This is a genomic window from Streptomyces sp. NPDC002742 (assembly GCF_042888885.1).
Lineage (GTDB): Bacteria > Actinomycetota > Actinomycetes > Streptomycetales > Streptomycetaceae > Streptomyces.
In genome coordinates, this window is sequence record NZ_JBIAQF010000014.1 from 1 (window position 1) to 114,134 (window position 114,134).

Below are 114,134 nucleotides of genomic sequence, written 5' to 3' on the forward strand. Positions count from 1 at the left end.
CCACCCCCCAGGTCATGCTTTCGACAGGGGGACACAGTCATGCCGGGCCCGGAGGCCAGCGGTCCCGTTGCGGAACCGCGAAGAAGATAACGGGGGTACCAGGCTACGAGTCTGCCGGGGCGCACCGTTCGAAGCCGCCGGACCTCTCCGCCGCGTCCGGCCCCGGTGCGCCGACACCGCGCGGCCGAGACCACGTGGCCGACACCGTGCGGCCGACACCGCATGGCCCACACCGTGTGGCCGATACCGTGCGGCTGACGACGAAAGACGCGCGATGCCCCTTTCGCTGGGGCATCGTTGACCTGGAGCATCACGCCCGCAGCGGACGCACGGAAAGTATGATCAAGCAATGTCTGACTTGACCGAAACCACGCCCGGCTGGCTGTCCCGTGACGAACTGGAATCGGCCCGCGCCCGTATGCCGATCCTGTACGTCGAGGCCGTACCGGTGCGCGTCGACGACAACGGCGAAGTCACCCACATCGGGCTCCTGCTCCGTATCGGTCCGGACGGGACGGTCAGCCGCACCCTCGTCTCCGGCCGGGTGCTGCACCACGAGCGGGTCCGCGACGCCCTGCTGCGACACCTGGAGAAGGACCTCGGGCCGGTGGCTCTCCCCCGTATCCCTGCCTCCCTGCAGCCCTTCACCGTCGCCGAGTACTTCCCGACGCTGGGCATCACACCGTTCCACGACCCGCGCCAGCACGCCGTGTCCCTGGCCTACATCGTGCCGGTGACCGGCGACTGCCGCCCCCGGCAGGACGCCCTCGACCTGGTCTGGTTCAGTCCGGAAGAGGTCGCGTCACCCGTGGTCACCGACGACATGCCGGGCGGTCAAGGCGTTCTGCTGAGGCAGGCGCTGGCGTACGTCGGACGTATCGCCTGACGCGGAGATCCACCGAGGCGGAGATCCACGGGCTGGGAGACGGTCCATGGGTGCGCACCCGACGGACCGTCACCACCCGTCCTAGCGGCCGTTCCACACCGGGCTGCGCTTCTCGGCGAAGGCGGCTGCGCCCTCGCGCGCGTCCTCGGAGACGAAGACCGGCGCGATGATCCGCTCCTGCTCCTCCCAGCCCTCGGCGAGCGTCCAGTCCGCGCTGGAGCGGGCGATGCGCTTCGTCGCGGCGACCGCGAGCGGGCCGGCCGACGCCACCCGTGCGGCCAGTTCCAGCGCGGCCTCCAACGCCGTCCCGGCGGGCACCAGCCGGTTGACGAGGCCCACCTCGGCACCACGCTGCGCGGTGATCGGATCGCCGGTGAGGAGCATCTCCATGGCGATCGCGTACGGGATACGGCGCGGCAGCAGCAGTGCGCCGCCGGCGGCCGCCACCAGGGAGCGGGTCACCTCCGGGACACCGAACCTGGCCGTGTCGCCCGCGACCACCAGGTCGCAGGCGAGCAGCAGCTCGAACCCTCCGGCCAGCGCCCAGCCCTCGGCCGCGCCGATCAGCGGCTTCTTCGGCGGGGTGATCGTGATGCCGGCCAGGCCCCGGCCCTCGATCGCGGGGCTCTCGCCCCGGAGGAACGCCTTGAGGTCCATCCCGGCGGAGAACGTTCCGCCGGCTCCGGTCAGCACGCCGACCCGCAGGTCGTCGGACGCGTCCAGCTCGTCGACGGCTTCCGCGATGCCGCGGGCCACGGCCAGGTTCAGGGCGTTCTTCGCCTGCGGCCGGTTGATGGTGATGATCTGCACGCCGTCGCGGCGCTCGACCAGGACTTCGTCCGACATTGTCGTTCTCCTTGTGGTGCGGTCGTTCCGGCTCAGTTGCTCGGACGACGTTTTCTGCAGCCGTTCAGCCGTTGGACGGCGCGGATCGCAGGATGCCGGCGAGGAACGTGTCGCAGAAGACGTCCGCGATCTCGCGCGGCGGGAGTCCGGCGTCCTTCTTCAACCACACGTAGGAGTAGTTGAACATTCCGAGGATTCCCTTCAACGCCACCGCCTCGGGCAGCGGTTTGAAGTCCCCTGCGTCGATGCCCGCGTTGAGCGTGCGCCGCCACACCTGCTCGTACTGCTTGCGCAGATCGAGTACGGATTCCATGAGCGGGCCCGTGAGCGCGGTGAAGTCCCGGTAGTGGACGGTCCATTCGAGAACGTGGTCGGCGATGTTCTCCATCAGCGTCCGGGCCAGTTCCCTGAACCGCTCCTCGGGATCCTCCACGCGCTTCTCGATCTCGAGCGCGATCTCGACCATCACGCGCAGCTGGGAGGCGCTGATCTCGAAAAGCAGGGCTTCCTTGTTCCCGATGTGGTGGTACAGCGCACCTCTCTGGAGCCCGACAGCCGACTCGAGTTGGGCCATCCCTGTGCCGTGGTAGCCGTGCTCGGCGAACAACTCCGCCGCGGCACGCAGAATCCGAGCTTTCTGAGGTGACTTGGGGGCCATTGACCTGCCATTCTCGAGAAGGTTGCCGGGGGAGGTAGAGACTACCGAGGGTTGTCGCGCCCGCCTGCGGGTGCCGGTGCCCCTCGCTGTCAGCTCTCTTCCGGGGCGTCGGGCCGGCCGAGATACGCCGGGTTGGCCACGAGCAGTTTGTCCCGCACCGTCCCGACGACGGCTTCCACGACGCGGGGGTTCACAGACGTCACGGCGCCGGAACGCAGGGCTTCGGCGAGGTCCCGCTCCGTCGCGAACCCGAGGCCGTCCAGCCGCCCGCGGTGCCGCTCGGTGACCTCGGCCGAGAGCAGGAGCTCCCGCCGTACGATCCGCAGGGCATTGGCCGCGACCCTGGCGAGGTAGCCGCCTCCGCCCTGCGAACCGAGCTCACCGCGGGCGAGGGTGCGCTCGACCACGGCGAGCAGATGGTCGGCGTCCGGTGCGTCGTGGGGCGCGGCGCCCGTGCCGACCGTTTCGGACTCCGCTGCGTCGACGACGGCCAGCGTGTCCTCGACCTTCTCCGGCCGCGTCAGTCCGAGCGCGAGCAGCAGGTCGAACTCCGCCTCGCACACCCGGCGGCCGATCACCGCGTGTTCGAGCGAGTCCTCTTCGCCCTCCAGGTGCACGGCGGCCTGCTGACGGCAGATCAGCACCCAGCGCAGCGTGCTGTAGACCTCCCACCAGTGCAGTTGCGCGTCGGTCGGGCGCCAGCCCGCCACCTGCTCGTAGCCGTCGAGGAGTTGTGCGCGGGTGCCGAACCCGCCGACCGGCAGCGCCGAACCGAAGCGCCACGCCTTCACGCACAGCCAGCCCAGATCCTCGACCGGGTCTCCGCGGTGGACCAGTTCCCAGTCCAGGACCGCGCGGATGCCCTCGGGGCCGACGATGGCGTTGCCGTTGCGCAGGTCTCCGTGGACGACGGTGTCGGCGACGGCGGGCACCGGGTGGTCCTCCAGCCAGCGGATCGCGAGTTCGACCGACGGCCTGGGCGAGTCCCATCGTTCGGCCAGGGCGCGCAGCGCGGCGATCGGGTCCTGCCGGCCGAGTCCGCCGAGGGTGTCGGGGGACATCGTGTGGATCCGCGCGGCGATGGCGCCGAACTGTGCCGCGAGGGTCTCCCGTGCCGTGGCGTAGGCGTCGTCGCGCAGCAGGCGGCGGGGGATCACCTCGCCCTCCACGAGGCTCATCACGATGTAGGGGTTGCCGCCGAGCGACGCCCCGCTGTCCACCAGCTCCGGGACCGGGACCCCGGCCGCGGCGGCAGCCGCCATGACCTTGGCTTCCAGGTCCATCGTCTCGGCACCGGCCGGGCCGGACAGGTCTCGCCGCAGGACCAGGTCGCGGGAGCGGCCCGCGACCTCGACGGTGAAGCGCATGGTCTGCCGGCTGGCGCCCCCGGGCAGGGCGCTGGGGACGGTGGCCGACACCGGTGCGCCCCAAACGGCGCTCAGACGCGTCTCGATCTCCTCCTGGTCAGTCATCGAGACCGTCCTGGAGCCAGGGGGCGCGGGAGGGGTCGGCCAGCAGTCGTCGCGCGACGACCATCCGGTGGACCTCGTCCGGGCCGTCGTAGATGCGGGCGAAGCGCGCCTCGCGGTACATGCCTTCGAGCGGCGTGTCGTCGGTGACGCCGAGCGCGCCGTGGACCTGGATCGCCCGGTCGATGACGTTGTGGAGCATCTGGGCGGCCCAGAACTTGACGATGCTGATCTGGATGCGGGCCTGTCCGTCCTGGTCGAACTGCTTCGCGGCGTCCAGGACCATCAGCCGCGCCGCGTGGATCTCGGCCGCGGACTCCGCGACGTAGCGCTGGATCTCGCCCTTCTGCGAGAGCAGCGAGCCGTGGGCGTAGCGCGTGTTGGCGCGTTCGACCATGAGCTCGAAGGCGCGCTGGGCCTGGCCGAGCCAGCGCATGGCGTGGAAGATCCGGCCGGGGCCGAGGCGGATCTGGCCGACGGCGAATCCGCCGCCGCGCTCACCGAGCAGGTTCTCGTAGGGGACGCGGACCCCAGTGAGGCGGATCTCGCAGTGGTCCCCGCCGGTGGAGCCCATGGTCTTGAGGACGCGGACGACCTCGAAGCCGGGGGTGCCGGCGGGCACGACGATGGCGGACAGCGCATGATGGGCCTTGACGTCGTCCGGCTCGGTGCGGGCGTAGACCGTGGTGAACGCCGCGTCGGAGCCGCCCGTGGTGAACCACTTGTGGGCGTCGATGACCCACTCGTCGCCGTCGAGCCGGGCGGTGGCCTGGATGAGCGTCGGGTCCGATCCGGCGACCTCCGGCTCGGTCATTCCGGTGCTCGGGGTGATGTCACCGGCCACCAGGGGAAGCAGCCAGCGCTGCTTCTGCTCCTCGCCGGCGAAGCGGTGCAGCATGATCGCGTCCTGCATCGACAGCGTGCCCGCCGCGAGCTGTCCGTACTTGGAGCGGCCGATGATCTCGTTGACCAGCGCGAACTCGTAGAACGGCAGACCGCCGCCGCCGATCTCGGCGGGGTGGCCCAGCGCCCACAGGCCCTTTTCCTTGGCGCTCGTCTGCAGGCGCCTGAGCGCGACGGCGGCGGTGTCGCCCCCGGCGTCCAGGGCTCGTTCGGCGGGGATGACCTCACCGTCGACGAACTCCCGCATTGCGGCGCGAAGTTGTGATCCTGACTTACTCATGGGCTTCATTCCTGACAGCAGCGGACGGGCAGGGCGGTGCGTCGTTCACTTGGGGGGAAGGCGGACACCTCCGTCGATCCGGATCACTTCACCGTTCATGTAGCTGTTGGAGAGCAACTCCCAAGCGAGGCTGGCGAATTCGTCGGCCTGGCCGAGCCGGCGCGGGAAGACGACGTCCTTGGCGAGCTTGGCCTTGAACTCGGCCGGGTTCGGGACCGTCTCGTAGATCGGCGTCTCGATCAGTCCGGGCGCGATGGTGTTCACGCGGACGCCTACGACCCCGAGGTCACGGGCCAGCGGCAGGGTGAGGCCGACGACGCCGCCCTTGGAGGCGCTGTAGGCGACCTGGCCGATCTGTCCGTCGAAGGCCGCCACCGACGTCGTGTTGACGATCGCGCCGCGCGCGCCGTCGGCGTCGGGCTCGTTGCGGGACATCGCGGTCGCGGCGAGGCGGACGACGTTGAAGGTGCCGATCAGGTTGACCTCGACGACCTTGCGGAACGCGTCGAGGTCGTGGGCCGAGCCGTATTCGCCGTCCTTGCCGACGGTGCGGGCGAGGCTCGGGATGCCGGCGCAGTTGACGACGACGCGCAGCGGGGCGTCGGACACGGCGGCGTCGACGGCGGCGATGACCTGGTCGGGGTCGGTGACGTTCGCGGCGATGAAGCGGCCGCCGATGTCGTTGGCGACCCGCTTGCCGCCGACCTCGTCGAGGTCGAGGACGGTGACCTTGAGGCCCTTGGCCGCGAGGAGGCGGCTGGTGGCCTCTCCGAGACCGGAGCCTCCGCCGGTGACGATCGCCGAGCTGCCTGCCAGTTCCATCGTTGACTCCTTGGTTCGTGTGCGGTGCGGGGTGCGGGGTTCGGCCGAGCCGGTGCCCGGCCGGTGTCCGGTCAGCGTTTGCGGACGAACGCGGCGATCGCCGCCTGTGCCTCGGGGGAGGCGATCACCGCGACCTGGTTGTCGATCTCGGCTTCGAGTGCCTCGGCGAGAGTGGTCCGCCAGGCGTTGTTGAGCAGTGACTTGGTGCCGGCCAGGGCCGAGGGCGACAGCTTGCGAAGGCGGTCGGTGAGGGCGTCCACCTCTGCGGCCAGTTCCTCCGGCGGCGCGACGGAGGTGATCATTCCCCAGTCCAGTGCGGTGGCGGCGTCCAACGAGTCGCCGAGGAACGCCAGTTGGCGTGCTCTGCGCTCCCCCACCAGGCGGGGCAGCAGCCAGCTGCCGCCGCTGTCCAGGGACAGTCCGCGCCGGATGAACAGCTGAAGGAAGCGGGACCGGTCGCTGGCCACCACGAAGTCGCAGGCCAGCGCGAGGTTGACGCCCGCGCCCGCCGCGATCCCGTCGACCATCGCGATGGTCGGGAACGGTGCCTCGTGCAGGGCGAGGACACAGCGGTTGGAGACCCTGATCCGGTCGGGCAGCGCGTCGAGGTCGTCGAGCAGTCCCTCGACGTCCGAGCCGCCGCAGAACGCCCCGTCGGCTCCGGTGACCACCACGGCGCGGGTGGCGGGGTCGGCCGTCAGCCCGGCGAGCAGGGCCTCCAGCGCGCTCCACATCGTGTCGGTCATGGCGTTGAGCTTGCCGGGCCGGTTCAGGGTGATCGTGGCGACGCCGTCCCGCGTCTCGCAGTCGACGCTCATCGGCGGGCCCGCTTGTCGGGTGCGTCGATGGACCGGCCGATGATCTCCTTCATGATCTCGTTGGTGCCGGCGTAGATGGTCTGCACCCGTGCGTCCAGGAACGCCCTGGCCACCGGGTACTCCTCCATGAAGCCGTAGCCGCCGTGCAGTTGGAGGCAGCGGTTGACCACGTCCTGCTGGAGTTCGGTCGTCCACCACTTGGCCTTGGCGGCGTCCTCGGCGTCCAGTTCCCCGGCCAGGTGACGGCGGACGAGGTAGTCCACGTAGACCTGGGCGACCTCGGTGGCGGTGAGCATCTCGGCCAGCTCGAACTTGGTGTTCTGGAAGGAGGACAGCCGCTGTCCGAACGCCTCGCGCTCCCGGCAGTAGTCCATCGTCCAGTCCAGGACGGCGCGGGCGCCGGTGATCGCCGAGACCGACAGCGCCATGCGCTCCTGGGCCAGGTTCGCCATCAGGGTGGCGAAGCCCGTGCCCGGCTCGCCGAGCAGGTTCTCGGCCGGCACCCGGGCGTCGTCGAAGAACAGCTCCGCGGTGTCCTGGCTCTTCAGTCCGATCTTGCGCAGATGACGTCCGCGGGTGAAGCCGACGGTGCCGTCCTCCACGACGATCAGGCTGAGGCCGCGGTGGCGCTCCTCGGGGTCGGTCTTGGCGGCCACGATGACCAGGTCGCAGTTGAGGCCGTTGGTGACGAACGTCTTGGAGCCGTTGAGGACGTAGTGGTCGCCGTCGCGGATCGCGGTCGTACGGACGGAGGCCAGGTCGGATCCGGCGCCGGGCTCGGTCATCGAGATCGCGCCCATGATCTCGCCGGTGACGAAGCCCGGCAGCCAGCGGGCCCGCTGCTCCTCGTTGGTCGCGCTCAGCAGGTACGGCAGCACGATGTCGTTGTGGAGCGTGATGCACATGCCCGAGCCGATGACGTTGGCCCGCTGCAGCTCCTCGGAGATGATCACGTTGTAGCGGAAGTCGTCGACGCCGAGGCCGCCGTACTCCTCCGGGACGGCCATGCCCAGGAAGCCCTGGGCTCCGGCGGCCAGGAACATGGACTTGTCGACGCGGCCGGCCGCCTCCCACTTCTCGTGGTTCGGGACGATCTCGGCCTGGACGAAGGCCCGGAAACTGCTGCGGAAGTCGTCGTGGGTCTCGTCGAACAGATCACGGTGCACAGCCATCGCGTGCCTCCTCTCTCATCGTGCGGTCCATCCGCCGTCGACCGCGAGGGTCTGTCCGGTGATGAAGCTGCCGCCCGGTCCGGCCAGCAGCAGCAGGGCTCCGTCGAGTTCTTCGGGCCGGCCCGGCCGGCCCATGGGGGTGTTGCGTGCGATCCAGCGGCTCGCGGACTCGTCGGCCAGCATCTCGGCGGTCAGTTCGCTGGGGAACCAGCCCGGCGCGATGGCGTTGACGCGTACCCCGGAAGGGGCCCATTCGGCGGCCAGATGCCGGGTGAGGCTGATGACCGCGCCCTTCGCGGCGCCGTAGGCCGACTGGGGGATCGGGGCCGAGGCGACGAGCCCGAGGACGGAGGCGATGTTGACGACCGCCCCGCCACCGCGCTCCGTCATGGACTTCGCGGCGAGCACGCTGAGCTGGAAGAGCGCGGTCACGTCGATGTCGAGGGTCTTGCGGAACGAGGCGAGCGGCTGATCCAATGCGGGCAGCGCGTCGGCCCAGCCGGCGTTGTTGACCAGGATGTCGACGCCGCCGAGCTGTTCGGCGCGGGCGATCAGGGCCGCGCAGTCGTCCTCGTCGGTGATGTCGCACCGGTGGGCCACGATGCCGTCGTGCTCGGCGGCCAGTGACTCCAGGAGGTCGGTGCGGCGGGCGGCCGCGACCACGGTGGCACCGGCCGCGGCCAGCGTCAGGGCGAACCTGCGCCCCAGTCCGCTGGAGGCCCCGGTCACCACGGCGACCTTGCCGCTCAGGTCGATGACGTGGGCCCCCGTGGTCACGACAGCCTCTCGATGACCGTGGCGTTGGCCATGCCGCCGCCCTCGCACATGGTCTGGAGGCCGAACCGGCCGCCGGTGCGCTCCAGTTCGTGCAGCATGGTGACCATCAGCTTGGCGCCCGAGGCACCGAGCGGGTGGCCCAGCGAGATACCGCCGCCGTTGACGTTGACCTTGGCCGGGTCGGCGCCGAGTTCGCGCTGCCAGGCGAGGACGACCGAGGCGAAGGCCTCGTTGACCTCGAAGAGGTCGATGTCGTCGAGGCTCATGCCGGACCGCGCGAGGACCCGCTGGGTCGCCGGGATCGGGCCGGTCAGCATCTCGACCGGGTCCGAGCCGGTGACGGCCATGTGGCGGATGACCGCGCGGGGGCGCAGGCCCAGCTCGCGGGCTTTCTCCGCACTCATGATCAGGACGGCGGCGGCGCCGTCGACGATCTGCGAGGAGTTGCCGGCGGTCACCCGGCCCTCGGGGATGAAGGACGGCTTGAGGCCGGCCAGCGCCTCGGGGGACGTGTCGCGGATGCACTCGTCGGCGAGCAGGGTGTCGCCGGGCTCGGTGACCTCGCCGGTCTCGCGGTCACGCACCTTGCGGGGCACGGGGACGATCTCGCGGTCGAAGCGGCCCTCGTCGCGGGCGGCGGCGGCGCGCTGGTGGCTCTGCAGACCGTAGGCGTCGAGCTCCTCGCGGGTCAGCTTCCACCGGTCGACGACGAGCTCCGCGGAGATGCCCTGTGGGACGAGACCGCTGGCCCCGTACGCCTTGCGGTCGGCGTAGCGCTGGTGCGCCGCCTCGCCGTAGACGGCGCGGATGTCGCCGCCGGGGGCGTTGGAGAACATCGGCACGGTGGACATGCACTCCAGGCCGGCCGCGACCACGACGTCGCAGGTGCCGGCCATGATCGCCTGTGCGGCGAAGTGGACGGCCTGCTGGGAGGAGCCGCACTGCCGGTCGATGGTCGTGGCGGGCACGGTCTCGGGCCAGCCCGCGGCCAGCACGGCCGTCCGGCCGACGTTGGTGCTCTGGGGACCGTTCTGGGTCACGCAGCCCATGATCACGTCATCGATGATGGCCGGGTCGATGCCGGAGCGCTCCTGGAGCGCGATCAGCGTCTGGGCGGCGAGCTCGGCGGGGTGCCAGCCGGACAGGGAGCCGTGGCGCTTGCCGGAGGCGGTGCGGACCGCCTCGACGATTACTGCTTCGGGCATGGGAAACCTTTTCGGGGACGACCGGCACACGAGGGGTGCGCGGTCGGTGGTGTACGGGGCTGAAGGCTGCGGCGGGTCAGGCGGACGGGGCGAAGCCGCGCTCGGCCATCCAGCCGGTGATGACGCCGATGGCCTCGGCCAGCTGGGGGCGCTGGTCGGGTCCCGCGTAGTAGTGCGTGGCGCCCTTGACCACGTGCAGGGTCTTGTCCGGGTGGCCGACCGCGTCGAAGAGGCGCTGGGTGTGGCTCGGGGTGCACGCGTCGTCGGCGCTGTTGCCGATCACCAGCGCGGGGACCTGCAGGTCGGCGGCGCACTTCACGCCGTCGCCGTTGGCGTCGTCGTAGCTCCACTGGGAGAGCCAGCCGCGCAGGGTGTTGAACCGGGCCAGGCCGACCGGGCCGTTGTTGACGATCTTGGGGTCGCCCAGGTAGCAGCCCGGGGCGCGGTCGCTGGGGTCGACGGCGGGGTCGAGCCAGCGCGGGTCGGCCATCGTGCCGTGCACGACGAAGCCGCGCTCCTCCAACTCGCGTCCGGACTCGCGCAGTTCGGCGAGCTGCGTCTTCACCCACGCGGTGATCCTGCGGTTGCGGGCGATCTGCGCGGCCCGGTAGCGCTCGATGAACTCCGCGGTGTACGGCGGCTGGTTGGGGTTCTTCGGGTCGTACAGGTCGAGTTCGCGGTCGCGGACGTCCGGGTCGCTCTCGTCCAGGATCGAGGCGTCCAGCCACTCGGTCATGGTGCCGTGCCGGCTGACGTGCGCGGCGAGCAGCATGATGCCGTCGGCCGGAGGCAGGTCGCAGCGGGTGAGGTCCGGCGCGTCGCCGGCCGGGGTGGCGGTGACCGTCGGGTTCTGGGCCTGCTGCTGGTAGTACAGCGACAGCGAGCCGCCACCACTCCAGCCGGCCAGCACGACCTTGGCGTAGCCGAGCCGGTCGCGGGCGTCACGGACGCAGGCGCCGAGGTCCTGGACGACCTTCTCCATGATCAGGGCGTTGTCGACGCCCCGGTAGCGGCTGCCGCAGTAGATGACGTGGTGGCCGGCCCTGGCCAGGGCGTTCATCATCGGCAGGTAGGCGCCGCCGCCGATCGGGTGCATGAACACGATGACGGTGTCGGACTCCACCTCCTTGGGCTTGAGGAGGTAGCTCTCCAGGGCGACCATCGCGCTCGGCCCGCCGTACGTGTCGCGGTAGGCCGAGGTGTCCTCGAACATCACCAGGTAGGGGATGCGGTCGTAGGCGTGCTTCTTGGCTTCGGTGCTCATATCTGGATCTCCGGGTCTGCGGCGCCGGCTTCGGCCGCCGCGGTGAGGACCGCCTCGCTGGGCACTAGCCGCCGTCGGGTGTCGACGGCGATGATCTTCCACTCGACCCGGGTGTCCCGGTCGAAGCGGCGCCGGGAGCGTTCGCGGGCCTTCTCCGGGGCTCCGTGGTGCGTGCCCTGGGGGGCGTGCGAGATGAGGCCCGGCGGCAGGTCGATCCCGAAGACGTTGCCTCCGTGGAAGAAGGCGATCTCGTCGAAGTCGACGTTGCGGTGGTACCACGGGTAGCGCTCGGTCCCGGGCACGCCCTCGGCGACCCTGGGCAGGAAGTTCATCACGTACACGCCGGTGGCCTGCATGAACAGGTGCACGGTGGGCGGCAGGTGCACGCTCTCCGAGGTGATCACGTTGTAGTCGTCGATGTTGAAGGCGAAGGGGAAGTTGTCGCCCCGCCAGCCTTCGGCGTCGCACGGGTCGTGCGGGTAGAAGATCGAGGTCTGCTGACCGGAGTGGTAAAGCCGGACCTCGTACTCGTCCCGGCCGTCGTCCTCGACCACGGCGGCCTCGGGGACCACGACGAGCGCGCTGTCGAACGGGAAGTGCCGGCCGAGGACGCCCGCCGGCGGGACGCGGAACTCGTCCACCGCCTCGACGACCAGGACGCAGCCGCCGCCCTCGTCGGGGACCTGGCGGTAGGTCGTCGCCTTGGGGATGTAGACGTAGTCACCGGGGCGGTAGGCCAGCGAGCCGAACTCGGTGACGAAGGTTCCGGTGCCCTGGTGCACGAAGTGCAGCTCGTCGCCGTCGACGTTGCGTACGTAGAACGGCGCGGGCGCGCTGCGCATGCTGAGCGAGATCCGGCAGTCGGCGTTGCTGAACATCAGCAGCGGCGCGCCGCTCGGGTCGTCCTTGTCGGTGGGGGTCAGCGCGCTCGCGGCGATGTCGACGCCGGTCAGCGGACCCTCGCTGCGGTACTGGGTGGGGTCGTGGCGTCGGTAGAGGTGCGCCGTGCGGCCCTCGAACCCGCCACGGCCGAGCTCGTCGTCCTTGAGGCCTTCGAGGTCCGCGTGGATCCTGCGGGGCGTCGTGCCTTTCCGCAGGTGGGTGAATGACTCCACTTACCGCTCCCGTCTTCGTCCGGGGCGCCGGATGTTCTGGCATCCGGCGCCCCGGCACCGAATCTCCGTACCGACTGATCGGTACAGTAATCTGGTCAGGTGTTCCCGTCAATCGTGGGCTGTCACCGCCGACCGTGCTGTACGGCACACACGGCCGGCGTTCTCATCGAGGTGCTGCCGTCGCCGCCAGCCGTACGTTCAGCGGGCTCGGGTCGACGTATTCCTCGATCCGGCGGATGTGCCGGTCGTCGCAGAAGACCCGGAGCATGGCGGGCATACGGATTCCTTCGCACCGCCCGCCGAGCTCGACGACGTGCTGCTGTACGAAGCCGTCGTCCAGGACCGTCCGCCGCACTTCCACATAGTGCAGCGGACCGGCCTTCGCGGCGAGCCAGGAGAGCAGCCGCAGGCTTTCCGCGCGCGTCTGGTCGACGTCGTCGTAGTTGTGCCAGACGGTCACGTCCGGGCTGTACAGCGCCTCCAGTTCCGCGAGGTCCCCATGGGAGACCGCGGCGAAGAACCGGTCGGCGAGCGCGGAGACGCCCGCGCTCATGCCTGCTCCCCCTCCGGTTCGCCGGTGGGACCGTAGTTGAGGGCCAGACCGGGGCGCGGCCAGTCCACCTTGATGAGCTGTCCGGTGCTGGCCATGGTCATGTAGGCGGTCCGCAGGCCCTCGCCGCCCCAGCAGATGTTGGTCAGGCCGGGGTCGTTGTCGACGTCGATGTCGACGAACTCCACCAGTTCGCCCTCCGGGCTGACCACGGAGATGCCGGTGTGGACCATCGACGCCACGCAGAGGTTGCCGTCGGCCTCGATGCCGAGCCCGTCGAAGTTCGTGTAGTCGGGCGCGGTGTACAGGAAGTTGCCGCCACCGGAGCCGCCCATGGACAGGCCGCCCTTGATCTCGCCCGGCGCGGTGATCTCCCACCACCACACGCGCGCGGTGAAGGTCTCGTTGACGTACAGCCGCGTTCCGTCCGGGGAGAGCCCGATGCCGTTGGGGCCGTCCATGCCGCCGGTGAGCAGCTTGATCGAGGTGCCGTCGGCGGTCGCGTAGAAGAGCCGGCCCTTGTCGCCCGTGACCCCGTCGCTCTTGCCGTAGTCGGTGAAGTACATACCGCCGTGGGCGTCGAAGACCAGGTCGCTGGCGCTGCGCAGCTGCTGTCCGTCGCACTCGGTGTAGAGGGTCTCCACGGAACCGTCCGTGAGGTCGACCGCCTGGATGCTGCCGGTGACGTAGTCGGGCGCGATGCCGACGGCCCACGTGAAGCCGGCGACCTCGAAGCCCATCATGCCGCCGTTGTTGGTGACGTAGACCCGGCCGTCGGGGCCGAGGGCCGCGCCGTTCGGACCGCCGCCCAGCTCGGCCACCACCGACACGGTGCCGTCCGGGGTGATCCGCGTCAGCTTCCCGCCCAGGACCTCTACGACGAGCACGTCACCGTTCGGGAGCGCGACCGGCCCCTCGGGGAACTTCAGTCCGGTGGCAAGAGTGGTGACATTCATTTGCTTTCCCTTCCCGGGGTGTTCTTTGCAGCTGGCTTTTTACGTTTGTTCCGACGGGCCTTCAGTTCAGTGCCAGGCCCCGCCGCGGCCACTCCACCTTCAGCAGCTTTCCGGTACTGGAGGCGGTGATGTACGCGGTGGTCAGGTGTTTTCCTCCCCAGCAGATATTGGTGATGCCCGGGTCGTCGCCGACATTGATGTCGACGAACTCCACGAGGTGCCCCTTCGGGCTCACCACCGAGATGCCCGCGTGGATCATCGACGCCACGCAGACGTTTCCTCCGGCCTCGACTCCGAGCGAGTCGAAGTTGGTGTAGTCCGACGCCGTGTACAGGAAGTTGCCGCCGCCGGAACCGGCCAGGGACAGGCCGCCCTTGATCACTCCCGGGGCCGTGACCTCCCACCACCAGACCCGCGCGGTGTACGTCTCGCTGACGTACAGCCGCTTGCCGTCCGGCGACAGGCCGATGCCGTTGGGGCCGTCCATCCCGTCGGCCACCTTGCGGATCGACTTCCCGTCGGCGGTGGCGTAGTAGAGCCGCCCCCGGTCGACGGCGGTCGCGCCGGTCTTGCCGTAGTCGGTGAAGTAGAAGCCGCCGTGGGCGTCGAAGACCAGGTCGTTCGGACCGCGCAACTGCTGCCCGCCGGCCTCGGTGTAGAGCGTCCGCACCGACCCGTCGGCGAGGTCGACCACCTGAATGCTGCCGGTGACGTAGCCGGCGGGGGTGCCGCCGGCGAACGTGAACCCGCCCACCGAGAAGCCGTTCAACCCGCCGTTGTTGGTGACGTAGACCCGGCCGTCAGGACCGAGGGCCGCGCCGTTCGGACCGCCGCCCAGCTCGGCCACCACCGACACGGTGCCGTCCGGGGTGATCCGGGTGAGCCTCCCGCCGAGCACCTCGACGACGAGCACGTCACCGTTCGGGAGCGCGACCGGCCCCTCGGGGAACTTCAGCCCGGTGGCCAGGACGGTCACCTTCGGCTTGCGGCTCCTGCCCGGCTTGCCTCCCCTGCCGTCCGCGGCGGCGGCCGCGCCGACCGGACCGAGCACCGCGGCGCCCGAGGCACCCGCGGTCACCGCGGTCATGCGCCCGATCAGCGACCGGCGCGAGAGGGCCCGCCGCGGCGGCGGTATGTCCTGGCCGGGCTCCGCGGACTCTTCGGTTCTTTCCATGGCCAACCGCCCTTTCGGTACAGCTCCTGGTGAACGCGTTGCTGATGTCGCCGTCCGGCCCGAGAACCGTGCCCTCGGGCCGTTCCCGGAGCGGGGACCACTCCCTGCGGAGTGGCTCCCCGCCACGGACGTCACTCCCCGGTGGCGAACCGGTCCCGCAGGTCGTTCTTGCGGATCTTGCCGCTGACCGTCTTCGGCAGGTTGTCCGCGAAGAACACCGCGCGCGGCTGCTTGTACGAGGCGAGCCGGCTCTTGCACTGCGCCACGATCTCGTCCGCCGAGACCTCCTGCCCCTCCCTGCGGACCACCACGGCGGCGACCTTCTCGCCCCACACCGGGTCCGGCAGGCCGATGACAGCGGCCTCGGCGACCGCGGGGTGCTCGTAGAGGGCGTTCTCGACCTCGCTGGAGTAGACGTTCTCGCCGCCGGAGATGATCATGTCCTTGGCCCGGTCGACGATGTAGAGGAAGCCCTCCTCGTCCTTGCGGGCGAGGTCACCGGTGTGGAACCAGCCGCCTGCGTAGGCCTCTTCGGTCGCCCGCGGATTGCCGTAGTAGCCGACGGTGACCTGGTCGCCCTGGACGACGATCTCGCCGACCTCGCCCACCTCGCAGTCCTCGCCGTCGGGCCGCACCACGCGCACGTCGACCAGGGCCATCGGCTTGCCGACCGCGTCGAGCAGGTGCTCCTCGCCGTTCACGGCCCGGATGTGGGCCGCCTTGTCGAGGGTCAGCATGTTCCCGCCCAGCTCGGTCATGCCCATACCGGCGTACACGATCGGGCCGAACCGCTCGATCGTCCGGCGCAGCACCTCGACGGGGATCTTGGAGGCGCCGTAGCCCATCCACTCCAGGCTGCTCAGGTCGTACTCGTCGATCTTCGGGTGGGCGAGGAGCATCGCCATCATCGTCGGGGCGAAGCCGCCGCTGGTGACCCGGTGGTCCTGGACCAGCCGCATCCACTGCTCCGGGTCCCAGCCGGACATCATCAGCACGGAACCGCCGTTGAACTGGTGCATCGGCGTGAGGTAGCCGGCGACGTGGCACAGCGGCATCGCGTTGAGGAAGCTGGTCTCCGGTGTCGGCTCGTAGGCGAGCACCGACTGGACCAGCGCGGTGTTGATGTTGCGGTGGGTGAGCTGGGCGCCCTTGGGGAATCCGGTGGTGCCGCTGGTGTAGAGCAGCCAGGCGACCTCGTCGTCGGCGACCCGCACCTCGGGCTCGGTCGGCCGGCCCTCGGCCACGAGGTCCTCGTAGCTGCGCACGCCGGGCTGGGACCCGCCGATGACGATGATGTGCTCGACCGTCTCCAGATCGGCGCGGTGCTCGGTGAGCGCCTCAAGATACTGCTGCTCGACCAGGACGACCCTGGCGCCGGAGTCGTTGAGGATCCACACCCATTCCTTCGGGTGCAGGCGGTAGTTGAGCATGGTCAGCGCCATGCCCACGGCGGGGACGCCGTAGTACGCCTCGACGTACTCGGGGTTGTTCTCGGACAGGATCGCGATCCGGTCGCCCCGCGAGGCGATGCCGAGGAGCGCGTTCGCGAGGCGCATCGCCCTCTCGTACAGCTCGGCGTAGGTGCGGGAGCCCGAACCGTCCGCCATGAGAAGCGCGTTCTTTTCCGGTGTCCGCATCGCGTTGCGACGCAGCACGTCACTGATCAGCATGGCGTTCTTCCTCCTGTGCGGTCGATGAGCGAAGCTGCGGTGCGGTCATGGAACGCGACCACGCGCCTCTCGACGAATCCGGTGATCTGCTGGTGGCTGTAGCCCGCCGCGCGCAGTACGTCGGCGGAGTCCCGGCCCGGCGCGGCGGGCGGTTTCGGTGCCGCGGGCCGGGTGCGGCTGAAGCGGGGGGCAGGGGCGGGATGCACCACCCCTGCGATGTCGAGGAACGTGCCGCGCGCACGGTTGTGCGGGTGGCCCGCGACCTCGTCGAGCGAGAGGACCGGGGTGACGCAGGCGTCGACATCGTCGAACACCGTCATCCATTCGGCGCGTGACCTGGCGGCGAACGCCTCGGCGATGCACTCCTTCATCGCATCCCAGCGCCCGGGATCCAGCCGGTTCCCGGCCGTCCTCGGGTCGTCGGCGACGCCGAGCGTGTCCAGGAGGCGGTCGAAGAAGTACCGCTCCGCTGCGCCGACGGCCACGTACTCGCCGTCGGCGCAGCGGTAGGTCCCGTAGAAGGGCGAGCCCGAGTCGAGGGTGTTGGTGCCGCGTTCCGTGTTCCAGGTGCCCGCGGCCCGCATCCCGAGCATCGTCGACAGCAGTACGGCCGCCCCGTCGACGATGCCCGCGTCCACGACCTGTCCGGTCCCCGACCGGCGGGCCTCCAGCAGGGCGCAGACGATCCCGTAGGCCAGGAGCATCCCGCCGCCGCCCTCGCCGACCAGGTTCACCGGCGGTACCGGCGGCTGCCCGGCGAGTCCGACGGTGTGCAGCGCTCCCGCGACGGAGATGAAGTTGATGTCGTGACCGGCACGGTCCGACAGCGGGCCCCGCTGTCCCCAGCCCGTCATCCGCCCGTACACCAGGCGCGGGTTGCGGGCGCGGCACTCGTCCGGTCCGATGCCGAGCCGTTCGGCGACACCCGGGCGGAAGCCCTCGATCACCGCGTCGGCGGTCCCGGCCAGCCGGAGCACGATCTCCGCGCCCTCGGGGGACTTCAGGTCCACGGCCACCGAGCGGCGGCTGCGCTCGGGGATCCGGAACCGGGAATCGTCCATGCCGGGCGACTGCTCGATCGCGTGCACCCGGTCGACCCGGACCACCTCGGCACCCATGTCCGCCAGCAGCATCGCGGCGAACGGAGCCGGGCCGACCCCGGCGATCTCCACCACCCGCACCCCGTCGAGAGGCCCGCTCATGACCACCTCCAGTCGTCGTACCTCGTTGTACCGTCCGGTCGGTACAGGCATGAAAGCACAGCGCCCGCCGGTTCGTACAGACCTGAATCAGTTCTGCCGCCGGACCGCCGCGGGACCGCCGCGGACGGCCGGGTACGGCGTCCCGCGGAGCGCGCCCTGTGGCGAAATCCGCTGGTCCACGGCGTGTACGAGCGTCACCGCCGTGCTCCGGCGACCCCCCGGACCGACTCCTCGGCCCTGCCGGGCAGGGGTACCCGCAGGGGCCCCGGAGCCCGTCAGGCGCCGCCCGCCCACCGCGTGCGGGCGGGTACGGGTACACCCGGCGGATGTGCCCGTCGCACGCACGGCGGATACGGCCGGTGCACGCACGGCGGGTGTACCCGTCGCACGCCGGCAGACGTGCCCGTCCTGCGCCCCGGCGACTGCGGCCGTCCTACGGCCCGGCGGGTGTGCCCGTCGGGCCGAGGCATGACGGGACCCGGCGCCCCGTCAGTCCCCGGACTGCTGGTCGGCCCGGTACCGGCTCAGGGACGCCCGCGCGGACAGCACGTGCGCCGTCATGACCGACTGCGCCCACGTCCCGTCGCGGGCGGTGAGCGCGTCGACCAGCTCCCGGTGCTGGCGCAGGCTGCGCGCCATCTCCTGCGGGGAGTAGTTGTGGAACGTGTGCCGTACGAGGGAGATCTCGATGACCCCTGACAGGATCCCGGGAAGCAGCGCGTTGCCGGCGGCCCGGTGCAGCGCGCGATGGAACTGCATGTTGAGTTCGGTGATGCGGTCGTCGGCGTCGTCGCCACCGTTGCGCGCCACCTCGTCCATCGCGTCGCACAGCGCGCGCAGTTCCTCGCGCTCGGCCTCCGAACCGTCACGTTCGGCAGCACGGCGCGCCGCGTAGCCCTCAAGGAGCGCCCGCAGGCTGAAGATGTCGTCGAGATCGGCGGCGTCGAATCCGCTCACCTGCGCCCCGCGGTTGGGGTGCAGGGTGATGAGCCCGTCGGCCTGCAGCCGCCGCAGCGCGTCGCGTACGGGAGTGCGGCTCACCTCGTAGGTGGTCGCGATGTTCTCCTCGCGCAGCCACGCGCCGGACGGGTGCGCTCCGGTCAGGATGCTCCTGCGGAGGTCCTCGTAGACCCTCACCGACGGCTTCGTCATCGTTTCTGCTCCCGGTACGGCACCATGATCGGGGCGCGACCGGATACCGCCGCGCGACCGTCCTGTCGGGTCATCGCGCGGGCGCGGGGAACCGTCCGGCACGCAGCAACTGTCCCGGCAGCGGCCTGCCGAGAACCTCGGTGATCCACGCTGCGGTGGACAGCAGCGCGTCGAGATCGATGCCGGTGTCCACGCCCTGCCCTTCGAGCAGGTAGACGAGGTCCTCGGTGGCGATGTTACCGGTCGCCTTCGGCGCGAAGGGGCAGCCGCCGATGCCCGCGACGGAGCTGTCCAGGACCGACACGCCGGCTTCCACCCCCGCGTAGGCGTTGGCGTAGCCGGTGTTGCGCGTGTTGTGCAGATGCAGGCCGAGCGGGATGCCCAGTCCTGCCGCACCGGTGAGCAGCCTGGTCACCTGCTGGGGCACCCCGACGCCGATGGTGTCGGCGAAGACGAGTTCGTCGGCGCCGGTGGCGGCGACCCGCTCGGCGATGGCCAGCACGCGGCCCGGGTCGACCGCCCCTTCGAACGGGCAGCCGAACGACGCGGCCAGCGTGACACTGGCCCGGCGGCCGTCCGCGTGGGCCGCCGCGACGATGTCGGCCGCCTCCGCGATCGACTGTTCGACGCTGCGGCCCTGGTTGCGCTGGTTGAAGGTCTCGGTGACGCAGAAGGCCATACGGGCCTCGTCGCACCGGGTCTCCGCGAGCCGGGTGTAGCCGCGCTCGTTGAGGACGAGCGCCGCGAGACCGACGCCGTCGACGGGTTCCACCGCGGCGCAGACCTCTTCCGCCCCGGCCATCTGCGGCACACGGGCGGGATTGACGAAACTGGCGATCTCGATGCGGTCGACGCCGGTGGCGGACAGCCGGTCGACGAAGTCCGCGCGCTGTCGCGGGCTCAGGTGTTCGGGTTCGTTCTGCAGTCCGTCACGCGGACCCACTTCACAGATTCTGACGCTCACGGGGGTGTCTCCTCTCCTTGCCCCGGGGCTGCGGCCGGTCGGCTAGATGACGCCCTGCTCGTGCAGGAGGGCGCGGGCCGCTGTGTCGAGGCCGAGGATTCCGCCGTACACCTCGTCGTTGTGCTGTCCCAGTTCCGGGCCGAGCGTGTGCACCGCGCCGGGGGTCCCGGACAGCCTGGGGGCGACGTTCTGCATCGGGAAGGAGCCCAGCTTGTCGTGCATCAGCCGGACGATCGTCTGCCGGGCCTCGAAGTGCGGGTCGGCGAACATGTCCTGCGCGGTGTACGTCAGCCCGGCCGGCACCCCGCTCTCGTGCAGGAGGTCGAGCAGCGCCTCGGAGTCCTGCTCCTGGGTCCACTCGGCGACCAGCTTGTCGAGCTCGGCCTGGTGCTCACCGCGGGCGGCATGGGTACCGAACCGCTCGTCGGTCTGCCACTCCGGCTTGCCCATGATCTCGGCCAGCCGGTTGAACACCGTGTCCCGGTTGGCGGCGATGAGGACGGCCGAGCCGTCGCGGGTCGGATACACGTTGCTGGGCGAGACGCCCGGCAGCACCGACCCGGTGCGCTCGCGCCGTGACCCGCTCAGCTCCCATTCCGGCAGGATCGACTCCATCATCGCCAGTACGGCTTCGTAGATCGCGGAGTCGACGACCTGGCCCCGCCCGGTGTGCTCACGGGAGAACAGGGCCATCACGGTGCCGAGCGCGGCGAACGTGCCGGCCAGCGAGTCGCCGATGGAGATGCCGGTGCGGCTGGGCGCGCGGTCGGGTTCGCCCGTGATGTGCCGCAGGCCGCCCATCGCCTCGCCGATGGAGCCGAATCCGGCGCGCCGGGAGTAGGGCCCGTCCTGGCCGTAGCCGGTGACCCGGGTGACCACGAGCCGGGGGTTCAGCTCGGCGAGTTCCGCGGGTCCGAGGCCCCAGCGCTCCAGGGTGCCCGGCCGGAAGTTCTCGATGAACACGTCGGCCGTGGCGAGCAGGTCCCGGAGCAGTTGCTGCCCCTCGGGCCTGCGCAGGTCGCAGGTGATCGACTTCTTGTTGCGGGCGATGATCGGCCAGGTCAGGGAGAGGCCCTGCGGGAGGTTGCTCCCCCACTGCCGCATCGGGTCGCCGTTGCCGGGGTCCTCGGCCTTGATCACTTCGGCCCCGAAGTCACCGAGCAGTTGTCCGCAGAACGGCCCCGCGATGAGCGAGCCCGTCTCGACGACCCGTACCCCCGCCAAAGGCCCCTGAGCAGCCGCCGCCGTATGCCGGGAGCCACTCTGCTGGTCGTCAGCCATCGGAAGTCCACCTCTCGCCCACATCACGCACATCGAGCAACCACTGTCGGTCTTGTACACAACTTCGGATTGCCGATCGAGGCCTCATTGCCTCTGTTCAGGCACCATAGCTCCTCCCTCGCCGAATGGACACGGGTGATTGTGTGCAATCTCGCGAGGTGGACACCAGGTCGGGGCGCCTGCGTCCACGGGCGGGGCCGAGGACGGCCGAGAGCGCCACGGACGAGACCGGAGCCACACACGAAGCGGAGATCAGCCGTACCGGACGGCTGCGCCTCTTTGCTCGGGTGCGGCAGCCGACCGGCAGTCGGCGGTCGGCCGTCGGCGGTCCGCGGTCCGCGGTCCGCGAGGCCGATCCTTCGACATCCGACCGCCGACACCGCCCGGGTCGCCCCGTCCTGCGCGTTCCGGCATTCACCGGGGGCGGGCAGGTCGCTCGGCCCAACGGGTTGAACCCGGCGGCACCTGGTCCGTGGCCGAGCGCCGACGCGCGAGGCTGTGCTGTTGGGAGCCGCGCCGACGCCCTGGCGGTGCCTCACCCGCTGCGGGACCACCCCATTCGGCCCGTGTCGCCGAACCGCCGTACCGGAGGCGCCGAGCCCCTGGTCACGTCCGACTGATCGAGGAGGCCGGGGCCCATGACCGGATCCGGAAACGACAGCACACACACCCTGGCCGCGCCGGTCGACCTCAACGGCACCGGGCACTACGTCCACTGGGGCGTGGTGCAGATCTCCGTCGCCAACCTGGTGGTGATCGCCCTGATGATCGTGGTCTTCGCGCTGGCGCTGCTGCTGCCCTTCCCGCACGGACGGCGCCGCGGATGAGCACCGACGCCGGGACTCCGGAGCACGGTTGGACGGCGCGGTCCGCCGTCGGCTGGTCGGGGCGCTGCCGCCGGAGAAGCTGCTGCCCGACAGCCAGCCGGTCTACATGGCCTCGTGGGTGTACGTCTTCGGCGTCCTCACGGTCTCCTCCTTGGCCGTGGCGCTGATCAGCGGGGGCCTGCTGGCCTTGAAGGGGCCCGCGTGGTGGCACGTCTCATCGGTCGGGAAGTACGTCAACAGCCTGCACCTGTGGAGCGTCGAGCTGTTCATGTTCGTCCTGGTGCTCCACCTGTGGGCGAAGTTCTTCATGGCCGCCTGGCGCGGCCGGCGCGCTCTGACCTGGATGACCGGCGTGGTCATCTTCCTCACCTCCATCGGCACGGCGCTCTCCGGCTACGTGGTGCAGCAGAACTTCGACTCGCAGTGGATCTCGGACCAGGCCAAGGACGGCATGAACGCGGTGGGAATCGGCGCGTTCTGGAACGTCCTCGACTTCGGCCAGATGCTGATGTGGCACGTCGTGCTGTTCCCCCTCGTGATCTGCCTGCTCAGCGGATGGCACGTGCTGCTGGTACGGCTGCGCGGCATCGTGCCGCCCATCGACGCCCCGACGCGCGGCCCCGACCATGTTCCGCCCGGACAGCAGGAGCGAGCGTGACCCGCGAAACCCGCCGGACCGGCACGCCCGAGTCTTCGGAATTCCCGACCAGGTTCTATGACCTGGTCAAAGAGGTCACCATCGCGCTGGTCCTGGTCGCCCTGCTGACCGCCGGGCTCGCCGCGCTGTTCTCCTCCCCCGACGACGGGCCCGTCACCATCGCGCTGGTCCTGGTCGCCCTGCTGACCGCCGGGCTCGCCGCGCTGTTCTCCTCCCCCGACGACGGGCCCGTCACCCTCGGTTCGTGGTCGCGCGCCGACTCGGCCGACTTCACCGCCACGGCCGCGTCCGAGCTCGGCGGCACCAGCGGCACCGCGCAGTACGGCCCGCCGTACAACCACACGCCGGGAGCCGGACAGAAGATCGGGCCGGTCAGTCTGCAGCGCCTCGCGGGCGTGCACATCCCGATCGACACCGCCCAGGACTTCGTCATCCAGCCGCTCAGCCGGGCTCCCGAGCCGCCCCCCGTCACCAAGGCCCTCGCCGTGTGGAACGCCGCGTCCCCGGACCGGCGGCAGGCATGGACCTCCGCCTACTCCGACGCGCTGGGCAAGGCCCCGAACGGCAACCCCGCACGGGTGGCCCCCGGCCCCTACGGCCCGGTCCCGGTGCTGATGGCCCGGCTGCTGGAACTCGCCCGGTCGGGCGCGCTCGACGGCGAACTGCTCACCGAGGGAAGCCAGTTCTACCAGACGGACTACACCCGCCCGCTGCTCTTCCTCGGCGACGGCAACTACTTCGCGGACCTCGCCCAGAGCCGGCACCTGTCCGGTGACCAGTGGGGCATGATGAACGAGACGGGCAACTATCCCGGCCAGCCCTGGCTGTGGCTCTACACCTTCTGGTACCAGATCGAGCCGTTCAAGAGCTCCGACAACGCCGACGCCCTGATCTGGGGGCTGATGGCCCTGCTGAGCCTGGGCCTGATCCTGGTCCCCTTCATCCCCGGCATCAGGTCGATCCCGCGCTGGACCCGGGTGTACCGGCTCATCTGGCGCGACTACTACCGCGCCCAGCGGCCGCCCCGCTGACCCGGTCCGGCTCGGCCGTCCATCCGGTCACGCGAGACGAGTGCCACCCCTCCCTCGGCCACGGTGTCGGGGCGACCGCCGAACGGTCGACCTGCGGTCGGTCTCGGGGGGCGTGGACGGCGCCGGACGGTCGTCCCGGCGCGGTTGACCGCGCCCTGACGCGGGCCCCGGAACATGCCGGAGGCCGCTTCCCCGCGAACGAGAAAACGGCCTCTGACCTGCGACAATGAGGCGAACCTCTGTCGGGACGACAGGATTTGAACCTGCGACCCCTTGACCCCCAGTCAAGTGCGCTACCAAGCTGCGCCACGTCCCGGTGCCTTCACCCGCGGTGACCCGCGTGATCGTGCGAACAGAACTTTACCCCACGGCGGAGAGTGCTCCGCCGTGGGACGGGAGCGCGCGACAATCGGCGTATGACCGGGACATCTGAGGCGCGGCAGGCCGGCGGGCGCGATCGGGACACCGAGGGGCGGGCACGGAACGCCCGGCCCCGCGACGGGCTGGGGCGCCCACTGCCGTACGGCGCGGACGGGGTGGAACGGCAGCCGGAGGGTGTCGTGCGCGCCCCCGAGGAGACGGTCACCGAGGCGCAGACACTGCTGGACGCGGGCCGGCCGTTCCACGCGCACGAGGTCTTCGAGGACGCCTGGAAGTCCGGTCCGCAGGAGGAACGCGGGCTCTGGCGGGGACTGGCCCAGCTCGCCGTGGGGCTCACCCACGCCGCCCGCGGAAACGCGACCGGTGGCGCACGGCTGCTGCGCCGTGGCGCCGGAGCGATCGAGGAGTGGACGTCGGGGACCGGCCGACCGGTCCGGCCGTACGGCCTGGACCTCGCGGAACTCACCATCTGGGCCCGGGAGTTGGCGGGCGCCGTGGAGCGCGACGGCGGGCGGGTCGACGCGACGGCGTCGGCGCCACGGCTGCGCGGCCGGGACGCCTGACGAGGCGCGGTCCTCGGCACCGGACTCGTCCGTGACCGGCCGACCACGTACTCGGGGCGATGCCAGACCACGTCCGGATTTCCGTGTCCGGCCGGGCACTGTCGGGTGCGGTGCGTCCACTGTCAGTGGCGTACGGCAGACTCAGGGTGTGCGAAAGATTCATGTCATCGGCATCGGAGCGGGCGACCCCGATCAGCTCACGCTGCAGGCGGTCAAGGCGCTGAGGAGCACGGACGTGTTCTTCATCCTGGACAAGGGCGAGGTGAAGTCGGACCTCGTCCAGCTGCGCCGCGACATCCTCGACGCGCACATACCCGAGGGGGCGTACCGCCTGGTCGAGGCCCGCGACCCGGACCGGGACAGGACCGCGGGCGGCTCGGCGTACTCGCCGGCCGTCGGGGACTGGCGCAGCGCCCGCGCCGCCATCTACGAGCGGCTGATCACCGAGGAACTGGGCGAGGACGAGAGCGGCGCGTTCCTGGTGTGGGGCGATCCCGCTCTGTACGACAGCACGCTCGGCATCCTGGAGGAGATCCTGGACCGGGGCACGGTGACGTTCTCGTACGACGTGATACCGGGGATCAGCAGTGTCTCGGCGCTCGTCGCCCGGCACCGCACGGGGCTGACCCGGGTCGCGCGGCCCGTGCAGATCACCACCGGGCGGCGCCTGGCCGAGGGCTTCCCGGACGGGGTGGACGACGTGGTCGTGATGCTCGACGCCCACCAGACGTTCCGGCAGTACGCGGACGAGGACATCGACATCTACTGGGGCGCCTACATCGGCACGCCCGACGAGATCCTCGCCTCCGGCCCACTGGCCGAAGCGGCCCCCCGTATCGAGCGGTTGCGCGCCGAGGCCCGGGAGCGCAAGGGATGGATCATGGACACGTATCTGCTGCGCAGGAATCCGCGGGCGTAGTTCACCGGGCTCCGCCTCACCTGCGCGGCCACGGGCTCAGCGTCTCGGACACAGGTCCGCGGGCACAGAGGTCCGCGAGCACAGGTCCGCGAGCACTGAGAGGGCCTCCCTGCCGGTACGTCGGGCGGGTCGCCCCGCATGCACGGGGAGCCCACCGGTGTGAGGGTGGCGATGTGACGATCACGGAGGATACGGCGCCACCCGCGGCGGGGGCGCCCGGACCGCCGGTGCTGGACAACCGCCGCCGCAACATCGTCTTCGCGACGATCGTGCTGGGCATGCTGCTCGCCGCGCTCGACCAGACGATCGTGGGCACCGCTCTGCCGACGATCGTGTCGGATCTGGGCGGCGCCGCGCACATGTCGTGGGTGGTGACCGCGTACCTGCTGGCCGAGACCGTGGCGACCGTACTGGTCGGCAAGTTCGGCGACCTGTTCGGCCGCAAGGTGGTCTTCCAGGCGTCGGCGATCATCTTCATCACGGGTTCTTTCCTGTGCGGGCTCGCCACGAACATGACGCTGCTGATCGCCTGGCGGGCGTTGCAGGGCATCGGCGCGGGCGGTCTGATGGTGACCTCCATGGCACTGATCGCGGACGTCATCCCGTTGCGCGAGCGGGGCAAGTACCAGGGCGCGATCGGTGCCGTCTTCGGCGTGGCCACGGTCATCGGGCCGCTGCTCGGCGGGCTGTTCACGGACCATCTGTCGTGGCGGTGGGCGTTCTACGTCAACGTGCCCCTCGCGATCGTCGTGGTGATCGCGGCGGCCCGCACCATCCCGGTGGTGAAGTCGGTGACCCGCCCGGTCATCGACTACCTGGGCATCGCGCTCGTCGCGGTCGGGGCCAGCGCCCTGATCCTGGCGACGAGTTGGGGCGGCAACCAGTACGCCTGGGGATCGCCGACCATCATCGGCCTCTTCGTGGGCGGTCTGGTCGCGCTCGGCCTGTTCTGCGTGGTGGAGACGCGCGCCGCCGAACCGATGCTGCCGATGCGGCTGTTCACCAACCCGGTCTTCACGGTCTGTTCGATCCTCAGCTTCATCGTGGGGTTCGCGATGCTCGGCGCGATGACCTATCTGCCGACGTATCTGCAGTACGTGGACGGGAACTCGGCCACCCTCTCCGGTGTGCGCACGCTGCCCATGGTCCTCGGCCTGCTCATCGCGTCGGTCTTCAGCGGCAACGTGGTCAGCAAGACCGGGCAGTACAGGATCTTCCCCATCGTCGGCTCCCTGGTGATGGCGGTCGGGCTCTATCTGATGTCGCGCATGGGCCCGGACACCGGGCCCTGGCTGGAGTCCCTGTACATGTTCGTGTTCGGCACCGGGATCGGGCTGTGCATGCAGGTGCTGACGATCGCCGTGCAGAACACCGTCGAGTACACCGACCTCGGCACCGCCACGTCCGGGGTCACCTTCTTCCGTACGCTGGGCAGTTCGTTCGGCACGGCGGTCTTCGGCACGATCTACACCAACGCGCTGAAGCCCAACCTTGCCGAGGGGGTCAGGGCCGCCGCCGAGACCGGCGCTGCAGGGCCGGCCGTGATCGCCAGGGCGGCGCAGAGTCCGGAGGGGCTGCACAGACTGCCGCCGCAGGCGGCGGGGCCCGTCGTCGACGCGTACGCCGACACCATTCACACGGTGTTCCTGTGGACGGTGCCGGTCGCCGTCCTCGGTTTCGTCGTGGCGCTCTTCCTCAAACAGGTGGAGCTGCGAGACAGCGCGCGCATGGGGTCGACGGACATGGGCGAGGGCTTCGCGTCGCCGTCCACCGCGGACTCCCAGCGCCTGCTGGAGTTCTCGGTCGCGAAAATCATCGGCACCACGGAGATGAACACCGCACGCCGGATCGTCTCCGACTCCGACACGCGGCTGGATGTGGCGGGCGCCTGGGCCGTGATGCAGGTGGAGCTGTTCACCCGGATGGTCGGCCACGCCAACCTCGCGCTCATCGCCGCCCGACGCCATCTGCCTCCCGAGGTACTCGTCCCGGTCTTCCAGCGCATGGTCGACGAGGGCTATCTGACCCGGCACGGCTCGCTGTTCTCGCACACCGCGGCGGGCGAACGCGAGGCGCGGGTGATCAGCGAGGCCTGGGGCCGCTGGCTCGCCGGGCGGGTGGAAGAGGATGTCGGCCGCCCGTCCGGAGCGGAACTGCGCGCCGCCGTCGACACGATCGCCAAGCGTCTGCTGGTCGAGGACCTGACCCAGGGCCTGCCCGACCGGACCCCGGAACTGACGTCGGCGACGACGAGTTGACCGGCACGGCACCGGGCCGACCGAGAACAGTGGACACCGGTCCGATGGCGAACAGCCTTACGCGGGCGCGCCGTTGAGTACTGGACCGGGACACGGCGTCGCGCGCCGTACGGCGGATCCGGAGGCCGGACGCGCCGTACGACGGATCCGAAGGCCGGTCAGCTCGGGTCGTGGGCAGGCAGGTCCAGCAGGTCCAGGGCCGATGCCACGTCCGGTACCGCGCTCACGTCCTCCGGGAGGGGCGGACGCCGTACGACGACCACGGGGAGGCCGAGGTCACGGGCCGCGGTCAGTTTGGCCGCCGTCGCGGCTCCGCCGCTGTCCTTGGTCACCAGGACATCGACGCGATGCCCGCGGAGCAGGCTCTTCTCGTCGTCCACCGTGAAGGGACCGCGCGCGAGCAGCACTTCGGTGTCCGGGGGCAGCGGCGGCTCGGGGGCCTCCACCGAACGTACGAGGAAGTGAATCCGGGTGAGATCCGCGAAGGCCGCGAGGCCGAGGCGGCCCGTTGTGAGGAAGACGCGGCGGCCCAGCTCGGGCAGCAGCGTGGCGGCTTCGGCGAGGGAGTCCGCCTGGTGCCAGCGGTCGCCGGGGCCGGGGCGCCAGCCTGGGCGGCGCAGCACCACTGCGGGAATCCCGGTCGCCGCCGCGGCCCGCACCGCGTTCGCGGTGATGCCGGACGCGAAGGGGTGCGTGGCGTCGACCACGGCGTCGACACCGTGTTCGCGCAGCCAGCGCGCGAGTCCGTCCGCCCCGCCGAACCCCCCGGTCCGTACGTCCCCTTCGAGCGCTCCCGGCCGGGACACCCGGCCCGCCAGCGATGTGGTCACCCGCACGCCGGGGCGCGCGGAGAGCTCGGCGGCGAGTTCACGGGCCTCGGTCGTACCGCCGAGGAGGAGGACATGTGGCGACATGAGCCGAGCGTACGGGGTACGGGGAGCGGAAGAGGCAGGGGCAGGGGCAGCGGAAGAGGCAGCGGAAGCGGCGGCGGGAAAGAGGGGGCCGGGACCGGGGGCGCCCCGGACGTCCGGGGTCAGCGCAGCAGCAGCTGCACTCCGCCCACCACCGTCGCCGCGATCACCAGGCGCTCGAAGAGCAGCTGGTTGATGCGCTTCACCGCCCATTTCCCGAGGAACGCCCCCGGCACGACGAAGACGGCCAGGGCCGCGTCAAGGAGCAGCGAACGGCCGTCGATCAGGCCGAGGCCCGCGCTGAAGGGCAGCTTGGAGACGTTGACGATGAGGAAGAAGAAGGCTGAGGTGCCGAGGAAGCCGAGCTTTCGGAAACCCGCCGAGAGGAGATACATCGACATGACCGGGCCGCCCGCGTTGGCGACCATGGTGGTGAACCCGCCGAGCACACCGTAGGAACGTGCCCTGACGCGGCCCGCACGGGTCACGACGGAGTCGGGTTCCTCGTCCTGGACTGCGGCCCGGCGGCGCCACAGGGTGATCCCGGTCATCAGCAGCAGGGTCGCGCCGATCGAGGTCCGTACGACCCCGTCGTCGGCCCACACCAGGAACACCGTGCCGAGGACGACGCCGGCGGCGACCGCGGGGAACAGACGCCAGAGCGTGGGCCAGTGGGCGTGGCGCCGGTAGGCGGCGACGGCGAGCACGTCGCCGACGATCAGGAGGGGCAGCAGGACACCGGTCGAGGCGCGGGCGGGGAGTACGGCGGCGAAGACCGCCAGGCTGACCGTGTTGGCGCCGCTGACGGCGGTCTTGGAGAAGCCGACGAGCAGAGCCGCGGCGGCTAGAGCGGCGAACTCCCCCATGGATATGTGCCAGAGCGTCATCGTGTTCATGCGGGGACCGATGCTATGCCCACGCAACTCGCCCGGGTGAGGAGGGCCCCTCCGGGTGTTCCGTGGGTCGCCGGGTGCACCGGGCGCGCTGTTCCCCTTGAGGACCTCGGATCCCGGGCTTGAGGACCTCGGATCCCGGGCCGAGCGGGCCGGGGCGTCAGGGGCGCTCGACCAGGACCGCGCTGCCCTGCCCGACGCCCACGCACATCGTGGCCAGACCGCGTTCGGCGCCCGTGCGGCGCATGCGGTGCAGCAGGGTGGTGAGGATGCGGGCGCCCGAGGCGCCGAGCGGGTGACCCAACGCGATGGCGCCGCCGGTCGGGTTGACGAGGTCCGGGTCGATGCCGAGACGGTCCACACAGGCGAGGGCCTGGGCTGCGAACGCCTCGTTGAACTCGGCCTCCTGGATGTCGGCGACGGTCCAGCCCACGCGTTCGAGCGCCTTGCGGGTGGCGGGCACGGGACCGATGCCCATCACGTCGGGGTCGACGCCGGCCGAGGCCCCGGCGACATAGCGTCCGAGCGATTCGAGACCGAGTTCGGTCAGCGCTTCCTCGCTGACCAGCAGCACACCGGCGGCGCCGTCGTTCATCGGCGAGGCGTTGCCCGCGGTGACCGTGCCGCCGGGGCGGAACACCGGCTTGAGTCGGGCCAGCCTGTCGAGCGAGGTGTCCTCCCGTACGCATTCGTCGCGGTCGACGACCACACCGTCAGGACGCTCGACGGAGAGCAGCTCGGAGTCGAAGTACCCGTTCTTGCGGGCGTCCGCCGCACGCTGGTGGCTGCGGAGCGCGAACGCGTCCTGGCGCTCGCGCGAGACGCCGTAACGCTCGGCGACCTCCTCCGCGGTCTCACCCATCGACAGGACACCGTGCAGTTCCTTCATCGCCGGGTTGACCAGCCGCCAGCCGAGGCGGGTGTCGACGGTCTCGATGCGGTGCGGCAGCGCCTCGTCCGGGCGGGGAAGGACGAAGGGGGCCCGGCTCATCGACTCGGAGCCTCCGGCGAGCACGATGTCGGCCTCGCCGGAGGCGATGGCGCGGGCCGCGGTCGTGACGGCTTCGAGACCGGAGGCGCAGAGCCGGTTGACGGTGGCGCCGGGCACGCTGTCGGGCAGTCCGGCGAGCAGCGCGGCCATCCGGGCCACATTGCGGTTGTCCTCGCCGGCCTGGTTGGCGGCGCCCCAGTAGACGTCGTCGACGCGGGCCGGGTCGAGCGTGGGCACCTCGGCGACCAGGGCGCGGATGACGCTCGCGGCGAGGTCGTCGGGCCGCACGGAGGACAGGGCCCCGCGCAGCTTGCCGATGGGCGTGCGGCGGGCGGCCGCGAAGTGGACGGGACGCACGACAGGACTCCTGACGGACACCGGAATCGGACACCGGATGTTGATGAACAAGACCATTAATTAGCGCTGCTAGTTTTGGACTATAACCCCGCTGCGGGCCCTTGGGAAGATCCCCCTCCGGCCGGTATCCACCCATCCGTCCCGGCCATCCGGGGCGGGGGACCGCAAGGTGGCCGAGGACCGACGGCACCGCACGCCCCGCCCCGCGCACGGACGGCACACTGCTCGCGTACCCCGCCGAACACGGGTTGACGGGGTGAACAGGCCCGGTGGAGCAGGGAGTTGTCGTATGACGGGGCGTCGAGGCGTACGCGCGCGGCGGTGTCACCCTCGTGGGCCGCTCGCATGCCGGGGTGAGCCGCTTCTTCGAGGGACTGGACCTGGTCGAGCCGGGCGTCGTCTCCGTGAAGGACTGGCGACCCGAGCTCGCGGAGGGCGAGACCCCGATCGGCGACGAGCCGGTGTCCTTGTACGGCGGGGTCGCCTTGAAGGGCTAGGTCCTCGGTTTCGAGGCCCGCGCCGCCGGTCGGTTTCCCGCCCGCCGGCGCGGGCCTCACCGCGTCTCGCGGGTCTTCGGACCCTCCGGCCGGGGCGGTCCGGCCCCTGGCCGAGGACGGTCGGCCCCTGCCCTCGTGGGCGCCGGGAGCGAACGCTGGAAGCCATCCGAGAAGGAAGCGAGATGGCGAGATGACCCTCATCGTCGGACAGGTGATGACCAGCGAGGTCGTCGAGGCGCACCGGAAGATGTCCTTCAAGGACGTGGCACGGCTGCTGGACCGGTACCGGATCAGCGGACTGCCGGTGGTGGACGACGACGACAAGGTCGTGGGGGTGATCTCGGAGACCGATCTGCTGCGCCGGCAGGCGGCCCGGTCCGACCCCGGGCAGGGACGCGGCCGACGTCTGCCGTCCCTGCTCCGCGGACTGCCGAGGTGGCCGCGTCCGGATCGAGCGTCGCGCCGTGCGGGTGCCGAGTCCGAGCCGGCCCGCGCCACGACCGCGGAGCAGCTGATGTCGACGCCCGCGATCACGGTGCATCCGGAACAGCGCGTGGCCGATGCCGCCCGGGTGATGGAGCGCCATCGCATCGAACGGCTTCCCGTGGTGGACGAGGAGGACCGGCTGATCGGGATCGCCACCCGCCGTGACCTGCTACGGGTCTTCCTGCGGACGGACGAGGAGATCCGCCGGGAGGTGACCGACGAGGTGATGGGGCACACCCTGTCGTTGCCGCCCCACACCGTGATCGTCTCGGTGGCCGACGGCGTGGTGACGCTGGAGGGACGCCTGGAGCACCGGAGCGAGATCCCGCAGGCCATCCGGCTGACGTGGCGGGTGGACGGTGTCGTCGGGGTCATGAACAGCCTGACCTTCCGCTTCGATGACACGCACCCGCCGGAGCGGCACCCCTCACACCGGATCGCCCACCACTGGCTGCCCGAACGCTGAGAGACACGGGGGCGGTTGACCGGCGTGCGGAGTTCACACCGCTTTCAGGCCGCACGCGGTGAAGACGGAGCGGACCTTGGCGACCTGGGCTGCGGTCGGGACGGGGGTCTCGGCGAGGGTGAACTCCTTCCCCAACTCCTCCCACTTGGCGGTGCCGAGTTTGTGGAAGGGCAGGACGTCGACGCGGGTGACGTTGCCCAGGGACGCCGCGAAGGAGGCGACTCCCGCCACGTTCTCCTTGTCGTCGGTCAGGCCCGGGACCAGGACGAAGCGGACCCAGACCTCCTTGCCCAGCTCGGCCAGCCGGCGGGCGAAAGCCAGCGTGGGTTCCAACTGCCGCCCGGTGAGGCGCAGATAGAGCTCGCGGTCCCAGGACTTGATGTCCAGCAGCACCAGGTCGACATCGGCCAGCAGCGCGTCGGAGGCGCGGGCGCCGAGGAAGCCGGAGGTGTCCAGAGCGGTGTGCAGGCCCAGCTCGTCGTGGCAGCGGTGGAGGATCTCCCCGGTGAAGTCCGGCTGCAGGAGCGGTTCGCCGCCGCTGATGGTGAAGCCGCCGCCCGCGGCACGGATGAACAGGACGTACCTGTTCACCTCCTCGACGACCGCGTCGGCCGTGGTGCGCCTGCCGTTGCGCATCCGCATGGTGTCCGGGTTGTGGCAGTACAGGCAGGCCAGCGGGCAGCCGGCGAGGAAGACGACGAAGCGGGTGCCGGGGCCGTCCACGCCGGTGGAGAGGTCCCAGGAGTGCACCGAGCCGCTGACCGGGCCGGCGCCCCGCAGCGCGGCCGCCTGCTCGGCGGGGCTGTCGGTGCTGACGGGGATGAGGGGCAGCAGGGCGCCCGGCTGGATCAGGGTCATGACGGAACCTCCTGGCCTGGCGGCCTCGTGGCCGCGTTAACGGGTGGCCGCCGGGATCCGCGGCCGCCGGACCACCGGGTCTGCTGCCTTCCGGGGGCGTGCCGGCGCGGGCACGCCCCCGGGGTGACGACGGCTACAGCGAGCCGTGGAAGGTGCGGCCCAGCACGTCGAGCTGCTGCTCGCGCGTCAGCCGCACGAAGTTGACCGCGTAGCCGCTGACCCGGACGGTCAGCTGCGGGTACTTCTCCGGGTGCTCCATGGCGTCCACCAGGGTGTCGCGGTTGAGCACGTTGACGTTCATGTGGAAGCCCTGGCAGGTGACGAAGCCGTCCAGGACGCCCGCGAGGTTGCGGACGCGGTCCTCGGGACTGCGTCCCAGCGCGTCGGGGGTGATGGTGTTGGTCAGCGATACCCCGTCCTCGGCCTGGTCGTACGGGAGTTTGGCGACCGACAGCGCGCTGGCGACATAGCCGTGGGTGTCGCGGCCGTTCATCGGGTTGGCGCCCGGGGAGAACGGCTCGCCGGCGCGGCGGCCGTCGGGCGTGTTGCCGGTCTTCTTGCCGTAGACCACGTTGGAGGTGATGGTCAGCACCGACTGGGTGTGCTCGGCACCCCGGTAGGTGGGGTGCTTGCGCACCTTGCGCATGAACTCCTCGACCAGCCACACCGCGATCGCGTCGACCCGCTCGTCGTTGTTGCCGTACGCCGGGTACTCGCCCTCGATACGGAAGTCCACGGCCAGCCCGGTCTCGTCCCGCACCGGGGTGACCCGGGCGTACTTCACCGCCGACAGGGAGTCCGCGGCGACCGCGAGACCTGCGATGCCGCACGCCATGGTGCGCCGGATGTCGCGGTCGTGCAGCGCCATCTCCAGCCGCTCGTAGGCGTACTTGTCGTGCATGTAGTGGATGACGTTGAGGGCGTGGACGTAGGTCTCGGCGAGCCACTCCATCTGCTGGTCGAGGCGGGCCAGCACCTCGTCGTAGTCCAGCACCTCGGCGGTGATCGCCCCGGTGGACGGGCCGACCTGGGTGCCGGAGATCTCGTCCCGGCCGCCGTTGATGCCGTACAGCAGGGTCTTGGCGAGGTTGACCCGGGCGCCGAAGAACTGCATCTGCTTGCCGACCTCCATCGCGGAGACGCAGCAGGCGATGGCGGTGTCGTCGCCGAAGCGCGGGCGCATCAGTTCGTCCGACTCGTACTGCAGGCTGGAGGTGTCGATGGAGACCTGGGCGCAGAACTCCTTGAAGCCCTGCGGCAGCGCCGGCGACCAGAAGACCGTCATGTTGGGCTCGGGCGCCGGGCCCAGGTTGTAGAGGGTCTGCAGGTAGCGGAAGGACGTGCGGGTGACCAGGGTGCGCCCGTCCGAACCGATGCCGCCGATGGACTCCGTCACCCAGGTCGGGTCCCCGGAGAACAGCTCGTCGTACTCCGGGGTGCGCAGGAACCGTACGATGCGCAGCTTGATGATGAAGTCGTCGATCAGTTCCTGCGCCGCGCTCTCGTCGAGGATCCCGGCGTCGACGTCGCGCTGGAGGTAGACGTCGAGGAAGGTGGAGGTGCGGCCGAGAGACATCGCCGCGCCGTTCTGCTCCTTCACCGCCGCGAGGTAGGCGAAGTACAGCCACTGCACGGCCTCCCGGCCACTGGTCGCCGGACCGGAGACGTCGTACCCGTAGGAGGCGGCCATCTCCTTCAGCTCGCCCAGCGCCCGGATCTGCTCGGCGGTCTCCTCGCGCTCGCGGATCACCTCCTCCAGCCGGGACGCGTCGTGCGGCATGGCGTCCAGGCCGGCCTTCTCCTCCTGCTTGACCTCGATCAGCCGGTCCACGCCGTACAGCGGGACCCGGCGGTAGTCGCCGATGATGCGGCCCCGGCCGTAGGCGTCCGGCAGGCCTGTGACGATGCCGGCCTTCCGCGCGGCCCGGATGTCCGGGGTGTACGCGTCGAACACCCCGGCGTTGTGGGTCTTGCGGTACTGGGTGAACACCTTCTCCAGTTCGGGGGAGACGGGATACCCGTAGGTCTGCAGCGCCCCGGCCACCATCCGCCAGCCGCCGAAGGGCATGATCGCCCGCTTGAGCGGGGCGTCGGTCTGCAGGCCGACGATCAGGTCCCGGTCTCGGTCGATCCAGCCCGGCGGGTGCGCGGTGATGGTCGACGGGACGTCGTACGACACGTCGAGGACGCCCTTGGCGCGCTCCTCGGGGAAGAGGTCGGTGATCTTCTTCCATACCGCCGTGGTGCGTTCGGTGGGGCCGGCCAGGAAGGAGTCGTCACCCTCGTACGGGGTGTAGTTCTGCTGGATGAAGTCCCGAACGTTGATCTCGTCCCGCCACAGACCTCCCCTGAACCCGTTCCAGGCGCTGCGGACGGGCCGCTGCCGCTGCGTGGTCATCGGTGCACGGCTCCTTCGTCGTGGATCGGTTGCTCGGTCGGTGTTCGCGCCGGGACCGGGCTCACACCGGGTCGCCGTAGTAGGCGCGGCGCATCAGCTCCTGCATGTCGGCCAGCATCGGCAGCCGCGGGTTGGCGGGCGCGCACTGGTCCTCGTAGGCGAACATCGCCTGCTCGGGCAGGGCCTCCAGGAAGGCCGCCTCGTCGACCCCGGCGTCCTTGAACGAGCGCGGGATGCCGACCCGTTCGCGCAGCTCCTCCAGCGCGTGGGCGAGGGACTCCACGCCCTCCTCCGGGGTGTCCGCGGGCAGACCCAGCATCCGGGCGACGTCCTGGTAGCGCTCGGGGGCGATGTAGCTGTGGTACTTGGGCCAGCTGGTGACCTTGGTGGGCGCCGATCCGTTGTAGCGGATCACGTGCGGCAGCAGCAGCGCGTTGGTGCGGCCGTGGGCGACGTGGAAGGTGGCGCCCAGGGTGTGTGCCATGGCGTGCACCACGCCGAGGAACGCCGACCCGAAGGCCATGCCGGCGATGGTGCCGGCGTTGTGCATGCGTTCCCGCGCGACCGGGTTCTCCGGCCCCTCCAGCACGGCCTGTTCCAGGTGGTCGAAGATCAGCCGGATGCCCTGCAGCGCCAGCCCGTCGGTGAAGTCGTTGGCGTACACCGAGACGTAGGTCTCCAGGCAGTGGGTGAGCGCGTCGAAGCCGGAGTCGGCGGTGATGTCCTTGGGCAGGTGGGCGGTGAGCGCCGGGTCGCAGATGGCGACGCTCGGGGTGAGCGCGTAGTCGGCCAGCGGGTACTTCTGGCCGGTCCCGGTGTCGGTGATGACGGCGAACGGGGTGACCTCGCTGCCGGTGCCCGAGGTGGTCGGGATGCACACCAGATCGGCCTTGGCGCCCAGGTCGGGGAAGGTGAAGGCGCGCTTGCGGATGTCGAAGAACTTCTCCTTCAGGTCCGCGAACTCGACCTCCGGGTGCTCGTACATCAGCCACATCACCTTGGCCGCGTCCATCGGCGAGCCGCCGCCGAGCGCCACGATGGTGTCCGGCTCGAAGTGGCGCATCAGCTCGGCGCCCCTGCGCACGGTGTCGATGCTCGGGTTGGGCTCGACGTTGTCGATCACCCGGACCTCCGCGTGCTCGGACCGCCGCTGCAGTACGTTGCGGATCCGCTCCAGATGGCCGATCTCCACCATCGTCTTGTCGGTGACGACGACGACCCGGCGGCCGCCGCGCATGTCGGCGAGGTACTTGATGGAGTCGCGCTCGAAGAAGATCTTCGGCGGGATCTTGAACCACTGCATGTTGTTGTTCCGCCGCCCGATCCGCTTGATGTTGATCAGGTTGAGCGCGGTGACGTTGCCGGAGACGGAGTTGCTCCCGTACGAGCCGCAGCCCAGGGTCAGCGACGGCATGAACGCGTTGTAGACGTCGCCGATGCCGCCCTGCGAGGTCGGAGCGTTCCAGATCACCCGGCAGGCCTTGACCGCGTGCCCGTACTCCTCGGCGAAGGCCGCGTCCTCGGTGTGCACGGCGGCCGAGTGGCCCAGGCCGTTGAACTCCACCATCTCGGTGGCCAGCCGCACTCCGTCGGCCCTGCTGTCCACGGTCAGCATGGCCAGCACGGGGCAGAGCTTCTCCCTGGTCAGCGGCTCCTCGACGCCGACCTCGGAGACGTCCACCAGGATCACCGAGGTGTCCCCCGGCACCTCGAATCCGGCGCCCTCGGCGATGGCGACCGCGCTCTGGCCGACGATGTCGGCGTTCAGCTGGGCGCCCGCGCAGTTCCGGCCGCCCTGCTCCTCGGCGCCGACCCCGAACAGGTACGCCTCCAGCAGTTCCTTCTCGTGGTCGTTGACGGTGTAGGCCTTGAGCTTGCGGAACTCCGTGATCGCCGCGTCGCGGATCTCCCGGTCCAGGATCACCGCCTGTTCGGAGGCGCACACCATTCCGTAGTCGTAGGTCTTGGACAGCACCACGTCGTTGATCGCGCGCCGTACGTCGGCGCTCTTCTCGATGTACGCGGGGACGTTGCCCGCCCCGACGCCCAGGGCGGGCTTGCCACAGCTGTACGCGGCGCGGACCATCGCGTTGCCGCCGGTGGCCAGGATCGTCGCCACCCCTGGGTGGTGCATCAGTGCGCTGGTGGCCTCCTTGGAGGGCTCCTCGATCCACTGCACGCAGTGTTCGGGGGCGCCCGCCCGCACGGCCGCGTCCCGGACGATCCGGGCCGCCTCGGCGGAGCAGCGCTGGGCGGCCGGATGGAAGCCGAAGACGATCGGGTTGCGGGTCTTCAGCGCCATCAGCGCCTTGAAGATGGTCGTGGACGTGGGATTGGTGACGGGCGTGACGCCCGCGATCACCCCGACGGGCTCGGCGATCTCCACGATCCCGTCGATGTCGTCGCGGCGGATCACCCCGACGGTTTTCACGCCCTTCATGGAGTGGGTGACGTTCTCGCAGGCGAAGATGTTCTTTACGGCCTTGTCCTCGAAGACACCGCGCCCGGTCTCCTCGACCGCCATCACGGCGAGCCCGGTGTGCTCGGCGAGCGCGGCCAGACTGGCCTTCTTCACTATGTGGTCGATCTGTTCCTGGGTGTAGTCGGTGTACTCCCGCAGCGCCTCCAGGCCGTTCGCGACCAGGGCGTCGACGGACCGTTCGACGCCGGGCGGTCCGGAACGGGCAGGGGACGCGCCGGAGGCCGGGGCGGCTGCCCCGGTCCCGGAGGCACGCTGGTCATCCTTCTTACGGCGGCTGGTCATCGGACCGTCCTTCGTTCGCGGTCTGCCGAAACAGCCGGGCTGTTACGGCTCCGGTGCACCTCCCAGCCTCGCACCGTGCTCCGGATCGTGCAGAGGGCCGGGCCGGCGCGGGGCCGCCCGGTCCCCGTCATGTCTCTCACGGTCCTGCGAGAGACCCACCGGCCTTTGAAACATCAAGCTCGGCTCAACTCCGTTCGGCCCGGCCCGGCCCGGCCTGACTCGCCTCGCCTCGCCTCGCCTCGATTCGCCTCGGCTCGGCTCGGCTCGGCTCGGCTCGGCTCAACTCAGCTCGGGGCAGCTCGACTTCGCACCCGGTCCGGTGCGGCTCGCCCGGCGTGGGCCCACCGGCCCGCGCGAGGCTTCGTACTCGACGACATGAGCCGGCTCATGCGCGCGGCCTCCTACGGGCCGGGGGGCACGAACCGCACGAACAGCGCGGCGGACAAGAACGGCGTGGACGGCATGGACGGCATGGACGGAGCGACCTGGGCGACCTGGGCGACCTGGGCGACCTGGGCGACGAACCGATCGGCCGGGACGACCGGCACGACCGGACGAAGGGACACATCGGTCCGCACGACGGCGGCGAAGGACCTGTCGGCCGGCGGTTCGGACCGAACGGCCCTAGCCGACCGGGCCCCGACCGCCGTTGGATCGGGCCCCGGGGGCCGACCGCGGCCCCGATCCCCTGTCCCGCGTATCCCCTGGCGCCTCCATGCGCCGACTTGAACGCGGGACTACCGCAGCCGGAGGCACGGTGTGAGCGACGAGTCCGCACAGAAGTTGGTCATCGGTGTCCGGAACGGCGGCACGGACTCCCTCGCCCCGCGCCGGAGCATCGCGCTGGACGACACCGAGGCACTGCGGCTGCTCGGCAGCGTGTCCCTCGGGCGCGTCGTCTTCACCCGGGACGCGTTGCCGACGATCCGCCCGGTCAACCACGTCCTGGACGGCCGGGACATCGTCATCCGCACCCACGAGGGCGCGGCGCTGACCGCGTACACCCGGCCGAACGGCCGCTCGTCCGGTGTCGTCGTCGCGTACGAGGCCGACGCCATCGACCCGGACACGCATCTCGGCTGGAGCGTGGTCGTCACGGGCTTCGCCTCGTTGGTCACCGATCCCAGTGAACTGGCCCGATACCAGGCGGTGTTGCGGCCCTGGGTGAAACGGACCATGGACCACGCGGTCCGTATCCGCCCGGATCTGATCACCGGCCTCCTCCTCACCGAGGCGGAGTGCCCCACAGCCTCCTGAACACCACTCGCACATCCCCGAAAGGACGGACATGAACAGCGACACCACCCAGGCGGCCCCCGACGTGCGGTTGCGCGTCGGCGGCGAGGTGGAGGAGGACACCCTGCCTACGCGCGGGCGAAGACCGACGCGGTCGTAGGACGGCCGGGCCTGCCCGCCGTCACCACCGGCGAGGTGCGGATCACGAGATCAGCGGTCCCTCACCAACTCCTGGTTCGCTAACTCCTGGTTCGCTAACTCCTGGTTCGCTTTCGCATGGTTCCTCCCTTCCGCCCCGAAGCCGTCCGCCGCGTTCCGCACAGGTGCTCGACTGCGGGCGCGGCCGGTCAGGCATCATGGCTCCGACGGGCGGCGAGCGAGGGGAACACGAATGGACCAGAGCGCGAACCTTCCGGAGGAGCCTTCGGCACCGCAGTTCCGGCTGGACGCCCTGCTCGAGGACCTGCAGGAGCAGGTGCAGCGTGTGCGCGGCACCCAGAACCGGGTGCACACCCTTCTCGAAGCGGTTCTCGCGATCGGCAGCGACCTGGACCTGAACGTGGTCCTGCGGCAGATAGTGGAATCCGCGGTGCAGCTCGTCGACTGCCGCTACGGGGCACTCGGCGTCCTCGGCGAGGAGGGCGGCATCAAGCAGTTCATCACGGTGGGGATCGACGAGGAGACCATCGCGGGCATCGGGAACTACCCCCGGGGAGAAGGCATCCTCGGCCTGCTCATCCGCGAGCCGCACGCGCTGCGGCTCCCCGTCCTGAGCGACCACCCTGACTCGGTCGGCTTCCCTCCCGGTCACCCCCCGATGACCACGTTCCTCGGCACCCCCGTACAGGTCCGCGACAAGATCTTCGGCAATCTGTACCTGACGGAGAAAAACGGCGGAGCCGAGTTCGACGCCGAGGACGAAGCCGTGCTGCGCACGCTCGGCGCGGCGGCCGGCGTGGCCATCGACAACGCCCGGCTGTACGACGACGCCCGGCGCCGTGAGCGCTGGCTGGCCGCGAGCAGCGACCTGACCCGCACCCTGCTGTCGGGCGCCGATCCGGTCGAGGTCCTGCACACGTTCACCGCGACGGTCCGGGAGCTGTCCGACGCGGATCTGGTGACCCTGGCGGTGCCGGTGACCGGCACCACGGACCTGGTCATCGAGTCCGCCGAAGGACACGAAGCCGAGCTGGTACGGGGGTTGGCCCTGCCGGACGGGACGAGTCTGGCGGCCAAGGTGTTCACCTCCGGCGAGCGCATCGTCAGTACGTCGCTCAGCGAGGACCCGCGCACCGGGACGGGCAGCGCGTCGGTTCTCGAACTCGGCCCGGCGTTCGTGATCCCGCTGGGCACGCAGGAGCGGGTGCGCGGCGTTCTCCAGGTCGCGAACCGGCACGGCGGCACCGTGTTCCCGGACGCCACCGTCGAGATGATCGCCGGATTCGCCGGGCACGCCGCGCTCGCCCTGGAGATCGCCGAACACCGGCGCGACGCGGAACAGTTGCTCGTCCTCAACGACCGTGACCGCATCGCGCGCGACCTGCACGACCTGGCCATCCAGCGGCTCTTCGCCGGCGGGCTCAGCCTGCAGTCGGTGCTCAACCGGCTCTCCGACCGGCCCGAGGTGGCCGAACGCGTCCAGCGGGTGGTGGACGACCTCGACGACACGATCAAGGTCGTACGATCCACGATCTACGCCCTGCGGGAGAGCGACCGGACGGGAGCCACCGGTCTGCGCGCCCGGCTCGTCACGGAGGTGGGCCGCGCGGCCGAGACACTCGGCTTCACCCCCTCCCTGCGCATGAGCGGCCTGCTGGACACCGACGTGTCCGACGAGCAGCGTGAACACCTGGTCGCGGTCCTGCGCGAGGCCCTGTCCAACGCCGCCCGGCACGCCCAGGCCACCGCCGTGGAGGTCACGGCCGAGGCCACCGCCACCACACTGCGGCTGCGGGTGGCGGACGACGGCCGTGGCATCGGCTCAGACGTCACCCGCCGCAGTGGTCTCGGCAACATCAGCACCCGCGCCGACCACCTCGGCGGCACCTGCGCCCTGACGCCCAACGAGCCGAGCGGAACCGTCCTGGAATGGACGGTGCCACTGCACCACGCCGACCCGGCCTGACCCACGGGCCCTCCCCCGGCGGCCGTTGCCGGGCCGGCCCGCTTGTGCCGCTAGCCGATGGGCAGTTCGGGCCTGACCAGGGTCCCGGCCTTGCCGTGGACGATCTCGTACGCGCTGTCGAGGGCGCCGATCGCCGCGAGGCCCCCGGTGCGCTCGACGAACCGCGCGGCCGCCTCGGTCTTGGGCCGCATCGAACCGTCGGGAAAGTCGCCGCGCCTGAGTTCGGCGGGGGTGGCGTCCAGGACGGGCCGCCGGCCGGGGGTTCCGTAGCCGGTGTAGACGTACCGGACGTCGGTGAGGATGAGCAGGAAGTCGGCCTTCAGCTCCTCCGCGAGCAGTACGGCGGTGAGGTCCTTGTCGATGACGGCGTCCACCCCGGTCAGCGCGCCGGTGTCCCGGTCCGCGGTGACGGGGACGCCCCCGCCGCCCGCGCAGATCACCAGCGTGCCGGCGGCCAGCAGCGCGCGGACGGTGTCCGTCTCGACGATCCCGGCCGGCTCGGGCGAGGGCACGACACGGCGCCAGCCCGTGGTGTCCGCCGCGACGTGCCAGCCACGGGCGCGGGCCAGGGACTGGGCCAGTTCCCGTGGGAAGACCTGTCCGACGAACTTCGTCGGACGGTCGAAGGCCGGGTCGTCGGCCCGGACCACGGTGTGGGTGACCAGGGCGGCCACCGCTCTCCCCGGCAGCGCGGCGCGCAGCGCGCGGGCCAGCATCGAGCCGATCATGCCCTGGGTCTGGGCGCCGAGAAGGTCCAGCGGGTACGGGGCGCTCAGCGCCGGATCAGCCGCGCTCTCGACCGCGAGGAGCCCGATCTGGGGCCCGTTGCCATGGGTGATGACGAGTTCGTTCTCCTGGGCGAGCGCCGCGAGAGAGGTGACCGCCCGGTCGATGTTGGCGCGCTGCCGCTCCGCGTCGGGGCGTTCGCCGCGATGCAGGAGTGCGTTGCCCCCGAGGGCGACGACGATACGCATGGTTCAGTCCTCCAGGGTGGCTACGAGTACCGCCTTGATGGTGTGGAGCCGGTTCTCCGCCTGGTCGAAGACGATGGAAGCGGGTGAGCCGAAGACCTCGTCGGTGACTTCGAGCCCTTCGAGGCCGTAGGTGTCGAACAGTTCGCGGCCGAGGCGGGTGCCGCGGTCGTGGAGCGCGGGCAGACAGTGCATGAACCGCACGTCCGGGTTGCCGGTGGCCGCGAGGGCCTTGGCGTCGACCCGGTAGGGCAGCAGGAGTTCGACGCGTTCCCGCCAGGTGTCGGCGGGTTCCCCCATGGAGACCCAGACGTCGGTGTGCACGAAGTCGGCCTGCCGGACCGCCGTTTCGACGTCCTCCGTCAGGGTGATGCGGGCCCCGCTGCGTTCGGCGAGCGCTCGGCAGGTGCTCACGAGGGTTTCCTCGGGCCAGAGGGCTCGGGGCGCGGCGATCCGTACGTCCATGCCGAGCAACGCGCCCATGGAGAGCAGTGAATTGCCCATGTTGTTGCGGGCGTCGCCGAGGTAGCAGTAGCTGATGTCGGTCAGGGGCTTGCGGGAGTGCTCGCGCATGGTGAAGACGTCGCACAGGCTCTGGGTGGGGTGCGCGGTGTCGGTCAGACCGTTGAATACGGGAACGCCGGAGTGCTGGGCGAGTCGGGTGACGATGGCCTGCGCCGAGCCCCGGTACTCGATGCCGTCGAACATCCGGCCGAGGACCTGCGCGGTGTCGCGCACGGACTCCTTGACGCCCATATGGGTGTCGCCGGGACCGAGGTAGGTGGTGGCGGCGCCCTGGTCGGCGGCCGCGACCTCGAAGGCACAGCGCGTACGGGTGGAGGTCTTCTCGAAGATCAGCGCGAGGTTCTTGCCGGTCAGGCGGGGGCGTTCGGTGCCGGCGCGCTTGGCCGCCTTGAGGTCCGCGGCGAGGTCCAGCAGATGGTGGATCTCTTTCCCGGTGAAGTCGAGTTCGCTCAGGTAGGAGCGGCCTCGCAGGTCGACGGTCATGGTGGGGGTTCTCCTCGCTGTGGTCAGGTGACCGGGTCGCGTTCGACGGGGCAGCTCATGCAGCGGGGTCCGCCCCGCCCGCGGCCGAGTTCACCGCCGGCGATGGTGATCACCTCGATGCCCTGCTTGCGCAGGAAGGTGTTGGTCGTGACGTTGCGCTCGTAGCCGACGACGACCCCGGGTGCCACGGCGAGGAAGTTGTTGCCGTCGTCCCACTGTTCGCGTTCGGCGGCGCGTACGTCCTGCGGAGCGGAGAGCATGCGTACCTTGTCCAGGTCGAGCGTCTCGGCCAGGGCGGTCGCCAGGTCTGAGTTGGCGGTCACGTCGAACCCGCTCTCCCGTTCACCGCCGGGCAGGAGGGTCCAGGAGCGGAGCGAGTCGGCCAGTCCCGGATAGATGGCGAACGCGTCGCGGTCGACCATGGTGAGCACGGTGTCCAGGTGCATGAAGGCACGGCTGGAGGGGAGTTGGACGGCGATCAGCCGTCGGGCCGTGCCGTCCGCGAAGAGCCGGCCCGCCAGGGATTCCACGGCCATCGCCGTGGTCCGCTCCCCCATGCCGACCATGACGGCCCCGTTGCCGAGGACGTGGACGTCACCGCCTTCGAGGCTGGCGAGCCCGTCCCGCGCCGAACTCCCGTCCAGGAGGGGCGCTTTGACGGACCCCGCGAACAGCGGGTGGAACCGGTAGATCACCGCGGCGTGCAGGCTTTCCCTTCTCCGGGCCTGCTTGGCCATCGGGTTCACGCTGACGCGGTCGAAGATCCAGCACGAATTGTCGCGCGGGAAGAGGTGGTTGGGCAGCGGGGCGAGCGCGAAGTCGTCCGGTTCCAGCGCGTTCCACACGAGACTGCGCGGGCCGGCGATCGGCAGATCGGTCTTGAGCAGCCCGCCGATCAGGTACCCGGCCAGTGTCTCGCCGTCCAGGCCGGCGGAGAACGTCCGAACGGCCTCCACCAGGGCGGGCCCCACGGTCGCCGGGGTGACGACCCTGTCCAGGAGCCAGGTGCGGGCGTCCGGAAGGTCGAGGCTCTGGGCGAGCAGCTCCGCGAAGTAGTGGACCCGCGCCCCCTGGTCCCGCAGGGCCTGTGCGAAGGCGTCGTGCTCCTCCCGGGCGCGCTTGGCCCACAGGATGTCGTCGAAGAGCAGCGCGTCGACGTTGCGCGGTGTGAGTCGGTAGAGTTCGAGTCCGGGCCGGTGCAGGATCACCTGGCGCAGTGGGCCCACTTCGGAGTCGACGTGGAATGTGGTCATGTCAGCTGATTCCTCGGGGAGTTGGGCGCAGGCGAGGTCGGCGGGAGTGAGGCGAGGGCTCAGTCGTGGTGGTGGTGCCTCGCGATCTCCGCGAAGTCGACGACCGCACCGGGGCCGCCGTCAGGAACGGTGTGCCGGGCCGGACCGGGGGCCTCCGGTGTACGGGCCGGGGACTCGACCGGGGCTTCCCGCACGGCTGCCGCCTCGCAAGCGGCGACGGGCGCCGGGACGACGGGGGTGGCGTCGGAAGCGACGCCGGGCCGCGGAACGGCGGGACCCGCATCGGAGGCAACGCCGGCCGGGACGGTGGGGTCCGCGTCGGGCGAGACGGCGGGCGAAGGGACGGCGGGGCCGGCTTCGCGAGCGTCGTCGGGGTGCGGGATTCCGGCGGGCTCCGGGCGGCCACCGGCGTCCTCCCCGAACTCACCGCGGTCGCGCTTGAGCCAGATGTAGACGGGCAGTCCAAGCAGCAGCACGAACAGCCCGTAGTAGACGGTCTGGTAGCCGCTGCCCTGGATCGACCAGTACGAGAAGACCATCGCGAGTGCCGAGACCGTGATGTCGCGTGCCAGACGCCCTCCCGACAGCGTGTCCCGGCCGCGGACCAGGAGCCAGTACAGCTGGGCGGCGGCCGAGAAGAGGTACGGGATCACGGCGGTGAGCACGCTCAGCAGCACGATCTTGGTGAAGACGTCCTCGAAGCGCGTGTAGCTGAACACCGTGATGAGAGAGGCGAGGACGGTCGAGGCGAGGATGCCGAAGACGGGGACGCCACCGGGTCCGCGCAGCTTCGCGAAGGCTCCCGGGAAGAGTCCGTCACGAGCGGCCGCGTACGGCATCTCGGCGCAGATCAGGGTCCAGCCGTTGAGGGCGCCGATGCCCGAGACGATGGCGGCCACGGCGACGGCGTCGCCCGCCCAGGTGCCGCCGAAGATGTTGTTGGCCGCGTCGGTGAACGGCGCCGTGGAGGCGCCGAGTCGGCCGTGCGAGACGGTGCCGAAGACCGCGAGGGTGCCCAGGATGTAGATGACGGCGCAGGCGACGGTCCCGTACACGGTGGCGCGCGGAACGTTGCGCCCCGGTTCACGGACCCGCCCGGCGACCACGGACGCGGCTTCGAGGCCGATGTAGCTGAACAGGGCGATGGCCGCGGCGGCCGAGATCGCACCCGACGCCGACTGACCGCTGGTGTTGAAGGCGCCGAAGTTGTCGGGGTCGATGAAGACGAGGCCGACGGTGGCCATGAAGACGAGCGGGATGAACTTCAGGACGGTGGTGACCACTTGGAAGGCGCCGGTGTTCTTCGCGCCGGAGAGGTTGATCGCCGCGGGGATCCACAGGCCCACCAGGGCGATGAGGACCGAGGCCCAGACGCGGTGCCCGGTGTTGACGAAGACCTCGACGTAGCCGACCCAGGCCACCACGATCGCGGCGTTCCCGGCCCACGCGGTGATCCAGTAGGACCAGGCGTTGAGGAATCCGGCGAACTCCCCGAAGGCCTGACGGGCGTAGACGTAGGGCCCCCCGCTCCCGGGGACGCGCTTGGACAGCGCGCCGAAGGTGAGCGCCAGGGCCAGCGCGCCGACGCTCACGACGACGAACGCCACCAGGGAGATCGGACCGTAGGGTGCCAGGGCCGAGGGCAGGGCGAAGACTCCGGTGCCGATGACGCTGCCGATCACCAGCGCGGTCGCCGCCGGCAGTCCGAGCGCCGCCTTCGCGGCGGACGCGGGCTCCGGTCCCGTGCCGTGCGGCGGCACGGGATCTGTGGTCCTCGCGGGCATGGCTGTACTCCCTCTTCCGGCTTCTCCAGCAGGGCGGTTGATCCGAGATGGATCTTTCTGCCTGCGGTCGGCCGTGAAGAGTGGCCACAGGTCCCCGACCGGGACCGTTGGTCCCTGGGCCGCCGTCCGACCGGCCCTCCCTGCGGGCCGGGTTCTTCGTGACGGCCCCCACCGTCCGGCCTCGGGGCGCGCCCCTGTCCGCGTGACGGCTGCGCGGAACGGGTGCGCGCCCCCGAGGTCAGCGGGCCCGGCCGGGCGGGCCCGCGTTCAGTGCTGCTCGGCCGGGGCGGGGCTGTCGTCGATGAAGCCGCCCGACTGGTGGCGCCACAGCTTCGCGTAGGCGCCGTCGGACGCCAGCAGTTCCTGGTGCGTGCCCTGTTCGACGATCTTCCCGCGGTCGAGGACGACGAGCCGGTCCATGGTGGCGACCGTGCTCAGCCGGTGCGCCACCACGAGCGCCGTGCGCCTCTCCATGAGCCGCCACAGCGCCTCCTGGACGAGGATCTCGCTCTCGGAGTCGAGGGCGCTGGTCGCCTCGTCGAGCAGCAGGATCGGCGCGTCGCGCAGGATCGCGCGAGCGAGGGCGACCCGCTGGCGCTGGCCGCCGGAGAGCTTGATGCCGCGCTCTCCGACCATGGTGGCGAAACCGTCCGGCAGCGCGTCGGCGAACTCCGTGACATGCGCCGCCTCGGCCGCGCGGCGGATCTCCGCCTCGGTGGCGTCCGGACGGGCGAAGGCGATGTTGTCCCGCAGGGTGCGGTGGAACATCGCCGGGTCCTGCGGCACGTAGGCGATCAGGCTGCGCAGGTCGGCCTGGCGCAGCTTGCTGATGTCCTGGCCGCCGATCAGGATGCGGCCGTCGTCGATGTCCGTCATCCGCAGCAGCAGCCGGGTGAGGGTGGTCTTGCCTCCGCCGGACCGGCCGACCAGACCGATCTTCGAGCCGCTGGGCACGGCCAGTTCGAGCCCGGTGAACAGCGGCTTCGCCCCGCCGTGGGTGAAGGTCACCTGTTCGAAGCGGACGTCGGCGGCGCGGGACCGCAGCGGCTCCGGAGCGACCGGGTCGAGCACGGTCGGCGGCGTCATCAGCAGTTCGGTGAACTGGGCGGCCTCCGTCATCGAGCTTTCCAGACGGCGGTAGATCTGGTTGAACTCGAACATGATCCGGGTCGCGTTGGCGTAGTACGTGAAGGCGACCACGACCGCCTCGACGCCGTGCTCACCGCCGCCGAGCGTGATCGCGAGCAGCAGGCCGAGCGCGTTGGTCAGGACGGACATCGGCGCGACGAACGTGTCGATGCGCAGGTTGCCGTAGTCCCACGACCGCAGGGTGAGCCGCCGCGACGCCGCGACCCGGGAGCGGTGCTCGGCCGCCTCGCGCTCCTCGGCGGCGAAGGCCCGGACGGTGTCCATGTTCATCAGGCTGTCGGCGACATGGCCCGAGACCCGGGCGATCGCCTCCTCGCGCTGGTCGACGAGTGCCTGGCGGCGCCGGATGAGCGGCACCACGCACACCCCCGTCACGGCGATCATCACCAGGAGTCCGACGACGAGCAGCGGTTCGTAGCGCCACAGCACCACCGACCCGAACAGGAGCGGTACGAGGCTGCCCACGACCTGGAACGTCATCGTGTCGACGAATTCCTCGAAGCGGGAGGCGAAGCTCAGCACCCGCTTCGTGAGCGAGCCGGCGAAGTTGTCGTGGAAGAACGAGGCGTCCTTGGCGAACAGTTCGTCCATGCCGATCACGTACAGCCGCTCGATGCCGAGGGCGTCGAGGCGGTTCAGGCAGTGCAGACCGAGGCGCCAGAACGCCTCCGCGAGCAGCAGGACGCCGCCGAAGGCGAGGACGTAGGGCAGCGCGGCGCCGATGGAGACACCCCTGCCGTCGCCCGCGATACGGCCGACGAGCTTCGCGACGATGAGCGGCGCGACGTAGCTGATGCCGATGTTGCCCAGGGCCGGCATCAGCATGGCGGGCACCGTCAGCCGCCGGAGTCTGCGCAACTCCCTTCCGTAGTAACGAAGCGCGAGGAGCACAGAGCCCCTGCGCGGTAAGGCCTTGCGCGATTCAGGACGTGCTTCAGGAGATGCCATCCCAACCCTGTGTCGTCGTACGGCGGCCCGCCGCGCCTCACGCGGTTCACGAAAGACGCCGACGTATGTACGCATATGGGCAGGCCTGGAGTTGCAGTGTCCCGTGACGGCGGCCATACGGTCCAAGCGTTTTTCTCGGCCATCGGGCCGTCCCGGACAGCTGTACGACCTCAGCCGGCGGGAGTGGCGGGCCACCGCGGACGACGGCGACCGGGTACGACAGAGGCCGCTTCCTCGGTGCTGAGGCGGGTACGGCCCAACCGCCCCGGTGGTCTTCGAGGTTGCGACCCGGCCGGCGATCCTCACGTGGCAACGGCCGGCACCGGCCCTGTTCACCTCAGGACGGTGCCGGCCACGAGCAGGCGCGGCTTGGTCGCCACCCCCGCGTCAAGGGGTGACGACCAATCGCCCGATGGCGTCGCCGCCCGCGAGTCGGTCAAGCGCTTCGTTGACCCGGTCCAGCGGGTACTCGGCGTCCACATGGCCGCGGATCAGTCCCGCGCCTGCCAGTCGCATGACCGTGTGGGCGGCGCCGAGGGTGGCGCCGACCGAGCCGCGGATCTCGGTCTCGCGGACGACCACGTCGAGCACGTCCAGACGGGCGGGCCTTGCCGTGTAGCCGACGAGGACGACCCGGCCGCGCGTGCCGCGGTCTCCACACGGTCGCCGACGTCACCTACCTCGACATCGGGGACACCGAATCCCTCGCCACCGAGGTCCTCGACACCGTCAACCGGCTCGCGTCCCGGGCCACCGAGACCGGGGCGGCGAGTCCGACCTCGTAGTCCGTGCCCTTGCGCCATTCGCCCTGGACACGGGGCGGGAGTCGTCACGAACTCGGCGCACTCCGCCCTCGCCCGTACCCCGACAGCGAGCACGGAACCTGGATCTTTGAGATTCCTCCGCGGTGTGCGGGAGGTAGCCATCAGTTGGTCAGGGCGGGTTGACGTGGCCTCAGGTTCACTGGTTCGGCCGTTGCCCGCGTCCAGCACGCACACCGGCACGTCGCCGTCTTCGCCACCAGCTCGCCGTCGGCTGTGGCCGGCCGCGGCCGGCCACAGCCCAGCCCAGTCCCTCGCCACCTCCGCGACCGCGGTGGATGGACGCGACCGGAGCGGCACCGGTCCGCGGAGGGCGGGAAGCGTGTCGGGGCGACGGACCGTACGGCGCGCCGCTGACCGGGTCAAGGTGCGTTTGACGCAGTCAGGCGCACCGGTCCCCGAGTGGTCCCCAGGAAAGATCAAGGGGCCGTTTCAGATCTCCTCTGAAACGGCCCCTGATCTTGCGACTTCGTAAAGTCGGGACGACAGGATTTGAACCTGCGACCCCTTGACCCCCAGTCAAGTGCGCTACCAAGCTGCGCCACGTCCCGATGCCCGTCTGACCTGGGGTTTCCCTGGTTGGACGCGCACGGAAACAATACCGCACTCGTGCCGGTGGTCGCGCATCCGTTTTGCGCGGGCCCGACGGCCGGCGTCGCGCGGAACCGGACGGGCGGTACGCGTCGGCGGTGACATCACCTTTGGCCGAGGACGCGTGATCGCCCTCGGAACGATCACGGTGGAGCGACCGCGGGCACCCCTGCCCGCCCTGGCCTGCCCCACCGGTGAATGCCCGGCTGCACGGATACGCGGGCGCCTTTCGGGCCGGCCCGCTCACACGGCTCGGCCGTTGTCCCGCCGGGCCGGTTCGAGCGGTGCGGCGGTGGTGGTCCGCAGCCGGGGCACGGGGCCGTCGACGCGCACCAGGTCGCGGATCGCGGGCACCGCGAGCAGGGCCGTGGAGACCACCAGGGTCATGACGCCGGCTGTGAGCAGGACGTTGTCGGCGCCGAGGGCCGCGGCGGCGGGTCCCGCGAGTGCCTGGCCGACGGGCATCATCGCCAGGGAGCCCGCGACGTCGTAGGCGTGGATGCGGTTGAGGACGTCGGGCGCGACCTGCGTCTGCACGCTGGTCGCCCACATGACGCCCCACAGCGACGTGCCCGCTCCGGCGATCACCGCTGCCAGCGATATCGCGGCCACGCCGAGTCCCGCCCCGACGGACGCGGGAAAGCAGGCGAAGGCGAAGAGGGCGAACGAACCGGCGCGCAGCATGCGGCGCGGACGCAGCCGCAGGGCGACGAGCCCGCCGATCACGGTACCGGCGCCGAGGGCCGAGTTGATCAGACCGTAGGCACGGGGGCCGTGCCGCTGCACCACCTCGGCCGCCACCAGGGGGACGGTCGGGCCCCAGACGGAGATCATGTAGACGCACCAGATCACGATGACCGCCCACAGCCATGTACGGGATCTGAACTCCCGCCACCCTTCGGCGAGATCGGCCTTGAAGCCGGCGCTGTGGGCCCGGCTTCCGGGGGCGGCCGGGGGCAGGCGGAGCAGCACCAGACACACGGCGCTCAGCGCGAAGGTGCCCGCGTGGGCCACGAAGACCCCTCCCGCGGAGGCGAAGGCGACCAGCAGACCCGCCAGGGCGGGGCCGGCGAGCTGGGCGGCGGACTCGGCGATCCGGATGGCGCCGTTGGCTCCCTGTACGTCGGTGGCGAGGCGGGGCACGGTACTGGCGACGCCGGGCTGGAAGACGGCGCCCGCCACGCCGTTGACCGCGCCGATCACGCAGATCTGCCAGAGGATCACGTGGTCGGCGAAGAAGAGGGCCGCGGCTGTGGACTGGGAGACCAGCCGCACGAGGTCGGCGCCGATCATCAGCTTGCGGGTGCTGAAGCGGTCGGCGATCACTCCACCGAAGATCACCAGTCCGGCGAACGGGGCGGCCGACGCGGCCATCGCGAGGCCGACGGCACCCACCCCGTAGCCGTACCGCAGCAGTCCCGCGGCGAGGGCCACCGGCAGCATGGTGTCACCGAGCCGGGCGAGGGCACGAGCGACGAAGAACAGGGCGAAGTCACGCGACCAGACGGGCCGGGGCGGCCGGTCGACGGCGTGTGCGTCTGCGTCGATCTCCCCCCGTGCCGCGCGGCCGGGCGGCTCTTCGTACAGCGGCCCCTCGCCCGATGACGTCATGGTCATCCCGATCGTGCCCCTCCCCCTGACCTGCCCCCACGGCTCCCCCACGAAGCCGTCCTCGCTCTTCGCTCCCGCTTCGGATCATGCCACGGGGCACCGACAACGAAGGAGCCGTTTCAGCCGGCGGACGGGAGCCCCAACTCGGGGTGGGCGTCGACCAGTCGGGGCGGGGCCGCCTGACGCCAGGAGTCGGCGAGGATGTCGCGGAGTTCGTCGTCGTCCTCCAGGGCGGCGAGCCGGGCCCGGACCCAGGCGAATCCGGCCTCGTGGTCGGCGATCCAGAACTTTCCCGGCTCGGCCAGGACCAGTTCGTCGCGTTCCTCCTTCGGGCAGCGCACCGCGATGGAGGTCTCCGCCTCGGGCAGCGTGGCGAACATCTTTCCCGCGACCCGGAAGGTGGGCATGCTCCAGGCGATCTTCTCCGACGTGTCCGGCAGGGAGAGGGCGATACTGCGTACGGCTTCGGCATCCGGCATGAGACGCACGCTAGCCAACGGCACTGACATCGACGCGGCGAAGCGCGACGGCAACGCGCCACGTCAACGGTGGGGCGGGCCGTGCAGCGCCCACCGCGGATCCGACGGCCCGGCGGCCCGGCCTCGCTCCGCAACCGGCGTAAGCGCGGCTCGCGCCGTGGCCGGCCGACGGGCCCGTACCCCTACCGGGGCCGAGCCCGGGTGACAGGGTTCGGCGCCGCCGGTCCGGTCTCCCCACCGGAGCCGAGCCCGGGGTCACCCTTCGCCCGCGGACGCTCCCAGCCTCTTGTAGAAGATCGTCGTCGGACGCAGTTCGCCCGACGGCGTCGCCGCGTAGTCCGGTATCGCCCCGAGCCGGGTCCAGCCCGCTGAGAGGTAGAGGGATTCGGCGGGGCTGTCGGTCTCGGTGTCCAGGTGGAGGAGGGTGATTCCCGCGGCGGCCGCCTTCCTCTCCGCGGTCGTCAGGAGCGTACGGCCGAGGCCCTGACCGCGGCCGTCCCGGTGGACCATCAGCTTGACGAGTTCGGCGCGGTGGCGGCTGTTGGGTTTGTCCGGGAAGGCGAGGGTGACGGTGCCGAGCAGCCGGTCGTCGCCGTGTGCGGCCCAGACCGCGAGGTGCCCGGCCGAGACCGCGTCCGCGCGCTCCCGCCACCAGGCGAGCGCCGCCGCGCGGTCGAGCGGGGCGAGGAATCCGATCGAGGCGCCACCGTCCACGGTGTCGGTGAGCAGGTCCGCCAACTCATCGACCACACCATGGAGTTCGGCCGGGGTGAGACGTGCGACGGTGATCACGGCAGCACCACCGCCAGCACGTACCGCACATCCTCGGGACCGGGGCAGCGAAAGCGCGTCGGGCCCCACACCCGCAGCCGGAGGCAGTCCCCGGCATCGAGGCGGTGTTCGACGTCCTGCGCGGTCACGTCGAGAGTTCCGTCGACAACCCAGATGTGCTGCTCCAGGCCGGCGACGGGGGGCCTGTCGTACGCGATGTCCGCGCCGGCCACGAGCCGCCCTTCGACCAGTTCACCGCGTAGTCCCGCGTACGGCGGAGACACCGATCTCCGGACGAATCCGGAGGCCTTGTCCGTCCAGATCGCCTGGTCGGCCGCGCGGACCAGGAGCGCGGATTCCCCCTCCACCTCGCTGAGCAGGTGCGACATGGTCCGCCCGTACACATGGCAGAGGCGGTTCAGGAGGGAGGCAGTGGGGCTGATCTCGGCGCGCTCGACACGGGAGAGGGTCGACCGGCTGATCCCGCTGCGCTCCGTCAGCTCATCCAGGGTCCAGCCTCGTTCGGTCCTCAGCTCGGCCAGCCGCGCCCCGAGCCGGGCGTCGACCCCGGCATCGCCATCGCTTCTCATATCCGGGATGCTATCCCGGATATGAGAAGCGATGGGAGTCAGTCGACGGTCGCGGCTCGCGTCAGGGCCTCCAGGACGGGCCGGATCAGCGGATGCCCCTCCGCGCCACGGCGTACGGCGGCGAAGACGCGGCGGGTGGGCGCGATGCCGTCGACCGGACGCACGACCACACCCGTGAGCTCCATGCCCCGCAGCGCCGAGCGGGGCACCAGGGCGACGCCCGCGTCGGCGGAGGCGAGGGCGACGACGGCGCGGAAGTCGTCCGAGGAGTGTTCGAGGCGCGGCTGGAATCCGGCGTTCTCGCAGGCCAGGACGACCACGTCATGGCAGGGGTTGCCCGGGTACGGGCCGATCCACGGGTCCTTGGCCAGCTCCGCGAGCGGCACCTCCTCGGCGCCCGCCAGGCGGTGGGTGACGGGGACGACCGCGTCGAAGGGCTCGGCGTAGAGCGGGACGTGCGTCAGCCGCGGGTCGTCCGCGTCCGGGGCGCCCCGGTACTCGACGGCCACCGCGATGTCGACCTGCCGGTCGAGCACCATCGGCAGGCTGGCGTCGCCCTCGGCGTCCTGGACGCGGACAAGGATTCCGGGCGAGGTGACGGCGAGGCGGGCCAGGGCGGGGGCCACGACCAGGCCGATGCCCGTCGCGAAGGAGGCCACCGTGACCGTACCGGCGGAACCCGAGCTGTACGCGGCCAGCTCGGCCTCCGCGCGCTCCAGTTGAGCGAGGACGGCATTGGTGTGGCCGAGCAGGATCTCGCCCGCGGGCGTCAGCCGTACCCCCTTGGCGCCGCGCTCGACGAGCCGGTGCCCCGTCTCCTGCTCCAGGGCGGTCAGCTGCTGCGAGACCGCCGAGGGCGTGAGATAGAGCGCGGCGGCCGCCGCCGTCACCGTGCGGTGGTCGGCCACCGCACGAAGGATGTGGAGCCGCCGCGCCTCGATCATGCGACCGATTCTCTCAGGTCACACGCCATTTCCGGCCATCAGGCCGGTGTGCGCCCCGGGCGTGAGGGCGCACACGGTGTCAGACGTCGAGTTCCGCGCGCGCCGCCACGAAGGCGTCCACGGCCCGGTTCACGTCCTCGGTGGAGTGTCCCGCGGACAGCTGTACGCGGATACGGGCCTTCCCTTGCGGGACGACCGGGTAGGAGAAGCCGATCACGTACACGCCACGCTCCAGGAGCAGCTCCGCCATCCGGCCGGCGACGGACGCGTCCCCGATCATCACGGGGGCGATCGCGTGGTCGCCGGGGAGGATGTCGAAGCCCTCCGCGGTCATCCGGGAGCGGAACAGCGCGGTGTTCTCGGCGAGCCGGACACGCAGGTCGTCGGCGGATTCCAGCAGGTCGAGGACCTTCAGGGAGGCCGCGGCGATGACCGGCGCGAGCGTGTTCGAGAAGAGGTACGGGCGGGAGCGCTGGCGCAGCAGGGCGACGATCTCGGCGCGGGCCGCGACATAGCCGCCGGAGGCGCCGCCGAGGGCCTTGCCGAGGGTGCCGGTGATGATGTCGACGCGGTCCATGACCCCGTGCAGCTCCGGGGTGCCGCGGCCGCCGGGGCCGACGAAGCCGACGGCGTGCGAGTCGTCGACCATGACCATCGCGTCGTAGCGGTCGGCGAGGTCGCAGATCTCCTTGAGAGGGGCGACATAGCCGTCCATCGAGAAGACGCCGTCGGTGACGATCAGACGGCGGCGCGCGTCGGAGGCCTCCTTGAGCTGGGCCTCCAGGTCGGCCATGTCGCGGTTCGCGTACCGGAAGCGGCGCGCCTTGGACAGCCGGATGCCGTCGATGATCGAGGCGTGGTTGAGGGCGTCGGAGATGACCGCGTCCTCCGCGCCGAGGAGGGTCTCGAAGACTCCGCCGTTGGCGTCGAAGCAGGAGGAGTACAGGATCGTGTCCTCCTGGCCGAGGAACGCGGACAGCCGCTCCTCCAGTTCCTTGTGCACCTCCTGCGTACCGCAGATGAAGCGCACGGAGGCCATGCCGTAACCCCAGCGGTCGAGCGCCGCGTGGGCGGCGGCGACTACCTCGGGGTGATCGGCCAGACCGAGGTAGTTGTTCGCACAGAAGTTCAGTACCTCACCGGGGCGGCCGCCCGAGGTGACGTTCACGGTCGCGGACTGCGGGCTGCCGATGACCCGCTCGGGCTTGTGCAGCCCGGCGGCGCGGATCTCGTCGAGGGTGGTGCGGAGGTCGTCGCGCACGGAGTCGAACATCATCAGTTCCTTAGAGTCCTCAGAGGGTCCAGTCGAGAATGACCTTGCCGCCGCGGCCGCCGGCCGCGTCGTCGAACGCTTCCTCGTAGTCCCGGAATCCGTAACGGCCGGTGATCACGGGCGACAGGTCGAGGCCGCTCTCCAGGAGAACCGACATCGCGTACCAGGTCTCGAACATCTCGCGGCCGTAGATGCCCTTGATCGTGATCATGGAGGTGACGATCCGGGACCAGTCGACCGGGAACTCCTCGGACGGCAGGCCCAGCATCGCGATCCGCCCGCCGTGGGTCATGTTGGCGATCATGTCGCGCATGGCCTCGGGGCGGCCGGACATCTCCAGGCCGATGTCGAAGCCCTCGCGCAGGCCGAGCGTGCGCTGCCCGTCGGCGATCGTCGAGCCTCCGACGTTGAGGGCGAGGCTGACGCCGATCTTGCGGGCCAGCTCCAGGCGCTCCTCACTCACGTCGGTGATGACGACGTTGCGGGCGCCCGCGTGGCGTGCCACCGCGGCGGCCATCAGGCCGATCGGGCCGGCGCCGGTGATCAGGACGTCCTCGCCGACCAGCGGGAAGGACAGCGCGGTGTGCACGGCGTTGCCGAACGGGTCGAAGATCGCGGCGACATCGAGGTCGACCGGGACGCGGTGCACCCACACGTTCTGGGCGGGCAGCACGACGTACTCGGCGAACGCGCCGTCGCGGCCGACGCCGAGGCCGACGGTGGCACGGCAGAGGTGACGCCGCCCGGCGAGACAGTTGCGGCACTTGCCGCAGACCAGGTGGCCCTCGCCGCTGACGCGGTCGCCGATGTTGATGTCGGCGACGTCCCGGCCGGTCTCGACGACCTCGCCGACGAACTCGTGGCCGAGGACGAGCGGCGTCCTGATGGCCTGCTGCGCCCAGCCGTCCCAGTTGCGGATGTGCAGGTCGGTGCCGCAGATCCCGGTCCTGAGGACCTTGATCAGTACCTCACCGGGGCCGGCCTGGGGCTCCGGAACGTCCGTGAGCCAGAGTCCGGGCTCCGCCTTCTCCTTGACCAGCGCCTTCACTCGACGGCTCCTGTGCGTGAGATCCCGGGAAAGAGCACGCCGAAGGAGGCCCGCACCGGGGAGAGGGGTGAATTCACCCAGGAATCTGCCGTACGACGGTGCCCTTGGTCCATCGAGGATTTCTTAAGCGCGGCCCCAGCTTTCCTTCACACCCCAGTTCTCCCTAGCCCTGCCCGTGGTCTGATGTCGGACCGCCGGAGTGGCCCAAGAGGGGGACTGCGCCGGCGGAGGTGACTACGTGGACATGCATGATTCCCGTCCCATGGGGGCTCATCACATACATCAAGCGCGGGCCCCGGGTGGCCGCCAAGGCCGGTCCCCCGCGTCCCGGCACGTCGTCAGATCCCGTGGGCTCCCTCCCGCCGTTCGAGCCGCTCGACCAGCTCGGCCGCCATCGACTTGATGGTCTCCAGGCCCGCTCTTCCCCACGGGCGCGGCTCGACGTCCACGACGCAGATCGTGCCGAGGGCGATGCCGCTGCGGTCGATCAGCGGGGCACCGAGGTAGGAGCGGACGCCGAACTCGTCGACGACCGGATTCCCGGCGAAGCGCGGGTAGTCGCAGACGTCCTCCAGGACGAGAGCCTTGCGGCGCACCACCACGTGCGGACAGAAGCCGTGGTCCCGGGCCATGTAACGGCCCGGTTCGGGCTCCCTCCCGTCCGCGGCCGCTGCCGCTGCCGCTGCGAGGCCGGTGCCCCGCCCGCTGCCGTCCGGGGTGTGCAGGCCGGCGAAGAACTGCTGTTGCTCGTCGATGAAGTTGACCATCGAGTAGGGCGCCGCGGCGACCTCCGCGAGGCGGTCCGCGAAGGCGTCGAAGGCCGGCTCGGAACGCTCCCCGAGACCCAGCCGGCGCAGGCGTCGCACCCGGGCGGGGGCGTCCTTGTCCTCCGGTGTGAGCAGCAGACGACCGGCCGGCCGCGGCGGGTCGTAGGTCATGTACGGGCTCCGTGGCTCGGGGCATGGGCCGGGGCGTGGGCGAGCAGGTGACGGACCAGGGTGAGCAGGGTCTGCACCCCCGAGCTGGAGATCCGGGCGTCGCAGCACACGACGGGGATCCCGGGGTCGAGGTCGATGGCCGCGCGCACCTCGGCCGGGTCGTAGCGGTACGAGCCGTCGAACTCGTTGACCGCGACGATGAACGCGAGACCGCGCTGTTCGAAGAAGTCGACGGCCGCGAAGCAGTCCTCCAGGCGTCGCGTGTCGGCGAGGATCACCGCGCCGAGCGCGCCCTCGGAGAGCTCGTCCCACATGAACCAGAACCGCTCCTGCCCGGGTGTGCCGAACAGATAGAGCACATGTTCCGGATCCAGGGTTATGCGGCCGAAGTCCATCGCGACGGTCGTCTCGACCTTGTTCTCGATGCCGTCGAGCCTGTCGGTCGAGGCGCTGACCGTGGTCAGCAGTTCCTCCGTACTGAGCGGCGCGATCTCGCTCACCGCGCCGACGAACGTCGTCTTGCCGACCCCGAACCCTCCCGCCACCAAGATCTTCAGCGCGGTGGGGAAGGGGTCAGAGCTGTCGTCGTAATCCATCGAGCACTGCCTCCAGAAGAGACCGGTCAGTGGGGTTGTGGTGGAACTCCGGGGGCTTCGTGGTGAGCGCCCCGCAGTCGACGAGGTCGGACAGCAGCACCTTGGTGACCGCCGCCGGCAGCTTCAGATGGGCGGCGACCTCCGCGACCGAGACCGGTGCCCGGCAGCGTTCGAGTGCCTGGCTGTGCTCGGGGCCGAGATGGCCGAGCGGTGTGGCTCCGGTGGCCATCACCTGGGAGAGGAGGTCGAGCGCGGTCGTCGGCCGGGTCCGGCCGTTGCTGACGGTGTAGGGGCGCACCAGGCGTCCCGCCGCGTCATCGAGCCAGGGCCCGTCGCCGGCCGCGGCCACGCTCAAGACCTCATCGCCGAGGGTTCGACGGCGTGCTGTCGGGGTGCGGTGACCAGATAGGGCCGGACGCTCTTGACCAGCATCGCCATCTCGTAGCCGAGCACGGCCGCGTCGGCCTCGCGGCCCGCGAGCACGGCGAGACAGGTGCCGGAGCCGGCCGTGGAGACGAACAGCAGGGTCGAATCGAGTTCGACGACGACCTGGCGCACCTCGCCGCCGTCCCCGAAACGCACGCCCGCGCTGCGCCCGAGGGAGTAGAGGCCGCAGGCCAGCGCCGCCATGTGGTCGGCGCTGTCCGGGTCGAGGCCGTGGACCGACTTCACGAGCCCGTCGCAGGAGAGCAGCACCGCACTCGTGGTGTGCGGTACGCGCTGTACGAGGCCGCTCATCAGCCAGTCGAGATCGGATACGTGGCGGGTGGGCGCTTCGCTCGCCATGGGGGATCGACTCCTTGAGGTACGAGGGTCCGCGGGAGCGGTGGGGGCGGAGATGGGGGTGGGGGTGGAGATGGGGGTGGAGATGGGGGTGGGGGTGGAGATGGGGGTGGAGATGGGGGTGGGGGTGGAGGTGGGGGTGGTCATCCGGCCGGTGTGCTCCCGTCGCGCCGGGCGCCGCGGTCGTGTCCGGACGGTGTCTCGCGGGCGTGCGGCGCCTGTACGCGCGTCGCGCGAGCCTCGTCCGGATGGGCCGTCGGCGTGCCGTCCGTCAGGTGTGCGTGCGGGGGGTCGCCGCTGTCGGCAGGGGTGCCCATGGACAACTCCTCGTGCGCCCGGCCCACACCGTCCCCGCGCGGCTCTTCCAGGCGCGCCCGGTCCGGGAACGACGCCGGGGCCGCCGACTCGGCCGTCGGCGACGCTCCCCGGACCGGCTCCGGCTGCTCCCGGCTGGCCCGATCGGCCCCGGCGGCCTCGGCGCGCCCGATCCCGCGCTGGAACGCCGCCATGAGGCCCGGGTCGTGGCCGACGAGATGCTCCGGGTTCGGGCGGGGGGCGGGGGCTTCGCGCAGTTGGGGAACGATGTGTTCCTGAGCGCGCCGCTTGGGCAGGTGGGGCCTGTCCATGGTGCCGCGCACGACGCCGGCGCGCGGTGTGGGCGGCATGGCCGCGTTCTCGGCGGCGGCGAGCCGGTCCTCGGGGCGGATGCCGGGGACGGCCTCGGCCGGATTGGGCCGCTCCGAACGGGCGCCGCGCACAGGGAGCGGCGAGGAACCGCCGCGACCCTCGCCCGGCGCGGCACGCGGAAGTGACTGCTCCCCGCGCGGCGACTGCCGGGGAACCGGGGCCACCGGGCGGCCCCCGGGAAGGACCGGAACCTGGACCGGCACCGACTGCGTGGGTCCGGGTCCGAGGGCCGGCCGGTGTCCCCCGTTCGTGTGCCGCGACGGCGCCACCGTCACGTCCGCGTCCTCGAGGGCGCCCGGCTTCGGTCCCGACAGTCCCTGCGGGACCACGAGCACGGCCTGGACGCCGCCGTAGATGTTGCTCTGGAGCCGTACCTGGATGCCGTGCCGACGGGCGAGCTGCGAGACCACGAACAGTCCGATGCGCCCGTCCTGGAGCAGACCGGCGACGTTGACCTGGTCGGGATCGGCGAGCAGGGCGTTCATCTTGTCCTGTTCGGCCGCCTGCATGCCGAGCCCGCGGTCCTCCACCTCGATGGCCAGTCCCGACGTGACCAGGTCGACCCGCAGCAGCACCTGGGTGTGCGGGGCCGAGAACACCGTGGCGTTCTCTACGAGTTCGGCGACCAGGTGGATGACGTCGGCGACCGCGTGGCCGCGCAGGGTGCCGTCGATGGGGGGCACCAGCTTGACCCGCGAGTACTGCTCGACCTCGGCGATCGCGGAGCGCAGCACCTCGGTCATGGAGACGGGGTTGCTCCACTGACGGCGCGAGACGGCGCCACCGAGCACGGCCAGGTTCTCGGCGTGGCGTCTGATGCGGGTGGCCAGGTGGTCGACGTGGAAAAGTCCCTTGAGGAGGTCCGGGTCCTCGATCTCGTTCTCCAGCTCGTCGAGGATGGAGATCTCGCGGTGCACGAGGGACTGCAGGCGCCGGGCCAGATTGACGAAGACCTCGACCTTCTGCTCGCTGCCCGCGTGGCTGGAGAGCCGCGAGGCCTCCACGACGGCCGTCACGGCGCCGTCGTGGGCACGGGTGATGTCTGCGGCGAGCAGTTCGAAGTCGTCGGCGTCCGCGGGAGGACGGCGGCGCGTCCTGCGCGCGGGCGGGTCCTCACCGCGGCGCAGCCCCTCGACGACGGCGCGCAGATCGGTCTCGGTGCGGGCGCTGGTGCGGCGCAGGGCTCCCATGCGTTCCCGTACGGACGTGGCGGCGCGGTCGGCGGCCACGGCGGCGATCAGGATGCCCGCCAGTGCCACGCCCACGGCTCCGGCGAGGACGGCCCACAGGATCGGGCCGGGCCGGGCGCCGGTGGAGCGGACGGTGAACAGTACGGCGGCGCACGCGCTGAGGGCCACCGCGGTCGGCGGCAGGACCGCGAGGCGCAGCAGCTGGGGCCGCAGGTGCGTCTCGGGCGGCGAAGGGGTGGTACGGGCGGCCGGTCGTCCGTGCCGCCCGCCCTCACGGCGGTCTGCGCGTGCGGCCGGTGCGCGAAGGTGAGACATCGGCTTCCTCGTACTGGATGCGTCGGGGGCACGGAGCTCCCGCGGGTCTGCGCGACTCGGGCGTGTGCCATAGCGGTGCCGGTCGAGAGAGCCGAAAAAATCGGCCCTGCGTCGCCCGTCGGCAACTGACAGTAGTCGCCAACGCATCATGTGCGGTGGGCTGTTGACAAACTCCCCGAGGTAGCGTCCCGCTCTGGTATGACGCGTCGCACGGCTGACCGATAACCCTGCCGGACACACGTTCGCGTCGAACCCTGGCTCGATCAGGGCTGGTCGGAAGCGGTCACAAGCAAAAGGCGAGGGCCGAGGAGCGTTTCGCTCCTCGGCCCTCGCCGTGGATCGGTCGATCAGCCCGCGGACACCGTTTCGGGCTCCCCGGTGCCCTCCGTCGAGCCGCCGGCGACGTCACCCGGCGTGTCGGCTGCGACGCTCTCCTCGACGACCGGCCAGCCCTCCTTCGGCGTACGGGCCACGCCACGCCACCACGGCTCGGCGGGAACGGTCTCGGCCGTGGGCTCGAACGGCTCGCCGGGACGCGGCAGCGCGACGCGCGCTCCGACCGCGCGGGCGGCGGCCAGCGTGCCCTCGCCCGGGTCGGACCAGGCGTGGGTGGAGAGATTGAACGTCCCCCAGTGGATCGGCAGCATCACTCCGGAGGGCTGCCCGCCCTGGAGATCCAGGTGGGAGCGCATCCCCTCCTGGGGCGTCATGTGGATGTCGGGCCAGAAGTCGCTGTACGCGCCGATCTGGATCATCGTGGCGTCGAACGGGCCGTGGGCGGCGCCGATGTCCTTGAAGCCCTGGAAATAGCCGGTGTCGCCGCTGTGGTAGATCCGGTGGGTGTCGCCCTCGGCGACCCAGGAGGCCCAGAGGGTGTGCTGTGTGTTGCGCAGGCCGCGACCGCAGAAATGGCGCGCCGGCGTCGCCGTCAGGGTGATCCCGCCGACCTTGGTCGACTCCTGCCAGTCCAGCTCGCGGATCCGGTCCACCGAGACGCCCCAGTGCTCCAGATGGGCTCCGACGCCGAGCGGCACGGCGAACACCGTGTCCGTGTCGGCCAGCGCCTTGATCGTGGGCATGTCGAGGTGGTCGTAGTGGTCGTGCGAGATCACCACGACATCTACCGGGCCGAGCGCCGCCAGCGGCAGGGGCACCGGGTGCAGTCGCCTGGGACCCGCGAAGGCGAACGGGGAACAGCGCTCGCCCCAGACCGGGTCGAACAGCACGCGGTGGCCGTCGATCTCGGCGAGGACGCTGGAGTGCCCCATCCAGGTGAGCCGCAGCCCGGTCGCGGCGGGCCTGGCCAGGTCGGCGAGTGTCGTCGCGTGCACCGGCACCGTCCCGGCCGGGGAGCGGTGGGCGCGCTCCTCGCTGCGGAAGTAGACCTTCGCGAACTCCAGCATCGAGCCGTCGGGCCGGGTGCGGGCGGTCTCCGGGTTCTGGAACACGCCGTCCGCGAAGTTCGGCGAATTGCGGATGCGCCGCATGCGCGCACCACCCGGATCCGCGCCGAAGGCGGCGGGCCGCAGCGCGCGGAGCCCGGAGCTCAAGGTACGGAAACCGGTCACGGATACCTCCAGATGGAGTCGGTCAGGCCTTCATTATGGTCGTCGCCTCTGACAGCGCCGGGTCGCCCCGGTCACGAGGCGATGTCCGTGACCCTGGGTCTGTATGTGCTCAACCCCGGCGCGCCCGCGCTTCTTCCACACGTGGGAAACGTTCCGGGCGCCACCGCGCCACCGCGCCCTCCGATGGCCGCCGGTGGCCCCTCGCCGTGCGATCACGTCCGGGTACGGGCCGGGTTCACCGAGCGGACCCGCACCGCTCCGCAGCGTCACCCCCGGGCACCCCGGCGCCGCCACTGACGGTCGATTCAGTGCGTCGGCCCGACCCTGCCCTCATTCCCATACTGACTCGTGGTTCAGTAGACTGGTCACCGTCCCAGTGGCCCGAGGGTCACGCCGTCCGTCCCCCTGGAGACACCGTGTCCGACCTCCCCGCCGCGAAGACCGTGGGCGCTCCCGTCAGCGCGCGGAGCGCCGGCGCGCGGACTCTGTGATGGGCGAGACGCTCACCGGCGGCGAGGCACTCGTCCGCGCCCTGTGCGGCCACGCCGTGACCCGGGTCTTCGGCATCCCCGGAACGCACAACCTGGAGATCTACCGCCACCTGTCCTCGTACGGCATCCGGCACGTCCTGACGCGCCACGAACAAGGTGCCGGTTACGCGGCCGACGGCTACGCGCGCGTGACCGAACACCCGGGTGTCGTGATCACGACGACCGGACCCGCCCTGCTGAACGCGGCGGCGGCCATCGGCCAGGCGTACTCGGACAGCGTGCCGCTGCTCGTCGTCTCCCCCGGAATGCCGCTGCGCCATCCGCGGCTGGCCACCGGTCTGCTCCACGAGGCGCGCAGTCAGACGGAGGCACTTCGGGGCGTGGCCGCGTTCAGCCATCGCGTGTCCTCGGTCGCGGAGATCGACGCGGCGGTGGCACGCGCCTTCACGCTGTTCCGCACCCGTCGGCCGCGCCCCGCGCACATCGAGATTCCCCTCGATCTGCTGGAGGCCACCGAGGAGACCGGTCCGGTCCGTCTCACCCCGCCCGCCGTTCCCCTCGCCCCCGTCGCGGCGGCCGTGGAGCGGGCCGCCGAAGCCCTGCGCGGGGCCCGCCGTCCGGCCCTCGTGCTCGGCGGCGGAGCGCGCGGCGCGGCCGTTCCGGGCCTCGCCCTGGCAGAGACACTGGGCGCTCCCGTCCTCACGACGGCCAACGGCAAGGGGATCGTCCCCGAGACCCACCCGCTGTCCCTCGGCGTGTCCCTCCACAGCCCCTCGATCCAGAAGTGGCTCACGGAACGCGACGCGGTGCTCGCCGTCGGTACCGAACTCGCCGAGTCCGACCTGTGGTCGGCGCCGCCCGCCCTCGACGGCACGCTGATCCGCGTGGACCTGGACCCTGACCAGATGTACGCGGGTCTCCCGGCGGACATCGCCGTCGTCGGCGACGCCCGGCTGTCCCTGACGGCCCTGCTCGCCGCCGTCGTGTCGTCCGGCGGTGTACGCCACCGCGCGCGCGTGGCGGACGACGACCCCGTCCGGCGGGCCGCGGTCCTGCGGGCCGCCCGGAACGCCGAGACCGCCGGACGGGACTCCCGCTGGATCCCGTACCTGCGGGCCGTCCGTTCCGTCCTCGCCGAAGACGCCGTGATCACCTCGGACAGCGCCCAGTGCTGCTACTACGGAGCACTCCCCCATCTCCCGCTCGGCCCGGAGGGCCGCTATCTTCACCCGACCGGCTTCGGAACGCTCGGCTACGCGCTGCCCGCGGCGATCGGTGCCAAGGCGGCGTGCCCCGACCGCCAGGTGGTGGCGCTCAGCGGGGACGGCGGCCTCCAGTTCACGGTGCAGGAACTGGCGACCGCGGTACAGCTGCGCCTCCCGCTGCCCGTCGTGGTGTTCGACAACGGCGGCTACGGGGAGATCCGCGACGAGATGGCCGCCCGGGGCGACACCCCCACGGCCGTCGACCTCGCACCGGTCGACCTGCCCGCCCTGGCCCGCGCCTACGGAGGACAGGGCACGCACGCGTACAGCCCGGACGAGCTGGCCGCCGCGCTGACCGAGGCACTGCGCACCCCCGGCCCCACCCTGATCGCCATCCCCGAGGAGACCCCATGACCGCCCCCTTGATGACGCTCACCTGGACGGACCATGTCACCGGCCGCCCTGGATATCTCGTCGTCGACCGGCTCGTGCGCGGCGTCTCCAGCGGCGGTCTGCGGATGCGGCCGGGCTGCACCCTGGAGGAGGTCACCGGGCTCGCCCGCGGCATGACCATGAAGGAGGCCCTGCACTACAACCCCGAGGGCCGGTACATCCCGCTGGGCGGCGCCAAGGGCGGTATCGACTGCGATCCCCAGGACCCGGCGGCGTACGGCCTCCTGGTGCGCTATCTGCGTGCCATGCGCCCCTACATCGAGGCCTTCTGGACCACCGGCGAGGATCTAGGGCTCAGCCAGGACCTGGTCGACCGGGCCGCCGAGGAGGCGGGCCTCGTCTCCTCCATCCAGGCCGTGTACCCGCTGCTCGACGACGAGGCGGCGGCCCGGAAACGGCTCGCGGACGCCTTCGCGGTCGAGGTGGACGGCATCGGCCTCGACGAACTGGTCGGCGGCTGCGGCGTCGCCGAGTCGGTGCTCGCCGCCCTGGACCGGGCCGGGTTGGAACACGCGGGAACGCGCGTCGCCGTGCAGGGACTCGGGACCATGGGCGGGGCGACGGCGCGTTTCCTCGCGCGCGCGGGGCTGAGGATCGTGGCCGTCGCCGACGTCAAGGGAACCATCGCGAACCCGGACGGCCTCGATGTCGAGGCGCTGCTCGGGGCGCGGGACGCGTACGGAACCGTCGACCGCGCGGTGCTGCGCCACGCCGACCGGGAACTCCCCGGCGACGCCTGGCTGTCCGCCGACGTCGATGTGCTGGTGCCCGCCGCGGTGTCCTACGCGATCGACACGTCGAACCAGGGCGCGATCAGGGCCCGTTGGATCGTCGAGGCGGCCAACATGCCCGTCCTCGCGGACGCGGAACTGCTGCTCGCCGCGCGCGGGGTCACCGTCCTGCCGGACGTCGTGGTCAACTCCGGGACGAACGCTTGGTGGTGGTGGACCCTGTTCGGCGACATCGGCGCCGACGCGGACGAGGCGTTCACCCACACCCGGCGCTCCATGCGCGCCCTGATCGACCGGACCCTCGCGCGCGCGGAGGCCGACGGAACGACGCCGCGGGCCGCCGCCCACGCCATCGTCACCGACCGGCTGCCGGTCATCGCGGAGCGGTACGGGTGGTACCGGTGAGGACGCGGAGCCGCTGACCCGCCTCCACCGCCACCTCGTCGGGCCGGTCGCCGCTCCGCCGCGCGGCGACGCCGGGAATCCGCGCCGCGGCGGCTCCGGGAGTCCGCGCCGAGCACGGCGATTCCCTGGAGGGAATTGAGGCGCGGGCCGGGCCGAAGCAGAGTCGGTGTCGTCAGAGCGACCGCGCGAAAACGCGCACCGACCCGCACGAGGAGCACCATGCCCGCCATCGACGCGCAGGACCTGATCGAGCGCTACATCGGCGTCTGGAACGAACCCGACCCCGAGATCCGCCTCAAGTGCGTTCACGAGCTGTGGGCCAAGGACGGTGTGCATCTCCTGCGCCCCCCGCAGGAGATGCACGACCGGGCCGTGTCCCTCGGCTTCGGCACCGCCGTACTGGAGGCCAGGGGCCACGACGAACTGCACGCGCGCGTGACGCGTGCCTACGAGGAGTTCGTGGCTCCTGGGACGTACGTCTTCAGGATCCAGGAGCCCGCCCGCCGGCTGGACGACGTGATCACTTTCCGGTGGGAGTCCTTCCACACCGGGGACGGACAGGTCACGGGTGGCGGGCTGGAGTTCCTCGTCCTGGACGAGGACGGTCGCATCGAGGCCGACTATCAGTTCGTCGACTGAGGCCGGCCACAGTCGACGAACTGACCCTGCCGGTCCTGACCGGGCCCAGCCGGACCGATCGGACCGATCGGACAGCCGGGCTCCGGGCTCCCGGCTCCCGGCTCCCGGCTCCCGGCTCCCGGCTCCCGGCTCCCGGCTCCCGGCTCCCGGCTCCCGGCTCCCGGCTCCCGGCTCCCGGCTCCCGGCGGGATCGTCGGTCCTGCCCCGCGGGAGCGTCAACTCCTGTCGGGCCCCTTCCCGAAGTGCTGTGTAGGGTTGCCGCGTGGCGAGAGTGCGGTTGAGCGTGGCGGAGCGGCGTGAGGAGTTGCTGCGGGCCGCCGTCGAACAGATCGAGGCGCGGGGTGTGGCCGCGGTACGGATCGCCGACGTGGCCTCGTCCCTCGGCGTGAGCAACGCGCTGGTGCTGTACCACTTCTCGACGAAGGAGAAGCTGGTCGCCGCCGCTTTCACCTACGCGGCCGAGGACGACCTCGCCCATCTGCGCAAGCTGCTCGGCCGCCGTACGACGGCATTGCGACGCCTTCGGACCGCCGTGCGCTGGTACGCCCCGACAGGGCAGGCGAAGGGCTGGCGCCTGTGGATCGAGGGCTGGGCGGTCGCCCTGCGCGAGCCCGCGCTGCGCGAGGTCACCCGCGATCTCGACAGGCAGTGGAAGGCCGCGATGACCGAGGTGATCGCGGAGGGCGTGGCCGCGGGCGAGTTCCACTGCCCGGACCCCACGAGCGCGGCACTCAGACTGACGGCGCTCCTGGACGGACTGGCCGTCCAGATGACGGCGTACTCGGGAGCCGTTTCACGGGCGCGGACCCAGGAGTGGGCGGACGAGGCCCTCGCCCGTGAACTGGGCCTTGAGCGCGAGGCGTTGATGGCGGCGGTGCGCTAGCACGCCTGCTGGGCCCGGCGCTGCGCCGCGCGGCGCTGCCCCGACGGCGAGCACGGCCGAGACCCGGAGGGGGAGGGTTCGAACCCGAACCGCCCCGGACGCCGGTGCGGGTCCCGGCCGCTCGACCCGGCCGGGACCCGCGCCGTCCGTGGTGCCTTGACCGGGTCGGTCCCGGCTCAGGCCACCGACTCGATGCGCATCTTGATGTCGTCCGGTGACAGGGTTCCCTTGGCCGCCACGTGATCGCCCGAGGACTCCCCGCGCAGTCGCCGTCCGATCCACGGCACCAGATATTCGCGCGCCCACTGGATGTTGTCGCGGCGCATCTCCAGCGTGCCGCGCGGCGGGAGGGGCGGCCAGGGCTGGTCCGGGTCGGCGGGTACGTCGAGGCCGAGTACCTGTCCGGCACGGAGCGCCACCCGGGTGTGCCCCTCGGGCGAGAGGTGCAGTCGGTCTCCGTCCCAGGCGCGGCGGTCCTGGATCGTCTTCAGGGACCAGAGGTCGAGGACGGGACAGCCGTAGCGGTCCGCGATGGCCCGCACATGTCCGTTGTAGGTGGCGATCTTGCCGCGCAGATGCTTGAGCACGGGCACGTCACGTGTGTCGAAGCCGGTGGTCACCATGACCGTGCCGACGGCGGAGGTGAGATCGGAGATCGCGCGCTCGAAGCGCTCCGCGACCTCGTCGGGGTCGGTGCCCGGGCGGATGATGTCGTTGCCGCCCGCGCAGAACGAGACCAGGTCGGGGCCGAGCTCCTTGGCCTTCAGGAGCTGGGACTCGACGATCTGGTCGAGCAGTTTGCCGCGCACGGCGAGATTGGTGTAGTTGAAATCGCCTTCGGGTCGCCGGTCGGCGAGAAGTACCGCGAACCGGTCGGCCCAGCCGACGAACGCCCCGTCGGGCCCAGGGTCGCCGACGCCCTCGGTGAAGCTGTCCCCCACCGCCACGTACGACCCGATCACTGATCTGTCGTCACTCTTCGAATCGTCTGCCACATCGACCCATAATTCACCTCTGGATGTGAGCTACGCGACCGTAGGGAAGGGTTGACGGACGGTGAGATAAGCCACTCGCCAAGCGTTGGTCAACTCTGGAATAAGACCCGGAACACGGACGTTGAAGGAGCGATCACCCACGGGCCGGGAAATCACGGGAAATCACCGGGCAGCGGTCAGGCGCCTGGTTCGACAGTGGCCGGGTGCCTCACACCGGGAACACCGAAGGCCGGACCCCGGGATCGTGGGTCCGGCCTTCGGAGGCTGTCCTGCCGTCAGGAGCAGGGTGAGCGTCTGGAGCTCAGGGTGAGGCGTCAGCCGACGGCGACACCGTGCGAGCGAAGGTACGCGACCGGGTCGACGTCGGAGCCGTAGTCCGGCGTGGTGCGGATCTCGAAGTGCAGGTGAGGTCCGGTGACGTTGCCGGTCGCGCCGGAGAGGCCGATCTGCTGGCCCTCGGTCACGGTCTGCCCCGCCGAGACGGACAGGGACGACATGTGGGCGTACTGGGAGTACTTGCCGTCGGCGTGCTGGATGACGACCTGGTTGCCGTAGGCGCCGCCCCAGCCCGCGGAGACGACGGTGCCCGCGGCTATGGACTTGATCGTGGTACCGGTGGGAACCACGAAGTCCACGCCCGTGTGGTAGCCGCTGGACCACATGCTGCCCGGCACCTTGTAGCCGGTGCCGACGGAGCTGCTCTCGACCGGCAGGGTGTAGCCGGAACCGCTGCCGGCGGAAGCGCTGTCGGGGGCAGCGGTGTCGGGGGCCGGGGTCGCCTGGTCGGTCTTGGGCGCCGGGGCCGTCGTGCGGGTCGCCGTGTGCGTGGCCGTGTGCGTGACCGTGTGAGTGGCGCCGACGAAAGCGGCCTTCTTGCCGAGCGACAGCTTCAGACCGGGGTGGATCAGCGACGGGTCACCGCCGATGGCGGAGCGGTTGTCGGAGTAGATCTTCTTCCAGCCGCCGCTGACGTTGTGCTCGTCGGCGATCTTCGAGAGATAGTCGCCGGACTTCACCGCGTACGTCTTCGTCGTGGCGGCCTTCCCGGCGACGGGAGCGGCGGTGGCGGCCTTCTCGACGTGCTGCGCGACGGCGGCGGCCGGGGTCGCGGCGTGCGCGCCGGTGGCTCCCATCAGCGGCAGCGCGAGTGCGGCGCCACCGGTTCCGGCCACGGCGATCGAGCGGGTGAAACGGAGGGACTTGGGACGGCGGTGCTTACCCTTCGCGGGCATGACGTTTTCCTCTCCGGCGCCTGCGGGGTGAGCTGTCGGGTGCGGGCTGGAGATGCCCGGCCACGCTGCTGCGTGGCTGTACCCCTAGCCTGTTCCGGAGACCGGACCAGGCGCGGAACCTGTGGGTCCCCCGCTCCTGCCATGTACGGGTGAGTGTGCGGATTCCGGACGGCGGCAGGATTGGGCGTCCGTCCGGATTGAGGCAGAACGTAGGCGAGATGAGAGCGCGTCGACAACTACGCGCTTCTCCCGTTCGTCCACCTTTCTTGATCCATGCGGAAATTGCCGTCACCCTCTGTGGAATGACGATCTTTCGGGCATCCCAACCCGCCGGGAAATGCGGGCGGGTTGGAATTCGAGGACGGCAACGCATCGTCACGAATATGACGCTCCTCACGCGACTCGACCCAGGCTGCTTCATTCCAGGGCCAGTTGTAACGAAGGCGCCAATTAGGGACAGAACAGCCAGATGCGGCGCAGGCGGATAATCATCACATCTGGATTCCAAGGTGGGTCGACTCGCAAAAACGGCACGCCCCAATGCCGCATCTCGCAACAATTCACCCCGGCATACACGCGCGACCGGAGGCGGCGGGCGACCGGTGAACACATTCGAACACGTGTACACATAAAGCGTCGCCGTCAAGGCCGTATCTCCTGAGACGAGACGCCTGTGGACAACTCATTGCCTCAGGAACCCATGTCGTATCGTCGAGAGCGCCAGCCGGACACAACTGCCGACGAGCGACGCCGAGTCCACCAGGCGACGCCGACGGCCGAATGGGAGGAGCCCCCGTGACGCAGCAGGTCCCGTCGACCGAGCCCGAGCTCGGCGGAGTGCGCAACTTCCGCGACGTGGGCGGCCTGCCCACCGCGGACGGCCGACGAGTGCGCTACGGGCACCTGTTCCGCAGCGGCCACCTCGCGCACGCCACGGAGGAGGACGTCGCGTTCCTCGACTCCCTGGGACTCCACACGATCTTCGACTTCCGTAATGCCGCGGACCAGAAACTGGAGGGCCCGGACGTCGAACTGCCGGGCGTACGGAACGTGAACCTCCCGCTGACCGACCCGGCGGCCGGCGGCGAGTTCTGGAAGATGGTCCGCGAGGGCGATCTCGACCAGCTGCGGGGGCTCCTCGGCGACGGCAAGGCAGCGAACCGCATGATCAACTCCTACCGCGCGATCATCAAGGAGCGCACGGCCGAGCACTCCCAGGTGCTGCACGCGCTGGCCGAGGACAGCGCGCCCGCCCTGATGCACTGCGCGGCCGGCAAGGACCGCGCCGGACTGTCCATCGCGATCACCCTCCTCGCCCTCGGCGTCGAGCGCGACGCGATCGTGGCCGACTACCTGGAGTCGAACGCCGCGCACCGCCGCTACAAGGTGCACCGCAGCAACACCTCGGCCGCCGCGTACTCCCCGGAGGTGATGGAACTGCTCAGCCCCCTGTTCGACGCGCGCGCCGAGTACCTGACAGCCGCGTTCGAGACGATCGAGGAGACCTGGGGCAGCGTCGACGCCTACCTGGAGCAAGGACTGGGGATGACGCCGGAGCTCCGGGAGCGTCTGCGCGAGCGGCTGCTGGACTGAGCCGCTCGCCCGGTCTGCGGTTCTACTGGTTGTGCGCGCCCAGCGTGAAGAGCAGATAGATGAAGGCCGCGAAGAGGTGGCCGACGGCGACGTAGATGATCAGCCGCACCCACAGGGCGCGGGGGAACTTCTCCTCCATGGAGCGGCTGCGGGGTTCCGTGGGTTCGGTCATGACGTCTCTCCCGAGGTGGGGTGGCCCGTCGCAGGACCGAGGCACAGCGCGGCGACGGGGCTCTGCAGCAGGGTGTGTACGAAAAGAAGCTCGGCTCCGTCGCGTTCGGCGGCGGCGATGCGGTGCGGGGTCAGCGAGTCGAAGTGGGCGCTGTCCCCCGGCGCGAGCGTGTGCGCGGTGTCCCCGAGGCGCAGCCTGAGCCGCCCCTGGAGGACGTACAGCCACTCCTCGCCCGGGTGGACGCGCACGATGTCACCCTGCGAGCCGTAGGGGACGTGCACGCGCAGCGCCTGCATACCGCGGCCCGCGGCACCGGCCTGCCAGTAGGTCCAGCCGCCCGCCGGGGCCGCTTCCATGTCGGCGGCCCGGACGATCGCGTCACGGTCGGCGACCGTCTCGCCGAGCAGTTCGGAGACCGTCGTACCGTAGACACGGGCCAGCGTGAGCAGCATCGGCAGCGAGGGCTGGCGCTGCCCGGTCTCCAGTCGGGAGAGATGCGCGGGCGAGAGTCCGGCGGCGCGGGCGGCGGCCTCCAGCGTGAGGGAGGCGCCGCGGCGCAGCGCGCGGAGCTGGGGCGCCACGGCGCGCAGCTCGGCGGACGGCTCTTCGACCGCCCCTGGATCGGCAGGGCTCATATGACCATTGACCCCGATGATTGCCTCTGGGGCAATTTTCTTGCCCCAGAGGCAAAGAGTCCCGCGGTGCCGGGGTCTCAGCGGTTCGCGACCGCCTGTTTCACCAGCGTCTTCCCGAAGTCCCACATCAGCCCGCCGCCGCCGTGCGCGTCCTCCATCACCGCGGTGAAGGCGTCCACGAACCGGTCGACGTCCCTCTCGTCGATGACCAGCGGCGGGATCAGCTTGATCACCTCCAGATGGTCGCCGGAGACCTGGGTGAGGATGCGGTGCCGCTGGAGCAGCGGGACGACGACCATCTGCGCGAACAGGCCCTTGCGCGCGGCCTGCAGCATGGTCCAGCGGCCGCGCAGCTTGAGCGACGTGGGCCGGCCGAACTCGATTCCGATCATCAGACCCCGGCCGCGTACGTCGCTGAGCAGCTCGTACCGGTCGACCAGGGCCGCCAGCCGGGACTTCAGCCGTTCTCCGGTGATCCGCGCGTTGGCGACGATCTGCTCGTTCTCCATCACGGAGAGCACCGCGAGCCCCGCCGCCATGGCCTGGGCGTTGGACCCGAAGCTCGCCGAGTGCACGAGGACCCGGTCCATGGAGGAGTAGACCTTCTTGAAGATCCAGTCCTTGCCGAGGGTCGCGCCGACCGGCACATAGCCGCCGGAGAGCGCCTTGGCCACGCACACCAGGTCCGGTTCGACACCTTCCTCGTGCTGGTAGGCGTAGAAGTCGCCGGTGCGGCCGAGGCCGGTCTGCACCTCGTCGGCGATGAGCAGGGCCTTGTGCTTGTGCAGCAATTCCTGGGCGGCGCGCAGATATCCGGGCGGGGACTCGTGGACGCCCTTGCCCTGGATCGGCTCCACGATCAGCGCGGCGACGTCACCCTTCTTCAACTCCCTCGCCAGGGCGTCGAGATCACCGAGGGCCACGGCCGTGTCGGGCAGCAGTGGTGCGAAGCCGTCGCGGAAGCCGTCCTCGCCGTTCACGGACAGGGAGCCGGTGGTCAGACCGTGGAAGGCGTGGGAGCAGTACAGGATCCGCGGCCTGCCGGTGGCGTACCGGGCGAACTTCAGCGCCGTCTCGACCGCCTCCGTGCCGCTGTTGCCGAAGAACACCCGGTCCAGGTGCGGGGAATGGGTGAGCAGTCGCTCCGCGAGCAGGCCGGGCAGCGGCTGGCAGTCGAAGCGGGTGAGGTCGGCGAGCGAGGCGTCGAGGACGTCGTGCAGTGCCTGCCGGACGACGGGGTGGTGGCGGCCGAGGCCCATCACCCCGAACCCGGCGAGCATGTCCAGGTAGTCGTCGCCGTCGGCGTCCCAGAAGTGCGCGCCCTCGGCCCGCTCGTACACCTTGTCGAAGCCGATGGTGTGCAGCATGCGCGGGAGCTGGTGGTTCAGGTACTTCGTGTGCAGCTCGTAGCGCTCGGCTCCGCGCTCGGCGAGGAGTGCGCCGAGGTCGAACTCCCCCTTCTCCGCAGGGTCGGTCATTCCTGTTTCTCCTTGGACGACTCGTGCTCGGCCGGCTGGTCCGCGGCCTTCGACAGCTCGTACGCGGCCTTGGCCCGCTCAGCCTTGATGGCCAGGCCCGCGCTGATCCGCCCGGCGATCTCCACGGGCGTGAGCCCGATGTCGGCCAGCACCTCGGCCCGCTTGGCATGCGCGAGGAACTGCTCCGGGATGCCGAACCGCCGTACGGGCACGTCGACTTCGGCGTCCCCGAGAGCGAGGGCGACGGCCGCGCCGACGCCGGAGGCCCGGCTGTTGTCCTCGACGACGGCGACGAGCCGGTGCCCGGCGGCGAGGTGGGGAAGCGCGGGGTCGACGGGCTTGACCCAGCGCGGGTCGACGACGGTGCAGCCGATGCCGCGCGACTCCAGCAGGTCGGCGGTCTGGAGGCAGACCGGCGCCATGACGCCCACCGCGACGAGCAGTACCTCGGGGCGCTCGCCCCGGTGCAGGACGTCGAGCCCGCCCACGTGGTCCACGGCGGGGATCGCCGGACCGACCGACTCCTTCGGGAAGCGGATCAGGGTCGGCGCGTCGTCGACGGCGACCGCCTCTCGCAGCTGCGCCCTCAGCTGGTCGGCGTCGCGCGGCGCGGCGATCCTGAGGCCGGGCACGACCTGGAGGATCGACATGTCCCACATGCCGTTGTGCGAGGCGCCGTCGACGCCGGTGACGCCGGCCCGGTCGAGGACGAAGGTGACACCGCAGCGGTGCAGCGCGACGTCCATGAGGAGTTGGTCGAAGGCCCGGTTGAGGAAGGTCGCGTAGACGGCGACGACCGGATGCAGGCCGCCGGTCGCGAGTCCGGCCGCGGACACCGTGGCGTGCTGCTCGGCGATACCGACGTCCCACACCCGGTCGGGGAACCGCTCGGCGAACTTCCCGAGCCCCACCGGATGCAGCATGGCCGCCGTGATGGCCACGACGTCCGCGCGCTCCTCGCCGATCCTGACGATCTCGTCGCCGAACACGGAGGTCCAGGAGGGGCCGTTGGACGGCGCGAGGGGCTCGCAGGTGAGCGGGTCCATCACCCCGACGGTGTGGAAGTGGTCCTCCTCGTGAGCGAGCGCGGGTTCGTAGCCTCGGCCCTTCTCCGTCAGACAGTGGATGAGCACGGGGCCGTGGAAGCGTTTCGCCCGGCGCAGCGCGGACTCCACGGCTCCCACGTCGTGGCCGTCGATCGGGCCGACGTACTTGAGGCCGAGGTCCTCGAACATGCCCTGCGGCGCGAAGGCGTCCTTGAAGCCCTTCTTCGCGCCGTGCAGGGACTCGTAGATCGTGTTGCCGACCAGGGGGGTGCGCAGCAGGACGCCCTTGCCCCAGGCGAGGACCTGCTCGTAGCTGTCGGTCGTCCGCAGGGTCGCGAGGTGGTTCGCGAGGCCGCCGATGGTCGGCGCGTAGGAGCGTTCGTTGTCGTTGACGACGATGATCAGCGGCCGGTCCTTGGCGGCGGCGATGTTGTTGAGCGCCTCCCACGCCATGCCGCCGGTCAGCGCGCCGTCGCCGATCACCGCGACGACATGGCCCTTCTCGCCCTGCACCTGGCGGGCCTTGGCGAGCCCGTCCGCCCAGCCGAGCGCCGTGGAGGCGTGGCTGTTCTCGATGACGTCGTGCACGGACTCCTCGCGCGAGGGATAGCCGGACAGGCCGCCCTTGCTGCGCAGCTTGGAGAAGTCCTGACGCCCCGTCAGCATTTTGTGTACGTAGCTCTGATGGCCGGTGTCCCACAGGATGCGGTCGACGGGCGACTCGAAGACCCGGTGGAGGGCGATGGACAGTTCCACCACTCCCAGGTTGGGTCCGAGGTGACCGCCGGTCCTGGCGACCGCGTGCACCAGGAACTCCCTCACCTCTTCGGCCAGTTCACCGATTTCCGCCTCGGACAGCGCCTTCAGGTCACGTGGTCCCCGGATGTTCTCCAGAATCGTCACGTCGGGCCCCCTCTCGGTCCGTGCTGATCAGCTCACGGTGACGGCCGGTTCTCCGGACGCGACGCCGTCGTTCTCCATCTGCTCCGCGATCTTCATCGCCTCGTCGATGAGGGTCTCGACGATCTTCGACTCGGGGACGGTCTTGATGACCTCGCCCCTGACGAAGATCTGTCCCTTGCCGTTGCCGGAGGCGACCCCCAGGTCCGCCTCCCGCGCCTCGCCGGGGCCGTTGACGACGCAGCCCATGACGGCGACGCGCAACGGGACCTCCATCCCCTCCAGACCGGCCGTGACCTCGTCGGCCAGCTTGTACACGTCGACCTGGGCGCGCCCGCAGGACGGGCAGGAGACGATCTCCAGGCGCCGCTGCCGCAGCCCGAGCGACTCCAGGATCTGGATGCCGACCTTGCACTCCTCGGCGGGCGGCGCGCTCAGCGAGACCCTGATGGTGTCGCCGATGCCCTCGCTGAGCAGCGCGCCGAACGCGACGGCCGACTTGATGGTCCCCTGGAACGCCGGGCCGGCCTCGGTCACCCCGAGGTGCAGCGGATAGTCGCACTGGGCGGCGAGCTGCCGGTAGGCGTTGACCATGACCACCGGGTCGTTGTGCTTCACCGAGATCTTGATGTCCCGGAACCCGTGCTCCTCGAAGAGCGACGCCTCCCACAGCGCCGACTCGACGAGGGCCTCGGGCGTCGCCTTCCCGTACTTCTCCAGCAGCCGCCGGTCGAGCGAGCCGGCGTTCACGCCGATCCGGATCGGGGTTCCGGCGTCCTTCGCGGCCCGCGCGATCTCCTTCACCTTGTCGTCGAACTGCTTGATGTTGCCGGGGTTCACCCGCACCGCCGCACAACCCGCCTCGATCGCCGCGAACACGTACTTCGGCTGGAAGTGGATGTCCGCGATCACCGGGATCTGCGACTTGCGGGCGATGGTCGCGAGGGCGTCCGCGTCGTCCTGCGTGGGGCAGGCGACGCGGACGATCTGGCAGCCGGACGCGGTCAGTTCCGCGATCTGCTGGAGGGTGGCACCCACGTCCGACGTACGGGTCGTGGTCATCGACTGCACCGACACGGGCGCCCCGCCGCCGACCGCCACCGGTCCGACCTGGATCCGCCGCGACACACGGCGCTCCGCGATCGGCCGGACCGGTACCTCGGGCAGGCCCAGGGAAACGGCGGTCATGTAGTCACCCGCGGCTTTCCGTGAAGGTCTCGCGGGCCGCCCGGATCGACTCCTTGAGGGAGCCCATGGTGGCGAGGACCGCCGTCGGCTCGTAGCCGCAGTGCGCCATGCAGTTCGCGCACCGGTCGTCCTTGCCGCGCCCGTAGGAGTCCCAGTCGGTCTCCTCCAGGAGCTGCTTGTACGTCTGCACGTACCCGTCGCTCATCAGATAGCAGGGCTTCTGCCAGCCGAAGAGCGAGTAGCTCGGGATCGCCCACGCGGTGCACGGGAAGTCGACCTTGCCCTCCAGGAAGTCCAGGAAGAGCGGGCTCTGGTTGAGCCGCCAGCGGCGCCGGTTGCCGCCCGCGAAGGCCTTCTTGAACAGTTCCCGGGTCTGCTGGACGCCGAGGAAGTGCTCCTGGTCGGGTGCCTTCTCGTAGGCGTAGGCGGGCGAGAGCATCATCTCGTCGACCTTCAGGTCGTCGTTGAGGTAGTTGAGCACCTCGATGATGGTCTGCGGGGTGTCGGTGTTGAAGAAGGTCGAGTTGGTGGTGACGCGGAAGCCACGGCGCTTGGCCTCCTTGATGGCCTCGACCGCCTCGTCGAAGACGCCCTCCTTGGCGACGGACTCGTCGTGCCGCTCGCGCAGCCCGTCGATGTGCACGGCCCAGGCGAAGTACGGCGAGGGCTTGAACTTGTCCATCTTCTTGCGCATCAGCATCGCGTTGGTGCAGAGGAAGACGAACTTCTTCTTGGCCACCAACTGCCGCACGATCTCGTCGATCTGAGGGTGCATCAGCGGCTCGCCGCCGGCGATGGACACCATCGGCGCACCGGATTCGAGGACCGCGCCGACGGCCTGGGCGACCGGCATGCGCTGCTTGAGCACACCGGCGGGGTGCTGGATCTTGCCGCAGCCCTCACACGCGAGGTTGCAGGCGAAGAGCGGCTCCAACTCGACGAGCAGGGCGAACTTGTCCCGCTTCCTGAGCTTCTGTTCAAACAGGTATGCAGCGACCTTCATGGACTGCCGAAGCGGCATGGCCATACGGCTCACCTCCGAGGGAGCGACAAAGAACGGTGCCATTCGAAAAAAGCGGGAAGCACTGAACGAAGAACACGGAAAGCCGATATTCCACCGCGGACCGTGCCGATTCGGACGAGTTCATGTTCTGGAGCATCCACGACCACCCGTACGGCCGCAACGGGACGGATCCCCGAGCGGACCGCGCCGAGCAGGGTGGCCGCGGACTCCATGTCGACGGCGATGGCCCCGGTCGCGAGCAGATCGGAGCGCTCGTGACCGCGGACGACGTGATCGGAGCCGGTCAGCGGCCCCGTGTGGACGGTGCGGCCGGGCACGGCGCGCACGAGTTCCTTGACCAGGAGATCGGTGCCCACGCACGGCGTGGTGCCGCCCGGGTCCCGGGTCTCCTCGGCGACGACCAGGTCACCGGGGTGCATGCCCGGGGCGAGCCCCGCGCAGAAGCCGGTGGCCACTACGGCCGCAGCGGACAGCGCCGGGTCGGCGAGCACCCGGGTGACCGACCGGTCGGCGGCCTTGGGTCCCATGCCGGTGCGCAGCACGGTGACCGGCCCGTCGGCGCCGCTCCGGTCGCCGCTGCGCAGGGCGAGGTGCTCGATGCCGAGCGCGCAGGCGATCAGCAGCGGGTCGGGAGCGGGCCGCCTGTCCATCAGCCCCCCTTCGCCGCGGAGAAGAGCTCTCCGTGGACATAGCGGCCGAGCGCGGTGAGCGGGAAGACCTGCCGGTAGAGGTGGTAGTTGATCGAGAAGTCCCACGGGAATCCGGTCCCCGTGAAGTACGGCTCGTCCCAGGAGCCGTCGGACAGCTGGGTCTCCGCGAGCCAGACCACCCCGCGCTCCACCGCCTTGGAGTCGCCCTCCCCCGCGGCCAGCAGGGCGAGCAGCGCCCAGCCGGTCTGGGAGGCGGTCGAGGCGCCGCGCCCGCTCCATCCGGGGCTGTCCTCGTAGGAGCGCATGTCCTCGCCCCAGCCGCCGTCGTCGTTCTGCACGGTCTCCAGCCAGGACACCGCCCGACGGATCGCCGGGTGCGAGCCGGGCAGCCCCGCCGCGACGAGGGCCGGCACCACCGACCCCGTTCCGTAGACGTAGTTGACGCCCCAGCGCCCGAACCAGGACCCGTTCGGCTCCTGGTGGGAGAGCAGCCACTCGATGCCCCGGCGGGTGCGCGGGTCGTGCCCGAGCCCCTCGAACGCCAGCATCTCCACCACATGCGCGGTGACGTCGGCGGAGGGCGGATCGATCACCTCCCCGAAGTCGCAGAACGGCAGCCGGTTGGGGAAGGCGCTGGTGTTGTCGACGTCGAACGCGCCCCAGCCGCCGTCCTTGGACTGCATGCCGAGATTCCAGCGGACCCCGCGTCCGATGGCGTTCTCCACGCGGTCCGGGTCGTGGTGCCGGACGCGGCGCAGTGCGAGGACGACCTCCGCGGTGTCGTCGATGTCCGGGTAGTTGTCGTTGTGGAACTCGAACGCCCAGCCGCCCGGCGGCAGTTGGGGGCGCTTGACCGACCAGTCGCCGGGCCGGACGATCTCCTCCCCGAGCATCCAGTCCACGGCCTTGACGAGTTGCGGATGGTCGGCGGGCACTCCCGCGTCGGCCAGCGCGATGGTCGCCAGGCAGGTGTCCCACACCGGTGACTGGCAGGCCTCGATCATCCGGGCACCGTCGTCGCGCCATACGGCGAAACGGTTTAGCGAGGCCAGCCCCTCGCGCATCACCGGATGTTCGAGGTCGTAGCCGAGCAGGTGCAGGGCGATGACCGAGTAGACGGCGGGCGGCTGGATGCCTCCCCAGCAACCGTCGTTCTCCTGACGCTCGATGATCCAGCGGGCCGCCGTGTTCATCGCCGCTCTGCGCAGGGCGCGCGGCGCGACCTTGCGGTACTGGTGCAGGACCTTGTCCAGGCGCTGGAAGGCGCCGTCCCAACTGGCCACCGGAGCAAGGGGCTTGGCGGGGTTGGGATCGCGCGGGTCGGTGTGCAGCTCGTCGAGCGGGAACGGCGCGGGCCGCACCGGACGCTTCGCCGAGACGATGGTGAGAGGCACGATCGTCTGCCGCGCCCAGCAGCCGAAGTCGTAGATGTTCAGCGGCATCCACTTCGGGAAGTAGATGAGCTCCGGCGGCAGTTCGGGCAGGTCGTCCCACTTCCACCAGCCGAAGAGGGCGAGCCAGATCCGGGTGAAGACACGGGCCGCCGCGAGGCCGCCGCGCTCGCGGATCCACGCGGAGGCCTTCGCCATGTGCGGATCGTCCGGGGCGTCCCCGGCCAGCCGCAGGGCGACGTACGCCTCGATGGTGGTGGAGATCTCGCCCGGACCGCCGTAGAACGAGGCCCAGGTGCCGTCCTCGCGCTGCTCGCCGCGGATGAACACCGCGGCGCCGCGGGTGGTCGGCTCGTCGCGGATTCCCAGGAACTGACGGAGAAGCAGGTCCTCGGCGTCCATGGTGACGTTCGTCTCGAGGTCGCCCTTCCACCAGCCCTGGGCGTCCTGCCGCGCCAGCAGGAAGTCCGTGGCGCGCTCCATGGCGCGCGTGGCGGCGTCTCGGGTCTCGACTGTCCCGGCCGCCTCGGGAATGGTCTGATGCTGGGTTTCGCTGGCCGAGGCAGCGCGGGGCGGCAGGGCCCCGGTGCTTCCGTCGGTCGTCGCTGTCATGGCTTCCCCTTCGTGCAGTGGTAAGTCTCTGCTGTGGGTCCGCCGTCGGCCGGTGCGTTCGTTCGGATGGATATCCCGCTGCCCGAACGAGGTTCGAAGCTTGGGGAAGGCACCGGCCGGCGACTACGCGAGGTTTATTCGACCGATAACGATCATCTCTTCCGTACGACCACGAAGTCGGCGAGCGCCACGAGCTGGGCCCGTACCTGTTCGGGCATCGGGACGGCGTCCAGTGCCTCGATGGCGATCGCGTGCTGGCGACGCGCTTCCTGGGCGGTCCACTCGCGGCCGCCCGCCTCCTCGATGAGCGCGGCGCGCGCGGCGAACTCCTCCTCGGAGAAGTTCTCGAAGTCGCTGGCCTTGGCGTCCTCGGCGAGCAGTTCACCGAGCCGCTCGGAGGCGGGGCCGCCCGCGGCGAGCGCGGCCACGACCGGCAGGGACTTCTTGCGCTGGCGCAGATCGCTCCAGGTCTGCTTTCCGGTGGCCTCGGGGTCGCCCCAGATGCCGAGGAGGTCGTCGACGGCCTGGAAGGCGAGACCGAGGTGGTAGCCGTAGCGCTCCAGCGTGTCGGCGGTGAGGTCGTCGGCGCCGCCGAGGACGGCTCCGATGGAGCAGGCGCAGGCGAGCAGGGCGCCGGTCTTGTTGCCCTCCATCTCCAGGCACTCCTCGACGCTGACGCGGTCGCGGTGCTCGTAGGAGATGTCCTGGGCCTGGCCGTCGATGAGGGCCCGGGTGGCGGTGGTCAGGCGCCGGGTGGCGCGACCCGCCTCGACGGTGCCGAGCTCCAGGAGGACCTCGTTGGCCAGCGCGAACAAGGCGTCGCCGACCAGGATGGCCTGGGCGGGGCCGTGCACCTTCCAGACGGTGTCGCGGTGGCGGCGCTGCTCGTCGCCGTCCATCAGGTCGTCGTGCAGCAGCGAGAAGTTGTGCACCAGTTCGACCGCGACCGCACCGGGGACGCCCACCTCGGGGGCGGCGCCGGCGGCCTGCGCGGAGAGGACGGCGAGCGCGGGGCGTACCGCCTTGCCGCCGTCGCCGTCCGCGGGGTTGCCCTCGGCGTCGATCCAGCCGAAGTGGTAGGCGGCGACGGTGTCCATGGGCGGCGCCAGACGGTCGACAGCCGCCTTGAGCACCGGTGTGGCCAGGGTCCGGCCGCGCTCCAGGAGCGCGGTCACGTCCACCGCGTCGGCAGCCGTTTCGGCCGGGGGCACAGTGGGCACGATCTCTCCTCTTGTTGCGGTACCGGGGGTGCGGGGGCCTGCCAGGCTCCGGTCGAGCGTCATGCCGCCTCCTCGAAGAGTCCGAGGAGGTGATCGCGGGGCCGGCCCAGGGCGTCCAGCGCGGCGTCCGCCGCACCGACTCCACTGCGAACCGCACTCTCCATGGTCGCGGGCCACCCTGTGGCGGTCCACGCTCCGGCCAGGTACAGGCCGGGGGCCTTGGTACGGGCACCGGGCCGCAGCAGCCCGACGCCCGGGGCGGGGGCGAACGTCGCGGTGCGCTCCCGGGTCACGAAGAAGTCCTTCACTCCGGCGCCGCGCGCACCGGGCAGCAGCCGCTCCAGCTCCGGCAGATACCGCTCCCGGAGCACGGCGACGGGCTCGTCGATCTCGTCCTGCGCCGCCGACTGCGACAGCGCCAGGTACTGCCCCTCCCGGAGCCCGGACGCCTCGGTGCGGTCGAAGACCCACTGCACCGGGGAGCCGAGCGCCGCGAAGAACGGCGCGGTGAGGACCTTGCGGTCGTAGACGACGTGGATGTTGAGGATCGGCGCGGTGCCGATCTCCAGAAGCCGCTCGGGGGCGTCGAGCGCTCCCTCGGGCAGAAGTTCGTGTGCCTCGCGCTGGGGCACGGCGAGCACCACCGTGTCGGCCTCGATGCGCTCGCCGGGAACCTGAACGCTCCAACGCCCGTTTTCGTAGGGGGAGACGGAGGTGACGCGTGTACGGATCTCGGTGCGCACGCCCGCGGAGTCGAGCGCCTTGCGGGCCAGAGTGTCGTGCAGTTCGCCCAGCGGGACGCGCGCCCAGCCGATGTCGGCCGCGCCCGGGTCGGACAGCAGACCCGTCTTGAACACCATCGCGGCGAGCCCGAGCGAGGAATCCTTGGCCACCGCGTTGAGGGTGGCGACCCCCACGAGGTCCCACAGTGCTTCGACGGCACGTTCCGACTGACCGTGCGCGGCGAGCCAGTCGCCGAAGTTCTGCGCGTCGAGTGCCGGATCGGTCAGATCCAGACCCTTGAGCGCGAGCGCGGCACGGCCGACCTTGGCGCGCTCGGCGAGCGACAGATGCTGGTACGTGGCGAGGCTGCGCGCCAGATGCAGCGGCACGGGCAGCGCGCTGCGGCCGATTCTGCCGAGCCGTCTTCCGGGAGGTGCCCCCAGATCGAGAACGGGCACGTCGAGACGATCCTGCAGAGGCGCGAGCGAGGTTCCGTCGACGCGGTCGAGGAACCAGCGGTAGGCGGTGCAGCAGCGCAGGAAGACATGCTGCCCGTTGTCCACGGTGAGCTCGCCGCGCTGGAAGGAGAAGGCGAGTCCGCCGAGTCGCGGCCGGCCTTCGAGCAGCGTCACCCGCAGCCCGGCGTCGGCCAGCGCGAGCGCGGCGGTGATCCCGGCGAGCCCTCCGCCGATCACCACGGCAGCGGCCCGGCCGGAATCGTCCGTGGACTCGACCTCGCTCATCGCGCACCCTCCCCCGCGGCCGCGCCGTGATGATCGAACGGTGCACGGCAGGCCGTCGCAGTCAGGGACGCCACGCGGCCACGGAGGGTTGCGTGCCACTTCTCGTCGGCGGAATCACCTTGGCCCATTTTGTCCATCAGGCGCGCCTCCGGACCGTACGACGGGAGACGTGCCGCGCGTCGAGACCGGAAAGGCCGCGCACGGCGACGTACGCCTTCTCGCGCCCCGGCAGCGACACCCTGCCGCGCAGCACGGCCTCGGGCTCGCGCTCGATGCGGTCGAGGAGCCGCCGGTAGATGCCCGCCATCGCCGCGACACAGGCGCCACTGCGCCGGTCCAGCATGGGCAGCAGCCGGTAGCCCTCGGCGAAGAGGGCACGCGCCCGCCGCACCTCGAAGTGCACGAGCCCCGCGAAGTCGGAGCCCGGCGGAGGAGCCGACCCGTTGAACCCGGCCGAGCAGCCGAACTTGGCCAGGTCGTCGGCGGGCAGATAGGTGCGCCCGCCCTCGGCGTCCTCCCGGACGTCCCGCAGGATATTGGTGAGCTGAAGCGCGAGCCCGAGCGTGTCCGCGTACTCCGGCGCGCGCTCGGCGCCACGCGCCCCCGGTTCGGTGCCGAAGACCCCGAGCGAGAGCCGCCCGATCGCCCCGGCCACGCACCGGCAGTAGACCTTCAGGTCGTCCCAGGTCTCGTACGTCTCGCCGCGCACGTCCATCAGCACGCCGTCGATGAGTTCGTCCAGACCCCCGAGGGGTACCGGGAAGTACTCGGCCGTGTGACTGAGGGCGACCGCGACCGGGTCGGTGTCGTCCTCGGCGACGGCGCCCTCGCGGACCCGGGCGAGCAGCGCCCGCGTCTCCTCCAGGCGCACCGCCTTGACGTCCGGTGCCAGCACACCGTCGCCGATGTCGTCGACGCGCCGGGAGAACGCGTAGAGCGCCGACATCGCACGGCGCTTGGGCGTCGGCAGAAGCCTGATGCCGTACGCGAAATTGCGCGCCTGCTGACCGGTCACCGCCTCGCAATAGCTGTACGCGGCGAGTACCGGTGCGGACACGTGCTGTTCCGACTCCACGGTCCGGATCACCCCTTTCCTCGCAGAGTCACTCCCACCTCGCGCAGCAACTGGAGCTTGCCGGGCTTGGGCGGGCCGGGAAGTACGTCGTATTCGGCGGCGGCGATCGCTCGGATCGCCGCCCTTCCCCCCGCGACGAACCCCGCGAGCAGCAGTTTCAGCCTGCCGTGGACGCTACCCACGAGGGGGGTGCCTTCATTCAGGAGGTTCATGGCGCGTTCTGCTTCGTATGCAACCAGTGCTCGCACCGATGCGCCTGCCGTGGGGACGGCAAGATCCGCTTCTACGACGTGAAAGCGCTTCATGTCCTCGGCGGGCAGGTAGACGCGGTCGCGGCCGAGGTCCTCGGCGACGTCCTGGAGGTGTTCGACGATCTGCAGCGCCGTGCAGACCGCGTCGGAGTGACGGACCCGCTCGGGCGTGGACGTACCGGTGACGGACAGGACCAGCCGGCCGACGGGGTTCGCGGACAGCTCGCAGTAGGCGAGCAGATCGTCATAGGTCTCGTACCGCTTGACGAGCTGGTCCTGGCGGTTGGCCGCGATCAGACCGAGAAAGGGCTCGGGCGTGAGGCCCGCGCGGCGGACCGCGGGCTGGAGCCGGCGCAGCAGGGGGTGGCGCGGGGTGGAGTCGAACACCCGGTGAAGATCGGCTTCGAAGGCGTCGAGGAGGGCCGTACGGTCGTCGGCCTCCGCATCCGACACGCCGAGCAGGCGGGCGTCGGCGCCACCGGGGGCGAGATCGCCGTCACCGATGTCGTCGACGAGCCGGGCGAAGCCGTACACGGCCATCAGGTCGTCGCGCCAGGCCCTGGGCAGGAAGAACGGGGCCACCGGGAAGTTCTCGTCCGCGGCTTTGTCGAGGGTGCCGCGCTCCGGATCGCCGGTGCGGGCCGTCCCGGCTTCGGTCACCGCTCGCCACCCGGCGCGAGGACGGCACACGCATCGCGGAGCTGGAGAGTCACCGTAGCCATTGCCGTCACATCTCCCGTTCTACACTGCCGACCCAACACTGCCCATTTCGGACACGCCGCCCGGAGATCCGCTCAGCGTGACGGTGCCGGGTGTCGCGTATTATCGCCCTACTTGACGCGATTCAGCACCGGTACAGCTTACGTTGTACAACGTGGCACACTCCGCCGGGGTGTCCTGCACATCACAACAACACACCGATTGGCGTCAAGATTCCTCACGCCGACGGGAGTTGGCGTTTCCTTTGCAGACGCAGGGCCCCACCGGAGAGTTCCGGCGGGGCCCTGGTCCTGTCCTGGGCGAAACGGGCTACTTGCCCGTGAACTTCTCGTACTCCTTGAGGACGTCCTCGGTCGGACCGTCCATGCGCAGCTCGCCGCGCTCCAGCCAGAGCACGCGGTCGCAGGTGTCGCGGATCGACTTGTTGTTGTGACTGACCAGAAATACCGTGCCCGCGCTCTTGCGGAGCTCACGGATCCGGGCCTCGGACCGCTTCTGGAAGGAGCGGTCGCCGGTCGCGAGGGCCTCGTCGATCATCAGGACGTCGTGGTCCTTGGCCGCCGCGATGGAGAAGCGCAGCCGGGCCGCCATACCGGAGGAGTAGGTCCGCATCGGCAGGGTGATGAAGTCGCCCTTCTCGTTGATGCCCGAGAAGTCGACGATCTCCTGGTAGCGCTCCCTGACCTGCTCGCGGGACATGCCCATCGCGAGGCCGCCCAGAATGACGTTCCGCTCGCCCGTCAGGTCGTTCATCAGGGCCGCGTTCACGCCGAGCAGGGAGGGCTGGCCGTCGGTGAAGACCTTGCCCTTCTCGGCGGGGAGCAGACCGGCGATGGCCCGCAGGAGCGTGGACTTGCCGGAGCCGTTCGAACCGATCAGGCCGATGGCCTCGCCCCGGTACGCGGTGAAGGAGACGCCCTTGACGGCGTGCACCTTGCGCACACCGCGTTCCTCGCCGCGCTTGAGGATGCGGCTGAGGGCGGCGGTGGCGCTGCCCTTGCCGGTCTTGGCGCCGTTCACGCGGTAGACGATGTGCAGTTCGTCCGCGATGACGGTCGGAATGTGCGACCTCTTCTCGAGCTCAGCCACGGCCGTACCTCTCTTCAGCCTTCCAGAAGTACACGAAACCGCCGACGGCCGTGACCACGGCCCAGAAGACGGCGATGGCCCACACGTGCGGGGGCAGGTGGGAGGAGCCGTAGCCGTCGATGAGCGCGTAGCGCATCAGGTCCATGTAGACGGCGGCCGGGTTCGCCTGGAGCACCCGGGCGATCCAGGCGGGTCGGCCGGCGAGCATGGCGCTGATGGAGAACATGACACCGGAGGCGTACATCCAGGTGCGCAGGATGAACGGCATCAGCTGGGCGAGGTCGGGCGTCTTGCTGCCCATCCGCGCCACGATCAGCGCGAGGCCGGTGTTGAACAGGAACTGCAGGAACAGCACCGGGACGATCAGCAGCCAGGACAGGCCCGGATAGCTGCCGAAGGCGATGGCCACGACGAACAGCACGATCATCGAGAAGAGCAGCTGCTGGAGCTGCTGGAGGGCGAACGAGATGGGCAGCGAGGCACGCGGGAAGTGCAGCGCGCGCACCAGGCCGAGGTTGCCCGAGATCGCCCGGACGCCCGCCATGACCGAGCTCTGCGTGAAGGTGAAGACGAAGACGCCGGTCACCAGGAACGGGATGTACACGTCCTTCGTCATGCCGCGGTCGGCCTTGAGGATCAGGCCGAAGATCAGGTAGTAGACGAACGCGTTGAGCAGCGGCGTCGCCACCTGCCAGAGCTGGCCCAGCTTGGCCTGGCTGTACTGGGCGGTCAGCTTGGCCTGCGAGAAGGCGAGGATGAAGTGCCGCCGGCCCCACAGCTGACGGACGTACTCGACCAGCCCTGGCCGGGCACCGCTGACCGCGAGCCCGTACTTCGCGGCCATTTCGGCCGCGGAGAGCCCGTCATCGGGCGACGGCCGGTCGCTCACGGCGACTCCGCCGTCCTGCGTGGTCTCACTCACAAGGGGAACTTTCGTCTTCAATATGCACACCGCCGGGTCGGGCGTGGGCATGAACCGGGGACCGGTGGGGTCCGGGTGCTCTCAGGATCGAGCTTGTCAGATGACCGGGGGTCGGCCCAGTCGAGTCAGCCGCCACACCGTGCGCCACCTCATGGGACGGCGAGGTCCGCACGGACTCGTCCAGCCTTCCCCGAATCCGCCGAACCAGGCCCGCAGAGCGGCCCGCGAGGGGCGGCGCAGCAGCGTCAGGAGCATCCAGACGCCGAGGTAGACCGGGACGAGCGGCGCCGGAAGGTTGCGGCGCGCGAGCCAGACCCGGTTGCGGGCCACCATGCGGTGGTAGACCGCGTGGCGCGAGGGGGCGGTCGTCGGGTGGTACAGCACCATGTCGGACCGGTAGTCGATCATCCAGCCGGCGTCCAGGGCCCGCCACGCCAGGTCGGTCTCCTCGTGCGCGTAGAAGAACGCGTCCGGGAGCCCGCCGACCTCGGCGAGGACCTTCGTACGGACGGCGTTGGCGCCGCCGAGGAACGTCGTGACGCGCGAGGAGCGCATCGGGTCGGCGGCACGCAGCCTCGGGACATGGCGGCGCTGGGTCTCGCCGGTCTCGGGGTCCGCGATACGGAAGCTGATGATGCCGAGTTCCGGGTCGTCGGCGAAGGCCCGGCGGCACAGCTCGGCCGTGTCGTGGCGGGCCAGCAGGCCGTCGTCGTCCAGGAAGAGGAGGACGTCGACGTCGGTGCCGCCGGGGCCGAAGGCCTCGATGCCGACGTTGCGTCCGCCGGGGATGCCGAGGTTCTCGGGCAGTTCGACCGTGCGGACGCCCGCGGGGACCTCCGGGACGGGTGAGCCGTTGCCGACCACGACCACCTCGACACGGTCGCCGTCCTGCTTGGCGACGGAGTCGAGAAGGGCCCTCAGTTCGTCGGGGCGGTTGCCCATGGTGATGATCACCGCGCCGACCTTCATGGCCGTACTCACTTGAGCCTGCTCGAAGCGAGGATGGACACCAGGTGCAGCACGGTCTGCACCAGCGCGATGCCGGCGAGCACCGCGGTGCCGAGCCGGGTGTAGAACAGGTCGCCCCTGATCTGGTCCGCGACCGCGAGGACCAGGATCAGCAGGGACGCCTCGATACCGAGGATCAGCCGGTGGAACTTGAGTGCCGCGGCGGCCCGGCGGGCCAGCGCCACGCCCGAGGAGCGGGGCTCGGACGCCGACTCCTTGACGGGTGGCAGCCCGCTCTGATGGCGGGCGACCCCGACCAGATCCGTCTCGGCCTTGACCAGGATCGCGCCGAGCGCGGCCAGCGTGCCGAGGAAGGCCCACAGCCAGTCGACGCGGCCGCTGCCCCACAGGTCGGCGGCGCGCAGACCGAGGCCGACGAGGACGGCCGCGTCGGTCAGATAGGCGCCGACACGGTCGAGATAGACCCCACCGAGGGAGTACTGCTTCTTCCAGCGCGCGATCTCGCCGTCGACGCAGTCGAGCAGCAGGTACAGCTGGACCATCACCACGCCGAGCACGGCGCCCGCGATCCCCGGCACCAGCAGGGCCGGGGCCGCGAGCACGCCGCACAGGGTCATCAGGTACGTGAGCTGGTTGGGCGTGATCCTGGTGTTCACCAGGTAGCGGTCGCAGCGCAGCGAGATCTCTCGCATGTACAGGCGTCCCGCCCAGTGCTCACCGCTGCGCCGGTCCTTCACCCCTGGGGGATGAACGACGGGGCGGAGTTCAGCTACCGATGGCCTTGGCATAGTCGGAGTAGATGTCCTTGATCTGGTGGGTTTTCAGGTCGAGATGTTCGAGGATCGTGTAGCGGCCGGGCCGGGTCTGCGGAGCGAACTCCACGACCTGCACGAACTCGTCCACGGTGAAGCCGATCTCCTCGGGCAGTACCGGCAGTCCGTGCCGGTGCAGCACCTCGGCCATGAACGCCGCCTCTTCGTGCGCCCCGCGCAGATACATCGCGAAGGCCGCGCCCAGGCCGCACTGCTCGCCGTGGCTGGCCGCGCGCTGGGGGAAGAGGAGGTCGAAGGCGTGGTTGATCTCGTGGCAGGAGCCGGAGGCCGGCCTGGAGTCGCCCGAGATCGACATCGCGACGCCGGTGAGGACGAGCGCCTCCGCGAGAACCTGGAGGAAGCCGTTGTCGCCGACACCCCCGGGGTGCCGCAGGACGGCCTCACCCGCCTGGCGCGCCATGGCGGCGGCCAGCCCGTCGATCTTCTCTCCGTTGACCCGGTTGGCCAGCTCCCAGTCGGCGATCGCGTTGATGTTGGAGATCGCGTCTCCGATGCCCGCCCGGACGAACCGGACCGGCGCCTCACGGATCACGTCGAGGTCGATGAGCACGGCGATCGGGTTCGGCACACCGTACGAGCCGCGGCCCGCGTCGTTGTCGAGGGTGGCGACCGGCGAGCACAGACCGTCGTGCGCGAGGTTCGTGGGCACCGCGACCAGGGGCAGCCCGATCCGCGCCGCGGCGAACTTCGCGCAGTCGATGATCTTGCCGCCGCCCAGGCCCACGACGGCGTCGTAGTGCCCGGACTTCATGTCGCCGGCCAGCCGGATCGCGTCGTCGAGCGTGCCGCCGCCGACCTCGTACCAGGTGGCGCCCGGCAGCACCGGGGCGAGCCGCTCGCGCAGCCTCGCGCCCGAACCGTTGCTGACCGCTATGGCCAGCTTGCCCGAGTGCGAGATGCGCTCGTCGCTGAGCACGCTCGCGAGGTCGTCCAGGGCACCCGGACGAATGTCGACGACGACCGGCGAGGGGATGAGCCTCGTCAGTACTGGCACGCGATCTCACGTCCCTTGGCGAGGTCGTCGTGGTTGTCGATCTCGACCCACTTGACGTCGCCGATCGGCGCGACGTCGATCTTGAAGCCGCGGTTGACGAGCTCCTGGTAGCCGTGCTCGTAGAACTGCTGCGGGTCGGTCTCCCACACCGTCTTCAGGGCGTCGGCCAGCTCGTCGGCGGCGGCGCCCTCGATGAGGGTCACACCGATGTACTCGCCGGTGGCCTCGGACGGCTCCATGAGCTTGGTGATCTTCTGGACGCCCTTCTCGGGGTCCACGACGACCTTCATCTCCTCGTCGGCGAGCTTCTTCACCGTGTCGAGCGCGAGGATGATCTTCTTGCCTTCACCACGGGCCGCGAGCAGCGTCCGCTCGACCGAGACGGGGTGCACGGTGTCGCCGTTGGCGAGGATCACGCCGTCCTTGAGGGCGTCACGTCCGCACCACAGGGAGTAGGCGTTGTTCCACTCCTCGGCCTTGTCGTTGTCGATGAGGGTGATCTTGAGGCCGTACTTCTCCTCAAGGGCCGCCTTGCGGTCGTAGACGGCTTCCTTCTTGTAGCCGACGATGATGCCGACCTCGGTCAGACCGATCTCGGCGAAGTTGCCGAGGGTCAGGTCCAGGACCGTGATGGAGTCCTCCGCGCCCTCGGGGCCAACCGGCACAAGCGCCTTGGGGAGGCTGTCAGTGTAGGGACGCAGACGCCGTCCGGCGCCGGCAGCCAGCACGAGGCCGATCATGCGGGTTCTCCTTCATCGTGTACGGCGGGTGCCCCGGAGGACACCCAGAAGCGGATGCTCTCGACGAGCACCAGCAGCGCCACGGCCACGGCGAGCACCGTGAGCGCGACCTTGAACTGTGTGGCGGCGAGCAGCGCGGCCAGGACGGTGACCAGCAGCGTCCTGCCTTCGTGCCCACCGATCGCCCGCACCAGCCAGTGCGGGGGGGCTCCGGCGTTTCCGCGAATGCGGTACACCGTGTCGTAGTGATGGTAGGCGACGGCGGCCACCAGGCCGAAAGCCGCCGGCAGTGCTCCGTTCACGTCGGCGTTGACCGCCAGTGCGAGAACGGTGAGGTATTCGGCCGCGCGGAAGAACGGCGGGACCAGCCAGTCCAGGGCGCCCTTGAGGGGCCTGAGCAGGGCGGCCGGCGACAGCAGGACGTACACGACGGCGCCGAGGACGGGCCACCAGCTGCCGTAGGGCGCGAGTGCGGCGGAGGTCACAACGACCGCCCCGGCGGCGAAGGCGACCAGGGCCGGGCCGATCCGCGGGAGGCGGCCCGCGAAGCGGGTCAGGTACTCGGCGAGCATGCCGGAGTCGGTGAGGTCCACGAGCGCCTGGGCGGCGCGGTCCGTGCGGTTCGCCTTGCGGGTCAGCGAGCGCAGCACCCGGCCCGCCGTGGTGTACGTGGCCGCGAAGGCGCAGCCGACGAGCAGCGCGTAGAAGGTGATGCGGGGGGTCGTCAGCGCCGTCAGAACGGCGATCATCGCCCATCGTTCGCCGATGGGCAGGACTATCATCCGGCGCACCCAGACCGTCCAGCCGACGCTGTCGAGCTTGTCCGAGAGGGCCGCGGTGGGACTGGTGTTGGCCGTGGCGTCGTGGTTCGCCTCGTTGAAGGAGAAGTCCACGACGTGCCGGCAGGTCTGCAGGATCATCGCGCCGAGCGCGAGCGCCCAGACGTCGTCGCCACCGCGCGCCGCGCCGAGCGCGAGGCCCGCGTAGTAGGCGTACTCCTTGGCGCGGTCGAAGGTCGCGTCCAGCCAGGCGCCGAGCGTCGAGTACTGGAGGGAGTAGCGGGCGAGCTGTCCGTCCGTGCAGTCCAGGACGAACGAGAACAGGAGCAGCAGACCGGCCGCGACGTAGCCGGCGCGGGTGCCGGTGGCGGCGCAGCCCGCGGCGATCAGCGCGGTGATCAGCGAGGCGGTGGTGACCTGGTTCGGGGTCAGACCCCGGCGGGCGCACCAACGGGCGATGTAGCGCGAGTACGGACTGATGCAGTACGTGGTGAAGAAGCCGTCGCGGGCCTTGACGGCGCTGCGCAGCCGTACGGCCTCGTCGTCGACGGCCAGGACGGCCTGCCGGACCTCGTTGCGTTCCTGCGGATCGGCGGGGACGGCGGCGACGAGGGTGCCGAGCTCCGGGTGGTGCACGGCGAGGTCGTCCGCGTCGAGCGCCTCGCCGAGGCGCTCGGCGAGGTTCTCGGTGGCGACGGCCGCGTTGCCCGCGGCCACGCTCTCCCGGGTCACGGCGCGGGTCAGCGCCCGCCGGGCCTCGGGCTGCACGGATACGGCGCCGGGAATGACCGAGGCCGGGAAGCGCGGGTCGGTGAGACCGAGGCGCAGGGCGTGCGGATGCCCGACGAAGCGGGCGTCCACGACGGCGACCCGCTCGTTCGCCGGCACGGCGGCGAGCAGGGTCTCGGTCTCGCCCGCGTCGGAGGCGAGGCGCACATCGAAGCCGAGCGACCGCAGATCGCCTTCGAGCGACGATCCGGGGACCGGCTGGCCGGTGAGGATGGCGGTCGGCAGCGAACTCACTCCCTGAATGCCGGCGCGACCTGGCGTCCGGCGTGTGCGTGATGGGATGGCCCCCGGTCCGCGGCGGCGGCCCCGGCGGCATGTCGGCAGAGGCTATCGGATGAACGGAAGGCGGCGTTCACCGCCCGTTCACGGCCCGATCAACCGATTTTGTCCTGCGGGGGCCGCGGTCATCATCGGGGATTCCCGGGCCGGGCCACAAACGCGCGTTCGCAGACCAGCGCATTCCCGGCACGGAATACGGCACCCGGCACACCACCGGAAAGGGGCACGGCGGACACGGCTCCGGACCCGCATAGGGTGGTCGTCCATGACATGGCTGATCACAGGCGGAGCCGGGTACATCGGGGCACACGTGGCGCGGGCGATGGCGGAGGCCGGGGAGCGGGTCGTCGCCCTCGACGACCTGTCGTCCGGGGTACCGAACCGGCTTCCGGAGAGCATTCCCCTCGTCCAGGGGTCGTCGCTGGACGGCGATCTGCTCAAGCGGGTCCTGGCGGAGCACGCGGTGACGGGCGTGGTGCATCTCGCCGCGCTCAAGCAGGTCGGCGAGTCCGTGGCCCAGCCGACGCGCTACTACCAGGACAACGTGGGCGGCCTCGCGACCCTTCTGGAGGCGGTGGCGGGGGCCGGCGTCAAACGCTTCGTGTTCTCCTCGTCCGCGGCCGTGTACGGCAACCCCGATGTGGACCTCATCACGGAGGGCGCCCCCTGCGCCCCGATGAGCCCCTACGGCGAGACGAAGCTCGCCGGCGAGTGGCTGGTGCGGGCGACGGGCCGGGCGCACGGAATCGCCACCGTGTGCCTGCGCTACTTCAACGTGGCGGGCGCGGCCTCGCCGGAGCTCGCCGACACCGGAGTCTTCAACATCATCCCGATGGTGTTCGACCGTCTCACCCGCGGCGAGGCCCCGCGGATCTTCGGTGACGACTATCCGACGCCGGACGGTACCTGCGTACGCGACTACATCCATGTCGCCGACCTCGCCGAGGCGCACCTCGCGGCGGCCAGGCGGCTGACGGACGGCGCGAGCGGTGACCTGACGGTGAACATCGGCCGCGGCGAGGGGGTCTCCGTGCGGGAGCTCCTGGCGCTCATCGCCGAGGCGACCGGGAGCACCAGGGAGCCGGTCGTCGAGCCGCGGCGCCCCGGCGACGCCCCGCGCGCCGTCGCCTCTGCCGCCCTGGCCGCCGAGCACCTGGGCTGGGGCGCGCGGCGCGAGGTGCGCGAGATGGTGGAGTCGGCATGGCGGGGCTGGCTGCTGCACCACCCGGGTACGACGGTCGCATGATCTTGGCGGCGCTCTGACCTGCGGATCGTTTCCGCAGGTCAGAGCATATGACAACGGTGTTCAGTGCCGCGTTGCCCGATACCCCCGGCCCGTAGTTGACTGTGACGACCGAGCGGAAAACGGGAGGCGGCTTTCATGGGGGCTGGGCACGACCACGGGCACGCGCACGGCACTCCCCCGGCCGGTACGGCGACAGCCGCGTACCGCGGGCGGCTGCGGGTCGCGCTGGCGATCACGCTCACCGTCATGGTCGTCGAGATCTTCGGCGGTGTGCTCGCCGACTCGCTCGCGCTCGTCGCGGACGCGGCGCACATGGCGACGGACGCGCTGGGGCTCGGCATGGCCCTGCTCGCGATCCACTTCGCGGCGCGCCCGCCGAGCGAGAAGCGCACCTTCGGCTACGCGCGGGCCGAGATCCTCGCCGCGCTCGCCAACTGTCTGCTGCTGCTCGTCGTCGGCGGCTACGTGTTTGTCGAGGCGATCCAGCGCTTCATCACGCCCGTGGACACCAACGGCGGACTGACCATCGTGTTCGGTGTGATCGGTCTGGTCGCCAACACGATCTCGCTGACGCTGCTGATGCGCGGCCAGAAGGACAGCCTGAACGTGCGCGGCGCGTTCCTGGAGGTCGCGGCTGACGCGCTGGGCTCGGCGGCGGTCATCGTCGCCGCGGTGGTGATCATGACCACCGGCTGGCAGGCGGCGGACCCGATCGCCTCGATCGCCATCGCGCTGATGATCGTCCCGCGCACCTGGAAGCTGCTCCAGGAGACGCTCGACGTGCTCCTGGAGGCGGCGCCCAAGGGCGTCGACATGGCGGACGTGCGCGCTCACATCCTGGCCCTCGACGGTGTCGAGGACATCCACGACCTGCACGCCTGGACCATCACGTCCGGCATGCCGGTCCTCTCCGCGCACGTGGTCGTCAGCTCCGACGTCCTGAACGCCATCGGCCACGAGAAGGTGCTCCACGAACTCCAGGGCTGCCTCGGCGTCCACTTCGACGTCGAGCACTGCACGTTCCAGCTGGAGCCGAGCGGACACGCGGAACACGAGGCGAGACTCTGCCACTGACCCTCCCGGCGGCGGCGACGCCGGTGCCGTCCCGGCGGTCGCGCGGGCGTAGGTGCCTGTTCGGGCGACCTCGTGGCACGGGCGGCCGTCCGATGCCGTTTCGACCTGCCGTCCGAACACCTGTCGGCCCCCTCCCTCGACGATTCCGTGCCGGTGACACCGGGCACGATCAGGTGTCCGGCCGCTCCCGGCGTCCGACCCGCGCCGGCCTCACTTCCCGCCCGGGGCTCACCGGGGCGTGACATGCGGGAACCGCGAAGTGCCGGGAGTGCCGGTTTCGTACGGCAGACTTGGGGCTCGAAGACCGATGCGAAGGATGGGTATGCCGATCACACCTGCCACCGCGACGCACAGTTCGTCGAACGGCACCGTTGAAGCGATCTTGCTGGAGCTGGTCGACGAGGACGGCAACACGATCGGTACGGCGGAGAAGCTCGCGGCCCATCAGGCCCCGGGGCAACTGCACAGAGCGTTCTCGGTGTTCCTCTTCGACGAGCAGGGCCGGCTGCTGTTGCAGCAGCGCGCCCTCGGCAAGTACCACTCCCCCGGCGTCTGGTCGAACACCTGCTGCGGCCACCCCTACCCGGGCGAGGGGCCCTTCGCCGCGGCGGCCCGGCGGACGTACGAGGAGCTCGGGGTGTCGCCGACGCTGCTCGCCGAGGCGGGCACGGTCCGCTACAACCACCCGGACCCGGACTCGGGCCTGGTGGAGCAGGAGTACAACCACCTGTTCGTCGGGATGGTGCAGTCGGCGCTGCGGCCCGATGCGGAGGAGGTCGGCTCGACGGCCTTCGTGACCGCCGCCGAGCTGGCGGAGCGGCACGCGAAGGACCCCTTCTCGGCGTGGTTCATGACGGTGCTGGACGCGGCCCGTCCGGCGATCCGGGAACTGACGGGCCCGTCCGCGGGCTGGTAGCCGGTCCGCTAGACGCCCGGAGCGAGCGGCAGGGCCGCCCAGATCACCTTGCCGCCGTCCGCGGTGTGCTCGACATCGCACCCTCCGCCGAACTCCCTGGTCACCTCACGCACCAGCAGCAGGCCCCGGCCCCCGGTCTGCCCATGGTCGGCCTCCAGCGCCGTCGGACGGTAGGGGTGGCTGTCCTCGACGGACACCCGGACCCAGTCGGCGCCGACCGCGACCTCCACCGCGAGCATCGGCGACAGAAGTGCCGCGTGCTTGACGGCGTTCGTGACCAGTTCGGAGACGATCAACAGCAGTCCATGAACGACATCGTCCGAGACCGGCACCCCCTGGCGGACCAGCAGATCGCGGACTGCGTGCCGCGCCTGCGGCACCGAGGCGTCGACGGCGGCGGCGGTGAACCGCCACACCCCTTCGTACGGCAGCGGTACGGTCGATCTGACGCCGGGAGTCGCGGCTGCGCCTTCGGGGCTCGGGTCGGACCCCCGCCCGAGGTTCTCCATCGTCCGGTCGCCACCCTTGCGCTCGATTGTCACCACACGTCGAGTGTTGGTAATGCGCTGGTCCGTACCGGTTGACTGAACAGAAGTCAGCAATTATCGACGATTTATGATCATCGCAGCACGACTTAGTCCGTTCTACGACAACTTTCGCCCTTCCTGTGCCGCCTTCCGAAACTATTCGGGTTGTACGGGTTTGCCCCTCGACTGACCCGATCGTTCCCCCGCGGCTCCGTCGCCCGTGAGACGGCCCGAGACGGCCCGAGATCATGATCACGATCCGGCCGGCGGGCCGGCGGGTGCGGATAGCATCCGGCGTATGGAACCGCAGCTGTCGCACCACGTCGGCGACGGGGTCGCCACCGTCGTCATCAGTCACCCCGCCAAGCGGAACGCCATGACGACGCGGATGTGGCGGGCGCTGCCGCCTCTGCTGGACGAGTTGGGTGGTCGCGCCGATGTGCGCGCGCTGGTGCTCACCGGCGAGGGTGACACGTTCTGCGCCGGGGCCGACATCTCGACACTGCGGGAGTCCCCGGACGAGACTCAGGGCCTCGCGGTGCTCGCCGAGGAGGCCCTCGCCGCGTTCCCGAAGCCGACGCTGGCCGCGATTCGCGGCTACTGCGTGGGCGGCGGGTCCCAGCTCGCGGCCGCCTGCGATCTGCGGTTCGCACAGGAGGGGTCACTCTTCGGGGTGACCCCGGCAAAACTCGAAATCGTCTATCCGGCCTCCTCCACACGCAGACTGGCGGCACTGGTCGGCCCGTCCACCGCCAAGTACCTGCTCTTCTCGGGCGAGTTGATCGACACCGAGCGCGCGCTGCGCACCGGCCTGGTGGACGAGGTGCTGCCCGAGGGCCAACTCGACAAGCGGGTCTCGGAGTTCACCCGGGTCCTCGCCGCGCGCTCCCTGCTGACACAGGCGGCGGCGAAGGAGTTCGCGAACGGGCGCACCGACCGTGACGACTACTGGACGGACCAGGCGCGCGCCGGCGGCGACACCGCGGAGGGGGTCGCCGCCTTCCTGGAGCGCAGACAGCCGCGCTTCACGTGGACCCCGTGAGGTCCGTCGGCCGTTCAGGGAGAGTGAGACGGGCGGCCGCCTCGGCTACGTGAGGAGAAAACGGCTCTTGCTCCGGAACTCCTCGACGAGGTGCGCGGGCGCCTTGTCCGGGGACCCCGCGCCGTAGGGCGGCTGCGGGTCGTACTCGGTCAGCAGCTGGACGGCCTGGGCGTGTTCGTCCCCGGCGATCCGGCCGAGCAGGGTGAGCCCCATGTCGATGCCGGAGGAGACTCCGGCCGCGGTCACGTACTTGCCGTCGAACACGACCCGTTCCCCCGTCGACTCGGCGCCGAACCGCTCCAGTTGGTCGAGGGCCAGCCAGTGGGAGGTGGCCCGGCGGCCGTCCAGTAGCCCCGCGGCGGCGAGCAGCAGGGAGCCGGTGCACACCGAGGTCGTCCAGACGCTGGTGGCGTCCGCGGCCCGCAGCCAGTCGAGGAGGACCCGGTTGTCCATCTGGGCGCTCTGGCCCGGCCCTCCCGGTACCACCACGATGTCCGGGTGCGGCACCTCCGCGAGACTCTTGTCCGCGGTCAGCGCGAGCCGGCCGGTGTCGGAACGGACGGGTCCGGTGCGCTCGGCGACGAAGACGGTGTCCGCGTCCGGCAGGCGGCCGAGCGTCTCGTACGGGCCGACGGCGTCCAGGGCGGTGAAGCGGTCGTAGAGGACGATGGCGATCTGCATCGGGTTCCTTTCGGCGCGGGGGCGCGGTGCGGGCCCCCGGGCGAGTGGGGGTCGGGAGTGACGGCGGGCGGGGTGCCCGCGTACGGGTGTCACCGAGGGCGAGGCGCCCTCCACGGAAGCCTCGGCGGACGGTGGCCCCGTCCGGGCGGGTCGCGGCGGAGGGTGCTCGTCGGTGGGAGTCGGCCGCCGGGGCAGGGGGACGCGCGGGGTCGGCCTCCTGGGGCCGCCCGTGAGAGTGAACCGGCTCGCCGGATGACGAGCGCGGGCGACGCGGTGTCGGACCGCGCGGGACGGTGGACGGAGGCCACACCGCGCGGGGCGCGACGGGTGGAGTGGACTGTCAGCCCGTGAGGGCGGGCCTGAAGCGGCGCCGGTACTCGACGGGCGCCGAGCCGAGGATCTTCACGAAGGCGCGGCGCATGGCCTCGGGTGTTCCGTAGCCACTGGCGCGCGAGATCTCCTCGATGCCGTCGCCGGTGTCCTCCAGGAGACGGCGGGCGTGTTCGAGACGGACCCGCTCGACGTACCGGCCGGGCGTCGTACCCGTCTCGGCCTGGAAGGCACGGGCGAAATGGCGGGGCGAGAGACTGGCGCGGGCCGCGAGCGAATCGACGCTCAGGTCGTCGCCCGGATGCTCCGAGATCCAGTGCTGGACCTCGCGCAGCGGTTCGCGCCGCGCGGTCTGGGCGGCGAGCTGGGCGCTGAACTGGGCCTGGTTGCCCGGGCGCCGGAGGAAGACGACGAGGTGACGGGCGACGGTGAGGGCGGCGTCGCGGCCCAGGTCCTCCTCCACGAGGGCGAGGGCCAGGTCGATGCCGGAGGTGACGCCGGCCGAGGTGGATACGTTGCCGTCGCGGACGTAGATGGGGTCGGGATCGACCGTGACCGCCGGGTGGTCGTGGGCGAGCTGGTCGCAGTAGGCCCAGTGCGTGGTCGCGCGACGGCCGTCGAGCAGGCCCGCCGCCGCGAGCAGCGCGGCGCCGGTGCACACCGACACCAGACGCTCGGCGCGCGGACCGTGGGCGCGCAGCCAGCCGGCCAGGAGGGGATCCGGGCGCCGGGTGCCACGGCCGCCGGGAACCAGCAGGGTGTGCGGGTCCGGCGTGTCGGCGAGCGTCCCGTCCGGGACCAGGACGAGGCCGCTGGAGGAGCGCACCGGGGCGCCGTCCAGGGAGGCCGTGCGGATGCGGTACGAACCGCCGCGGCAGGTCTCGGCGCCCGCGAACACCTCCAGGGGGCCGGTGACGTCGAGGCTCTGCACGCCGTCGAAGAGGATGATCAGGACCGTTCGCATGTCTCGATTCTCGACCGGCGCACTCATGGCCGCAATGACGTGGACCCCACCATTCCTGCCATCGCGGGTTGCGCCGTTCACGACATACCAACCAGTCGGTAATGTGCGAGGTATGACTCCCTCTCTGCCGGAGCGCGCCGGGCGGCGCTGCCACAACGTCCTCAACCCGCTGCACTCGACGCACTACTTCTCGCCCGATCTGGGCCGTGAGCTGGCCGCGGTCGGCATCGAGAACGACCGGAGCGCGTACTTCGCGGTGCGGGCCGCCGCGATGGGCGCGGTCGGCGCGGGCACGGTGACGGCCACGTTCTTCAACTTCCGGCACGAACTGGTGGCCGAACATGTGCCCGCGGTCTGGCGGACTGCCTCTCCGGAGACGGTACTGGCGGCACGCCTGCGTGCGGTGGACGCGACCCTCAGGCGGTTGCTGGGCGAGGAACTCATCGCCTCCGAGGAGGTGGCCGAGGCCGCGGAACTCGCCCTGCGGGCCACCGAGGCCTGCGGCACGACCGCCCGCCCGCTGTACGCCGCGCACGCGGACCTCCCCGTCCCCGAGGCGCCGCACCTCGCGCTCTGGCACGCGGCCACCCTGCTGCGCGAGCACCGCGGCGACGGTCACCTCGCGGCGCTGCTCGACGCGGAGCTCGACCCGGTGGAGGCCCTGGTGAGCCACACCGCGACCGGCAAGGGCATGGCCCCCCGGTGGGTGCTGGGCACGCGCGGCTGGTCCCGGCAGGACTGGGAGGCCGCGTCCGGGCGGCTGCGGGAGCGCGGGCTGCTCGACGCGGAGGGCGAGCTGACGCCGGCCGGTACGGCCCTGCGCCAGGACATCGAGGCCCGGACGGACCGCCTCGACCGCGCCCCCTACGAGCACCTGGGCACCGCCGGGGTGGAGCGCCTCACCGAGATCGCGAAGGGGCTGCTGATGACCGCGTTCGCCGCCGGCGCGTTCCCGGAGGGAATGATCGGCAAGGACTGAGCGGGCCGAACCGCTCCCGGCCGCCCGGAGCGCTTCCGGCCGCGCGTGCCGGGAGCGTGAAACGGTCCCGGCACGCGGCACGCGACCCGGTCGAGTGCCGCCCTGAGCCCCCGTTGTCGGTGTCACCTGCCACAATTGCCGCGCAACCTCAGTGGAGAAGGCGGTACGGGATCGTGACGACACCCCTCGTAGGGTCCATCGAAGGCAGGATCGCCGAGGAGCTCGGCGTACGGGAGCGGCAGGTCAAGGCCGCCGTCGACTTGCTCGACGGCGGTTCGACGGTGCCCTTCATCGCCCGCTACCGCAAGGAAGCGACCGAGATGCTCGACGATGCGCAGCTGCGCACCCTCGAGGAGCGGCTGCGCTATCTGCGGGAGCTGGAGGACCGGCGGGCCGCGATCCTCGACTCGGTGCGCGAGCAGGGCAAGCTCAGCGCGGAGCTCGAGGCGCAGATCAGGGCCGCCGAGACGAAGGCGCGTCTTGAGGACATCTATCTGCCGTTCAAGCCGAAGCGGCGCACCAAGGCGCAGATCGCGCGCGAGGCGGGTCTTGAGCCACTGGCCGAGGGCCTGCTCGGCGACCCGTCGGTCGACCCGCTCGCCGCGGCGGCGGCCTTCGTCGACGCCGACAAGGGCGTCGCCGACCCGCAGGCCGCCCTGGACGGCGCCCGGTCGATCCTCACCGAGCGGTTCTCCGAGGACGCCGACCTCATCGGCGAGCTGCGCGAGCGCATGTGGGTGCGTGGACGGCTGGCCGCCAAGGTGCGCGAGGGCAAGGAGGAGGCGGGCGCCAAGTTCGCCGACTACTTCGACTTCGCCGAGCCCTTCAAGGCGCTGCCCTCGCACCGGATCCTCGCCATGCTGCGCGGCGAGAAGGAGGACGTCCTCGATCTCGTCCTGGAGCCGGAGGAGCCCACCGAGGGACCTTCGTCGTACGAGGGGATCGTCGCCCACCGCTTCGGGATCGCGGACCGCGGCCGTCCCGGCGACAAGTGGCTGACGGACACCGCCCGCTGGGCCTGGCGCACCCGCATTCTCGTGCACCTCGGCATCGACATGCGCCTGAGACTGCGCACCGCCGCCGAGGACGAGGCGGTGAACGTCTTCGCGACGAACCTGCGGGACCTGCTGCTGGCGGCCCCGGCGGGCACCCGCGCGACGCTGGGCCTGGACCCCGGTTTCCGTACGGGCGTGAAGGTCGCCGTCGTCGACGCGACCGGCAAGGTCGTCGCCACGGACGTGATCTACCCGCATGTCCCGGCGAACAAGTGGGACGAGGCCATCGCCAAGCTCGCCCGGCTCTCCAAGGAGCACGCGGTGGACCTGATCGCGATCGGCAACGGCACGGCCTCGCGCGAGACCGACAAGCTCGCCGGTGAGCTCATCACCAAGCACCCGGAGCTGAACCTCACCAAGGTGATGGTGTCGGAGGCGGGGGCGTCGGTGTACTCGGCGTCCGCGTTCGCCTCCCAGGAGCTGCCGGACATGGACGTGTCGCTGCGCGGCGCGGTCTCCATCGCGCGCCGGCTCCAGGACCCGCTGGCCGAGCTGGTGAAGATCGACCCGAAGTCGATCGGTGTCGGGCAGTACCAGCACGACCTGTCCGAGGTGAAGCTGTCCCGTTCGCTGGACGCGGTGGTCGAGGACTGTGTGAACGGCGTGGGCGTGGACGTGAACACCGCCTCCGCCCCGCTGCTGGCCCGGGTCTCCGGCATCACCTCCGGCCTCGCGGAGAACATCGTGGCGCACCGCGACGCCAACGGCCCCTTCACCTCCCGTACGGCTCTCAAGGGGGTGGCCCGGCTGGGCCCCAAGGCGTACGAGCAGTGCGCGGGCTTCCTGCGGATCCGGGGAGGCAGCGACCCGCTGGACGCGTCCAGCGTGCACCCCGAGGCGTACCCCGTGGTGCGGCGGATGGTGAAGACGGCGGGCAGCGAGGTCGCGTCGCTGATCGGCAACACGAGTGTGCTGCGCTCCCTGAAGCCGGCCGACTTCGTCGACGAGACCTTCGGTCTGCCGACCGTCTCGGACATCCTGCGGGAGCTGGAGAAGCCGGGGCGCGACCCGCGGCCCGCCTTCAAGACGGCCACCTTCAAGGACGGCGTCGAGAAGATCTCGGACGTGGTGTCCGGGATGGTCCTGGAGGGGGTCGTCACGAACGTGGCCGCGTTCGGCGCCTTCGTGGACATCGGTGTCCACCAGGACGGGCTCGTGCACGTCTCCGCGATGTCCAAGACCTTCGTCAAGGACCCGCGGGACGTCGTGAAGTCCGGGGACATCGTCAAGGTGAAGGTCCTGGACATCGACATCCCGCGCAAGCGGATCTCGCTGACACTCCGGCTGGACGACGAGGCGGCGGCCCCGGAGGCGGAGGGCGGCGGTCGTCCCCAGCGGGGCGGGCGGCCGCCTCAGCAGCGTGGCCAGCAGCGGCAGGGCCGCGGCGGCGGTGCGGGGGGCGGTGGCGGCGGTACCGGCTCCCGTCAGGCTCCGCCCCCGGCGAACAGCGCCATGGCGGACGCCCTGCGTCGCGCGGGCCTGACCGACCCCAAGCGGGGCCGGGGCTGACACAGCAGGCAGCCGCTCCCCTCGGCGATGGCCGAGGGGAGCGGCTGCCTGCTGTGAAGGCAGACGGGAGCGGCTGCTCTCCGTGAGAGCTGGTGGAGGTGCCCTTTCCCTCAGCGAGACCGCCGCGGCTGCGCCTGCTCGCCCGAAGCACGCGAAAGGGGCGACTGCCACAGCGGCAGCCGCCCCTTCGCGGTTCGTCTCAGCGCTCTGTCACCTTGCCGTCCGCCACTTCCAGGCGGCGGGTCGTGCGGACCGCGTCCAGCATGCGGCGGTCGTGGGTGACCAGCAGGAGCGTGCCCTCGTAGGAGTCCAGGGCCGACTCCAGCTGCTCGATGGCCGGGAGGTCGAGGTGGTTGGTCGGCTCGTCCAGGACCAGCAGGTTGACGCCTCGGCCCTGGAGCAGAGCCAGCGCGGAGCGGGTGCGTTCTCCCGGGGAGAGGGTGGCCGCCGGACGCAGGACGTGGTCCGCCTTCAGGCCGAACTTGGCCAGCAGGGTGCGGACTTCGGCGGGTTCCGTGTCCGGGACGGCCGCGCAGAACGCCTCCAGCAGTGCCTCGGAGCCATGGAAGAGCTTGCGCGCCTGGTCGACCTCGCCGACGATCACGCCGGAACCGAGCGTGGCGTGGCCGGCGGACAGCGGGACCCGGCCGAGCAGCGCGCCCAGCAGGGTCGACTTGCCGGCGCCGTTCGCGCCGGTGACGGCCACCCGGTCCGCCCAGTCGATCTGGAGGGTCGCCGGACCGAATTCGAAGTCGCCGCGCAGCACCTCCGCGTCCCGCAGAGTGGCGACGACCGCGCCCGATCGCGGGGCCGCCGCGATCTCCATGCGCAGCTCCCACTCCTTGCGCGGCTCCTCGACCACGTCCAGCCGCTCGATCATGCGCTGCGTCTGCCGGGCCTTCGAGGCCTGCTTCTCGCTGGCCTCGCTGCGGAACTTGCGGCCGATCTTGTCGTTGTCGTTGTTCGCCTTGCGCCGCGCGTTCTTGACGCCCTTGTCCATCCAGCCCCGCTGCATCTGGGCCCGGCTTTCGAGGGCCGAGCGCTTGTCGGCGTACTCCTCGAAGTCGTCGCGGGCATGCCGACGGGCCGTGTCGCGCTCTTCGAGATAGGCCTCGTAACCGCCGCCGTACAGCGTGATCTGCTGCTGCACGAGGTCGAGTTCGAGGACCTTGGTGACGGTGCGGGTCAGGAACTCGCGGTCGTGGCTGACGACGACGGTCCCGGCGCGCAGGCCCGAGACGAAACGCTCCAGGCGCTCCAGACCGTCCAGGTCGAGGTCGTTGGTCGGCTCGTCGAGGAGGAAGACGTCATAGCGGGACAGCAGCAGGGAGGCGAGTCCGGCGCGGGCCGCCTGGCCGCCGGACAGGGACGTCATCAGCTGGTCGAGACCTACACCGAGCCCCAGGGAGTCGGCGACCTCCTCGGCGCGTTCGTCGAGGTCGGCGCCGCCGAGGTCGAGCCAGCGCTCCAGGCTGTTCGCGTACGCGTCGTCCGCGCCCGGCGCTCCGTCGACGAGGGCCTGCGTCGCCTCGTCCATGATCCGCTGGGCCTCGTCGACACCGGTACGGCGCGCGAGGAAGTCCCGTACGGTCTCGCCCTCCCGGCGCTCCGGCTCCTGGGGCAGGTGCCCGACGGTCGCGGACGGCGGCGAGAGCCGCAGCTCGCCCTCTTCAGGGGTGAGGAGGCCGGCGAGCAGCCGCAGCAGTGTGGACTTGCCCGCGCCGTTGGCGCCGACCAGTCCGATCACGTCGCCGGGCGCGACGACGAGGTCGAGTCCGGCGAAGAGCGCGCGGTCGCCGTGTCCGGCGGTGAGGTTCTTGGCGACGAGAGTGGCAGTCATCAGGAAGCCGATTTTAACGGCCCGCCGGGACGCGCCGCGCCGTCGGCCTCCGGGCTCCGCCGGGGCCTCGCCCGCGAAGTCCGCGGCTCCCCCGACCGCCGGGTCCGCGGGCTCCTTCGAGCGGTGGGTCCGCGGCTCCCCGGAGCGGCGAGCCCGCCGATCCCCCGGCCACCGGACCTGCGGCCTGCCGGACCGGCGAGCCCGCCGATCCCCACGCCACCAAGCGCGCGGCCCGTCGGAGCACGAGGCCCGCCGGTCACCCTGGACCGCCGCTCAGCCGCTCAGCCCCTCAGTGCGGCATCGCCGCCACCAGCACGCTCCCGGACGTCCGGGCCACGATGAACGACTCTCCCTTCACCGCCCTGGGCTCCAGCGGGATACGGTGGTGGCCGGGTTCCAGGATTCCGTCGAACACGTGGTGCGCGTGGGTGCGCGAGAGGCGGTCCAGGCGGTAGGCGGTCAGCCGGACCCGGCAGGGGGAGGTGATCTCGACTTCGGCCTCGCCGTCGGCGGCGACCAGGCGGGTGAGCCGGCGCAGCTCCCGGGGGCTGCGGTCCAGGGCGTGCTCGATCTGGGCGACCAGCAGCGGAACGATCGGGGCGAGGCCCTCGACATGGGCGACGTCGGCGCCCGCGCCGCGGAACGACTCCCTTACGGCGGCCCGTTCCACCTCGGGGACGGCCCGGCCGAACACCACCGCGCCGTAGGCGCGCAGTTCGCCCGCCGCGACCCCCGCGACCTGCGCGGCGTCGCGGGCGACGACGGCGCCGATACCGACGGCGCGCAGGGCGGCGGCCGGCTTCGCGAGGACGGCGCCCCGGGCGCCGATCAGCAGGACGCGGCGGCGGACTCCGGCGTCGCCGTCGAGCAGGGAGTTCAGCGCGCCGCGGTACTCGGGGCCGTGGAAGCGGAAGGGCCCGATGCCGTGGTAGCCGTTGCGTTCCAGGTCGGCCCGTTCACCGGTCTGCCAGGCGAAGTCCCGCCAGACGTAGTCACCGCCGTCCCTCTCGATCAGCGCGGTGACGGCACCGCACTCGACGCTCTCGCACTCGGGGCAGCCGTAGATGACGTATCGGCCCCCTTCGAGCGGGGCGTCGGCCTCCAGGAGAAGGCCGCGCACCTGCGCGGTGAAGATCGCGGGCGGTACGTCGGAGGCGAGCGGGGACACCGCGTCGAGGTCGGAGAGCTGGAACAGCAACGGGCGTCCGTCGACGATGAAGTCGAGGAAGTCCCGGTTCACTTGGCGGTCACCGTCGGCGAGGACTCCACCGGCACGCATCGCCGGTGCCAGGCCGAACGTGGCGTACTCGGCAGACATGCTGTGAGTATCCCCGGACGGAGAGTGATGCGACCGCGGCACGGCCCGTTCCGCTAACGTCCCGGCATGGAGAAACCCGGGAGCGACGACGTGATCGTGGTCGGCAGCGGGGTCGTAGGCCTGACGACGGCCGTGCTGCTGGCCGAGGCCGGAAGGCGGGTCCGGGTGTGGACGCGGGAGCCCGCCGAGCGGACCACCTCGGCGGTTGCGGGGGCCCTGTGGTGGCCGTATCGCGTCGAGCCGAAGGCGCTCGCCCGCGAGTGGGCGCTCGTGTCCCTCTCCGTGTAGGAGGAGTTGGCGTCACGGCCCGAGGAGAGTGGCGTACGCCTGGTCGAGGGAGTCATGGGCGAGACGCGGCTGGACGAGCTGGGGTCGTGGGCGGCCCGGGTGCCCGGACTGCGCGCGGCGACGGCACGGGAGTACCCGGGTACCGCGTTGCGGGCGCGGCTGCCGTTGATCGACATGCCCACGCATCTGCGCCATCTGCGTGAGCGGCTGCTGCGGGGCGGCGGGACGGTCGAGGAACGTACGGTGACGGACCTCGCGGAGCCGAACGCGCCGGTCGTCGTCAACTGCGCGGGCCTCGGCGCCCGCGACCTCGTCCCGGATCCGGCCGTACGGCCCGTACGCGGGCAGCTCGTGCTCGTCGAGAACCCCGGGATCCGTGAGTGGCTCGTCTCGACGGACCCGGCGGCCGGGACGACCACGTACGTCTTCCCGCAGCCTGACCGGCTGGTCCTCGGCGGCACCATGGACGAGGACGACTGGTCGCGGGTCCCCGACCCGGAGGTGGCGGCGGCGATCGTCGGGCGGTGCGCGGCGCTGCGCCCCGAGATCGCCGGGGCGCGCGTGCTCGGCCATCGGGTGGGACTGCGGCCGGTGCGCCACGCCGTCCGGCTGGAACGCGAAGTCCTGCCGGACGGACGGGTGTTGGTGCACAACTACGGGCACGGGGGTGCCGGGGTGACCGTGGCGTGGGGTTGCGCGCGGGAGGCGGCCGAACTCGTCGGCCCGACCGCCTCCGTCTGATCGAGGGAGATCAGCGGATCTCCGGTGGCGCCCCGTTCGGTGCGCCACCGCTGGGTGCGCCACCGCTCGGTGCGCCACCGCTCGGTGCGCCGGCCTTCGGAGCGTCACCGGTTCGAGCGCCATCGATCGGAGACGCTCCGGTCGGAGAATCTCCGGTCAGCGGCTCGCCCCCGGGACGCGGAGCGCGGTGCCGGGGTCGCGTACGCCGTCGAGGACGGACGCGGCCGGGGCCGCCGTGGAGCCCGCCGTCGCCCGCGAGAACGCTTCGGCGCCGCCCACCAGGGGGACCCGGGCCGAGGTGCGGGACAGGTCGAGGGTCAGGGTCGGCGTGCTGGAGGGTGGGTCGATGAGATCCTTGTCGGTGCCCGCGACGATCAGCGCGAGCCGGTGGCCCTTCGGGACGACGTGGTCGGTGGCCGCCAGGTCCAGCGTGATGGTGTACGCGGTGCCCGGCGTGAGCGGGACGCCATGGTCCGAGGCGTAGTTGCCGAGGTCGGCCCAGCCGCGGCTGAGAACTGTGTAGTCGACGTCGGTCCTGGCCGCCTCGGTCACCTGGTAGCAGGAGCTGTCGCCGGCCGTGCTCGGGCCCCAGCAGGTGCGGTCGGTGAGGGTGGTGATGCCCTCGCCTGAGCCGGCGTAGTCACGGACGGTGTCCGGCCCGAGGTCCACGAGTACCGCCGACAGATGGGCCGTGGAGGTGGTCGGCGTGGCGGTGACGGTCACCTTGGAGGAACCGGAGAGCCTCAGGTCGTGGGTGAGCGGCCCGGTGGCGAAGCCGGCCTTGTCGGGGGTCGGCCGGTCGACGTTCGCGGCCCAGTCGGTCTCGCTCAGCTTCGGGTCGTCGGTGAAGGTCTCGGTTCCGGGCTTGCCGCGAAGTCCGAGGGTGCCGACGCCCGGCTGCGCGCCGGTGCCCGGACGCAGGGTCGTGGCACTGGTGGTGCGGGGCGGCCAGACGGTGGAAGTGGCCCACTGGTCGGGGTGGCGTTCGATGTCGGCCATGGGCTCGTGGTCGATGCCGTTGTCGTAGCCGAGGAGTTCATGGTCGAACCAGCGGTGCAGGGTGTCGACCCAGGCGCCGCGGCGGAAGTCGAAGGGGTCGACATGACCGGTCTGGGAGAGCCAGATCTTGCGCTCCACACCGTGCTTGGAGAGCGCGTCCCACCACTGGCCGAAGTTCTTGGTGCGGACGTTGAGGTCCTGCATGCCGTGGACGAGGAAGACGCTGGCCCTCACCTTCGCGGCGTCCTTGACGTAGTCGCGCTCGGTCCACAGCGACGTCCAGTCGCCGGTGCGCGGCGCCTGGTCGACCAGCTTCCGCTGCACTGCGGCGCACTTGGCGCGGGCGTCGGGGCTGTCGACGTAGTCGGACAGCCAGTCGGGGCCGGAGTCGTAGAGCGGGGCCCCCTTGGCGAAGTAGTAGTCGTACCAGGAGGAGATGGCGCTGATCGGCACGACGGTCTTCAGACCCTTGACGCCGGTGGCGGCGACGCCGTTGGCGATCGTGCCGTCCCAGCTCTTGCCGATCATGCCGGTTCTGCCGTTGGTCCAGCCGGCTTTGGCCGTGGCGGGGCCGGTGCGGGTGGTGTAGCCCTTGGCGCGGCCGTTGAGCCAGTCGACCACCGCCTTGGCGGACTGGATGTCGGAGCGTCCGCCCACGTCGACGCAGCCGTCGGAGCGGTCGGTCCCGGCGAGGTCGACGCCGACGAAGGCGTAACCGCGCGGCACGAAGTAGTTGTCGTAGAACAGCGGCATCTGGACGACGTGGCCGTTCGCGTCGTACGTCTTCTTCTGGCTCTCGTTGCCGCGCCCGCAGCAGGAGTAGTACGGGCTGGCGTCCATGATCACGGGGACCTTGCGCCCCTGGCGGGCGAGTTCACGGGGCCGGACGATATCGACGGCGACGCGGTCGTTCTTCCCGTCGCTGTCGCCGTCGAGACCGGTGTCGACCCAGACGGACTCACGGATCGCGTTCTCGTACGAATAGACCGGGGCGCTCTCCCGCGGGGCGCCGTGTGCGGCGACCGGAACGAGTAAGGCGGCCATCAGGGCGGCAACGGCCGCCGTCGCGAGCGATCTCCAGGTCATGAAGCGCATGCGGCGTACTGGTATCGGCATGCGCGGAAGGTACCCCGGTGAACTCCCGTGCGACAGAGGGCAGATGGAAAGACCCATGGGGCTGGATGACTCATGTCGGCCGAATGGCGATCGTGTGACAGGGGTGGCCGTGGACATGACTGGGGCCACCGGGACTGAATAGGCTCCGGACCGACTTCACGCCCTGACGACTTGGAGCTTGACGTGCACCGCAGACTCATCGCCCCGGGCGCCCTCGCCGCCTCCTTACTGCTGGCGATCCCGGCATCGGCGGCAAGTTACACGCCGGGAGCACCGGGCATCGGCGACCCCTACTACCCGGCCTACGGCAACGGCGGATACGACGTCTCGCACTACGACCTGCGGCTCACGTACCAGCCGCGGACCGACGAACTGGAGGGCACGGCCACCCTCCTGGCGACCACCACGCAGGACCTGTCCCGGTTCGATCTGGACTTTCTGCTCGACGTCAGCGAGGTGCGGGTCAACGGCGCGAAGGCGTCGTTCGCCACCTCGGGTCAGCACGAGCTGGAGATCACGCCGGCCACGCCACTGGCCAAGGGCACGCCGGTCACCGTCGTCGTCCGCTACAGCGGGGTGCCGTCCACGAAGAGCGCGTACGGCTTCTCGACCTGGCACCGCACCCCGGACGGGGCGGTCGCGGCGGACGAGCCCGAGTCGGCCTGGTGGTGGTACCCGAGCAACGACCACCCGCTCGACAAGGCGACGTACGACGTGTCCGTGGCCGTTCCGGACGGCACCCAGGCGATCTCCAACGGCACGCTGCAGTCCACGAGTTCACGCCTCGGCTGGACCCGCTACAACTGGCGGTCCAACAAGCCGCAGGCCACCTATCTGACCACCCTCGCGGTCGGGAAGTTCGACATCACGACCAGCACGTCCGAGGGCGGTGTCCCGGTCGTCAACGCCTACAGCAAGGACCTCGGGGACAACGACGGGGCGGCGCGCGCCAGTGTCGAACGCACGGGAGAGCTGGTCGACTGGCTGAGCGGCTACTTCGGGCCGTATCCCTTCAGTTCCGCCGGCGGCTACGTCCCCAACACGACCACCGGGTACGCGCTGGAGACCCAGACCCGGATCTACTACAGCCCGCGGCAGTTCGCGAACGGCTCCAACACCTCGGTGGTCGTGCACGAGTTGGCGCACCAGTGGTACGGCGACGACGTGTCGCTCAAGGGCTGGAAGGACATCTGGATCAACGAGGGCTTCGCGCGCTACGCGCAGTGGCTGTGGTCGGAGCACGAGGGCGAGGGCACGACGCAGGAACTGGCGGACTACACGTACGCCTCACACCCGGCGGACGACGCGTTCTGGACGGTGGCGCCCGGCGACCCGGGGCCTGACAACCAGTTCGACATCGCGGTCTACGACCGGGGCGCGCTGGCGGTGCAGGCGCTGCGCAACGAGGTCGGGGACGACGCCTTCTTCGCCATCCTGAAGGGGTGGCCGAAGGAACACGCGTACGGGAACGCGTCGGTCGGGGACTTCCAGAAGTACGCGGAGCGGGTGTCCGGCACGTCGCTCACGACCCTCTTCGACACCTGGCTGTTCCAGCCGTCGAAGCCGGCGGCGCCCGCGGCGCGGAGCGCGGGCCTCGCCCCCGTCTCGGCAGCGGAGGGTGTCGTGGCCCGGCCGAAGTCGTGGAAGAAGATCGCCGCCACTGACGCGGTGCACTCCGGCTGAGGCACCGGGCACCTGCCCCCAGGAGCCTTCCCCGCCCGCCCGTCCCCGACCGTCTCCGCCGGGGACGGGCGGGCGGCGGCCGTCGGCGGGCGGGTGGTTCAGCTGTGGGTGGTTCAGCTGTGGGTGGTTCAGCTGTGGGTGGCCTTCTCCTCCGACTCGGCCACCTGGGACAGGAGTTCGTCGCGGCTGATGGCGTCGGCCCGGGTCGCGGGTACGGTGCACGCGTAGGCGCCGGCCACCGCGCCGTACAGGGCGCAGCGCCGGACCGGTTCGCCGGACAGACGGCCGTAGAGGAAGCCCGCCGCGAAGGAGTCCCCGGCACCGTTCGAGTCGACGACGGGCATGCGGGGCGGGACCACCGGGACGTGGGTCAGTTCGCCGTCGGTCAGCAGGTACGCGCCCTCGGCTCCGGCCGTGGCGACGACCACCTCGGCCCGGCCCCGTTCCACGATCCTCCGCATGGTGCGCTCGGGGTCGGCGAGGGCGGTGGTGGAGACGAACACGACGTCGGCGGCGTAGGCGAACGGCTCGTGATAGGGATTCTCGCCGTCCCAGTTGTGCAGGTCGGTCGACAGGGTCACCCCGGCCTCCCGGAGTGCCTGCAGGGCGAAGGCGCACGGGTGGGTGATGGAGACATGGGCGTGACGGCTCGCCGCGGCCAGGTCCCTTACCGTCTTCTCGGGAAGCCGGTCCCCTTCGCGCGAGCGGCTGTCGTCGTACAGGGACAGTCTGCGTCCGTCCGGGCCGACGAGATTGACCGCGCGCTTCGTGCCCGCGGGCTGGGGAACCGCGGTGAGCGGGATGCCCCGGTCGCGGTGCAGGGCTCGTACGAGGTCGCCCTCGGGGTCGTCGCCGAGCATGTCGAGGTGGTGCGTGCGCAGGCCGAGGGCGTGCAGGCCCAGCGCGACGAAATCACCGGTCTGCCCGGCCCGGCTCTCGATGCCTGGACGGATCATGTAGCTGTCGGCGTAGGGAAGCGGCAGTTCGGGGACGTGGACGATGGTGTCCACACCCGCGCCGCCCAGGACGAGGACGTCGATGTCGCGGCTCATGACTCTTCCTCTCGGACGCGAGCAGCGAGTCAAGCAGTCCCCGACCGTCACGGCAAGGCGTTGCAGAAACTTCCGCAAGTCGCTTTCTCGCGCAGGCCGATCGACACCGGCCGCGCTGACCTGACCCGGTCTCGTCGCCCCGGTCTCGTCGAGTCGGTCCGTATGCCTGGCGGGCGGCACCATCGCGTTGCGGGCGGCGGCGGCCGGCCGCCAACGTGGTCCACGTCTTCTGCCTCAACGTCCCCGCGGACCACGACCCACGTCGCTCCTGGACAGAAGCTTTCACGACACCGGTGGGACAGCAATACTGTTGCACCGCGCCGTCACCGGTCACCGTGGGCGCGCGCCGCACGAGGCGAGAGGCGAGGACCTGGCATGACGACGGACACGGAGGAGCCGACGCTCACGGTCGACGAACTGGCCGCGCGGGCGGGCGTCACGGTCCGTACGGTCCGCTTCTACAGCGCCCGGGGCCTGCTGCCGCCGCCCGTGATCGGCCCCCGTCGCGTCGGCCACTACAGTCAGGAGCATCTGGCCCGGCTCGCGCTCATCGAGGAGTTGCAGCACCAGGGCATGACACTGGCCGCGATCGAGCGCCATCTGACACGACTGCCGCCGGGGCTGAGCGCGCACGACCTCGCCATCCACCGTGCCGTGGTGGCTTCCTGGGCGCCCGACGCGATGGAGGACGTGACCCGGGAGGAGCTGGAGCGGCTGGCCGGGCGGGCGCTCGGCGACGCGGAACTGGAGCGGCTCGCCGCGATGGGCGTCATAGAGCGGACAGGGGACTCCGTCCGGCTGGACCCCGGGCTGCTGAAGCTCGGCGTGGAGCTCCTGGACGTACCCATCGCGGACGAGACGATCCTCGCCGCGCGGACCGTCCTGCTGGAGCACTCGCGCGCGGCGGCCCACGAACTGTCCGTCCTGTTGCGCGGCGCCGTGGGTGAACGGGAGTCGGTGGCGGCGGTGAAGTCGCTCTCGGCGCACATGCAGCCGCTGGTCGTGCAGGCGCTCCTCACCGCGTTCCAGCGCTCGTTGAAGGACGAGCTGCGGGAGTGGCTCAAGGAATCCGGGTCCTGATCCCGGGTCGGCCCGCCCCGGGACGCGAGCGGTCGCAAGCAGGCCGAACCGCCTGCCACGTTGCGGGTCCGGCCGGTCAGGAAGCCGCTGACCTCGTCGACCACGTGGAGGAGGGTGGAGACGAGGTCGCGCGGCCGACGGGTGCCCGGGACGGCCTGGGCGCGGACATGCGTGGACGGGTACCGGTTCGCGGGTCGGCGTCCGGTACCCGTCCCCATGGAGCAAGTCCCTCATACCACTCGGCGACACGTCACCCCGTGGCATGCGCCCGGATGTGGCGTGCGACCGCGTGCGATGCGCGACCGCGTGCGATGCGCGCCCGAGCGTGATCTGTGCCCGGGGGCGTGACCCCCGGGAGTGGCGTGGCCCCCGGGGGTGGCGTGGGCCCGGTCAGGACGCGTCTGTGAACCGCTCGCCCCTCTCCGCCTTCTCGACGAGCAGCGCCGGCGGGAGGAAACGGTCCCCGTAGCGCTCGGCGAGCTCCCGCGCGCGGGCCGCGAACGCGGCCGGTCCGGTACCCGTCGCGCCCTCGTAGCCGTTGATGTACTGCAGGACACCGCCGGTCCAGCCCGGGAAGCCGATCCCGAGGATGGAGCCGATGTTGGCGTCGGCGACCGACGTCAGGACGCCTTCCTCCACGAGCCGGACCGTGTCGAGCGACTCGGAGAAGAGCATGCGCTCCTTCATGTCCTCGAACGGGATCTCGTGGCCCGCCTTCGTGAAGTGCTCGCGCAGGCCCGGCCA

Annotated in this window: 99 protein-coding genes, 2 tRNA genes, 2 pseudogenes and 1 riboswitch (1 of these 104 running past the window's edge); of the genes and pseudogenes, 26 read left to right on the forward strand and 77 right to left on the reverse strand. The window is 70.9% G+C overall.

From position 1 onward, the window contains the following. Positions 1-349: 349 nt before the first annotated feature. Positions 350-886, forward strand: coding sequence for an NUDIX hydrolase family protein (locus ACFYW8_RS24900; protein ID WP_389080099.1), 537 nt, complete (start codon positions 350-352; stop codon positions 884-886). An 81-nt stretch (positions 887-967) separates the two neighbouring features. On the opposite strand, the gene ACFYW8_RS24905 is transcribed toward ACFYW8_RS24900, so the two are convergent. From ACFYW8_RS24905 to ACFYW8_RS24995, 19 genes are all read right to left on the reverse strand, one after another. Next, positions 968-1,732 (reverse strand): crotonase/enoyl-CoA hydratase family protein, encoded by a 765-nt coding sequence (locus tag ACFYW8_RS24905; protein WP_365869789.1) that lies wholly within the window; start codon positions 1,730-1,732, stop codon positions 968-970. Positions 1,733-1,796: 64 nt separating this feature from the next. Then, positions 1,797-2,390, reverse strand: a complete 594-nt coding sequence (locus ACFYW8_RS24910) for a TetR/AcrR family transcriptional regulator (RefSeq protein ID WP_389080103.1) — start codon at positions 2,388-2,390, stop codon at positions 1,797-1,799. A gap of 89 nt (positions 2,391-2,479) precedes the next feature. Next, positions 2,480-3,862 carry a phosphotransferase family protein gene (locus tag ACFYW8_RS24915; RefSeq protein WP_389080106.1) on the reverse strand — a complete coding sequence of 461 codons (1,383 nt, stop codon included), beginning with the start codon at positions 3,860-3,862 and terminating at the stop codon, positions 2,480-2,482. Then, positions 3,855-5,042, reverse strand: coding sequence for an acyl-CoA dehydrogenase family protein (locus ACFYW8_RS24920; RefSeq protein WP_389080109.1), 1,188 nt, complete (start codon positions 5,040-5,042; stop codon positions 3,855-3,857). The genes ACFYW8_RS24915 and ACFYW8_RS24920 overlap by 8 nt, the downstream gene beginning before the upstream one ends. Positions 5,043-5,087: 45 nt before the next feature. After that, on the reverse strand, positions 5,088-5,864 hold the full coding sequence (locus tag ACFYW8_RS24925; RefSeq protein ID WP_389080112.1) for an SDR family NAD(P)-dependent oxidoreductase: 777 nt from the start codon (positions 5,862-5,864) through the stop codon (positions 5,088-5,090). A 71-nt stretch (positions 5,865-5,935) separates the two neighbouring features. Further along, a complete protein-coding gene (locus ACFYW8_RS24930; protein ID WP_389080115.1) occupies positions 5,936-6,682 on the reverse strand; it encodes an enoyl-CoA hydratase/isomerase family protein in 747 nt (248 codons plus the stop codon). Next, the gene (locus ACFYW8_RS24935) at positions 6,679-7,848 is read right to left on the reverse strand and encodes an acyl-CoA dehydrogenase family protein (protein ID WP_389080652.1); all 1,170 of its coding nucleotides are present in this window, start codon (positions 7,846-7,848) and stop codon (positions 6,679-6,681) included. The genes ACFYW8_RS24930 and ACFYW8_RS24935 overlap by 4 nt, the downstream gene beginning before the upstream one ends. A 21-nt stretch (positions 7,849-7,869) precedes the next feature. Further along, positions 7,870-8,631 (reverse strand): SDR family NAD(P)-dependent oxidoreductase, encoded by a 762-nt coding sequence (locus tag ACFYW8_RS24940; RefSeq protein WP_389080118.1) that lies wholly within the window; start codon positions 8,629-8,631, stop codon positions 7,870-7,872. Beyond that, complete coding sequence (locus ACFYW8_RS24945) at positions 8,628-9,836, reverse strand: thiolase family protein (protein WP_389080121.1); 1,209 nt, start codon at positions 9,834-9,836, stop codon at positions 8,628-8,630. Before ACFYW8_RS24945 ends, ACFYW8_RS24940 begins: the two co-directional genes overlap by 4 nt. Before the next feature lie 76 nt (positions 9,837-9,912). Beyond that, positions 9,913-11,100 (reverse strand): hypothetical protein, encoded by a 1,188-nt coding sequence (locus ACFYW8_RS24950; protein WP_389080124.1) that lies wholly within the window; start codon positions 11,098-11,100, stop codon positions 9,913-9,915. Beyond that, entirely contained in the window at positions 11,097-12,215 is a 1,119-nt protein-coding gene (locus tag ACFYW8_RS24955) for a homogentisate 1,2-dioxygenase (RefSeq protein ID WP_389080127.1), read from the reverse strand. Before ACFYW8_RS24955 ends, ACFYW8_RS24950 begins: the two co-directional genes overlap by 4 nt. A 163-nt stretch (positions 12,216-12,378) precedes the next feature. Next, positions 12,379-12,768 (reverse strand): nuclear transport factor 2 family protein, encoded by a 390-nt coding sequence (locus ACFYW8_RS24960; protein ID WP_389080130.1) that lies wholly within the window; start codon positions 12,766-12,768, stop codon positions 12,379-12,381. Continuing rightward, positions 12,765-13,721, reverse strand: coding sequence for an SMP-30/gluconolactonase/LRE family protein (locus ACFYW8_RS24965; RefSeq protein WP_389080133.1), 957 nt, complete (start codon positions 13,719-13,721; stop codon positions 12,765-12,767). The genes ACFYW8_RS24960 and ACFYW8_RS24965 overlap by 4 nt, the downstream gene beginning before the upstream one ends. Positions 13,722-13,782: 61 nt before the next feature. After that, a complete protein-coding gene (locus tag ACFYW8_RS24970; RefSeq protein WP_365869777.1) occupies positions 13,783-14,895 on the reverse strand; it encodes an SMP-30/gluconolactonase/LRE family protein in 1,113 nt (370 codons plus the stop codon). Between the two features lie 131 nt (positions 14,896-15,026). Next, positions 15,027-16,565 (reverse strand): class I adenylate-forming enzyme family protein, encoded by a 1,539-nt coding sequence (locus ACFYW8_RS24975; protein WP_389080137.1) that lies wholly within the window; start codon positions 16,563-16,565, stop codon positions 15,027-15,029. Next, the gene (locus ACFYW8_RS24980; RefSeq protein ID WP_389080140.1) at positions 16,559-17,767 is read right to left on the reverse strand and encodes a CaiB/BaiF CoA transferase family protein; all 1,209 of its coding nucleotides are present in this window, start codon (positions 17,765-17,767) and stop codon (positions 16,559-16,561) included. The genes ACFYW8_RS24975 and ACFYW8_RS24980 overlap by 7 nt, the downstream gene beginning before the upstream one ends. Before the next feature lie 489 nt (positions 17,768-18,256). Next, positions 18,257-18,919, reverse strand: coding sequence for a GntR family transcriptional regulator (locus ACFYW8_RS24985; protein ID WP_365869774.1), 663 nt, complete (start codon positions 18,917-18,919; stop codon positions 18,257-18,259). A gap of 70 nt (positions 18,920-18,989) precedes the next feature. Next, positions 18,990-19,883 carry a hydroxymethylglutaryl-CoA lyase gene (locus ACFYW8_RS24990; RefSeq protein WP_389080144.1) on the reverse strand — a complete coding sequence of 298 codons (894 nt, stop codon included), beginning with the start codon at positions 19,881-19,883 and terminating at the stop codon, positions 18,990-18,992. A gap of 42 nt (positions 19,884-19,925) precedes the next feature. Further along, positions 19,926-21,164 carry a CaiB/BaiF CoA transferase family protein gene (locus tag ACFYW8_RS24995; RefSeq protein ID WP_389080147.1) on the reverse strand — a complete coding sequence of 413 codons (1,239 nt, stop codon included), beginning with the start codon at positions 21,162-21,164 and terminating at the stop codon, positions 19,926-19,928. Positions 21,165-21,802: 638 nt separating this feature from the next. Between ACFYW8_RS24995 and ACFYW8_RS25000 the strand changes: the two genes are divergently transcribed. The 3 genes from ACFYW8_RS25000 to ACFYW8_RS25010 are packed head-to-tail and all read left to right on the forward strand — an operon-like array spanning position 21,803 to position 23,680. Next, positions 21,803-21,991 (forward strand): hypothetical protein, encoded by a 189-nt coding sequence (locus ACFYW8_RS25000; RefSeq protein WP_365869771.1) that lies wholly within the window; start codon positions 21,803-21,805, stop codon positions 21,989-21,991. A gap of 28 nt (positions 21,992-22,019) precedes the next feature. Then, the gene (locus tag ACFYW8_RS25005; protein ID WP_389080150.1) at positions 22,020-22,649 is read left to right on the forward strand and encodes a cytochrome b N-terminal domain-containing protein; all 630 of its coding nucleotides are present in this window, start codon (positions 22,020-22,022) and stop codon (positions 22,647-22,649) included. Beyond that, positions 22,646-23,680 (forward strand): hypothetical protein, encoded by a 1,035-nt coding sequence (locus tag ACFYW8_RS25010; protein WP_389080153.1) that lies wholly within the window; start codon positions 22,646-22,648, stop codon positions 23,678-23,680. The genes ACFYW8_RS25005 and ACFYW8_RS25010 overlap by 4 nt, the downstream gene beginning before the upstream one ends. 242 nt (positions 23,681-23,922) lie before the next feature. On the opposite strand, the gene ACFYW8_RS25015 is transcribed toward ACFYW8_RS25010, so the two are convergent. After that, a tRNA-Pro gene (locus ACFYW8_RS25015) sits at positions 23,923-23,996 on the reverse strand. 100 nt (positions 23,997-24,096) lie between these two features. Between ACFYW8_RS25015 and ACFYW8_RS25020 the strand changes: the two genes are divergently transcribed. The 3 genes from ACFYW8_RS25020 (at position 24,097) to ACFYW8_RS25030 (ending at position 27,801) form a co-directional block, all read left to right on the forward strand. Then, complete coding sequence (locus ACFYW8_RS25020; protein WP_389080156.1) at positions 24,097-24,624, forward strand: DUF309 domain-containing protein; 528 nt, start codon at positions 24,097-24,099, stop codon at positions 24,622-24,624. A 148-nt stretch (positions 24,625-24,772) separates the two neighbouring features. Further along, the gene (cobF, locus tag ACFYW8_RS25025; RefSeq protein WP_389080159.1) at positions 24,773-25,543 is read left to right on the forward strand and encodes a precorrin-6A synthase (deacetylating); all 771 of its coding nucleotides are present in this window, start codon (positions 24,773-24,775) and stop codon (positions 25,541-25,543) included. 173 nt (positions 25,544-25,716) lie between these two features. After that, on the forward strand, positions 25,717-27,801 hold the full coding sequence (locus ACFYW8_RS25030; protein WP_389080162.1) for an MDR family MFS transporter: 2,085 nt from the start codon (positions 25,717-25,719) through the stop codon (positions 27,799-27,801). A gap of 158 nt (positions 27,802-27,959) precedes the next feature. Here the strand turns inward: ACFYW8_RS25030 and ACFYW8_RS25035 are convergent, their stop codons facing one another. The 3 genes from ACFYW8_RS25035 to ACFYW8_RS25045 form a co-directional block, all read right to left on the reverse strand. Beyond that, positions 27,960-28,715 carry a cobalt-precorrin-6A reductase gene (locus tag ACFYW8_RS25035; protein ID WP_389080165.1) on the reverse strand — a complete coding sequence of 252 codons (756 nt, stop codon included), beginning with the start codon at positions 28,713-28,715 and terminating at the stop codon, positions 27,960-27,962. A 119-nt stretch (positions 28,716-28,834) separates the two neighbouring features. Further along, complete coding sequence (locus ACFYW8_RS25040) at positions 28,835-29,608, reverse strand: sulfite exporter TauE/SafE family protein (RefSeq protein WP_389080168.1); 774 nt, start codon at positions 29,606-29,608, stop codon at positions 28,835-28,837. Between the two features lie 157 nt (positions 29,609-29,765). Then, a complete protein-coding gene (locus tag ACFYW8_RS25045; RefSeq protein ID WP_389080171.1) occupies positions 29,766-30,953 on the reverse strand; it encodes a thiolase family protein in 1,188 nt (395 codons plus the stop codon). A 314-nt stretch (positions 30,954-31,267) separates the two neighbouring features. Between ACFYW8_RS25045 and ACFYW8_RS25050 the strand changes: the two are divergent. After that, a pseudogene (locus ACFYW8_RS25050) lies at positions 31,268-31,450 on the forward strand (SAM-dependent methyltransferase); the annotation flags it as partial. Positions 31,451-31,640: 190 nt separating this feature from the next. Beyond that, positions 31,641-32,402 carry a CBS domain-containing protein gene (locus ACFYW8_RS25055; RefSeq protein ID WP_389080174.1) on the forward strand — a complete coding sequence of 254 codons (762 nt, stop codon included), beginning with the start codon at positions 31,641-31,643 and terminating at the stop codon, positions 32,400-32,402. A 33-nt stretch (positions 32,403-32,435) separates the two neighbouring features. Here ACFYW8_RS25055 and pflA read toward each other — a convergent pair whose 3' ends face one another. The 4 genes from pflA to ACFYW8_RS25075 form a co-directional block, all read right to left on the reverse strand. Further along, entirely contained in the window at positions 32,436-33,260 is an 825-nt protein-coding gene (gene pflA, locus ACFYW8_RS25060; protein ID WP_389080177.1) for a pyruvate formate-lyase-activating protein, read from the reverse strand. Between the two features lie 133 nt (positions 33,261-33,393). After that, positions 33,394-35,658, reverse strand: coding sequence for a formate C-acetyltransferase (gene pflB, locus ACFYW8_RS25065; RefSeq protein ID WP_389080180.1), 2,265 nt, complete (start codon positions 35,656-35,658; stop codon positions 33,394-33,396). Positions 35,659-35,719: 61 nt separating this feature from the next. Next, positions 35,720-38,422 (reverse strand): bifunctional acetaldehyde-CoA/alcohol dehydrogenase, encoded by a 2,703-nt coding sequence (gene adhE / locus ACFYW8_RS25070; protein WP_389080182.1) that lies wholly within the window; start codon positions 38,420-38,422, stop codon positions 35,720-35,722. Between the two features lie 401 nt (positions 38,423-38,823). Continuing rightward, complete coding sequence (locus tag ACFYW8_RS25075; protein ID WP_389080185.1) at positions 38,824-38,970, reverse strand: hypothetical protein; 147 nt, start codon at positions 38,968-38,970, stop codon at positions 38,824-38,826. A gap of 241 nt (positions 38,971-39,211) precedes the next feature. Between ACFYW8_RS25075 and ACFYW8_RS25080 the strand changes: the two genes are divergently transcribed. Continuing rightward, entirely contained in the window at positions 39,212-39,679 is a 468-nt protein-coding gene (locus ACFYW8_RS25080) for a pyridoxamine 5'-phosphate oxidase family protein (protein ID WP_365869961.1), read from the forward strand. A 370-nt stretch (positions 39,680-40,049) separates the two neighbouring features. Continuing rightward, complete coding sequence (locus tag ACFYW8_RS25085; protein WP_389080188.1) at positions 40,050-41,783, forward strand: GAF domain-containing protein; 1,734 nt, start codon at positions 40,050-40,052, stop codon at positions 41,781-41,783. Between the two features lie 50 nt (positions 41,784-41,833). On the opposite strand, the gene ACFYW8_RS25090 is transcribed toward ACFYW8_RS25085, so the two are convergent. The 6 genes from ACFYW8_RS25090 to ACFYW8_RS25115 all read right to left on the reverse strand — a co-directional run bounded on the left by ACFYW8_RS25090 (position 41,834) and on the right by ACFYW8_RS25115 (position 49,487). Further along, positions 41,834-42,757: a carbamate kinase gene (locus ACFYW8_RS25090; protein ID WP_389080191.1), complete on the reverse strand. Its 924-nt coding sequence runs from the start codon at positions 42,755-42,757 to the stop codon at positions 41,834-41,836. Between the two features lie 3 nt (positions 42,758-42,760). After that, entirely contained in the window at positions 42,761-43,762 is a 1,002-nt protein-coding gene (argF, locus tag ACFYW8_RS25095; protein ID WP_389080194.1) for an ornithine carbamoyltransferase, read from the reverse strand. 23 nt (positions 43,763-43,785) lie between these two features. Continuing rightward, positions 43,786-45,015, reverse strand: a complete 1,230-nt coding sequence (locus tag ACFYW8_RS25100; protein WP_389080197.1) for an arginine deiminase — start codon at positions 45,013-45,015, stop codon at positions 43,786-43,788. A 59-nt stretch (positions 45,016-45,074) separates the two neighbouring features. Then, positions 45,075-46,697, reverse strand: a complete 1,623-nt coding sequence (locus ACFYW8_RS25105) for an amino acid permease (protein ID WP_389080656.1) — start codon at positions 46,695-46,697, stop codon at positions 45,075-45,077. Positions 46,698-47,066: 369 nt separating this feature from the next. Next, the gene (locus ACFYW8_RS25110; protein WP_389080200.1) at positions 47,067-48,896 is read right to left on the reverse strand and encodes an ABC transporter ATP-binding protein; all 1,830 of its coding nucleotides are present in this window, start codon (positions 48,894-48,896) and stop codon (positions 47,067-47,069) included. Between the two features lie 387 nt (positions 48,897-49,283). Further along, on the reverse strand, positions 49,284-49,487 hold the full coding sequence (locus ACFYW8_RS25115; protein WP_389080203.1) for a zinc-binding dehydrogenase: 204 nt from the start codon (positions 49,485-49,487) through the stop codon (positions 49,284-49,286). Between the two features lie 17 nt (positions 49,488-49,504). On the opposite strand from ACFYW8_RS25115, the gene ACFYW8_RS25120 reads away from it, so the two are divergent. Continuing rightward, entirely contained in the window at positions 49,505-49,681 is a 177-nt protein-coding gene (locus tag ACFYW8_RS25120) for a hypothetical protein (RefSeq protein ID WP_389080205.1), read from the forward strand. Between the two features lie 513 nt (positions 49,682-50,194). Here the strand turns inward: ACFYW8_RS25120 and ACFYW8_RS25125 are convergent. From ACFYW8_RS25125 to ACFYW8_RS25190, 14 genes are all read right to left on the reverse strand, one after another. Next, positions 50,195-50,268, reverse strand: a tRNA-Pro gene (locus ACFYW8_RS25125). Between the two features lie 283 nt (positions 50,269-50,551). Then, on the reverse strand, positions 50,552-51,919 hold the full coding sequence (locus ACFYW8_RS25130; RefSeq protein ID WP_389080659.1) for an MFS transporter: 1,368 nt from the start codon (positions 51,917-51,919) through the stop codon (positions 50,552-50,554). Between the two features lie 119 nt (positions 51,920-52,038). Continuing rightward, complete coding sequence (locus ACFYW8_RS25135; RefSeq protein WP_389080207.1) at positions 52,039-52,398, reverse strand: MmcQ/YjbR family DNA-binding protein; 360 nt, start codon at positions 52,396-52,398, stop codon at positions 52,039-52,041. 255 nt (positions 52,399-52,653) lie between these two features. After that, positions 52,654-53,187 (reverse strand): GNAT family N-acetyltransferase, encoded by a 534-nt coding sequence (locus tag ACFYW8_RS25140; RefSeq protein WP_389080662.1) that lies wholly within the window; start codon positions 53,185-53,187, stop codon positions 52,654-52,656. Beyond that, positions 53,187-53,759, reverse strand: coding sequence for a helix-turn-helix domain-containing protein (locus tag ACFYW8_RS25145; RefSeq protein WP_389080210.1), 573 nt, complete (start codon positions 53,757-53,759; stop codon positions 53,187-53,189). The genes ACFYW8_RS25140 and ACFYW8_RS25145 overlap by 1 nt, the downstream gene beginning before the upstream one ends. 38 nt (positions 53,760-53,797) lie before the next feature. After that, positions 53,798-54,703: a LysR family transcriptional regulator gene (locus ACFYW8_RS25150; protein ID WP_389080213.1), complete on the reverse strand. Its 906-nt coding sequence runs from the start codon at positions 54,701-54,703 to the stop codon at positions 53,798-53,800. Positions 54,704-54,782: 79 nt separating this feature from the next. Beyond that, positions 54,783-55,976: a glycine C-acetyltransferase gene (locus tag ACFYW8_RS25155; RefSeq protein ID WP_389080665.1), complete on the reverse strand. Its 1,194-nt coding sequence runs from the start codon at positions 55,974-55,976 to the stop codon at positions 54,783-54,785. 19 nt (positions 55,977-55,995) lie between these two features. Further along, positions 55,996-57,024, reverse strand: coding sequence for an L-threonine 3-dehydrogenase (gene tdh, locus ACFYW8_RS25160; RefSeq protein ID WP_365869726.1), 1,029 nt, complete (start codon positions 57,022-57,024; stop codon positions 55,996-55,998). Positions 57,025-57,362: 338 nt separating this feature from the next. Continuing rightward, positions 57,363-57,962: a GAF domain-containing protein gene (locus ACFYW8_RS25165; RefSeq protein WP_389080217.1), complete on the reverse strand. Its 600-nt coding sequence runs from the start codon at positions 57,960-57,962 to the stop codon at positions 57,363-57,365. After that, positions 57,959-58,558, reverse strand: coding sequence for an ATP/GTP-binding protein (locus ACFYW8_RS25170; RefSeq protein ID WP_365869724.1), 600 nt, complete (start codon positions 58,556-58,558; stop codon positions 57,959-57,961). Before ACFYW8_RS25170 ends, ACFYW8_RS25165 begins: the two co-directional genes overlap by 4 nt. Next, positions 58,536-58,907, reverse strand: coding sequence for a DUF742 domain-containing protein (locus ACFYW8_RS25175; RefSeq protein ID WP_365869723.1), 372 nt, complete (start codon positions 58,905-58,907; stop codon positions 58,536-58,538). The genes ACFYW8_RS25170 and ACFYW8_RS25175 overlap by 23 nt, the downstream gene beginning before the upstream one ends. A gap of 2 nt (positions 58,908-58,909) precedes the next feature. After that, the gene (locus tag ACFYW8_RS25180) at positions 58,910-59,344 is read right to left on the reverse strand and encodes a roadblock/LC7 domain-containing protein (protein WP_365869722.1); all 435 of its coding nucleotides are present in this window, start codon (positions 59,342-59,344) and stop codon (positions 58,910-58,912) included. 140 nt (positions 59,345-59,484) lie between these two features. Beyond that, complete coding sequence (locus ACFYW8_RS25185; protein WP_389080224.1) at positions 59,485-61,533, reverse strand: ATP-binding protein; 2,049 nt, start codon at positions 61,531-61,533, stop codon at positions 59,485-59,487. 347 nt (positions 61,534-61,880) lie between these two features. Further along, positions 61,881-63,101: an MBL fold metallo-hydrolase gene (locus ACFYW8_RS25190; protein WP_389080227.1), complete on the reverse strand. Its 1,221-nt coding sequence runs from the start codon at positions 63,099-63,101 to the stop codon at positions 61,881-61,883. A 490-nt stretch (positions 63,102-63,591) separates the two neighbouring features. Between ACFYW8_RS25190 and ACFYW8_RS25195 the strand changes: the two genes are divergently transcribed. The 4 genes from ACFYW8_RS25195 (at position 63,592) to ACFYW8_RS25210 (ending at position 67,908) form a co-directional block, all read left to right on the forward strand. Beyond that, a complete protein-coding gene (locus ACFYW8_RS25195; protein ID WP_389080230.1) occupies positions 63,592-65,211 on the forward strand; it encodes a thiamine pyrophosphate-binding protein in 1,620 nt (539 codons plus the stop codon). Further along, positions 65,208-66,386, forward strand: coding sequence for a Glu/Leu/Phe/Val dehydrogenase dimerization domain-containing protein (locus ACFYW8_RS25200; protein WP_389080233.1), 1,179 nt, complete (start codon positions 65,208-65,210; stop codon positions 66,384-66,386). The genes ACFYW8_RS25195 and ACFYW8_RS25200 overlap by 4 nt, the downstream gene beginning before the upstream one ends. 219 nt (positions 66,387-66,605) lie before the next feature. Continuing rightward, positions 66,606-67,025 carry a hypothetical protein gene (locus ACFYW8_RS25205; RefSeq protein ID WP_365869718.1) on the forward strand — a complete coding sequence of 140 codons (420 nt, stop codon included), beginning with the start codon at positions 66,606-66,608 and terminating at the stop codon, positions 67,023-67,025. Between the two features lie 262 nt (positions 67,026-67,287). Then, entirely contained in the window at positions 67,288-67,908 is a 621-nt protein-coding gene (locus ACFYW8_RS25210; protein WP_365869717.1) for a TetR family transcriptional regulator C-terminal domain-containing protein, read from the forward strand. Positions 67,909-68,084: 176 nt separating this feature from the next. On the opposite strand, the gene ACFYW8_RS25215 is transcribed toward ACFYW8_RS25210, so the two are convergent. Both ACFYW8_RS25215 and ACFYW8_RS25220 read right to left on the reverse strand, forming a co-directional pair. After that, positions 68,085-68,870 carry an SGNH/GDSL hydrolase family protein gene (locus tag ACFYW8_RS25215; RefSeq protein ID WP_365869955.1) on the reverse strand — a complete coding sequence of 262 codons (786 nt, stop codon included), beginning with the start codon at positions 68,868-68,870 and terminating at the stop codon, positions 68,085-68,087. 347 nt (positions 68,871-69,217) lie between these two features. Next, positions 69,218-70,135 carry a peptidoglycan DD-metalloendopeptidase family protein gene (locus tag ACFYW8_RS25220; RefSeq protein ID WP_389080239.1) on the reverse strand — a complete coding sequence of 306 codons (918 nt, stop codon included), beginning with the start codon at positions 70,133-70,135 and terminating at the stop codon, positions 69,218-69,220. A gap of 4 nt (positions 70,136-70,139) precedes the next feature. Further along, positions 70,140-70,297: riboswitch (cyclic di-AMP (ydaO/yuaA leader) on the reverse strand. A 633-nt stretch (positions 70,298-70,930) separates the two neighbouring features. Between ACFYW8_RS25220 and ACFYW8_RS25225 the strand changes: the two genes are divergently transcribed. Further along, a complete protein-coding gene (locus tag ACFYW8_RS25225; protein WP_365869714.1) occupies positions 70,931-71,728 on the forward strand; it encodes a tyrosine-protein phosphatase in 798 nt (265 codons plus the stop codon). Positions 71,729-71,750: 22 nt separating this feature from the next. Here the strand turns inward: ACFYW8_RS25225 and ACFYW8_RS25230 are convergent, their stop codons facing one another. From ACFYW8_RS25230 to ACFYW8_RS25325, 20 genes are all read right to left on the reverse strand, one after another. After that, positions 71,751-71,867 carry a DUF6126 family protein gene (locus ACFYW8_RS25230; RefSeq protein WP_362501904.1) on the reverse strand — a complete coding sequence of 39 codons (117 nt, stop codon included), beginning with the start codon at positions 71,865-71,867 and terminating at the stop codon, positions 71,751-71,753. A 29-nt stretch (positions 71,868-71,896) separates the two neighbouring features. Then, entirely contained in the window at positions 71,897-72,535 is a 639-nt protein-coding gene (locus ACFYW8_RS25235) for a helix-turn-helix domain-containing protein (protein WP_389080243.1), read from the reverse strand. Positions 72,536-72,612: 77 nt separating this feature from the next. Then, the gene (locus ACFYW8_RS25240; protein ID WP_389080246.1) at positions 72,613-74,013 is read right to left on the reverse strand and encodes an aspartate aminotransferase family protein; all 1,401 of its coding nucleotides are present in this window, start codon (positions 74,011-74,013) and stop codon (positions 72,613-72,615) included. Then, on the reverse strand, positions 74,010-75,962 hold the full coding sequence (gene dxs / locus ACFYW8_RS25245) for a 1-deoxy-D-xylulose-5-phosphate synthase (RefSeq protein WP_389080250.1): 1,953 nt from the start codon (positions 75,960-75,962) through the stop codon (positions 74,010-74,012). Before dxs ends, ACFYW8_RS25240 begins: the two co-directional genes overlap by 4 nt. A 27-nt stretch (positions 75,963-75,989) precedes the next feature. Beyond that, a complete protein-coding gene (gene ispG / locus ACFYW8_RS25250) occupies positions 75,990-77,147 on the reverse strand; it encodes a flavodoxin-dependent (E)-4-hydroxy-3-methylbut-2-enyl-diphosphate synthase (RefSeq protein ID WP_365869709.1) in 1,158 nt (385 codons plus the stop codon). 4 nt (positions 77,148-77,151) lie between these two features. Continuing rightward, positions 77,152-78,174 carry an adenosyl-hopene transferase HpnH gene (gene hpnH / locus ACFYW8_RS25255; RefSeq protein WP_328552270.1) on the reverse strand — a complete coding sequence of 341 codons (1,023 nt, stop codon included), beginning with the start codon at positions 78,172-78,174 and terminating at the stop codon, positions 77,152-77,154. Between the two features lie 5 nt (positions 78,175-78,179). Continuing rightward, a complete protein-coding gene (locus ACFYW8_RS25260) occupies positions 78,180-78,821 on the reverse strand; it encodes a 1-hydroxy-2-methyl-2-butenyl 4-diphosphate reductase (protein WP_389080256.1) in 642 nt (213 codons plus the stop codon). Continuing rightward, complete coding sequence (gene shc, locus ACFYW8_RS25265; protein WP_389080259.1) at positions 78,821-80,824, reverse strand: squalene--hopene cyclase; 2,004 nt, start codon at positions 80,822-80,824, stop codon at positions 78,821-78,823. The genes ACFYW8_RS25260 and shc overlap by 1 nt, the downstream gene beginning before the upstream one ends. Positions 80,825-80,976: 152 nt before the next feature. Beyond that, the gene (locus ACFYW8_RS25270) at positions 80,977-82,107 is read right to left on the reverse strand and encodes a polyprenyl synthetase family protein (RefSeq protein ID WP_365869706.1); all 1,131 of its coding nucleotides are present in this window, start codon (positions 82,105-82,107) and stop codon (positions 80,977-80,979) included. Further along, positions 82,104-83,510: a hydroxysqualene dehydroxylase HpnE gene (gene hpnE / locus ACFYW8_RS25275; protein WP_389080262.1), complete on the reverse strand. Its 1,407-nt coding sequence runs from the start codon at positions 83,508-83,510 to the stop codon at positions 82,104-82,106. The genes ACFYW8_RS25270 and hpnE overlap by 4 nt, the downstream gene beginning before the upstream one ends. Then, the gene (locus ACFYW8_RS25280; RefSeq protein WP_389080265.1) at positions 83,507-83,647 is read right to left on the reverse strand and encodes a DUF6380 family protein; all 141 of its coding nucleotides are present in this window, start codon (positions 83,645-83,647) and stop codon (positions 83,507-83,509) included. The genes hpnE and ACFYW8_RS25280 overlap by 4 nt, the downstream gene beginning before the upstream one ends. Continuing rightward, positions 83,647-84,597 carry a presqualene diphosphate synthase HpnD gene (hpnD, locus tag ACFYW8_RS25285; RefSeq protein ID WP_365869704.1) on the reverse strand — a complete coding sequence of 317 codons (951 nt, stop codon included), beginning with the start codon at positions 84,595-84,597 and terminating at the stop codon, positions 83,647-83,649. Before hpnD ends, ACFYW8_RS25280 begins: the two co-directional genes overlap by 1 nt. Beyond that, positions 84,594-85,496: a squalene synthase HpnC gene (gene hpnC / locus ACFYW8_RS25290; RefSeq protein WP_365869703.1), complete on the reverse strand. Its 903-nt coding sequence runs from the start codon at positions 85,494-85,496 to the stop codon at positions 84,594-84,596. Before hpnC ends, hpnD begins: the two co-directional genes overlap by 4 nt. A gap of 369 nt (positions 85,497-85,865) precedes the next feature. Beyond that, complete coding sequence (locus tag ACFYW8_RS25295) at positions 85,866-86,645, reverse strand: ABC transporter ATP-binding protein (RefSeq protein WP_355853703.1); 780 nt, start codon at positions 86,643-86,645, stop codon at positions 85,866-85,868. Continuing rightward, on the reverse strand, positions 86,638-87,567 hold the full coding sequence (locus tag ACFYW8_RS25300; RefSeq protein ID WP_389080272.1) for an ABC transporter permease: 930 nt from the start codon (positions 87,565-87,567) through the stop codon (positions 86,638-86,640). The genes ACFYW8_RS25295 and ACFYW8_RS25300 overlap by 8 nt, the downstream gene beginning before the upstream one ends. A gap of 96 nt (positions 87,568-87,663) precedes the next feature. Then, positions 87,664-88,536 (reverse strand): glycosyltransferase, encoded by an 873-nt coding sequence (locus tag ACFYW8_RS25305; protein ID WP_365869953.1) that lies wholly within the window; start codon positions 88,534-88,536, stop codon positions 87,664-87,666. An 8-nt stretch (positions 88,537-88,544) separates the two neighbouring features. Then, positions 88,545-89,324 carry a CDP-alcohol phosphatidyltransferase family protein gene (locus tag ACFYW8_RS25310; RefSeq protein ID WP_328552280.1) on the reverse strand — a complete coding sequence of 260 codons (780 nt, stop codon included), beginning with the start codon at positions 89,322-89,324 and terminating at the stop codon, positions 88,545-88,547. Next, positions 89,302-90,363 carry an iron-containing alcohol dehydrogenase family protein gene (locus tag ACFYW8_RS25315; protein ID WP_365869701.1) on the reverse strand — a complete coding sequence of 354 codons (1,062 nt, stop codon included), beginning with the start codon at positions 90,361-90,363 and terminating at the stop codon, positions 89,302-89,304. Before ACFYW8_RS25315 ends, ACFYW8_RS25310 begins: the two co-directional genes overlap by 23 nt. Continuing rightward, positions 90,351-91,103 carry a phosphocholine cytidylyltransferase family protein gene (locus ACFYW8_RS25320; RefSeq protein WP_365869700.1) on the reverse strand — a complete coding sequence of 251 codons (753 nt, stop codon included), beginning with the start codon at positions 91,101-91,103 and terminating at the stop codon, positions 90,351-90,353. The genes ACFYW8_RS25315 and ACFYW8_RS25320 overlap by 13 nt, the downstream gene beginning before the upstream one ends. Beyond that, positions 91,100-92,896 (reverse strand): DUF5941 domain-containing protein, encoded by a 1,797-nt coding sequence (locus ACFYW8_RS25325; RefSeq protein WP_389080672.1) that lies wholly within the window; start codon positions 92,894-92,896, stop codon positions 91,100-91,102. Before ACFYW8_RS25325 ends, ACFYW8_RS25320 begins: the two co-directional genes overlap by 4 nt. Positions 92,897-93,215: 319 nt before the next feature. Between ACFYW8_RS25325 and galE the strand changes: the two genes are divergently transcribed. From galE to idi, 3 genes are all read left to right on the forward strand, one after another. After that, entirely contained in the window at positions 93,216-94,196 is a 981-nt protein-coding gene (gene galE, locus ACFYW8_RS25330; protein ID WP_389080280.1) for a UDP-glucose 4-epimerase GalE, read from the forward strand. A 135-nt stretch (positions 94,197-94,331) separates the two neighbouring features. Then, positions 94,332-95,270 (forward strand): cation diffusion facilitator family transporter, encoded by a 939-nt coding sequence (locus tag ACFYW8_RS25335; RefSeq protein WP_389080283.1) that lies wholly within the window; start codon positions 94,332-94,334, stop codon positions 95,268-95,270. Positions 95,271-95,592: 322 nt separating this feature from the next. Then, a complete protein-coding gene (gene idi / locus ACFYW8_RS25340) occupies positions 95,593-96,186 on the forward strand; it encodes an isopentenyl-diphosphate Delta-isomerase (protein ID WP_365869697.1) in 594 nt (197 codons plus the stop codon). 8 nt (positions 96,187-96,194) lie between these two features. Here idi and ACFYW8_RS25345 read toward each other — a convergent pair whose 3' ends face one another. Then, positions 96,195-96,695, reverse strand: a complete 501-nt coding sequence (locus ACFYW8_RS25345; RefSeq protein WP_389080675.1) for an ATP-binding protein — start codon at positions 96,693-96,695, stop codon at positions 96,195-96,197. A gap of 316 nt (positions 96,696-97,011) precedes the next feature. Here ACFYW8_RS25345 and ACFYW8_RS25350 point away from each other — a divergent pair, with 316 nt between their 5' ends. Further along, positions 97,012-97,755: an enoyl-CoA hydratase/isomerase family protein gene (locus ACFYW8_RS25350; RefSeq protein ID WP_389080287.1), complete on the forward strand. Its 744-nt coding sequence runs from the start codon at positions 97,012-97,014 to the stop codon at positions 97,753-97,755. A gap of 45 nt (positions 97,756-97,800) precedes the next feature. Here ACFYW8_RS25350 and ACFYW8_RS25355 read toward each other — a convergent pair whose 3' ends face one another. Then, a complete protein-coding gene (locus ACFYW8_RS25355) occupies positions 97,801-98,436 on the reverse strand; it encodes a DJ-1/PfpI family protein (protein WP_389080290.1) in 636 nt (211 codons plus the stop codon). A gap of 340 nt (positions 98,437-98,776) precedes the next feature. Next, the gene (locus tag ACFYW8_RS25360) at positions 98,777-99,730 is read right to left on the reverse strand and encodes a GlxA family transcriptional regulator (protein ID WP_389080292.1); all 954 of its coding nucleotides are present in this window, start codon (positions 99,728-99,730) and stop codon (positions 98,777-98,779) included. A 112-nt stretch (positions 99,731-99,842) separates the two neighbouring features. Between ACFYW8_RS25360 and ACFYW8_RS25365 the strand changes: the two genes are divergently transcribed. Both ACFYW8_RS25365 and ACFYW8_RS25370 read left to right on the forward strand, forming a co-directional pair. Beyond that, positions 99,843-100,709, forward strand: a complete 867-nt coding sequence (locus ACFYW8_RS25365) for a hypothetical protein (RefSeq protein ID WP_389080294.1) — start codon at positions 99,843-99,845, stop codon at positions 100,707-100,709. Positions 100,710-100,882: 173 nt separating this feature from the next. Further along, a complete protein-coding gene (locus ACFYW8_RS25370) occupies positions 100,883-103,273 on the forward strand; it encodes a Tex family protein (RefSeq protein WP_365869692.1) in 2,391 nt (796 codons plus the stop codon). Between the two features lie 199 nt (positions 103,274-103,472). Here the strand turns inward: ACFYW8_RS25370 and ACFYW8_RS25375 are convergent, their stop codons facing one another. Continuing rightward, complete coding sequence (locus ACFYW8_RS25375) at positions 103,473-105,113, reverse strand: ABC-F family ATP-binding cassette domain-containing protein (protein WP_389080299.1); 1,641 nt, start codon at positions 105,111-105,113, stop codon at positions 103,473-103,475. A 289-nt stretch (positions 105,114-105,402) separates the two neighbouring features. Then, complete coding sequence (locus tag ACFYW8_RS25380) at positions 105,403-106,431, reverse strand: oxidoreductase (RefSeq protein ID WP_389080301.1); 1,029 nt, start codon at positions 106,429-106,431, stop codon at positions 105,403-105,405. Positions 106,432-106,497: 66 nt separating this feature from the next. Between ACFYW8_RS25380 and ACFYW8_RS25385 the strand changes: the two are divergent. Further along, positions 106,498-107,460: pseudogene (locus ACFYW8_RS25385) on the forward strand (FAD-dependent oxidoreductase). Positions 107,461-107,616: 156 nt separating this feature from the next. On the opposite strand, the gene ACFYW8_RS25390 reads toward ACFYW8_RS25385, so the two are convergent. Continuing rightward, positions 107,617-109,575, reverse strand: coding sequence for a Xaa-Pro dipeptidyl-peptidase (locus ACFYW8_RS25390; RefSeq protein ID WP_389080305.1), 1,959 nt, complete (start codon positions 109,573-109,575; stop codon positions 107,617-107,619). Positions 109,576-109,758: 183 nt separating this feature from the next. Here ACFYW8_RS25390 and ACFYW8_RS25395 point away from each other — a divergent pair, with 183 nt between their 5' ends. Continuing rightward, positions 109,759-111,258 (forward strand): M1 family metallopeptidase, encoded by a 1,500-nt coding sequence (locus ACFYW8_RS25395; RefSeq protein WP_389080309.1) that lies wholly within the window; start codon positions 109,759-109,761, stop codon positions 111,256-111,258. A gap of 128 nt (positions 111,259-111,386) precedes the next feature. Here the strand turns inward: ACFYW8_RS25395 and ACFYW8_RS25400 are convergent, their stop codons facing one another. Then, positions 111,387-112,310, reverse strand: a complete 924-nt coding sequence (locus ACFYW8_RS25400; RefSeq protein WP_389080312.1) for an adenosine kinase — start codon at positions 112,308-112,310, stop codon at positions 111,387-111,389. Positions 112,311-112,685: 375 nt separating this feature from the next. Between ACFYW8_RS25400 and ACFYW8_RS25405 the strand changes: the two genes are divergently transcribed. Beyond that, the gene (locus ACFYW8_RS25405) at positions 112,686-113,390 is read left to right on the forward strand and encodes a MerR family transcriptional regulator (protein ID WP_365869685.1); all 705 of its coding nucleotides are present in this window, start codon (positions 112,686-112,688) and stop codon (positions 113,388-113,390) included. Positions 113,391-113,780: 390 nt separating this feature from the next. Here ACFYW8_RS25405 and ACFYW8_RS25410 read toward each other — a convergent pair whose 3' ends face one another. After that, on the reverse strand, positions 113,781-114,134 hold the 3' end of the coding sequence (locus ACFYW8_RS25410; protein WP_389080314.1) for a 3-hydroxyacyl-CoA dehydrogenase NAD-binding domain-containing protein. 1,839 nt of this gene lie beyond the right edge of the window; 354 of the gene's 2,193 nt are visible here — the last part of the coding sequence; its start codon lies off the right edge, out of view; it ends in the stop codon at positions 113,781-113,783.

What these genes read in the sequence shown, in the direction of transcription:
- ACFYW8_RS24900 (WP_389080099.1), top strand. Translation starts at nt 350, where the DNA reads ATGTCTGACTTGACCGAAACCACGCCCGGCTGGCTGTCCCGTGACGAA.
- ACFYW8_RS24905 (WP_365869789.1), bottom strand. Translation starts at nt 1,732, where the DNA reads ATGTCGGACGAAGTCCTGGTCGAGCGCCGCGACGGCGTGCAGATCATC.
- ACFYW8_RS24910 (WP_389080103.1), bottom strand. Translation starts at nt 2,390, where the DNA reads ATGGCCCCCAAGTCACCTCAGAAAGCTCGGATTCTGCGTGCCGCGGCG.
- ACFYW8_RS24915 (WP_389080106.1), bottom strand. Translation starts at nt 3,862, where the DNA reads ATGACTGACCAGGAGGAGATCGAGACGCGTCTGAGCGCCGTTTGGGGC.
- ACFYW8_RS24920 (WP_389080109.1), bottom strand. Translation starts at nt 5,042, where the DNA reads ATGAGTAAGTCAGGATCACAACTTCGCGCCGCAATGCGGGAGTTCGTC.
- ACFYW8_RS24925 (WP_389080112.1), bottom strand. Translation starts at nt 5,864, where the DNA reads ATGGAACTGGCAGGCAGCTCGGCGATCGTCACCGGCGGAGGCTCCGGT.
- ACFYW8_RS24930 (WP_389080115.1), bottom strand. Translation starts at nt 6,682, where the DNA reads ATGAGCGTCGACTGCGAGACGCGGGACGGCGTCGCCACGATCACCCTG.
- ACFYW8_RS24945 (WP_389080121.1), bottom strand. Translation starts at nt 9,836, where the DNA reads ATGCCCGAAGCAGTAATCGTCGAGGCGGTCCGCACCGCCTCCGGCAAG.
- ACFYW8_RS24950 (WP_389080124.1), bottom strand. Translation starts at nt 11,100, where the DNA reads ATGAGCACCGAAGCCAAGAAGCACGCCTACGACCGCATCCCCTACCTG.
- ACFYW8_RS24960 (WP_389080130.1), bottom strand. Translation starts at nt 12,768, where the DNA reads ATGAGCGCGGGCGTCTCCGCGCTCGCCGACCGGTTCTTCGCCGCGGTC.
- ACFYW8_RS24965 (WP_389080133.1), bottom strand. Translation starts at nt 13,721, where the DNA reads ATGAATGTCACCACTCTTGCCACCGGACTGAAGTTCCCCGAGGGGCCG.
- ACFYW8_RS24970 (WP_365869777.1), bottom strand. Translation starts at nt 14,895, where the DNA reads ATGGAAAGAACCGAAGAGTCCGCGGAGCCCGGCCAGGACATACCGCCG.
- ACFYW8_RS24975 (WP_389080137.1), bottom strand. Translation starts at nt 16,565, where the DNA reads ATGCTGATCAGTGACGTGCTGCGTCGCAACGCGATGCGGACACCGGAA.
- ACFYW8_RS24980 (WP_389080140.1), bottom strand. Translation starts at nt 17,767, where the DNA reads ATGAGCGGGCCTCTCGACGGGGTGCGGGTGGTGGAGATCGCCGGGGTC.
- ACFYW8_RS24985 (WP_365869774.1), bottom strand. Translation starts at nt 18,919, where the DNA reads ATGACGAAGCCGTCGGTGAGGGTCTACGAGGACCTCCGCAGGAGCATC.
- ACFYW8_RS24995 (WP_389080147.1), bottom strand. Translation starts at nt 21,164, where the DNA reads ATGGCTGACGACCAGCAGAGTGGCTCCCGGCATACGGCGGCGGCTGCT.
- ACFYW8_RS25000 (WP_365869771.1), top strand. Translation starts at nt 21,803, where the DNA reads ATGACCGGATCCGGAAACGACAGCACACACACCCTGGCCGCGCCGGTC.
- ACFYW8_RS25020 (WP_389080156.1), top strand. Translation starts at nt 24,097, where the DNA reads ATGACCGGGACATCTGAGGCGCGGCAGGCCGGCGGGCGCGATCGGGAC.
- ACFYW8_RS25035 (WP_389080165.1), bottom strand. Translation starts at nt 28,715, where the DNA reads ATGTCGCCACATGTCCTCCTCCTCGGCGGTACGACCGAGGCCCGTGAA.
- ACFYW8_RS25040 (WP_389080168.1), bottom strand. Translation starts at nt 29,608, where the DNA reads ATGAACACGATGACGCTCTGGCACATATCCATGGGGGAGTTCGCCGCT.
- ACFYW8_RS25055 (WP_389080174.1), top strand. Translation starts at nt 31,641, where the DNA reads ATGACCCTCATCGTCGGACAGGTGATGACCAGCGAGGTCGTCGAGGCG.
- pflA (WP_389080177.1), bottom strand. Translation starts at nt 33,260, where the DNA reads ATGACCCTGATCCAGCCGGGCGCCCTGCTGCCCCTCATCCCCGTCAGC.
- pflB (WP_389080180.1), bottom strand. Translation starts at nt 35,658, where the DNA reads ATGACCACGCAGCGGCAGCGGCCCGTCCGCAGCGCCTGGAACGGGTTC.
- adhE (WP_389080182.1), bottom strand. Translation starts at nt 38,422, where the DNA reads ATGACCAGCCGCCGTAAGAAGGATGACCAGCGTGCCTCCGGGACCGGG.
- ACFYW8_RS25085 (WP_389080188.1), top strand. Translation starts at nt 40,050, where the DNA reads ATGGACCAGAGCGCGAACCTTCCGGAGGAGCCTTCGGCACCGCAGTTC.
- ACFYW8_RS25090 (WP_389080191.1), bottom strand. Translation starts at nt 42,757, where the DNA reads ATGCGTATCGTCGTCGCCCTCGGGGGCAACGCACTCCTGCATCGCGGC.
- argF (WP_389080194.1), bottom strand. Translation starts at nt 43,762, where the DNA reads ATGACCGTCGACCTGCGAGGCCGCTCCTACCTGAGCGAACTCGACTTC.
- ACFYW8_RS25100 (WP_389080197.1), bottom strand. Translation starts at nt 45,015, where the DNA reads ATGACCACATTCCACGTCGACTCCGAAGTGGGCCCACTGCGCCAGGTG.
- ACFYW8_RS25110 (WP_389080200.1), bottom strand. Translation starts at nt 48,896, where the DNA reads ATGGCATCTCCTGAAGCACGTCCTGAATCGCGCAAGGCCTTACCGCGC.
- ACFYW8_RS25130 (WP_389080659.1), bottom strand. Translation starts at nt 51,919, where the DNA reads ATGACGTCATCGGGCGAGGGGCCGCTGTACGAAGAGCCGCCCGGCCGC.
- ACFYW8_RS25135 (WP_389080207.1), bottom strand. Translation starts at nt 52,398, where the DNA reads ATGCCGGATGCCGAAGCCGTACGCAGTATCGCCCTCTCCCTGCCGGAC.
- ACFYW8_RS25145 (WP_389080210.1), bottom strand. Translation starts at nt 53,759, where the DNA reads ATGAGAAGCGATGGCGATGCCGGGGTCGACGCCCGGCTCGGGGCGCGG.
- ACFYW8_RS25150 (WP_389080213.1), bottom strand. Translation starts at nt 54,703, where the DNA reads ATGATCGAGGCGCGGCGGCTCCACATCCTTCGTGCGGTGGCCGACCAC.
- ACFYW8_RS25155 (WP_389080665.1), bottom strand. Translation starts at nt 55,976, where the DNA reads ATGTTCGACTCCGTGCGCGACGACCTCCGCACCACCCTCGACGAGATC.
- ACFYW8_RS25165 (WP_389080217.1), bottom strand. Translation starts at nt 57,962, where the DNA reads ATGACCTACGACCCGCCGCGGCCGGCCGGTCGTCTGCTGCTCACACCG.
- ACFYW8_RS25170 (WP_365869724.1), bottom strand. Translation starts at nt 58,558, where the DNA reads ATGGATTACGACGACAGCTCTGACCCCTTCCCCACCGCGCTGAAGATC.
- ACFYW8_RS25180 (WP_365869722.1), bottom strand. Translation starts at nt 59,344, where the DNA reads ATGGCGAGCGAAGCGCCCACCCGCCACGTATCCGATCTCGACTGGCTG.
- ACFYW8_RS25185 (WP_389080224.1), bottom strand. Translation starts at nt 61,533, where the DNA reads ATGTCTCACCTTCGCGCACCGGCCGCACGCGCAGACCGCCGTGAGGGC.
- ACFYW8_RS25195 (WP_389080230.1), top strand. Translation starts at nt 63,592, where the DNA reads ATGGGCGAGACGCTCACCGGCGGCGAGGCACTCGTCCGCGCCCTGTGC.
- ACFYW8_RS25200 (WP_389080233.1), top strand. Translation starts at nt 65,208, where the DNA reads ATGACCGCCCCCTTGATGACGCTCACCTGGACGGACCATGTCACCGGC.
- ACFYW8_RS25205 (WP_365869718.1), top strand. Translation starts at nt 66,606, where the DNA reads ATGCCCGCCATCGACGCGCAGGACCTGATCGAGCGCTACATCGGCGTC.
- ACFYW8_RS25220 (WP_389080239.1), bottom strand. Translation starts at nt 70,135, where the DNA reads ATGCCCGCGAAGGGTAAGCACCGCCGTCCCAAGTCCCTCCGTTTCACC.
- ACFYW8_RS25230 (WP_362501904.1), bottom strand. Translation starts at nt 71,867, where the DNA reads ATGGAGGAGAAGTTCCCCCGCGCCCTGTGGGTGCGGCTGATCATCTAC.
- ACFYW8_RS25235 (WP_389080243.1), bottom strand. Translation starts at nt 72,535, where the DNA reads ATGAGCCCTGCCGATCCAGGGGCGGTCGAAGAGCCGTCCGCCGAGCTG.
- ACFYW8_RS25240 (WP_389080246.1), bottom strand. Translation starts at nt 74,013, where the DNA reads ATGACCGACCCTGCGGAGAAGGGGGAGTTCGACCTCGGCGCACTCCTC.
- ispG (WP_365869709.1), bottom strand. Translation starts at nt 77,147, where the DNA reads ATGACCGCCGTTTCCCTGGGCCTGCCCGAGGTACCGGTCCGGCCGATC.
- hpnH (WP_328552270.1), bottom strand. Translation starts at nt 78,174, where the DNA reads ATGGCCATGCCGCTTCGGCAGTCCATGAAGGTCGCTGCATACCTGTTT.
- ACFYW8_RS25260 (WP_389080256.1), bottom strand. Translation starts at nt 78,821, where the DNA reads ATGGACAGGCGGCCCGCTCCCGACCCGCTGCTGATCGCCTGCGCGCTC.
- shc (WP_389080259.1), bottom strand. Translation starts at nt 80,824, where the DNA reads ATGACAGCGACGACCGACGGAAGCACCGGGGCCCTGCCGCCCCGCGCT.
- ACFYW8_RS25270 (WP_365869706.1), bottom strand. Translation starts at nt 82,107, where the DNA reads ATGACGCTCGACCGGAGCCTGGCAGGCCCCCGCACCCCCGGTACCGCA.
- hpnE (WP_389080262.1), bottom strand. Translation starts at nt 83,510, where the DNA reads ATGAGCGAGGTCGAGTCCACGGACGATTCCGGCCGGGCCGCTGCCGTG.
- ACFYW8_RS25280 (WP_389080265.1), bottom strand. Translation starts at nt 83,647, where the DNA reads ATGGACAAAATGGGCCAAGGTGATTCCGCCGACGAGAAGTGGCACGCA.
- ACFYW8_RS25305 (WP_365869953.1), bottom strand. Translation starts at nt 88,536, where the DNA reads ATGAAGGTCGGCGCGGTGATCATCACCATGGGCAACCGCCCCGACGAA.
- ACFYW8_RS25310 (WP_328552280.1), bottom strand. Translation starts at nt 89,324, where the DNA reads ATGCCAAGGCCATCGGTAGCTGAACTCCGCCCCGTCGTTCATCCCCCA.
- ACFYW8_RS25320 (WP_365869700.1), bottom strand. Translation starts at nt 91,103, where the DNA reads ATGATCGGCCTCGTGCTGGCTGCCGGCGCCGGACGGCGTCTGCGTCCC.
- galE (WP_389080280.1), top strand. Translation starts at nt 93,216, where the DNA reads ATGACATGGCTGATCACAGGCGGAGCCGGGTACATCGGGGCACACGTG.
- ACFYW8_RS25335 (WP_389080283.1), top strand. Translation starts at nt 94,332, where the DNA reads ATGGGGGCTGGGCACGACCACGGGCACGCGCACGGCACTCCCCCGGCC.
- idi (WP_365869697.1), top strand. Translation starts at nt 95,593, where the DNA reads ATGCCGATCACACCTGCCACCGCGACGCACAGTTCGTCGAACGGCACC.
- ACFYW8_RS25345 (WP_389080675.1), bottom strand. Translation starts at nt 96,695, where the DNA reads ATGGAGAACCTCGGGCGGGGGTCCGACCCGAGCCCCGAAGGCGCAGCC.
- ACFYW8_RS25350 (WP_389080287.1), top strand. Translation starts at nt 97,012, where the DNA reads ATGGAACCGCAGCTGTCGCACCACGTCGGCGACGGGGTCGCCACCGTC.
- ACFYW8_RS25355 (WP_389080290.1), bottom strand. Translation starts at nt 98,436, where the DNA reads ATGCAGATCGCCATCGTCCTCTACGACCGCTTCACCGCCCTGGACGCC.
- ACFYW8_RS25360 (WP_389080292.1), bottom strand. Translation starts at nt 99,730, where the DNA reads ATGCGAACGGTCCTGATCATCCTCTTCGACGGCGTGCAGAGCCTCGAC.
- ACFYW8_RS25365 (WP_389080294.1), top strand. Translation starts at nt 99,843, where the DNA reads ATGACTCCCTCTCTGCCGGAGCGCGCCGGGCGGCGCTGCCACAACGTC.
- ACFYW8_RS25375 (WP_389080299.1), bottom strand. Translation starts at nt 105,113, where the DNA reads ATGACTGCCACTCTCGTCGCCAAGAACCTCACCGCCGGACACGGCGAC.
- ACFYW8_RS25380 (WP_389080301.1), bottom strand. Translation starts at nt 106,431, where the DNA reads ATGTCTGCCGAGTACGCCACGTTCGGCCTGGCACCGGCGATGCGTGCC.
- ACFYW8_RS25390 (WP_389080305.1), bottom strand. Translation starts at nt 109,575, where the DNA reads ATGCCGATACCAGTACGCCGCATGCGCTTCATGACCTGGAGATCGCTC.
- ACFYW8_RS25400 (WP_389080312.1), bottom strand. Translation starts at nt 112,310, where the DNA reads ATGAGCCGCGACATCGACGTCCTCGTCCTGGGCGGCGCGGGTGTGGAC.
- ACFYW8_RS25405 (WP_365869685.1), top strand. Translation starts at nt 112,686, where the DNA reads ATGACGACGGACACGGAGGAGCCGACGCTCACGGTCGACGAACTGGCC.